This is a genomic window from uncultured Sneathiella sp. (assembly GCF_963973085.1).
Taxonomy (GTDB): domain Bacteria; phylum Pseudomonadota; class Alphaproteobacteria; order Sneathiellales; family Sneathiellaceae; genus Sneathiella.
Genome location: NZ_CAXAXA010000001.1, coordinates 285471 through 398949, shown reverse-complemented (window position 1 = coordinate 398949; position 113479 = coordinate 285471). Strand labels below are relative to the sequence as shown.

Annotated in this window: 109 protein-coding genes and 3 tRNA genes (2 of these 112 only partly in view); 75 read left to right on the top strand and 37 right to left on the bottom strand. The window is 58.0% G+C overall.

Features of this window, described 5'->3' with window-relative positions; translation table 11 throughout:
- The 5 genes in view from AACZ19_RS01855 to AACZ19_RS01835 are tightly spaced (at most 31 nt apart) and all read right to left on the bottom strand, a layout consistent with a single transcriptional unit that may run on beyond the window.
- Positions 1-347: the beginning of a TlyA family RNA methyltransferase gene (locus AACZ19_RS01855; protein WP_339630580.1), read on the bottom strand. Its footprint begins 400 nt before the window's first position; 347 of the gene's 747 nt are visible here — the first part of the coding sequence; the start codon lies at positions 345-347; its stop codon lies beyond the left edge, outside the window.
- A 9-nt stretch (positions 348-356) separates the two neighbouring features.
- Positions 357-2282 carry a 1-deoxy-D-xylulose-5-phosphate synthase gene (dxs, locus tag AACZ19_RS01850; protein WP_339630579.1) on the bottom strand — a complete coding sequence of 642 codons (1926 nt, stop codon included), beginning with the start codon at positions 2280-2282 and terminating at the stop codon, positions 357-359.
- 15 nt (positions 2283-2297) lie between these two features.
- Positions 2298-3188, bottom strand: a complete 891-nt coding sequence (locus AACZ19_RS01845) for a polyprenyl synthetase family protein (protein ID WP_339630577.1) — start codon at positions 3186-3188, stop codon at positions 2298-2300.
- A 30-nt stretch (positions 3189-3218) separates the two neighbouring features.
- Positions 3219-3476 (bottom strand): exodeoxyribonuclease VII small subunit, encoded by a 258-nt coding sequence (locus tag AACZ19_RS01840; RefSeq protein ID WP_339630575.1) that lies wholly within the window; start codon positions 3474-3476, stop codon positions 3219-3221.
- 31 nt (positions 3477-3507) lie between these two features.
- Positions 3508-4434 carry a histone deacetylase family protein gene (locus AACZ19_RS01835; protein ID WP_339630573.1) on the bottom strand — a complete coding sequence of 309 codons (927 nt, stop codon included), beginning with the start codon at positions 4432-4434 and terminating at the stop codon, positions 3508-3510.
- Between the two features lie 121 nt (positions 4435-4555).
- On the opposite strand from AACZ19_RS01835, the gene AACZ19_RS01830 reads away from it, so the two are divergent.
- Both AACZ19_RS01830 and AACZ19_RS01825 read left to right on the top strand, forming a co-directional pair.
- Positions 4556-5650 (top strand): efflux RND transporter periplasmic adaptor subunit, encoded by a 1095-nt coding sequence (locus tag AACZ19_RS01830; RefSeq protein ID WP_339630571.1) that lies wholly within the window; start codon positions 4556-4558, stop codon positions 5648-5650.
- On the top strand, positions 5650-8772 hold the full coding sequence (locus tag AACZ19_RS01825; protein WP_339630570.1) for an efflux RND transporter permease subunit: 3123 nt from the start codon (positions 5650-5652) through the stop codon (positions 8770-8772). The genes AACZ19_RS01830 and AACZ19_RS01825 overlap by 1 nt, the downstream gene beginning before the upstream one ends.
- Here the strand turns inward: AACZ19_RS01825 and AACZ19_RS01820 are convergent.
- The gene (locus tag AACZ19_RS01820) at positions 8769-9425 is read right to left on the bottom strand and encodes a helix-turn-helix transcriptional regulator (protein WP_339630569.1); all 657 of its coding nucleotides are present in this window, start codon (positions 9423-9425) and stop codon (positions 8769-8771) included. The genes AACZ19_RS01825 and AACZ19_RS01820 overlap by 4 nt on opposite strands.
- 186 nt (positions 9426-9611) lie before the next feature.
- Between AACZ19_RS01820 and AACZ19_RS01815 the strand changes: the two genes are divergently transcribed.
- From AACZ19_RS01815 to AACZ19_RS01805, 3 genes are all read left to right on the top strand, one after another.
- Positions 9612-9815, top strand: a complete 204-nt coding sequence (locus AACZ19_RS01815; RefSeq protein WP_339630568.1) for a hypothetical protein — start codon at positions 9612-9614, stop codon at positions 9813-9815.
- A gap of 88 nt (positions 9816-9903) precedes the next feature.
- A complete protein-coding gene (locus AACZ19_RS01810; protein WP_339630567.1) occupies positions 9904-10641 on the top strand; it encodes an SDR family oxidoreductase in 738 nt (245 codons plus the stop codon).
- A gap of 14 nt (positions 10642-10655) precedes the next feature.
- Entirely contained in the window at positions 10656-11090 is a 435-nt protein-coding gene (locus AACZ19_RS01805; protein ID WP_339630565.1) for an ester cyclase, read from the top strand.
- Positions 11091-11120: 30 nt separating this feature from the next.
- On the opposite strand, the gene AACZ19_RS01800 is transcribed toward AACZ19_RS01805, so the two are convergent.
- Positions 11121-11969, bottom strand: a complete 849-nt coding sequence (locus tag AACZ19_RS01800) for a DMT family transporter (protein ID WP_339630563.1) — start codon at positions 11967-11969, stop codon at positions 11121-11123.
- Positions 11970-11990: 21 nt separating this feature from the next.
- Positions 11991-13394 (bottom strand): aspartate aminotransferase family protein, encoded by a 1404-nt coding sequence (locus AACZ19_RS01795; RefSeq protein WP_339630561.1) that lies wholly within the window; start codon positions 13392-13394, stop codon positions 11991-11993.
- Positions 13395-13544: 150 nt separating this feature from the next.
- Here AACZ19_RS01795 and AACZ19_RS01790 point away from each other — a divergent pair, with 150 nt between their 5' ends.
- Positions 13545-14465: a lysophospholipase gene (locus AACZ19_RS01790; RefSeq protein WP_339630559.1), complete on the top strand. Its 921-nt coding sequence runs from the start codon at positions 13545-13547 to the stop codon at positions 14463-14465.
- Positions 14466-14553: 88 nt separating this feature from the next.
- Positions 14554-15552, top strand: coding sequence for a glutathione S-transferase family protein (locus AACZ19_RS01785; protein WP_339630557.1), 999 nt, complete (start codon positions 14554-14556; stop codon positions 15550-15552).
- Positions 15553-15555: 3 nt separating this feature from the next.
- Here AACZ19_RS01785 and AACZ19_RS01780 read toward each other — a convergent pair whose 3' ends face one another.
- From AACZ19_RS01780 to AACZ19_RS01770, 3 genes are all read right to left on the bottom strand, one after another.
- Positions 15556-16983 carry an NAD-dependent succinate-semialdehyde dehydrogenase gene (locus AACZ19_RS01780; protein ID WP_339630555.1) on the bottom strand — a complete coding sequence of 476 codons (1428 nt, stop codon included), beginning with the start codon at positions 16981-16983 and terminating at the stop codon, positions 15556-15558.
- 88 nt (positions 16984-17071) lie between these two features.
- Entirely contained in the window at positions 17072-17983 is a 912-nt protein-coding gene (locus AACZ19_RS01775) for a sterol desaturase family protein (RefSeq protein WP_339630553.1), read from the bottom strand.
- Positions 17970-18398 carry a hypothetical protein gene (locus AACZ19_RS01770; RefSeq protein ID WP_339630552.1) on the bottom strand — a complete coding sequence of 143 codons (429 nt, stop codon included), beginning with the start codon at positions 18396-18398 and terminating at the stop codon, positions 17970-17972. Before AACZ19_RS01770 ends, AACZ19_RS01775 begins: the two co-directional genes overlap by 14 nt.
- Positions 18399-18621: 223 nt before the next feature.
- On the opposite strand from AACZ19_RS01770, the gene AACZ19_RS01765 reads away from it, so the two are divergent.
- The 5 genes from AACZ19_RS01765 (at position 18622) to AACZ19_RS01745 (ending at position 24935) form a co-directional block, all read left to right on the top strand.
- Positions 18622-20250 (top strand): 3-(methylthio)propionyl-CoA ligase, encoded by a 1629-nt coding sequence (locus AACZ19_RS01765; RefSeq protein WP_339630550.1) that lies wholly within the window; start codon positions 18622-18624, stop codon positions 20248-20250.
- Positions 20251-20379: 129 nt separating this feature from the next.
- Complete coding sequence (locus AACZ19_RS01760) at positions 20380-21390, top strand: NADP-dependent oxidoreductase (protein ID WP_339630548.1); 1011 nt, start codon at positions 20380-20382, stop codon at positions 21388-21390.
- Positions 21391-21495: 105 nt separating this feature from the next.
- Positions 21496-22731, top strand: a complete 1236-nt coding sequence (locus AACZ19_RS01755; protein ID WP_339630546.1) for a potassium/proton antiporter — start codon at positions 21496-21498, stop codon at positions 22729-22731.
- Positions 22732-22843: 112 nt separating this feature from the next.
- On the top strand, positions 22844-24433 hold the full coding sequence (locus AACZ19_RS01750) for a peptide chain release factor 3 (RefSeq protein WP_339630544.1): 1590 nt from the start codon (positions 22844-22846) through the stop codon (positions 24431-24433).
- Positions 24434-24449: 16 nt separating this feature from the next.
- Positions 24450-24935: a YajQ family cyclic di-GMP-binding protein gene (locus tag AACZ19_RS01745; RefSeq protein WP_339630542.1), complete on the top strand. Its 486-nt coding sequence runs from the start codon at positions 24450-24452 to the stop codon at positions 24933-24935.
- Between the two features lie 12 nt (positions 24936-24947).
- On the opposite strand, the gene AACZ19_RS01740 is transcribed toward AACZ19_RS01745, so the two are convergent.
- From AACZ19_RS01740 to AACZ19_RS01725, 4 genes are all read right to left on the bottom strand, one after another.
- Entirely contained in the window at positions 24948-25463 is a 516-nt protein-coding gene (locus AACZ19_RS01740) for a histidine phosphatase family protein (RefSeq protein WP_339630540.1), read from the bottom strand.
- A gap of 23 nt (positions 25464-25486) precedes the next feature.
- Complete coding sequence (locus tag AACZ19_RS01735; protein WP_339630538.1) at positions 25487-26383, bottom strand: MBL fold metallo-hydrolase; 897 nt, start codon at positions 26381-26383, stop codon at positions 25487-25489.
- 84 nt (positions 26384-26467) lie between these two features.
- Positions 26468-27022, bottom strand: coding sequence for a hypothetical protein (locus AACZ19_RS01730; protein WP_339630536.1), 555 nt, complete (start codon positions 27020-27022; stop codon positions 26468-26470).
- Between the two features lie 111 nt (positions 27023-27133).
- Positions 27134-27574: a hypothetical protein gene (locus tag AACZ19_RS01725; RefSeq protein ID WP_339630534.1), complete on the bottom strand. Its 441-nt coding sequence runs from the start codon at positions 27572-27574 to the stop codon at positions 27134-27136.
- Between the two features lie 241 nt (positions 27575-27815).
- Between AACZ19_RS01725 and AACZ19_RS01720 the strand changes: the two genes are divergently transcribed.
- Genes AACZ19_RS01720 through AACZ19_RS01700 form a run of 5 tightly spaced genes read left to right on the top strand, consistent with a single transcriptional unit; the run spans position 27816 to position 33236 of the window.
- Entirely contained in the window at positions 27816-28577 is a 762-nt protein-coding gene (locus AACZ19_RS01720; protein WP_339630532.1) for a DUF3365 domain-containing protein, read from the top strand.
- A gap of 26 nt (positions 28578-28603) precedes the next feature.
- Complete coding sequence (locus AACZ19_RS01715; protein ID WP_339630530.1) at positions 28604-31354, top strand: response regulator; 2751 nt, start codon at positions 28604-28606, stop codon at positions 31352-31354.
- The gene (locus tag AACZ19_RS01710; protein WP_339630528.1) at positions 31351-31728 is read left to right on the top strand and encodes a response regulator; all 378 of its coding nucleotides are present in this window, start codon (positions 31351-31353) and stop codon (positions 31726-31728) included. Before AACZ19_RS01715 ends, AACZ19_RS01710 begins: the two co-directional genes overlap by 4 nt.
- Positions 31725-32771: an adenylate/guanylate cyclase domain-containing protein gene (locus AACZ19_RS01705; protein WP_339630526.1), complete on the top strand. Its 1047-nt coding sequence runs from the start codon at positions 31725-31727 to the stop codon at positions 32769-32771. Before AACZ19_RS01710 ends, AACZ19_RS01705 begins: the two co-directional genes overlap by 4 nt.
- Positions 32772-32783: 12 nt before the next feature.
- On the top strand, positions 32784-33236 hold the full coding sequence (locus AACZ19_RS01700) for a hypothetical protein (RefSeq protein WP_339630525.1): 453 nt from the start codon (positions 32784-32786) through the stop codon (positions 33234-33236).
- A gap of 6 nt (positions 33237-33242) precedes the next feature.
- Here the strand turns inward: AACZ19_RS01700 and AACZ19_RS01695 are convergent, their stop codons facing one another.
- The gene (locus AACZ19_RS01695) at positions 33243-33770 is read right to left on the bottom strand and encodes an anthrone oxygenase family protein (protein WP_339630523.1); all 528 of its coding nucleotides are present in this window, start codon (positions 33768-33770) and stop codon (positions 33243-33245) included.
- Between the two features lie 91 nt (positions 33771-33861).
- Between AACZ19_RS01695 and AACZ19_RS01690 the strand changes: the two genes are divergently transcribed.
- The gene (locus AACZ19_RS01690) at positions 33862-34458 is read left to right on the top strand and encodes a TetR/AcrR family transcriptional regulator (RefSeq protein ID WP_339630521.1); all 597 of its coding nucleotides are present in this window, start codon (positions 33862-33864) and stop codon (positions 34456-34458) included.
- Positions 34459-34488: 30 nt separating this feature from the next.
- A complete protein-coding gene (locus tag AACZ19_RS01685; RefSeq protein ID WP_339630519.1) occupies positions 34489-34962 on the top strand; it encodes a hypothetical protein in 474 nt (157 codons plus the stop codon).
- Between the two features lie 92 nt (positions 34963-35054).
- On the opposite strand, the gene AACZ19_RS01680 is transcribed toward AACZ19_RS01685, so the two are convergent.
- From AACZ19_RS01680 to AACZ19_RS01660, 5 genes are all read right to left on the bottom strand, one after another.
- Positions 35055-35639 carry a hypothetical protein gene (locus AACZ19_RS01680; RefSeq protein WP_339630517.1) on the bottom strand — a complete coding sequence of 195 codons (585 nt, stop codon included), beginning with the start codon at positions 35637-35639 and terminating at the stop codon, positions 35055-35057.
- Between the two features lie 107 nt (positions 35640-35746).
- Positions 35747-35823: transfer RNA gene (locus AACZ19_RS01675), tRNA-Pro, on the bottom strand.
- A gap of 99 nt (positions 35824-35922) precedes the next feature.
- Positions 35923-37653 carry an adenylate/guanylate cyclase domain-containing protein gene (locus tag AACZ19_RS01670; protein ID WP_339630516.1) on the bottom strand — a complete coding sequence of 577 codons (1731 nt, stop codon included), beginning with the start codon at positions 37651-37653 and terminating at the stop codon, positions 35923-35925.
- 71 nt (positions 37654-37724) lie between these two features.
- Positions 37725-37801: transfer RNA gene (locus AACZ19_RS01665), tRNA-Pro, on the bottom strand.
- Positions 37802-37914: 113 nt separating this feature from the next.
- Entirely contained in the window at positions 37915-38937 is a 1023-nt protein-coding gene (locus tag AACZ19_RS01660; protein ID WP_339630515.1) for a polyprenyl synthetase family protein, read from the bottom strand.
- Between the two features lie 126 nt (positions 38938-39063).
- Here AACZ19_RS01660 and AACZ19_RS01655 point away from each other — a divergent pair, with 126 nt between their 5' ends.
- The 7 genes from AACZ19_RS01655 to ppdK all read left to right on the top strand — a co-directional run bounded on the left by AACZ19_RS01655 (position 39064) and on the right by ppdK (position 47030).
- The gene (locus AACZ19_RS01655; protein ID WP_339630514.1) at positions 39064-39279 is read left to right on the top strand and encodes a DUF2007 domain-containing protein; all 216 of its coding nucleotides are present in this window, start codon (positions 39064-39066) and stop codon (positions 39277-39279) included.
- A gap of 16 nt (positions 39280-39295) precedes the next feature.
- Complete coding sequence (locus AACZ19_RS01650) at positions 39296-40105, top strand: hypothetical protein (protein WP_339630512.1); 810 nt, start codon at positions 39296-39298, stop codon at positions 40103-40105.
- Between the two features lie 38 nt (positions 40106-40143).
- The gene (locus tag AACZ19_RS01645) at positions 40144-41007 is read left to right on the top strand and encodes a S49 family peptidase (protein ID WP_339630510.1); all 864 of its coding nucleotides are present in this window, start codon (positions 40144-40146) and stop codon (positions 41005-41007) included.
- Between the two features lie 32 nt (positions 41008-41039).
- Entirely contained in the window at positions 41040-41261 is a 222-nt protein-coding gene (locus AACZ19_RS01640) for a hypothetical protein (RefSeq protein WP_339630508.1), read from the top strand.
- A gap of 80 nt (positions 41262-41341) precedes the next feature.
- Positions 41342-42235: a glycine--tRNA ligase subunit alpha gene (locus tag AACZ19_RS01635; protein ID WP_339630506.1), complete on the top strand. Its 894-nt coding sequence runs from the start codon at positions 41342-41344 to the stop codon at positions 42233-42235.
- Positions 42236-44293: a glycine--tRNA ligase subunit beta gene (glyS, locus tag AACZ19_RS01630; RefSeq protein WP_339630504.1), complete on the top strand. Its 2058-nt coding sequence runs from the start codon at positions 42236-42238 to the stop codon at positions 44291-44293. It abuts the gene before it with no gap.
- A gap of 58 nt (positions 44294-44351) precedes the next feature.
- On the top strand, positions 44352-47030 hold the full coding sequence (gene ppdK / locus AACZ19_RS01625) for a pyruvate, phosphate dikinase (protein ID WP_339630503.1): 2679 nt from the start codon (positions 44352-44354) through the stop codon (positions 47028-47030).
- Between the two features lie 33 nt (positions 47031-47063).
- Here the strand turns inward: ppdK and AACZ19_RS01620 are convergent, their stop codons facing one another.
- Entirely contained in the window at positions 47064-48182 is a 1119-nt protein-coding gene (locus AACZ19_RS01620; RefSeq protein WP_339630501.1) for an Mrp/NBP35 family ATP-binding protein, read from the bottom strand.
- Between the two features lie 193 nt (positions 48183-48375).
- On the opposite strand from AACZ19_RS01620, the gene hflK reads away from it, so the two are divergent.
- From hflK to AACZ19_RS01600, 4 genes are all read left to right on the top strand, one after another.
- Positions 48376-49470, top strand: a complete 1095-nt coding sequence (gene hflK / locus AACZ19_RS01615) for an FtsH protease activity modulator HflK (protein WP_339630499.1) — start codon at positions 48376-48378, stop codon at positions 49468-49470.
- Entirely contained in the window at positions 49467-50351 is an 885-nt protein-coding gene (locus AACZ19_RS01610; RefSeq protein ID WP_339630498.1) for a protease modulator HflC, read from the top strand. The genes hflK and AACZ19_RS01610 overlap by 4 nt, the downstream gene beginning before the upstream one ends.
- A gap of 58 nt (positions 50352-50409) precedes the next feature.
- A complete protein-coding gene (locus tag AACZ19_RS01605) occupies positions 50410-50598 on the top strand; it encodes a DUF2065 domain-containing protein (protein ID WP_339630496.1) in 189 nt (62 codons plus the stop codon).
- Positions 50599-50826: 228 nt separating this feature from the next.
- Positions 50827-52356, top strand: coding sequence for a DegQ family serine endoprotease (locus tag AACZ19_RS01600; RefSeq protein ID WP_339630495.1), 1530 nt, complete (start codon positions 50827-50829; stop codon positions 52354-52356).
- A gap of 57 nt (positions 52357-52413) precedes the next feature.
- Here the strand turns inward: AACZ19_RS01600 and serB are convergent, their stop codons facing one another.
- Entirely contained in the window at positions 52414-53322 is a 909-nt protein-coding gene (gene serB, locus AACZ19_RS01595) for a phosphoserine phosphatase SerB (protein WP_339630494.1), read from the bottom strand.
- A 23-nt stretch (positions 53323-53345) separates the two neighbouring features.
- Here serB and miaA point away from each other — a divergent pair, with 23 nt between their 5' ends.
- From miaA to AACZ19_RS01545, 10 genes are all read left to right on the top strand, one after another.
- A complete protein-coding gene (gene miaA / locus AACZ19_RS01590) occupies positions 53346-54320 on the top strand; it encodes a tRNA (adenosine(37)-N6)-dimethylallyltransferase MiaA (protein WP_339630492.1) in 975 nt (324 codons plus the stop codon).
- A 133-nt stretch (positions 54321-54453) separates the two neighbouring features.
- Positions 54454-56217 (top strand): acetolactate synthase 3 large subunit, encoded by a 1764-nt coding sequence (locus AACZ19_RS01585; protein WP_339630490.1) that lies wholly within the window; start codon positions 54454-54456, stop codon positions 56215-56217.
- An 87-nt stretch (positions 56218-56304) separates the two neighbouring features.
- Entirely contained in the window at positions 56305-56817 is a 513-nt protein-coding gene (ilvN, locus tag AACZ19_RS01580) for an acetolactate synthase small subunit (RefSeq protein ID WP_339630489.1), read from the top strand.
- 63 nt (positions 56818-56880) lie between these two features.
- Positions 56881-57900 carry a ketol-acid reductoisomerase gene (gene ilvC, locus AACZ19_RS01575; RefSeq protein WP_339630487.1) on the top strand — a complete coding sequence of 340 codons (1020 nt, stop codon included), beginning with the start codon at positions 56881-56883 and terminating at the stop codon, positions 57898-57900.
- Between the two features lie 424 nt (positions 57901-58324).
- On the top strand, positions 58325-59365 hold the full coding sequence (locus AACZ19_RS01570) for a rod shape-determining protein (RefSeq protein WP_339630485.1): 1041 nt from the start codon (positions 58325-58327) through the stop codon (positions 59363-59365).
- Between the two features lie 39 nt (positions 59366-59404).
- A complete protein-coding gene (gene mreC, locus AACZ19_RS01565; RefSeq protein WP_339630484.1) occupies positions 59405-60298 on the top strand; it encodes a rod shape-determining protein MreC in 894 nt (297 codons plus the stop codon).
- The gene (mreD, locus tag AACZ19_RS01560) at positions 60295-60810 is read left to right on the top strand and encodes a rod shape-determining protein MreD (RefSeq protein WP_339630482.1); all 516 of its coding nucleotides are present in this window, start codon (positions 60295-60297) and stop codon (positions 60808-60810) included. Before mreC ends, mreD begins: the two co-directional genes overlap by 4 nt.
- Positions 60810-62723, top strand: coding sequence for a penicillin-binding protein 2 (gene mrdA / locus AACZ19_RS01555; RefSeq protein WP_339630481.1), 1914 nt, complete (start codon positions 60810-60812; stop codon positions 62721-62723). The genes mreD and mrdA overlap by 1 nt, the downstream gene beginning before the upstream one ends.
- A complete protein-coding gene (gene rodA, locus AACZ19_RS01550) occupies positions 62716-63852 on the top strand; it encodes a rod shape-determining protein RodA (protein WP_339630479.1) in 1137 nt (378 codons plus the stop codon). The genes mrdA and rodA overlap by 8 nt, the downstream gene beginning before the upstream one ends.
- 207 nt (positions 63853-64059) lie before the next feature.
- Positions 64060-66078: a peroxidase family protein gene (locus AACZ19_RS01545; protein WP_339630477.1), complete on the top strand. Its 2019-nt coding sequence runs from the start codon at positions 64060-64062 to the stop codon at positions 66076-66078.
- A 1-nt stretch (position 66079) separates the two neighbouring features.
- Here the strand turns inward: AACZ19_RS01545 and AACZ19_RS01540 are convergent, their stop codons facing one another.
- Complete coding sequence (locus tag AACZ19_RS01540; RefSeq protein WP_339630476.1) at positions 66080-67135, bottom strand: adenylate/guanylate cyclase domain-containing protein; 1056 nt, start codon at positions 67133-67135, stop codon at positions 66080-66082.
- Positions 67113-67484, bottom strand: a complete 372-nt coding sequence (locus tag AACZ19_RS01535; RefSeq protein WP_339630475.1) for a group 1 truncated hemoglobin — start codon at positions 67482-67484, stop codon at positions 67113-67115. The genes AACZ19_RS01540 and AACZ19_RS01535 overlap by 23 nt, the downstream gene beginning before the upstream one ends.
- Positions 67485-67721: 237 nt before the next feature.
- Here AACZ19_RS01535 and AACZ19_RS01530 point away from each other — a divergent pair.
- Positions 67722-67797: transfer RNA gene (locus AACZ19_RS01530), tRNA-Lys, on the top strand.
- Positions 67798-67924: 127 nt separating this feature from the next.
- On the opposite strand, the gene AACZ19_RS01525 is transcribed toward AACZ19_RS01530, so the two are convergent.
- A complete protein-coding gene (locus AACZ19_RS01525; protein WP_339630474.1) occupies positions 67925-68365 on the bottom strand; it encodes a hypothetical protein in 441 nt (146 codons plus the stop codon).
- Positions 68366-68527: 162 nt separating this feature from the next.
- Between AACZ19_RS01525 and AACZ19_RS01520 the strand changes: the two genes are divergently transcribed.
- From AACZ19_RS01520 to AACZ19_RS01500, 5 genes are all read left to right on the top strand, one after another.
- Positions 68528-69289, top strand: coding sequence for a flavodoxin family protein (locus AACZ19_RS01520; protein WP_339630472.1), 762 nt, complete (start codon positions 68528-68530; stop codon positions 69287-69289).
- Between the two features lie 42 nt (positions 69290-69331).
- A complete protein-coding gene (locus tag AACZ19_RS01515) occupies positions 69332-70639 on the top strand; it encodes a DUF2254 domain-containing protein (protein WP_339630470.1) in 1308 nt (435 codons plus the stop codon).
- On the top strand, positions 70632-71651 hold the full coding sequence (locus AACZ19_RS01510; protein WP_339630468.1) for a mechanosensitive ion channel family protein: 1020 nt from the start codon (positions 70632-70634) through the stop codon (positions 71649-71651). Before AACZ19_RS01515 ends, AACZ19_RS01510 begins: the two co-directional genes overlap by 8 nt.
- A 63-nt stretch (positions 71652-71714) precedes the next feature.
- Positions 71715-72626 carry a 2-dehydropantoate 2-reductase gene (locus AACZ19_RS01505; RefSeq protein WP_339630466.1) on the top strand — a complete coding sequence of 304 codons (912 nt, stop codon included), beginning with the start codon at positions 71715-71717 and terminating at the stop codon, positions 72624-72626.
- Positions 72627-72858: 232 nt separating this feature from the next.
- Positions 72859-73668 carry a hypothetical protein gene (locus tag AACZ19_RS01500; protein ID WP_339630464.1) on the top strand — a complete coding sequence of 270 codons (810 nt, stop codon included), beginning with the start codon at positions 72859-72861 and terminating at the stop codon, positions 73666-73668.
- 68 nt (positions 73669-73736) lie between these two features.
- Here the strand turns inward: AACZ19_RS01500 and AACZ19_RS01495 are convergent, their stop codons facing one another.
- Positions 73737-74642 (bottom strand): cyclase family protein, encoded by a 906-nt coding sequence (locus tag AACZ19_RS01495; protein ID WP_339631405.1) that lies wholly within the window; start codon positions 74640-74642, stop codon positions 73737-73739.
- Positions 74643-74849: 207 nt separating this feature from the next.
- On the opposite strand from AACZ19_RS01495, the gene AACZ19_RS01490 reads away from it, so the two are divergent.
- The 3 genes from AACZ19_RS01490 to AACZ19_RS01480 are packed head-to-tail and all read left to right on the top strand — an operon-like array spanning position 74850 to position 77968.
- Positions 74850-75644 (top strand): N-acyl homoserine lactonase family protein, encoded by a 795-nt coding sequence (locus AACZ19_RS01490; RefSeq protein ID WP_339630462.1) that lies wholly within the window; start codon positions 74850-74852, stop codon positions 75642-75644.
- Between the two features lie 60 nt (positions 75645-75704).
- Positions 75705-76907, top strand: coding sequence for an MFS transporter (locus tag AACZ19_RS01485; protein ID WP_339630460.1), 1203 nt, complete (start codon positions 75705-75707; stop codon positions 76905-76907).
- Positions 76904-77968, top strand: coding sequence for a DUF2332 family protein (locus tag AACZ19_RS01480; protein WP_339630459.1), 1065 nt, complete (start codon positions 76904-76906; stop codon positions 77966-77968). Before AACZ19_RS01485 ends, AACZ19_RS01480 begins: the two co-directional genes overlap by 4 nt.
- Positions 77969-77985: 17 nt before the next feature.
- Here the strand turns inward: AACZ19_RS01480 and AACZ19_RS01475 are convergent, their stop codons facing one another.
- The gene (locus AACZ19_RS01475; RefSeq protein ID WP_339630457.1) at positions 77986-78720 is read right to left on the bottom strand and encodes an SDR family oxidoreductase; all 735 of its coding nucleotides are present in this window, start codon (positions 78718-78720) and stop codon (positions 77986-77988) included.
- Positions 78721-78874: 154 nt separating this feature from the next.
- Here AACZ19_RS01475 and AACZ19_RS01470 point away from each other — a divergent pair, with 154 nt between their 5' ends.
- Both AACZ19_RS01470 and AACZ19_RS01465 read left to right on the top strand, forming a co-directional pair.
- Positions 78875-81304 (top strand): 2Fe-2S iron-sulfur cluster-binding protein, encoded by a 2430-nt coding sequence (locus AACZ19_RS01470; RefSeq protein WP_339630455.1) that lies wholly within the window; start codon positions 78875-78877, stop codon positions 81302-81304.
- Positions 81297-81881 (top strand): hypothetical protein, encoded by a 585-nt coding sequence (locus AACZ19_RS01465; RefSeq protein WP_339630453.1) that lies wholly within the window; start codon positions 81297-81299, stop codon positions 81879-81881. Before AACZ19_RS01470 ends, AACZ19_RS01465 begins: the two co-directional genes overlap by 8 nt.
- Positions 81882-81987: 106 nt before the next feature.
- Here AACZ19_RS01465 and AACZ19_RS01460 read toward each other — a convergent pair whose 3' ends face one another.
- Positions 81988-82284, bottom strand: a complete 297-nt coding sequence (locus tag AACZ19_RS01460; RefSeq protein WP_339630452.1) for an HIT domain-containing protein — start codon at positions 82282-82284, stop codon at positions 81988-81990.
- A gap of 203 nt (positions 82285-82487) precedes the next feature.
- Between AACZ19_RS01460 and AACZ19_RS01455 the strand changes: the two genes are divergently transcribed.
- The 7 genes from AACZ19_RS01455 (at position 82488) to AACZ19_RS01425 (ending at position 90201) form a co-directional block, all read left to right on the top strand.
- On the top strand, positions 82488-84077 hold the full coding sequence (locus AACZ19_RS01455; RefSeq protein ID WP_339630451.1) for an AMP-binding protein: 1590 nt from the start codon (positions 82488-82490) through the stop codon (positions 84075-84077).
- A gap of 126 nt (positions 84078-84203) precedes the next feature.
- The gene (locus tag AACZ19_RS01450; RefSeq protein ID WP_339630449.1) at positions 84204-85145 is read left to right on the top strand and encodes a methyltransferase domain-containing protein; all 942 of its coding nucleotides are present in this window, start codon (positions 84204-84206) and stop codon (positions 85143-85145) included.
- A gap of 123 nt (positions 85146-85268) precedes the next feature.
- A complete protein-coding gene (ykgO, locus tag AACZ19_RS01445) occupies positions 85269-85394 on the top strand; it encodes a type B 50S ribosomal protein L36 (RefSeq protein ID WP_161316603.1) in 126 nt (41 codons plus the stop codon).
- Between the two features lie 144 nt (positions 85395-85538).
- Positions 85539-87023 carry an FAD-linked oxidase C-terminal domain-containing protein gene (locus AACZ19_RS01440; protein ID WP_339630446.1) on the top strand — a complete coding sequence of 495 codons (1485 nt, stop codon included), beginning with the start codon at positions 85539-85541 and terminating at the stop codon, positions 87021-87023.
- Positions 87024-87029: 6 nt separating this feature from the next.
- The gene (locus AACZ19_RS01435) at positions 87030-88268 is read left to right on the top strand and encodes an FAD-binding protein (protein WP_339630444.1); all 1239 of its coding nucleotides are present in this window, start codon (positions 87030-87032) and stop codon (positions 88266-88268) included.
- 1 nt (position 88269) lies between these two features.
- Entirely contained in the window at positions 88270-89562 is a 1293-nt protein-coding gene (glcF, locus tag AACZ19_RS01430; protein WP_339630442.1) for a glycolate oxidase subunit GlcF, read from the top strand.
- A gap of 81 nt (positions 89563-89643) precedes the next feature.
- The gene (locus tag AACZ19_RS01425) at positions 89644-90201 is read left to right on the top strand and encodes a tetratricopeptide repeat protein (RefSeq protein WP_339630440.1); all 558 of its coding nucleotides are present in this window, start codon (positions 89644-89646) and stop codon (positions 90199-90201) included.
- A 38-nt stretch (positions 90202-90239) separates the two neighbouring features.
- Here the strand turns inward: AACZ19_RS01425 and pyk are convergent, their stop codons facing one another.
- Positions 90240-91661, bottom strand: coding sequence for a pyruvate kinase (pyk, locus tag AACZ19_RS01420; protein WP_339630438.1), 1422 nt, complete (start codon positions 91659-91661; stop codon positions 90240-90242).
- Positions 91662-91918: 257 nt separating this feature from the next.
- Here pyk and AACZ19_RS01415 point away from each other — a divergent pair, with 257 nt between their 5' ends.
- From AACZ19_RS01415 to AACZ19_RS01400, 4 genes are all read left to right on the top strand, one after another.
- Positions 91919-92695, top strand: a complete 777-nt coding sequence (locus AACZ19_RS01415; RefSeq protein ID WP_339630436.1) for an N-formylglutamate amidohydrolase — start codon at positions 91919-91921, stop codon at positions 92693-92695.
- Positions 92692-93834, top strand: a complete 1143-nt coding sequence (locus AACZ19_RS01410; protein WP_339630434.1) for a carboxylate-amine ligase — start codon at positions 92692-92694, stop codon at positions 93832-93834. The genes AACZ19_RS01415 and AACZ19_RS01410 overlap by 4 nt, the downstream gene beginning before the upstream one ends.
- Positions 93835-93864: 30 nt before the next feature.
- Positions 93865-94158, top strand: a complete 294-nt coding sequence (locus AACZ19_RS01405) for a DUF1244 domain-containing protein (protein ID WP_339630432.1) — start codon at positions 93865-93867, stop codon at positions 94156-94158.
- A gap of 122 nt (positions 94159-94280) precedes the next feature.
- Positions 94281-94583, top strand: a complete 303-nt coding sequence (locus AACZ19_RS01400; RefSeq protein ID WP_339630430.1) for a DUF2312 domain-containing protein — start codon at positions 94281-94283, stop codon at positions 94581-94583.
- Positions 94584-94662: 79 nt separating this feature from the next.
- Here the strand turns inward: AACZ19_RS01400 and AACZ19_RS01395 are convergent, their stop codons facing one another.
- Positions 94663-95268, bottom strand: a complete 606-nt coding sequence (locus tag AACZ19_RS01395; RefSeq protein WP_339630428.1) for a HupE/UreJ family protein — start codon at positions 95266-95268, stop codon at positions 94663-94665.
- A 232-nt stretch (positions 95269-95500) separates the two neighbouring features.
- On the opposite strand from AACZ19_RS01395, the gene AACZ19_RS01390 reads away from it, so the two are divergent.
- The gene (locus AACZ19_RS01390; RefSeq protein ID WP_339630426.1) at positions 95501-95821 is read left to right on the top strand and encodes a hypothetical protein; all 321 of its coding nucleotides are present in this window, start codon (positions 95501-95503) and stop codon (positions 95819-95821) included.
- 2 nt (positions 95822-95823) lie between these two features.
- On the opposite strand, the gene AACZ19_RS01385 is transcribed toward AACZ19_RS01390, so the two are convergent.
- Positions 95824-96054 carry a DUF1272 domain-containing protein gene (locus AACZ19_RS01385; protein WP_339630424.1) on the bottom strand — a complete coding sequence of 77 codons (231 nt, stop codon included), beginning with the start codon at positions 96052-96054 and terminating at the stop codon, positions 95824-95826.
- Positions 96055-96354: 300 nt separating this feature from the next.
- Between AACZ19_RS01385 and AACZ19_RS01380 the strand changes: the two genes are divergently transcribed.
- Positions 96355-96786: a GFA family protein gene (locus AACZ19_RS01380; RefSeq protein ID WP_339630422.1), complete on the top strand. Its 432-nt coding sequence runs from the start codon at positions 96355-96357 to the stop codon at positions 96784-96786.
- 115 nt (positions 96787-96901) lie between these two features.
- Here the strand turns inward: AACZ19_RS01380 and AACZ19_RS01375 are convergent, their stop codons facing one another.
- The gene (locus AACZ19_RS01375; RefSeq protein WP_339630420.1) at positions 96902-100372 is read right to left on the bottom strand and encodes an indolepyruvate ferredoxin oxidoreductase family protein; all 3471 of its coding nucleotides are present in this window, start codon (positions 100370-100372) and stop codon (positions 96902-96904) included.
- A gap of 199 nt (positions 100373-100571) precedes the next feature.
- Here AACZ19_RS01375 and AACZ19_RS01370 point away from each other — a divergent pair, with 199 nt between their 5' ends.
- From AACZ19_RS01370 to AACZ19_RS01325, 10 genes are all read left to right on the top strand, one after another.
- Complete coding sequence (locus AACZ19_RS01370) at positions 100572-101552, top strand: NAD-dependent epimerase/dehydratase family protein (protein WP_339630419.1); 981 nt, start codon at positions 100572-100574, stop codon at positions 101550-101552.
- Between the two features lie 6 nt (positions 101553-101558).
- On the top strand, positions 101559-102035 hold the full coding sequence (locus AACZ19_RS01365) for a PaaI family thioesterase (RefSeq protein ID WP_339630417.1): 477 nt from the start codon (positions 101559-101561) through the stop codon (positions 102033-102035).
- The gene (locus tag AACZ19_RS01360) at positions 102032-102481 is read left to right on the top strand and encodes a PaaI family thioesterase (protein WP_339630415.1); all 450 of its coding nucleotides are present in this window, start codon (positions 102032-102034) and stop codon (positions 102479-102481) included. Before AACZ19_RS01365 ends, AACZ19_RS01360 begins: the two co-directional genes overlap by 4 nt.
- 54 nt (positions 102482-102535) lie before the next feature.
- Positions 102536-104308 (top strand): M3 family oligoendopeptidase, encoded by a 1773-nt coding sequence (locus AACZ19_RS01355; protein WP_339630414.1) that lies wholly within the window; start codon positions 102536-102538, stop codon positions 104306-104308.
- Positions 104309-104415: 107 nt separating this feature from the next.
- Complete coding sequence (locus AACZ19_RS01350) at positions 104416-104544, top strand: aa3-type cytochrome c oxidase subunit IV (RefSeq protein ID WP_339630412.1); 129 nt, start codon at positions 104416-104418, stop codon at positions 104542-104544.
- A 93-nt stretch (positions 104545-104637) separates the two neighbouring features.
- Positions 104638-105789 (top strand): Re/Si-specific NAD(P)(+) transhydrogenase subunit alpha, encoded by a 1152-nt coding sequence (locus AACZ19_RS01345; RefSeq protein ID WP_339630411.1) that lies wholly within the window; start codon positions 104638-104640, stop codon positions 105787-105789.
- A gap of 8 nt (positions 105790-105797) precedes the next feature.
- Positions 105798-106085 carry an NAD(P) transhydrogenase subunit alpha gene (locus tag AACZ19_RS01340; protein ID WP_339631403.1) on the top strand — a complete coding sequence of 96 codons (288 nt, stop codon included), beginning with the start codon at positions 105798-105800 and terminating at the stop codon, positions 106083-106085.
- Between the two features lie 12 nt (positions 106086-106097).
- Positions 106098-107486 carry an NAD(P)(+) transhydrogenase (Re/Si-specific) subunit beta gene (locus AACZ19_RS01335; RefSeq protein WP_339630410.1) on the top strand — a complete coding sequence of 463 codons (1389 nt, stop codon included), beginning with the start codon at positions 106098-106100 and terminating at the stop codon, positions 107484-107486.
- A 118-nt stretch (positions 107487-107604) separates the two neighbouring features.
- Positions 107605-108123: a hypothetical protein gene (locus AACZ19_RS01330; protein WP_339630408.1), complete on the top strand. Its 519-nt coding sequence runs from the start codon at positions 107605-107607 to the stop codon at positions 108121-108123.
- Positions 108124-108715: 592 nt separating this feature from the next.
- Positions 108716-109543, top strand: coding sequence for a Hint domain-containing protein (locus AACZ19_RS01325; protein ID WP_339630406.1), 828 nt, complete (start codon positions 108716-108718; stop codon positions 109541-109543).
- Between the two features lie 255 nt (positions 109544-109798).
- Here the strand turns inward: AACZ19_RS01325 and AACZ19_RS01320 are convergent, their stop codons facing one another.
- Positions 109799-110416 carry a pyridoxamine 5'-phosphate oxidase family protein gene (locus AACZ19_RS01320; RefSeq protein ID WP_339630404.1) on the bottom strand — a complete coding sequence of 206 codons (618 nt, stop codon included), beginning with the start codon at positions 110414-110416 and terminating at the stop codon, positions 109799-109801.
- Positions 110417-110495: 79 nt separating this feature from the next.
- On the opposite strand from AACZ19_RS01320, the gene AACZ19_RS01315 reads away from it, so the two are divergent.
- Positions 110496-111140 carry a cytochrome b/b6 domain-containing protein gene (locus tag AACZ19_RS01315; RefSeq protein WP_339630402.1) on the top strand — a complete coding sequence of 215 codons (645 nt, stop codon included), beginning with the start codon at positions 110496-110498 and terminating at the stop codon, positions 111138-111140.
- 33 nt (positions 111141-111173) lie between these two features.
- Here the strand turns inward: AACZ19_RS01315 and AACZ19_RS01310 are convergent, their stop codons facing one another.
- The 3 genes in view from AACZ19_RS01310 to AACZ19_RS01300 are tightly spaced (at most 51 nt apart) and all read right to left on the bottom strand, a layout consistent with a single transcriptional unit that may run on beyond the window.
- A complete protein-coding gene (locus AACZ19_RS01310; protein ID WP_339630400.1) occupies positions 111174-112949 on the bottom strand; it encodes a methyl-accepting chemotaxis protein in 1776 nt (591 codons plus the stop codon).
- A 51-nt stretch (positions 112950-113000) separates the two neighbouring features.
- Entirely contained in the window at positions 113001-113333 is a 333-nt protein-coding gene (locus tag AACZ19_RS01305) for a hypothetical protein (RefSeq protein WP_339630398.1), read from the bottom strand.
- A gap of 33 nt (positions 113334-113366) precedes the next feature.
- Positions 113367-113479, bottom strand: the 3' portion of a protein-coding gene (locus AACZ19_RS01300; RefSeq protein WP_339630396.1) for a hypothetical protein. Its footprint extends 106 nt past the window's final position; 113 of the gene's 219 nt are visible here — the last part of the coding sequence; its start codon lies off the right edge, out of view; its stop codon occupies positions 113367-113369.

Here is a 113479-nt window from a genome sequence, read left to right as displayed (position 1 = left end):
CCATGGCCGACATCGACGGCATAAACCCGCGTCGCGCCGCGTTCCAGCAGGACCTGACAAAATCCGCCGGTGGAGGCGCCGATATCGGCGGCGATGCAATTGGCCGGATCAACATTGAAATGATCGAGGGCGCGGATCAGCTTGTGCGCACCGCGCCCGACCCAGTCAATCTCGGGCATCGTTACCGTGATCTCCATTTCGGAAGTAACCTTGCGGGTTGGTTTTGTCGTGACCGTGCCATCGATAGAAACCCGGCCGTCCGCGATCAGACCCTGCGCTTTTGCGCGGCTTTTGACGAGATCGCGGTCTACCAGCGCCAGATCAAGCCGTTGCGGAGTGTCGGTCATGGGGCGGGTCTAGAGGGCAGAGCGGTTTTGCGCCGATGCCGTTTCCACTCCGAGCGCGGACAGGGCTGTCGCCACAATATGCCTCTTGCTCAGACCGGCCTGTTCATACATGTCGTCGATCTTGTTCTGATCGATGAAGATATCCTTCATGCAGAGCGGGCGGACCCTCAGTCCGTCATCGAGCAGGCCATTGAGAGCGAGGAATTGCATCACATGGCTGCCGAAACCGCCAACGGACCCTTCTTCCACCGTAATCAGGACATCGTGATGTGTTGCCAGTTTCTTAACTAGCTCTTTGTCGAGCGGCTTGCAGAAGCGGGCATCGGCCACGGTGGTGGAAATGCCTTTCGCCTCCAGTTCCTCCGCCGCGAGGAGGCTTTCTTTCAGCCGCGTGCCAAAAGAGAGAATGGCGACCTTGTAGCCCTGCTTGATAACGCGCCCCTTGCCGATTTCAAGGATTTCGCCGTCTTCCGGCATTTCGACGCCGACGCCTTCACCGCGCGGATAGCGGAAGGCGCAGGGTCCCGTGTCATAGGCGGCGGCGGTCGCGACCATGTGTTTCAACTCCGCCTCGTCTGCCGGGGCCATGACCATCATGTTGGGCAGGGTGGCGAGATAGGTGATATCGAAACTTCCGGCATGGGTCGCGCCGTCGGCGCCAACAAGTCCGGCCCGGTCCAGCGCGAAGCGCACGGGCAGGTTCTGGATCGCGACATCATGAACGACCTGGTCATAGGCGCGCTGCAGGAAGGTGGAATAGATGGCAACGAACGGTTTCAGGCCCTCTGTTGCCATACCGGCCGCAAACGTCACCGCATGCTGTTCGGCGATGCCGACATCGAAGCAGCGGTCGGCGAATTCACCGGCGAACTGATCAAGGCCGGTTCCGTCGGGCATGGCGGCGGTCACGGCGACGATTTTATCGTCCTTGCGGGCCTCTGACATCAGGCTCTGGGCAAACACCTTGGTGTAGGAGGGGGCGTTCGGTGTCGCTTTCGCCTGGGCGCCGGTGATCACGTCGAACTTGGAAACACCGTGGTACTTGTCCGCCGCTTCTTCCGCCGGAGGATAGCCCTTGCCCTTTTGTGTCACGCAATGGATGAGGATCGGCCCGTATTTTGAGTCCCGCGCATTTTTCAGAACCGGGATCAGATGCTCGAGGTTGTGGCCGTCAATCGGTCCGACATAGTAAAATCCCAGTTCCTCGAACAGGGTGCCGCCGGTCATCATGCCGCGCGCGAATTCCTCCGCCCGCCGGGCCGTGCGTTCCAGAGGATCCGGCAGGAGGGAGGCGACCTGTTTGGCCAGCTCCCGAAGGTTACGGTAGGGTTTGCCAGACAGGAGTCGGGAGAGATAGGCGCTCATGGCGCCCACGGGCGGTGCGATAGACATGTCGTTATCATTGAGAATAACAATCTGGCGCGCATCCATGGCGCCAGCGTTGTTCATCGCTTCATAGGCCATGCCCGCACTCAGGGCGCCGTCGCCGATAACCGACACCACATTGTTCTCGCGCCCCTGCAGATCACGCCCGACCGCCATGCCAAGCCCGGCGGAAATCGAGGTCGAGGAATGTGCCGCACCGAAGGGGTCATACTCACTCTCGGCGCGCTTGGTGAAGCCGGACAGGCCGTCCGGCTGGCGCAGAGTGCGGATACGGTCCCGCCGCCCAGTGAGGATCTTGTGTGGATAGCATTGATGCCCGACATCCCAGATCAGCCGGTCCTCGGGCGTATTGAAGACATGATGCAGCGCCACGGTCAGTTCGACCACGCCCAGCCCGGCACCGAGATGCCCGCCGGTGACCGAGACCGCATCGATCGTCTCCTGCCGGAGTTCGTCGGCGAGTTCCACTAGTTCAGGCAGGGTCAGGTCCCGCATGTCCTTCGGATATGCGATTGTGTCCAGTAAGGGGGTCTCCGGTCTTTTTGTCACTTTACTCACCCGTACTCAATTGCGTCGTTCAATCGTGAAGCGTGCCGCGTCGCGCAGCAGGTCCGCCTTCGGTCCGAAGTTATCCAGATGGGCGATCGCCTGGTCAACCAGCATGCCGGCATGGACCCGCGCTTCCTCCAGTCCCATCAGGGAAACGAAAGTGACCTTGCCTGCGGCGTCGTCCTTGCCGGTCGCCTTGCCCAGTTCCTCCGGACTGCCTTCCGTATCCAATATGTCATCTGCAATCTGAAAGGCCAGCCCTAAATCATGGGCATAGGCCTTTAGGGCCTGCGCTTGCGGCGGCGAGGCATGACCGAGTATGGCGCCTGCCTCGCAGGCGAAGGAGATCAGCGCCCCGGTCTTGAGCCGTTGCAGGCGGGTAATGGTCAGGATATCGATGACATCCTGCTCCGCATAGATATCCATTGCCTGACCGCCCGCCATGCCCCGCACGCCAATGGCGCGGGAAAGCTTCGCGACCAGCTGAACCCGGACTTCCGCCGAAGAATGGGTTTTAGCATCACCTAAAATCTCAAAGGCGAGGGATTGCAGCGCATCGCCCGCGAGAACCGCCGTCGCCTCATCGAATTCCTTATGCACCGTCGGCTTGCCGCGGCGCAGGTCATCGTCATCCATGCAGGGCAGGTCATCATGGATGAGGGAATAGCTGTGGACAATCTCAAGCGCCGAGGCGACCCGCGTCGAATGCAACCGCGGCACGGCGAACAGATCGGCAGCCTGGATCACCAGAAAGGCGCGCAGCCGCTTGCCGCCGGAGAGGACGGCATAGCGCATGGCCTCATAGAGCCGCTGTTCCAGTCCTTCATTCAGGGGCAGGAACTCACGTAGCTCCCGATCCATCAGGTCTGCCGTCTGACGGAGAGCCTTGGCGAAATCACTTTCCATGTTGCTATCTCAAATCCGGGATATGCATGTCTATTCAATGTTCGCCGGTTCGACCGACAGGTTACCGTTCTTGCCGACGATCTTGTCCACACGCTCCTGTGCGCTGCGGAGCTTGCCCTCGCAATGCTGTTTCAGCAGCGAGCCGCGGGTATAGATATCAATCGACTGATCGAGATCGACCTGCCCGGAATCGAGCTTTTCGACGATCTGTTCCAGTTCCTGCAAGGCTTCCTCGAAGCTCATCTTGGCGATATCTGCAGGGATTTCCTGACTATTCTTTTCAGACATGATTTCTCCTTTGCCACCTTATACCTTTCTCTTAGGCTCGGAGCAACGCTTTCACATGGGCGTCGACCCCCTCTGCCAGCCCTTCAAGGTCATAGCCGCCTTCCAGAACCGAGACGAGACGCCCCTCACAATGCTTGTCCGCAACTGCCATCAGCTTTTCCGATATCCAGCTGTAATCCGCTCCGGTCAGGTTAAGGTTGGCGAGCGGGTCCTTTTCGTGGGCGTCGAAACCCGCTGAAACAAGAAGAATCTGCGGATCGAAGCGGGCGAGAGCCGGAAAAATTACGTCATCATAGGCAGCGCGAAACTCGGCTGAACCAGCTCCCGCTGGCAGCGGAACATTGACGATATTCCCGACTCCGGACTCGCTGGCCGCGCCGGTGCCCGGATAAAAGGGCGCCTGATGGGAGGAGGCGTAGAAAAGACTGGCGTCGGCCTCGAAAATATCCTGTGTCCCGTTGCCGTGATGCACGTCGAAATCGACGACCGCCACCCGCTCAAGCCCGTATTTCTCCCGCGCGTAAATGGCGCCGATGGCGATATTGTTATATAGGCAGAAGCCCATGGCGCGATCGGCTTCGGCGTGATGTCCGGGCGGCCGCGTGGCACAGAAGGCGTTTGTGTCCGGCTGTTCCATCACCGCGTCAACGGCGGCGATCACCGCGCCCGTGGCTCGCAACGCCGCATTTTCGGAGCCCGGCGACATGAAGGTATCCGGATCGAGATTGATGATTCCCGCCTGTGGTGCCCGGGCCGCGATCAGATCGAGATGGGCCGGTGTATGGGCGAGGGCAAGCTGTTCGCGCGTCGCCATCGGAGCATCGCGGCGTTCCAGCATCGGAAAATTTTCCAGATCCAGCTGATGCAGGACAGTACGCAACCGATCGGCCCGTTCCGGATGCCCGGTACCGGTGTCGTGAAACAGGCAATCCCGATGGGTGAAAAGATAGGTCGTCATGCTGGCTTCGTCCCGTTTTCCTGATGTGATCAATTTATAGTATGTGCAGATTTTTTTGTTGCTTTTCAAGCAATTCACGCCCAATTCTGTTATGATATAGGCGGAGCGAAACTGGATTTTAATGGGTAAAACAGCACAATTAATCATCATTCTGGTCGTTGCTGCTCTCGGCTACGGCGCCTGGCAGTATCAGGATCGTCTACCCTTTCTGGGGAATGGTAATGAAACGCCGGAGGCGAAAACACGCCCGCAGCGCCCGCAGAGCGTCATTGTTTCGGCGGTTGTCAATCGCCCGCTGCCCCGCAATATTACGGCCGTCGGCACGGCGCGGGCCAATGAATCTGTCGTGATCACCTCAAAGGTAACCGGCAAGATCAGCACGCTGAATTTTTCCGAAGGACAGAAGGTCGAGGTTGGCAAATTGCTTGTTCAGCTGGACGACACGGAACTTAGGGCTAATCTCAACGAATCGCAGGCCGCACGGGATAATGCCCGGAAACTCTATGACCGGGCCCTCAAGCTTTATGAAGCCCGCAACGTGGCGAAGGCGCAGGTTGATCTGCTGTATTCGGAACTTCTGGCATCAGAAGCAGCCGTTGAGGCGCAGAAGGCGCGGATCAATGATTATCGGATCGTGGCGCCCTTTTCCGGTGTCCTCGGTTTTCGCGAAGTCAGCGTTGGTTCTCTGGTGCAGCCGGGCGTCACGATCACGACGCTGGATGATACGGAAACGATCAAGGTCGATTTCGATTTGCCGGAAAATCGCGTCGCGGATGTCCAGCCAGGGCAGAATTTCAACGCCCAGAGTGTCGCCTATCCGGACGCGGTGTTTGACGGCACCGTCAAGACAATCTCGACCCGGGTCAATGACGTGACCCGGGCGATCCGGGTCCGGGGAGTTGTCCCCAATGACAAAGCGTTGTTGAAGCCGGGCATGTTCCTCTCGGTTCAGTTGCAGGTTAGTATTGACGAGAATGCCCTGATGGTGCCAGAGGAGGCTGTTGTCCTGACGATATCCGGCCCGCTCGTCTATGCGGTCCGCGATGGAAAAGCGATGCGCACGCCAATTAAGCTTGGGCGCCGTATCAATGGTTTCGCCGAAATTGTTGAGGGACTGGATGAAGGTGATCAGGTGATCGTCGAGGGGCTGCAAAAAGTAAAAGACGGGGCGCCGGTTGACGTCAGCATGGCCGTCCAGACGTCGCAGGCTTCCTGATGGGACTCCCCGAACTTGCCATCAAGCGGCCGGTCCTCGCCATTGTTTGTTCGGCTGTTCTGGTGCTGTTCGGCCTGTTTTCATTCCAGTCCCTGAGTGTGCGGGAATATCCGGATGTGGATAGCCCACATGTCTCCATCCAGACCAGTTACCGCGGCGCGGCGGCAGAGATCATCGAGAGCCAGATCACGCAAGTGATTGAGGACTCAATCGCCGGGATCAGCGGGATTGAACGGATCTGGTCGAGCAGCCGGGAGGAGTATTCCTCCGTCAATGTGGAATTCAGCCTGGACCGGGACATTGAATCCGCCACAAATGATGTGCGCGACCGAGTTGCCCGCATCGCCAACCTGCTGCCCGAAGAGGCGGATCCGCCACGTATCTCCAAGTCCGAGAGTGACGCCCAGGCAATCCTCTGGCTGTCGCTGACCAGTGACCGGCTTAATCAACTTGAGCTGACGGATTATGCGGAGCGGTCGTTGGTCGATGCGATTTCCACCGTGAACGGTGTGGCGCAGGTCCGCATTGGCGGCGCCCGCCGCTATGCTATGCGCATCTGGCTGGATCCGGCGGCGATGGCGGCGCGTGGAGTGACGATTGGCGATATCGAGGCGGCCATCCGGGCGCAGAATGTGCAAATTCCCTCGGGCCGGATCGAATCGAGTATGCGCGAATTCAGCATCAAGACCCGGTCCGACCTCAGAACACCGGAAGAATTCCGCCAGATCATCATTTATGACGAAGCTGCCGGTCGTATTCGTCTGGGGGATGTCGCCCAGGTCGAGGTGGCGCCGGAAAATGACCGGACGAACCTTCGGGTGAACGGGCGGGCGGGCGTCGGGCTTGGCATTGTTCGCCAGTCGGGAGCGAACGTGCTGGAGGTGGCGAACGGGGTGAAGGCAATTGTCGCTCAGTTGCAGCGCAGCTTGCCTGATGGCCTGAGTATAAAGACATCCTATGATCAGTCGGTCTTCATCAGCCAGTCGATCAAGGAAGTGTTTATCGCCCTCGGCATCGCCATGGTGCTGGTGATTCTGGTGATCTTCTTCTTCCTGCGCTCCGTTGCGGCGACCTTCATTCCTGCCGTCGCCATACCGGTATCGATTATTTCCACACTGATTATTCTCGCGGCCCTCGATTATTCGGTGAATGTGCTGACATTGCTGGCGCTCGTGCTGGCCATCGGGCTGGTCGTCGATGACGCCATTGTTGTGCTGGAGAATATCCATCGGCGCATAGAGGCGGGGGAGCCGCCGCTGCTGGCCGCGAACCGGGGGGCCAAGCAGGTCGGCTTCGCCGTGATCGCGACGACCGTTGTGCTGATCGCCGTTTTTATCCCGATTTCCTTTCTCGACGGCACAACTGGCCGGCTATTCCGCGAGTTTGGCGTGGCGGTTGCCGCTGCCGTCATGTTCTCCAGCTTTGTTGCGCTGACATTGACGCCGATGCTGTGCTCGAAATTACTGGTGGAGGCGAAGAAGGAGGGCTGGTTCTATAAATCGACGGAACGGCTGTTCACAGGCCTCGCCGCCGGATACGGACGGCTGCTCGGCTGGACGCTCAAGATACCGCTGATCGTCGTAGCGCTGGCAATCGGGTTCTCGGCGCTGGCTTATAATTTTTACGAGGCCATTCCAAAAGAATTCGCGCCGACAGAAGATCGCGGGGTTTTCTATATTTCCGTTCGCGCGCCGGAAGGGGCGACGATGGATTACACACGGCAAAATGTCGAAAAGATCGACGCAGTCCTGAAACCGCTGGGCGACAGCGGCGAGGCCACGAGCTTTTTTGCCTTTCTCGGCACCTTCCGCCAGCCCGGTCCGGTGAATCAGGCCTTCATGTTCACCCGCCTTGTCCCGTGGGAGGAGCGGGAACGATCGCAGCAGGATATTGTCAAGAGTGTCTTTCCGGGCCTGCTGGCGATACCGGGCGTGCGGGCGTTTGCGATCAATCCCGGCAGCCTGGGGCAGCGCGGCTTTTCCGCACCGGTTCAGGTCAATGTCGGCGGCCCGTCCTATGACGTAATAAACGGTTGGGTGGACCGGGTAATGGAGCGGGCGCAGGAGAACCCGCAGCTCCTCAATCTTGACAAGGATTATGAGGAAACCCAGCCGCAGATCCATGTGGAGATTGACAGGGCCCGGGCCTCCAACCTCGGCGTCTCGATCGAGACGATCGGCCGGACGCTGGAAACCCTGATGGGCGCGCGGAACGTCACCACCTATGATCAGGGCGGCAAGCAGTATGAAGTTATCGTCCAGGCACAGGAGGAAAACCGTCGCACCCGTGACGATCTTGCGAATATCTATGTCCGATCCGAAACCTCAGGCGAGCTTATTCCTCTGTCCAGTATCGTCAGTCTGAGCGAACGGGCGGGGCCGGGGGATCTGAAACGCGTTGACCGCTTGCGCAGTGTGCAGATTTCCGCCTCCCTCGGGCCGGATTACTCTCTGGAAGAGGCATTGAACTATCTGGAAACGCTGATCCGCGATGAGGCGGGTCAGGACGCGAGCATCTCTTATGACGGGCTCAGCCGGTCCTACAAGGACTCCAATCAGGCCCTTGTCTTTACGTTTGTGACGGCACTTTTGGTGGTCTTTCTCGCGCTTGCGGCCCAGTTCGAGAGTTTTATTCATCCGCTGATCATCATGACCACAGTACCGTTGGCGGTGACCGGGGCGTTGGGCTCGATCCTGCTTGCCGGTCTCACGCTGAATGTCTATAGCCAGATCGGGATGATCATGCTGATCGGCTTGACGGCGAAGAATGCGATCCTGATCGTTGAATTTGCCAACCAGCTCCGCGATGAGGGCAAGGAGATTCTGGTGGCCATTCAGGAGGCGGCGATCATCCGTCTGCGGCCGATCCTGATGACGACGATTTCAACGGCGCTGGGTGCAGTTCCGCTCGCAGTTGCTACGGGCGCCGGGGCGGAAAGCCGGGAGGCCATCGGGATCGTGATCATCGGCGGGCTGATCTTCTCGACGGTTCTCTCACTGTTCGTCGTGCCGGTCGTCTATATCCTGTTGGCCCGGTTCAGTCGCCCGTCCGGTTATCTTGCGGCCCGGCTGAACGAGCTTGAAACCACCCATGTCGACAAGCAGAAACAGCCTCAGGTTTAGAGGGTCTTGCCAATCCAGCGGACCCGGCCGATGATCGTCAACTGATCGAGGTCGGCGTCGCGAATCTGGTGCGGCGGGTAGAGATCCTTGTTGTCGCTGACGACATCGATGCCGCCGAAATATTTCTGCAACCGCTTGATATAGGCGCAATCTTCATGGACGAAAGCCATGATCGAGCCGGAGATATCCTGATCCATCTGGTCGACGAGGACGAGGCTGCCGTCTCTGATCGTCGGTTCCATACTGTCGCCGCTGACTTCCAGAACTGACAGCCCTTCGATCGTGCCGCGACCGAGTTTTTGCTGTAAATAGGTCTTGGCAAAGGGGATATAGTCGCGGATTTGCAGACGGTCATTGAGCGCGCCGTGCCCGGCCGCGAGCCGGGCCTCGATACGGGGAATATAGGTAATCGCACCCGTTTCCGCTCCGATGGCATTGTCAAGGACACTGCCCCGCCCGGACAGCAGCCAGTCGATGCTTATCCCTAAAATATTAAGTCTTTGCAGGATCTTGCCGCCGGGCAGGTTGTTGCCCGCTTCATATCCTTGCCAGGCCTGATGGCTACAACCCAGCTTCTCCGAGATCGCTTTTTGGGAGAGGCCGAGACTCTCCCTCGCGTCCCTGATTCGGCCGAAAATTTCCCGATCACTCATCTCGCGGCTCCATTACCCGTCTGAACAGAATTCTGATACCCGTTCATATACTAGTATTTTTTTAGGAAAACTAAAATAATAAATTTCATACCTATTTTATTATGTGGGCATTGTAAAAATTTCATATACTAAGGGAGGGGGACAACACAGGTTTTTGACCTTGGGCTTTGGTAAGGGAGAAAGACAGTGAATTCGATATTGGCGGATGTCATCAACGGTTATGAATGTGTTCTGAATGGCGAGGAAAACGGCGTCGGCTATCTGGTCAATCTGATCGAGACCTATCGCATTACCGATGACGAGATTATATATCTTGTCCATATGGCGGCGGAAATTATCGGTCGCCGCCCGGCGGCAGAACTGACGCTGGTGCCGTGTCATTCCAGCTGATTTTTGGCTGTTGCCGGAATCGGTGTTTGATCATGGACGCGGTAAGGCTATGATACGGGCGGCGCTTCTCTTCTCAAGGATCGGTTAAATGGCGGATACACAGAAAGTTCTATTGCTGACCGGGGCGAGCCGCGGGATCGGCCATGCGACCGTGAAGCGGTTCAGCGCGGCGGGCTGGCGGGTGCTGACCGTGTCGCGCCATGCCTTTTCGGAATATTGCCCGTGGGAAGGGGGCGAGAAGGACCATTTGCAGATCGATCTTGCGGATATCGAGGCGCTCCCCAAGTCAATCGAGCATATTCGCGAAAAGCTGGATGGCGCCCCCTTGCATGCGCTGGTGAATAACGCCGGTGTGTCGCCGAAGGGGCCGGAGGGGGCCCGGTTCAACACCCTCAACTCTGTCTATGCCGACTGGCTTCATGTCTATAACGTCAATCTGTTCGCGCCGTTGATGCTGGCGCAGGGCCTGTTTGACGAGCTGGTCGCGGCCAAGGGCGCTATTGTCAATGTCACGTCCATTGCCGGAGGGCATGTCCATCCGTTTGCCGGGTCCGCCTACGGCACGTCTAAGGCGGCGCTGTCAGCACTGACGCGGGAGTTGGCTTCGGATTTTGGCCCCCACGGCGTGCGGGTGAATGCGATTGCCCCGGGGGAGATCGACACCTCGATCCTGTCGCCGGGGACGGAGGACATGATCAAGGATATCCCGCTCCGCCGTCTCGGCAAACCGGAGGAGGTCGCTTCGACCATCTATTTCCTCTGCGATGCGCCGTCGTCCTACGTGACCGGTGCGGAAGTTCATATCAATGGCGGCCAGCACGTATAGCCGGGGATGAGACGATGGACGGTGCCGATAACTATCTGACATGTCTGATTGAACGGTTCTATCATGAGGCCTGGAATGCGAAAGGCGAAGATTGCGCGCGGGAGATCCTGCATAGAGATTTCGACTTCCGTGGCTCATTGGGGCCGGTCCGGAGCGGGCCGGAAGGATTCATCGCCTATATGCACGAGCTCTGGGAGGGCCTTCCCGATTTTCGCTGCGATATCGAGGAGGTCGTGGACGCAGGTGACAGCGCCGCAGCGAGAATGAAATTTTCCGGCACTCACAAGGGACAGTTTTATGGCGTTCCCGGTACCGGCAAGACGATTATCTGGGCGGGTGGTGCTTTCTTCAAGGGCGATGGAAGGCAGATCACAGCGCTCTGGGTGCTTGGCGATATCGATTCTGTGAAACAGCAACTCGGCCCCGCCGCCAGTTCCGACTTCGTCTGAAAAGCGCGATCCCGACTTTCGCCGGATTTTTTAGGGGCGATTGAGCTTTAGCAGCACGGTGCCGAGCATGGTCATGAAGATGGCACATAGCTGGGTCAGGCTGAGCCGTTCCTTCAGGAAGAAGACGCCGAACAGCAGGGCGAAGATAATGCTGGTTTCCCGCACGGCGGCGACAAGGGCGATGGGGGCGACTGACATGGCCCAGATCACCGCCCAGTAGGCGGCGAGGCTGAGCAGCCCGCCGACCAGCGCTGGTTTCCACATCGGGCGACATTGAGCGACGATGACAGGCCCGCGTTTTACGGCGAGATAGGCGATAATCGGAAACCCGTCCAGCGCCATCATCCATCCCGCATAGCTATGGACATCGCCGGCAAGGCGGCCGCCGATGCCGTCCGTCACCGTATAGCCGGCGATGAATATCCCGGTTCCAAGGGCGCAGAAAACAGCCGTCGGGTTGCGCAGGTTCTGGGCGTTGCGGGTGAGGGACAGGCTCATGATCCCGACGGCCATAATGATAATGGCGATCCAGGCAAGCTGGCTCAACTGCTCCCCGACGATCAGGACGGAGAGCCCGGCCACGATTAGGGGTGCCGATCCCCTCGCCAGCGGATAGACATGGCTGAGATCGCCATATTTATAGGCGGCGATCAGGAACAGGTAATAGCCGTTATGCAGCAGGATGGAGAGCGCGATATAGGGCCAGCTTTCGGACGCGGGAAATTCGAGAAAGGGGAGCGTCACCACTGCACCCAACCCGCCGCACGCCACCAGCAGCGCCATGAACAAGGTGCGGTCGCCATTCATCTTGACGAATGTATTCCAGGTCGCATGGAACAATGCCGCGATCAGCACAATGATAAAAACCGGCAACGCCACAAGCTACTCTCCGGATTCGCTTCAGCCGTTGCGCCAGTTTTCCTTTGAGGCGAGGGCTTCGGTCTCGTCGAGGCCTTTGGTGAAGCGGTCGAACATCTCGTCGATTTCGCTCTCCGTGATGATCAGCGGCGGACAGAGGGCGAGGTTGTCCCCGGCGACCGCGCGGCTGATGAGCCCCGCCTGCTGCATTGCCTCATAAGCCTTGGTTCCCGCCTTGAACTTGGGATCGAAGGGTTGCTTCGTTTTCTTGTCGGCGACCAGTTCGACCGCGCCGATCATGCCCATTGCGCGGACCTCGCCAACCAGCGGATGGTCGGCCAGCGCCTTGAAGCGGGAGACAAAGCGTTTCGAGACCTGGTCCACATGGCCAAGAAGATCCCTTTCCTCCATCAGTTCCATGGTTCGCATGCCCACGGCGGCGGGTACCGGATGACCGGAATAGGTGAAGCCATGGGCGAAGGCGCCGTGTTTCTCGCTTTGCTTGACCATTCCGCGGAATATGTCTTCCGATACCATGACCGCCGAGATCGGCAGATAGGCACTGGAAAGCGCCTTGGCACAGGAGAGGATATCGGGCTTGATGTTAAAGGTCTGCGATCCCCACATCGGGCCCGTCCGGCCAAATCCGCAAATGACCTCGTCGGCGATCATCAGCACGTCATATTTCTTGAGAACCGCCTGGATCTTGTCGAAATAGGTGGCGGGCGGGATGATCACGCCACCCGCGCCCATGATCGGCTCGGCGATGAAGGCGGCGACTGTATCCGGGCCTTCCTTCAGGATCAGCTGTTCCAGATCGTCGGCGCAGCGGCTCGCGAATTCCTCTTCCGTCTCGCCATCCTTGCCGTAGCGGTAATAATGTGGGCAGGAGGTATGCAGGATATTCTGGATCGGCAGGTCGAAGTCGTTATGCAGCGGCGGCAGGCCGGTCAGGCTGGCGGCGGCCACGGTCACGCCGTGATAGGCTTTCTGCCGCGAAATGATCTTTTTCTTCTTCGGGCGGCCAAGACTGTTGTTGTAGTACCAGACCAGCTTGATCACCGTGTCGTTGGCTTCGGACCCGGAGTTGGCAAAGAACACCTTGGAGAAGGGCGCCGGCGCGATTTCCAACAGCTTCTCGGCGAGGCGGATGCCGGGTTCCGTCGATTTGCTGGCGAAGGAATGATAGAAAGGCAGCTTGCGCATCTGTTCGATCGCGGCATTGATCAGCTCTTCCTCGCCGAAACCGAAGGAGGCACACCAGAGCCCGGCCAGTCCCTCAATATACTCCTTGCCGTCTTCGTCATAGACATGCACGCCCTTGCCGGTCTCGATGATCAGCGGCCCGTCCTTTTCATGGGTGGACAGGTTGGTGTAGGCGTGGATCAGGCTTTTGGCGTCGCGGGCGGCGAGGGAATTTCCCTGAAGTAAACTGGGGCTGCTCATTGCAATATCCTCGATTAGAATTTGGCGGTGTCAGGATCAGAACCTATTTGTAGAGCTTATATCCGGGCGCTGTCAAAGACCGTTTGCAACATTCTTGTCTGCGCGCCGGGATCATGGCTTAATGGGGTGGCGTAAGGGGGGAGTATCCGTATGATTGAGGCATTTACATTATCGGGCGTGGACGGCCTGCCAATCCATATAAACTACTGGCCGGGAGACAAGAAACCCAAGGCGATTATACAGATTGCCCATGGCATGGCCGAGCATAGCGCCCGCTATGCGGATTTCGCCGCGGCGCTCAATGAATTCAGCTATGCGGTCTATGCCAATGATCATCGCGGTCACGGGCACAGCATTCCGCCGGGTCGGGCGCCCGGCCATATGGCGGACGCGGGCGGCTGGAACATGGCGGTTGAGGAACTCCATATGATGAACCGGGACATCGCGGTGCGCCATCCGGGCCTGCCGATCCTGCTGTTCGGCCATTCCATGGGCTCCTTCATGGTGCAGCAATATATGGCGGAGTATGGGCAGACCATCGCCGGAGCCGTGCTGTCGGCCACCAACGGACCACCGGGCCCGATCGGCCGGGCCGGGCAGTTGCTGGCGCGGTTCGAAAAACTCCGTTTCGGAGCCAAGGGGCATAGCCCGGTCATCGAGAACATGACTTTCAAGACCTTCAACAAACCCTTCGCGCCGAACCGGACGGAATTCGACTGGTTGTCGCGAGACGAGGCCGAAGTCGATAAATATATCGCCGATCCGCTCTGCGGCTTTGATTGTTCCGTCGCCACCTGGACCGGCCTTATGGATGCCCTGCCGCGGATCACCAGCGGCTCGGCGCTGAAAAAGATGGACAAGCAGATGCCGGTTTTTATCTTCAGCGGGAGCGAGGATCCTGTCGGCGAGAGGACGGAGGGGGTCAAGCGCTTGCTCGCTGCCTATCACCGGCATAATTTCACCCGCGTCACCCATAAATTCTATGTCGGCGGCCGTCATGAAATGCTCAACGAGATCAACCGCGACGAGGTTTTTACCGATATTATCGCCTGGGCGAACAGCGTGACCTGACAGGCTTTTTCCTGGCTGGACTTGTCCGGGCCGTTGTCCTAAAGTTTTTCCGCCCTCCATAACAAGGAACAACAACAGGAGCCCGGCCATGGATCGCTATACCCTTATCGGCGGCAACGCCTCCCCTTATTCCCTTAAAATGCGCGCCCATATGCATTACCGGCGGCTGCCCTATAACTGGATTCTCCGAACGGAGGAGAATGATCATTTACTGGAAGGATTGCGCCCGGTTCTGGTGCCGGTGCTGAAACTGCCCGAAGACGGCAGCCTGCATCTCGACAGCACGCGCCTGATCTACATGCTGGAGGACCGGCACCCTGCGGGCCGCTCGGTTATTCCCGATAACCCCGCCCATGCCTTCCTCGCCCATCTGGTGGAGGATATGGGCGATGAGTGGGTCACCAAGATGATGTTCCATTACCGCTGGGCCTATGACGCGGATATTCATTACGCGGCGCGCTGGATCGCCGATGATCGCTCTCCCGGCGCAACGGAGGAACAGCGCGAAAAATTTGCCCGGTTCTTTACCGACCGGCAGGTTGGCCGGATGCCCCTTGTTGGTTGCACGCCGGAAAACGCCCCAATTATCGAGGCGGGATATCATCATATCCTGGCGCTGCTCGATGCCGATGTTGGCCAGTATAAATATCTGTTCGGGACGCGGCCCTCGATTGCCGACTTCGGGCTTTACGGGCAGCTCCGGACGCTCTCCATCGATCCGACGCCGATGTCGATCATGCGCAAAGAGGCGCAACGGGCGGAAAGCTGGCTCCGGCAACTCGATGACGCCTCCGGGATCGAGGGGGACTGGTTCGCCGTCGGCGATCTGCCGCCAATGACGAAGGGGATGATTGCGTACAGCGGAGAAGTCTATCTCCCGTTCCTTGCGGCCAATGCGGCGGCGGTCGAAAGCAGGGAAGAGACCTTCTCTGTCGAACTTGAAGGCAAGCTCTATTCGCAAGTAGTCTTCAAATATCAGGTGAAATGCCTCGATGAATTGAAGACGCGTTATCTGTCCCTCCCCAAGGAAGCCAAAGACATCGTCGATGGTCTGATCGGTGAGGCGGGGATTAAAATCCTTAGCTGATCCCTAGATCGAAAAACCGCCGAGCTTGGTTTCCAGATACTCTATGATGCCCTCTTTTGCGCCCTCGCGGCCGAGGCCGCTGTCCTTCATGCCGCCGAAGGGGGCGGCGGCGCTGGTCGGGTTGATGTCATTGATCCCGATGATGCCGAAACGAAGCCCTTCGAACATGCGCATGGCGCGGGAGATATCGCGGGTATAGACGTAGGCGGCGAGGCCGTATTCGGTATCGTTCGCTTTTTCCAGTACTTCGTCCTCGCTCTCGAAGCGGATGATCGGCGCGACGGGACCGAAAGTCTCCTCCCGGTAGATCAGCATGTCTTCGGTGACATTGGCGAGCACCGTCGGCGCGTAGAAATATCCTTTGTCGAGATTGTTGGATTTGAGCGCCATGCCGCCGGTCACCAGCTCGGCACCTTTACTGATCGCGTCCTGCACTTGCCGGTCGACCTTGTCGATGGCCGCCTGATTAACGAGCGGACCGATGGCGACGCCATCCTCAAACCCGCTGCCCGCTTTCATCTTGGAAACCCGTTCCTCGAAGGTGGCGACGAACTGATCGTAGGAACCATTCTGCACGAAGAAGCGGTTCGGGCTGATGCAGGCCTGCCCGGTGTTGAGGAACTTGACCAGCGACCCGCCTTTTGCCGCATGGGCCGGGTCCACATCCTCGAACACGACGAAGGGCGCATGACCGCCAAGCTCCGCCGAGACGCGTTTCATATTGGCGCTTGCCTGACCGGCCAGCATCTTGCCGACATTGGTGGAACCGGTAAAGGTGAGCTTGCGGACCGACGGATGGCTGGTGAAAACCTCGCCGATGGGCTTCGGGTCTGCCGCGGTCACCAGATTGACGACCCCCGGCGGAATACCGGCAGCCTCGAATATCCCGAACATGGCGATGGCGCAGAGCGGGGTGGCCTCGGCGGGCTTGAGGACGACCGTGCAGCCGGCGGCGAGCGCCGGGCCGACTTTTCGCGTGATCATCGAGATCGGATAGTTCCACGGGGTGACCGCCGCGACCACGCCGACAGGCTGATGCAGCACCATGAAGCGCTGATCGGTGCGGCCGGAGGGAAGAATTTTCCCGTTCACGCGTTTTGCTTCTTCCGCGTACCAAAGCAGGAAGTCGGCGCCGTACTGCACCTCATTACGGGCGGCTTTCAGCGGCTTGCCCTGTTCCTCGGTCATGGTGCGGGCGAGATCCTCTTTCCGCTCAATCATGATCTGATAGGCCTTGTAGAGATAGGCGCTGCGCTGATAGGCGGTGGTTTTGGACCAGTCGCGAAAGGCCGCATCTGCCGCCTCGACCGCGCGGGTGGCTTCCGCCGCGCCGCCATCGGCGACTTGCTTGATCACATCACCGGTTGCCGGGTTGAGAACATCGAAGCTGTTGCCGCTATCCGCAGAGAGCCATTTTCCATCAATATACATTGTTTCCTGAAACCTTTCGCATGAGCGGAGTTATTCCTGTTCTTGATTGCCGCGCAGTTTACTCATTTATCCGCATCCGTAAAGCGGGTCAATCCGCCGCCTCTGCCGTCTGCCGGGAAAGACGGGCTTGCTCCTTCTCCTTGATCATGCGGGAGGTGAGGCGGGAGCCGTCCTCGCTCCAGCCTGGCGGGCCAAACAGATAGAAGAAGGCGGCCTTCAGGCTTTTCGCCCGCACAAGGTCGGAGGCAATGCCGGCCCATTCATGAAAGGCGATGACCAGCGGATTGAAACTCGCGATCTGCTTGACGATGCCATAGCGGCAGGGCTCGGTCTTATCCTCGGGCACGAAGGTGCCGAACATCTTGTCCCAGATGATAAAAATCCCTGCGTAATTGGCGTCCAGATAGCGCGGATTGATCGCGTGATGCACCCGGTGATGCGAGGGTGTGTTCATCACCGCCTCGACCGGTTTCCACATTTTGTCGATCGCCTCGGTATGGATCCAGAACTGGTAGACGAGGCTGATTCCCTTCTGGAAGACGATCAGGGCCAGCGGAAACCCGATCAGCGACAGCAGCAGCCAGGGAATCCAGGTTCCGATCAGTCCGCCGGTCCAGGTCTGGCGCAGCGCCGTCGAGAGGTTATAATACTGCGAGGAATGATGGTTGATATGCGCCGCCCACCAGATGCGATGCTCATGGCTGAGGCGGTGGAACCAGTAATAGCAGAAATCTTCCGCGAACAGGATCAGCACGAAGGCCCACCAGTGATAGCCGATATCGAACAGGCGATACTGATAGACCCAGAGCGCGACGGCGCCGACAATTCCGAAATTCACCAGGCCAATGGCGAAATTACCGAGTCCCATCAGGAGCGAGGCGGCGCTGTCGCGCATCTCGTAATTGGATTTCTTCGGCGCATAGCGTCCGATCATCGCCTCGATCAGGATGAGAAGGACAAAGGCGGGGATGGCGAATGTCACCGGGTCAGGCAGCTGCATCCGTCTCTCCTTTTATCAAAGCCTCGACCGCGTGGGTGTCCGCCGCGGCAGGGCGGAATATAATCGGCGGAAAGGCAAAGCCCTGACGCGGGATTCTAAGCGCGTGCGCATTTGTATCCAATGTGCATTTTGATAGATCCTCCGCCGTCAGCGACTGATAGACAAGCTTGTCACCGAAGCCCCTCACAAGTCCAATGCCTTCACCATCGCACCAGCGGATAAGGGCATATTTCCCGTCCTCGCTGAGCGCAGAGCGGGCGACAGTGCGCTCCGGTTCCTGAAACCGCAGGAAAGTATCCAGTTCCTCCGTTGTGAGACGCGCGTCGCGCCGTCCGGCAACCAGCCGGATATATATTATCACGATCAGTACGGCGATGCCCGCGGCGGGCAGAAGGACCAAAGGATCGATGGCCATTTATGGGCCCCTTGATTCGTTGCATTTCCTGCTATTGATACAAAAAATTGGCAACAAAGACAAAATTAGCGTTTCATAATGGTCGCAATGCCGCGCTGCCCCTGCGTCAAGCGCCTTTACACAGGCGCAAAACCGGCGAATCTCAAAGGGCCTTTACCTGACGCGAGTGCAGTTTTATGCTGAGGCCAACAGTCTAACAAATAACAAACATGGGATGTATTTAATGCTAGGTCTTATTCAGGATCGGCCGCTGCTGATTTCTTCTTTAATCGAATATTCCGGTCTCAATCATGGCGATGTCGAAATTGTCTCCCGTTCGGTCGAAGGGCCGATCCACCGCACCAATTACCGCAACGTCAATCTGCGCGCGAAAAAGCTGGCGCAGGCGCTGGGCAAGCTCGGCGTGGAACTGGGCGACCGCATCGGCACGATTGCCTGGAACGGCTACCGCCATATGGAGATTTACTTTGGCGTCTCTGGTATGGGCGCGGTCTGCCACACGATCAATCCGCGCCTGTTCCCCGAACAGATTGCCTATATCGTCAATCATGCGGAAGACAAATATATCTTTGTCGACCTGACCTTCGTTCCGCTGATCGAGGCGCTGAAGGATCACTTGAAAAACGTCAAGGGCTTCATCGTCATGACGGATCAGGAGCATATGCCCGACAGCGAGCTTGATAACCTGCTCTGCTATGAAACCCTGCTGAGCGGGGAGAATGGCGACTTTGACTGGCCGCAGTTTGACGAGATGACCGCCTGCTCGCTCTGCTATACCTCGGGCACGACGGGCAACCCGAAAGGCGTCCTCTATGCCAACCGCTCGACTGTGCTCCACAGCTACTGTGTCTGCGCGAATGACGGCCTTGGCGTCAGTAACCGGGATTCCATCCTCGCCGTGGTGCCGATGTTCCATGCCAATGCCTGGGGCCTGCCATATGCGGCAGCCATGTGCGGCGCCAAGATGGTGATGCCAGGTGCGGCAATGGACGGAGAATCCCTTTATGAACTGATGGAAGCGGAAGGCGTGACCCTCTCTGCGGGCGTGCCGACCATCTGGATGATGCTGCTCGGTCATGTGAAGGAAAAGAAGCTCAAATTTTCGACCATGCAGCGCACGGTCATCGGCGGCTCCGCTGCGCCGCGCTCGATGATCGATACCTTCGTGAATGATTACGGAGTGGAGGTGATCCATGCCTGGGGCATGACGGAAACCAGCCCGCTCGGCACCACCGGCAACCTGCTCAAAAAGCATGAAAACCTTTCCGAGAAGGAAAAGACGGATATCCGCGTCAAGCAGGGGCGGATTGTCTTTGGCGTCGAGCTCAAGATCACCGATGACGACAATAACGAACTGCCGCGTGATGGCGTCGCCTTTGGCGATCTGAAAGTGCGCGGCCCCTGGATCACCAACGGTTATTTTAAGGGGGAGGGCGGCAATGTCCTCGACGAGGATGGCTGGTTCTCGACCGGGGACGTCGGCACCATCGATCCGGACGGTTATATGCAGATCACCGACCGCTCCAAGGACGTGATCAAGTCGGGCGGGGAATGGATTTCCTCCATCGATGTGGAGAATGAGGCGACGGGCTGCCCCGGTATTGTCGAGGCCGCCGTGATTGCCATCCCGCATCCGAAATGGGACGAGCGGCCACTGGTCATCGCCGTCAAGGAAAAGGGCCATCCCGTGACCCGCGACGACGTCATCAAGCATCTGGAGAACACGCTTGCCAAATGGCAGCTGCCCGATGACGTGGTTTTCGTCGATGAACTGCCGCATACGGCGACAGGCAAGCTCCTGAAAACCAAACTCCGCGAGGATTTCAAGGACTATAAACTGCCAACGGCGTAACGCCAACGATGTCACAAAGCGAAAAGCCGGGCGGAAGTCCGGCTTTTTTGTTTTACGCAATGAACTCCATTGTATTGACCGACAAAAGCAATAACTGTGGCAGGAAGCAAACAAGACAGGGAAAACATCATGCCGACATTGAACAAGCAATATCGTCTCAAAGCGCGGCCCGTTGGCGTGCCGAAGGACAGCGACTGGGACTTCACCACGGAGCCGTTGCCGGAGATCGGTGCGGACGAAGTGCAGGTGAAAATCCATTACTGCTCTCTCGATCCGGCGATGCGCGGCTGGATGAATGAAGGTCGCTCCTATATTCCGCCGGTGAAGATCGGCGAGGTGATGCGCGCCGGCACGGTGGGGGAGGTCATTGCCTCCAACAGCGACAGCTTCAAGACCGGCGACTTCGTCAGCGGCACCCTCGGCATCCAGCAATATGGCAAGGCGTTGGCGAAGGACCTCACAATAATCGACCCGAACCTTGCGCCGATCGAGACTTATCTCGGCGGTCTCGGCATGCCGGGGCTGACGGCCTATTTCGGCCTGCTGGATGTCGGCGCGGTGAAGGAGGGTGATACAGTGCTGGTCTCCGGCGCGGCCGGGGCGGTCGGCTCCCTCGTCGGGCAGATTGCGAAGATCAAGGGCGCCCGTGCCGTTGGTATCGCGGGTGGCGCTGAGAAATGTGCTTATGTCGTCGATGAACTCGGCTTCGATGCCTGCCTCGACTACAAGTCGGAGAGCTTCCTGCAGGACCTGAAAGAGCCGCTGAAAACCGGTGTCGATGTCTATTTCGACAATGTTGGCGGCGAGATCCTCGATATCGCACTTGCCCGCATCAACCGTCATGCGCGGATCGTGATTTGCGGTGCCATCTCGCAATATAACAACACCACGGCCATGCGCGGGCCGCAGAATTATATCAACCTGCTGGTCCATCACGCGCGGATGGAAGGCTTCGTCGTCTTTGATTATCTTTCGCGCTATGGCGAAGGGGTGAAGGAGCTGGCGACCTGGTACAGCGAGGGCAAGCTCAAATTCCGCACCCAGGTCGAGACGGGCATCGAAAATTTTCCGGAAGTCCTGCTCAAGCTCTTTTCGGGCGAGAATACCGGCAAGCTTGTCCTGAAAGTGATCGAGGACTGATCTGACACGAAAATTTTCTCAGGAATGCAAGGCGTCGCCAATTTACGGCGGCGCCTTTTCTCTATACTCTGTTGGCTTCACCATAAATGAAGGGAAACGGCGTTAATGGAGTCGCTTGAGATACTGCTGATTTTTGTCTCGTTTCTCTTTCTCATAGGCTGTCTCCTGACCCCCATTGCCGAACGTCTCGGCGCTCCGTTCCTGCTGCTCTTCCTGTTTGTCGGCATGTTTATGGGCGAAAACGGGATTGGCGGTGTCAGTTTCAATGATTTTAACCTGGCCTACGAGGTTGGCTCCATCGCATTGGCGCTGGTGCTCTTCTCCGGCGGACTGGATACGACGCGGGATACCTTTCGAAAGGCGGCCGCACCGGCAATCGTGCTCGCCATATTCGGCGTTCTGGCGACGGCGGGGATTGTCGGCGGATTGATCTTTCTTATTTTCGACCTGCCACTGCAGATTTGCCTTTTGCTGGGGGCGGTTGTCGGCTCCACCGATGCGGCGGCCACCTTCCTGCTGTTACGCCAGAGGAATATCCAGCTCAAAGACGGTCTTGGCGAGACGTTGATGGTGGAAGCGGGGATTAACGATCCCATGGCTATCTTCCTGACCATCACCATGGTAGCGATTGTCGATAACGAGCTGCCGCTGGATATAGCGACTTTCATCTCGTTCCTGCCGGAACTGGGCCGCCAGCTTGGTTATGGGCTTGTGGCCGGAATTATCGGTGGCGTTTTGATCGCCTTCTTTATTAATCGCGTGCGGATGCCGGTCAGCCTGTTCGCGCCCTTCGCCATGGCCTCTGCGTTGCTGCTCTTCAACCTGACTGCCCTCTTGGGGGGTAGCGGGTTTCTCGCGGTTTTCATCGCCGGGGCACTCCTTCGCGATCGCATGACCCACCAGACCGAGCGGGTGCGGCAGTTTCATGACGGCATTTCCTGGATCAGTCAGATTGTGCTGTTCCTGATCCTCGGGCTGCTAGTGACACCGAAGGAGCTGATCGCACAGATACCGCTGGGGCTCGGCATTGCGGCGGTGCTGATTTTCATTGCCCGGCCGATTGCCACCAGCCTCTCCTTGACTCCCTTCCGGATCGGCTGGCGGCAGCAGGCCTTTATCGGTTGGGTAGGCTTGCGCGGTGCGGTGCCGATCTTCCTCGCCATCATTCCGGTGATTAGCCCGGGACCACTCAGTTCCGGCTTTTTTGATGTGGTTTTTGTCGTGGTGATTGTCTCTCTCATTCTGCAGGGCTGGACGATATCACTTGCCGCGCGTTGGCTTGGACTGATCGCCGAGCCGGAGGGGGAGGCGGAGCTTCCGCTTGAGAAACCCAAGGATTGATTTTTAGCGAAAAAAGCCTTATCTAGTCGCCAGCCTGCGGTCGGGAAAACCCCGTCGCTGGCCCTTTTTTCAAGCCTCAAAGCCATTGGCGCGAGGCCGATCAGGATATATCATGACGATGCTGGAAGAACGGGTCGCCAACCGGCGGACCTTCGCGATTATCGCCCATCCGGACGCGGGCAAGACGACGCTGACCGAGAAGCTGCTGCTGTTCGGCGGCGCCATTCAGCTTGCCGGTGCCGTCAAGACACGCGGGGAGCAACGCCGCGCGCGCTCCGACTGGATGAAGGTGGAGCGTGAGCGGGGCATTTCTGTTGCCTCCTCCGTCATGACGTTTGATTACCGCGAAAAAACTTTTAACCTGCTCGACACCCCGGGCCATGAGGATTTCAGCGAGGATACCTACCGCACCCTGACGGCGGTCGACAGCGCCGTGATGGTGCTGGACGGCGCCAAGGGGATCGAGAGCCAGACCCGCAAACTGTTCGAGGTCTGCCGACTTCGCGATATGCCGATCACCACCTTCATCAACAAATTTGACCGCGAGGCGCTGGACCCGTTCGATCTGCTGGATGATATCGAGCAGACACTGGCCCTCGATGTGGTCCCGGCAAGCTGGCCGATCGGCATGGGCCGCAATTTCCTTGGCTGTTACGACCTGTTCAATGACCGGCTTGTTCTCGTCTCGAAAGGCAAGGGCAATCATCTCGATGAGGGGGTGACCTGCAACGGACTGGATGATCCGAAGCTGGACGAACTGCTGCCCGCAGCCGATGTCGCCAAGCTCCGCGAGGATATCGAGATGGTGCGCGGCCTCTGTCCGGAGTTTGACGTGAATGCCTTTCTGGAAGGCACCATGACCCCCGTCTATTTCGGTAGCGCGATCAATAACTTCGGCGTCGAGACCCTGCTGAACGGGCTGACGGAAATGGCGCCGAGCCCGCGCTTCGCCCCGTCCGCCGCGCGCAATGTCTCGCCGCTGGAAAGCAAGGTCAGCGGATTTATTTTCAAGATTCAGGCGAATATGGATCCCAAGCATCGCGACCGTATTGCCTTCATGCGGCTGGTGTCCGGGCATTTCAAGCGCGGTGCGAAGCTGAAGCATGTCCGCAGCGACAAGATCATGAATATCCATAACCCGGTGCTGTTCCTCGCGCAGGATCGGGAACTGGCTGAAGAGGCCTGGCCCGGCGATATTATCGGTATTCCCAACCACGGTAACCTTCGCATCGGTGACGCCCTGACGGAGGGGGAGGAAATCCGCTTCACTGGCATCCCGAGCTTTGCGCCGGAATTGCTGCAAAAAGTGCGCCCCGTCGATCCGATGCGCGCCAAGCATTTGGGCCGCGCCTTGATCCAGCTGGCAGAAGAGGGCGCCGCGCGCACCTTCAAGACGCGCATGGGCTCTGACTGGGTTGTCGGCGTCGTCGGCGGCCTCCAGTTCGAGGTGCTGGCAGATCGTATCCGCACGGAATATGACATTCCCGTCAATTTCCAGCAGACGGAGCTTTATACGGCGCGCTGGGTCGAGGCAGAGGATGCGCGGGAACTCAAGAAATTCACCGACGCCAACCAGGCTTCGCTGGCCGAGGATCATGACGACGCGCCGGTTTTCCTTGCCCGCAATAGTTGGCATCTGGAACGGACCGAGAAGGACTGGCCGAAGATCAAGTTCCTGAAAACGAAAGAACAATCATCCTAAACAGAGGAGAAACTCCATGCCCTCATTCGATATTGTCTCCAAGACCGATATGGCGGAAGTCGATAACGCGCTGAACAACATCCGTCGGGAAATCGAGACCCGCTATGATTTCAAGGGCAGCCATTGCACGATTGATCGTGCCGAGCAGGCCATCACCATCCATGCGGATGATGACCTCAAGCTCAAGCAGATGCATGAACTGCTGGCGACCCATCTCACACGGCGCAAGGTCGATGCGGGCGTGCTCGATTACCAGACACCGGAAAAATCAGCGGGCCAGAGCGTACGACAGGTCGTGATCGTCCGTCAGGGGATCGACAAGGAACTTGCGAAAAAGCTGGTGAAGGAGATCAAGGGCTCCAAGGTCAAGGTGCAGGTTGCCATTCAGGGCGATGAGCTGCGCGTGACCGGCAAGAAGCGCGACGATCTTCAGGAAACCATCGCCTTCTGCAAGGGCCTCAAGCAGGAACTGCCGCTGCAATATGTGAATTTTCGCGACTAGCTGAAGGGCGGTTCAGGGGGTGCCCTTGCCGCCGAAATTACGCATTTCGATATCAGGCGGGCCGGAGTCGTAGATGCGCATTACCGCGATCTCACCATAGATATCCGGTTGCCGATCAGTGCCGCCAAGCTGACCATAAATGGTTTGCAGGTTATCCGTATTGCCGACCCACATCACGGTCTTGCCGGGGTTCTCATTCAACATCCGTTCGGCGACATTGCTGACCTCGACCACCCGAAGCTCGATCCCGCGTTGCTCAATCAGGGGAGCGACGGTGTCGAGATTGCGCTTCTTGTCCGGGCTGTAGATCACGTCAATGTCGAGATCGGCGACGGCGGCGGGCAACGCCTTCGCCCGTTCCTTGCCCTTCTCGTTAAGTTCAGTATGCAGCGGTGTCCGGTCCGCATGGCGGAGCAGCACCACCGTTGTCGTCGTCCCTGGCGGCGAGTTGTAGGTGCTGCAGGCGGCCAACAGTGTAACGGCGGAGAACAGAACCGCAATTACCGGTATTCTCAGGCTGTATTTCATCTTTTCCCCCTTGTATTTCTCCCCTATCTTAGGCGGTAAAGTGACCCCTCTGATGGGGCACCCTCGGTCTTGACTTCCCCCTCGTTCAACATATGCAGGATATGCGCGAAAACGGACCGCGCGGCCGCCGGGTGCAGGTTCACCGGCACATCGGTATACATGCGTTTCACCATTTTCGGGATGGTCATCGGACCCGATTTCAGGCACTGGCGGATCTGGTCCATCCGCTCCTGTCGATGGGCGATCAGCGCCTCGACAAATGGGCCTGTTTCGGTGATCGCGGGGCCGTGGGTCGGCCAGTAAGTATGATAATCGAACGAAAGCAGTTTTTCGAGGCTCTGCATATACTGGCTCATATTGCCGTCGGGCGGGGAGACCACCGTCGTTGACCAGCCCATGACATGATCGCCGGTGAAAAGGGTCTTCTCCTCGCGCAAGCCAAAACAGACATGGTTCGACAGATGGCCGGGCGTATGGATGACATCGACGGTCCAGCCGTTGCCGAGAATGACATCGTTATCTTCAAGTGCGACATCGGGCACGAAGTCCATATCGCCGCCTTCCTCCATGCCGCTGCCCGTCTTGCCGCCGCCATGGGGGCCGAAGCCGTATGTTTTTGCGCCGGTCAGCTGTTTCAATGGTTCGGCGGCCGGGGAGTGATCGCGATGGGTATGGGTGATCAGGATATGGGTCACCATTTCCCCTTTCAGCGCCGCCATCAGCGCCCCGACATGGGCGCCGTCAAGCGGGCCCGGATCAATCACCGCCACTTCCCCCTTGCCGATGATATAGGTGCCGGTGCCGTGAAAGGTAAAGGCGCTCGGGTTCTGGGCAATGACACGGCGGACAAGCGGGCTCAGCTCCTCTGACGCTCCATATTCAAACTCCAAGTCTCTTTTAAACGGGACTTTTACTGCCATGATCCTGCTTTCCGGTTTTTGGTGATTGTAACCGATCAAGCCATTGCGGCAACAGGAATGTTATCTTCTGTGCGGTCTCTGCCTTTACTTCATCTTTGGGTAGGTCTGCTTGAGGGGCACGTCGGGGGCCGCGTCAACCAGGTTCAGGCGGGTGACGAAGGCGCTGGCGGAGCCATCCAGAAGCCGGCCGATTTGCGTCAATTCTGCTTCCGACTCGTTGATCAGCCGGAAGGTGCCACTTGCGGCGATGCCCGGAAAGTTGCTGTCGTCTGGGTGTTCCGCCTCTACATAATGATAGAAATTCTCGGCCTCATGCACCATGACGGCATATTCGACGACATTTATGTTGGCCTCTACGTTCCACCAGTGAATTTTGATGGTAAAGACGCCGCTTTTATCGCCCAGAAACTCGATATAGATATTCTTTCCTGTCTTGATGCTGCTCTTGCCGTTGCGGTCGATCGTTGTCCTGTCATGGGCTTCGGGGGCCAGCCAGACAGTGCCGACAAGGTTACTGGACTCAAAGAAATTCGCCGCCGCCGTGCTCCGCGGCTGAGCAAGCATTGAAAGGCTCAAGATGAGACTGGCGACAAGGGAAAGAAAGACGAATGAGGATGCTTTGCCGATATCAAATGTCATAAAGTGGTACCTCTCATTAAAGGCAGTGGTTGCATTTGAGACTTGAATTCACCACAACTTTATCAATGAATACCGAGAAGATAAACAGCTTTTATCTGTTCCTTGCGCGCCTTAAGAGCTATCCTTCACAAAATTTTTCATCCGGCTGAGGATAAATTCTTCCGCACTTTCAAAATCCGGGGTGGCGATGGCATTGATCTCGATATCCTTCGTCGCCGCAATGGCCTTGATTAGCTTGATCATATTGTCATAGGCGGGATCGTAGGTCACAACTGCATAGAAAAACCGCTTGATCCCCCGTTCGACGAGGATGTCGCCGAAATAGGACATATCAGCCATGGAAAGCAGGCTCTCTTTGCCTTGCCGGTTATCAAGAATGCAGAAATAATTCTCCGATTTCGTCAGGTTGAGGGTGGCCTCATACACCGGTGCCCTGTCATCCCGATCCAGCAGGCTGCCGGGAGTTACAAGATGCAGATATTCGCCGCCGGATTCTTTTGTCTCATATTTTATATTTGCAAATGAACCCGACGCTACCTTACGCCACTTCATAAATAAACCTCGTTGCGTTTGATATTGCCGGATTTCTGAAGGTGCAGGACAATATTTATATTCCCAAACAGTAATGTTAATGAAGCGCGAGTTCAAGTAACAAGCCGAAAAAATCGCCATCCCGAAGCGGGGGGGCTATTTCCAACGGGATGCTTTACGGATCGAACCTGACTTGATAGGTTATACTTCGCCCACTTTTGTGGGCTCGGGGTGAGTAAATATCGCAAATTGGAGGGGTGGAATGTCTATCGCGCAACGGATACGTGTCCTCGCGGTTCTGCTATGCAGTCTGTCGCTGCTGGTGTCATTTCCCGTAAAGGCCGCTGACAACAATAGCGACTACGATATTGCGATTGATCTGGCCACGATGCTGCAATCTGCCCGCTCTGTCATTGGCGAAAATCAGGAACTGATCAATGATCCTGCCATTGGTGACAAGGGCCTGACTGGTGCGGTCGTTCAGGCCCGCGCGATTGAGAAATATACCAAGGCGAAGGGCGGCGCGGCGCCGGACCTGACGTCGGATGATTTGAAAAGCCGCCTGCTCCGGGCGCAAGTCGAGGCTATCCATCAGGTAGTCGAGGACAATCAGGATACCATCAACCAGCCGGATATCGCCTTCAAGGGCTTCGTGCCTGCGGTTTTCGCGCGGTTGGTGAATGAGGAATTCCAGCGCAACATGGGGGAGGAAGCCGAAGTCAAGGTCACTGCCCCGCCGGAGCTGATCCGTAATCGCAAGGCGCGTCCCGATGACTGGGAAGTTGAGGCCATCCGCAATGACCTTTCGGCGCCCGGCTGGGAAAAGGGCGCGGTGTTCTCGGCCGAAGCGGAAAAAGACGGACGTCCGGCGTTCCGTGTTCTGGTGCCGGAATATTACGGTCAGGGATGTCTCGCCTGTCATGGCTCGCCAAAGGGGGAGCTGGACGTGACCGGCTACCCGAAGGAGGGGGGCAAGGTGGGCGATCTTGGTGGTGTAATCAGTGTGACGCTATTTCGTAAATAACGCTGCCCCCTGAAAGCGGTACCCAGATGAGCAATTTTTCCATTCTCACACGGCTTTCAATCCTGAGCGTGGCGCTCTTGGTGATTCTTGTCGGGTCAAACCTGTTTCTCAGTAACCGCTTGACCCAGAACGCAGAGACAATCGCCGCCGAGGCGGAGGTCGTCAGCCGGATGACCACGGCCAATGCGGCCAGCAAGTCTTTTGGCGATCTGAAATTCTGGCTCGCCGATCTTGCGGTCAGCCTGCTTACCCTGTCGGAGCGCAACGCCGAGGCGGCACGCATTTCCCTGACGTCGAGCCTGGCGCAGATAGAGGCTTATGAGCCGGAGCGGGTTACTCTCATCAATCAGGAGCTTGACCTGCTGATGAAAGAGGCGTTACTGGCTGTCGATGCCTATACGGACGACCGCCGGGTGATCGGAAATTCCCTGATGGCCAAGGCGCGGGTCCATATCCAGACAATCGACGATCTTCTCTCTGAAATCGTCAGCCAGCTCGAGGCGGAATCACTTGCCCAGAGCAGCGCTGGTCTCACCTCTGCGCGGGAAACGGTCAATCTCTCCCTTTATATCATCGCCGCGGGAACTCTTGTAGGATTGCTGCTTACCTTTCTCGTGCTGCGCTCCATCCGGACGCCGCTTTTACGCCTCGTGACGGCCATGCGCTCGATCACAAAGGGCGAGCATGACGTGCAAATCCCGCCTGCGGGCCGCGATGAAATTGGCGAGATGACACGGACCCTGTCCCTGTTTCGCGACAGCCTGATTGAGCGGGACCGTCTAGCGGTGGAGCGTGAAGAAGCGCAGGCAGATGCCCGAAACGCGCAGCAAAAGCTGCTTGAGGCGATCGAGGCTGTGACCGATGCCTTTGCGCTCTATGATGCCGATGATCGCCTGATCGTCAGCAACAGCAAATATCGCGAGATGTATAATTATCTGGGTCTGACGATCGACAAGGGCATCCGCTATGAGGAAATCATCTCGGCTGCGGTCGATAAAAAGATGATTGTTGCCGCGCAGGAAAATGCGGAACAATGGCTGAAGGAGCGGATCGAGCGGCATCGCAACCCGACCGGCCCATATGAGCATCTGCGCGCCGATGGCCAATGGCTGCGCATCAATGAACAGAAGACCGCCGATGGCGGCATCGTCGGGGTGTTCACGGATATCACCGAGGCCAAGGCGCGCGAGACGGAGCTGGGCGAGATGGTCGACCGGCTGGCCGAGGCGCGGGATGTCGCGATGAAGGCGACGAAAACCAAGAGCCAGTTCCTCGCCAATATGAGCCATGAACTCCGCACGCCGCTCAATGCCGTGATCGGCATTACCGAAATGCTGGAGGAGGACGCCATTGATGATGGCGACGAGGAGATGATCGAGCCGTTGCAGCGGATCAGCCGCGCGGGCAAGCATCTGCTGAAGCTGATCAATGATATTCTCGATCTCTCCAAGATCGAGGCGGGCAAGATGGAACTGCATGTGGAGAGCTTCGATCTTGCCTCCGTGATCCGCGACTGTGTGGATATGGCGCAACCGCTGACGACACCGAACAACAACAAAATCGATGTGAACCTGCCCGATACCTTGCCGCAGATGAAGTCCGACGTGACCCGGGTACGACAGGTCATTTTCAACCTCGTCAGCAATGCCTGTAAATTCACCGAGAACGGGGCGGTCGGCATTACCGTCCAACAGAAACCGGATGAGACTGTCGAAATTGCTGTCTCCGATACCGGTATCGGGATGACGCCCGAGCAGCTGGAACGGCTGTTCAGCGATTTCTCGCAGGCCGATTCATCGACCACCCGCAAATATGGCGGCACTGGCCTCGGCCTTGCGATTTCGCAGCGATTCTGCCGAATGATGGGCGGCGACGTGACCGTGGAAAGCACGCCCGGCTCTGGTTCTGTCTTCCGCGTCCGCTTGCCCATTGAACTTCCGGACGGGCTTGAATCCGGGGGCCCAGATGGCGCATTGTTGCCCCGGGTGCCAGTGAATGGTGACCCCGGATCAAATGTTGTGCTGGTCGTGGATGATGATCCCGTTGCCCGAGATATCCTGCGCAAGTTCCTGGAGACCGAAGGATATGAAGTCGCGACGGCCAGCAATGGCGACGAGGGGCTAGAACGAGCGCAGCAAATTCGCCCGGCGCTTATCACCCTCGATGTGGTCATGCCGGGCAAGGATGGCTGGACCCTGCTTCAGGACCTGAAGGAAGACCCCGAACTCAAAGATATTCCCGTGCTGATGGTCTCTATTGTAGATGACAAGCACAAAGGGTTCTCGCTTGGCGTTGCCGATTACATGACCAAGCCGGTCGACCGAAAACGCCTGTTGACCCTGCTGGAACGCTACAAGCTGAACGGCAGCGGCGGTAATGTGCTGATTGTCGAGGATGACGGCTCCACCCGTCAGTTGATGCGGCGGATATTCGTGAGCGAGGGCTGGCGCGTGCGGGAGGCGGTCAACGGCCGGACCGGACTGGAGCTGGTACACAACGCAATTCCCGACCTCATCCTGCTCGACCTGATCATGCCGGAGATGGACGGCTTCGAGTTTGTGGAGGCGATCAAGGCCATCCCCGAGGCACGCGGCGTGCCCGTCGTGGTGATCACCGGGGCGGATATCTCGGATGAGGACCGGCGGCGGCTGAATGGCGGGGTTGAGCAGATAATTCAGAAATCCGCGGATGGCACACCCTCGTTCCTTGAGGAAGTGCGCCGCCATATTGGTCGCCACTTCGCCGCAAAAACCTCGCAGACCGGAGTAGCAGAATGACTAAAATCCTCTATGTCGAAGACAACGAGGACAATATCTACATGTTGTCGCGGCGCCTGAAACGTAAAGGGTTCGAGGTGTTGATTGCCGGAGACGGCGTCGCCGGGATCGAGGCGGCGAAGCGTGAAATGCCGGCTCTGATCCTGATGGACCTCAGCCTGCCGAAGATGGATGGCTGGGAAGCGACGCGCCAGCTTAAGTCGAGTGACGAGACGAAGGCCATTCCGGTCATCGCCCTGTCGGCTCACGCGCTGGAAGGGGAACGGGAAAAGGCGCTCGCGGCGGGCTGCGATGATTTCGACACAAAACCGGTGGAGTTTGCGCGGCTGATGGGCAAGATCCAGCATTATCTCGGTGGGGGAGAGGGTTCGTGACCCGCGAAGACGCCCGCATTCTGGTTGTTGATGATAACGAGGATAATCGATTTACCCTGTCTCGGCGGCTCAAAAAAAATGGCTATCGGCAACTGGAAACGGCGGTAAACGGCATTGATGCGCTGGCAAAGATAAGATCGCAACCCTTCGATCTTGTGCTGCTGGATATCATGATGCCGGAGATGGATGGCTATGAGGTGCTGGAAACCGTCAAGAAAGACGAGAGCCTCCGTCATATCCCGATTATCATGATTTCCGCGGCAGACGAACTCGAGAGCGTCGTGAAATGCATTGAACTCGGGGCGGAGGATTTCCTGCCCAAACCGTTCAATGCAACGCTGTTGCGCGCCCGTGTTTCAGCCTCGCTTGAGAAAAAGCAACTGCGCGATCAGGAAGAAGCCTACCGTGCGCAGATCCTCGCCGAGCAGAAACGCACGGACGAGCTGCTTCACGCGATTATCCCGGCAACGGCGGTGCGAGAGCTCAAAGAGACAGGCGTCGTCCGGCCTCGTAACTACGAGGGGGTTGGCATTCTTTTTTGCGACATTGTCGGCTTTACCGCTTATTGCGACCGCAATCTGCCGGAAACAGTTGTTGCCCATCTACAGGCCCTGATCGAGGCGTTCGAGGCGATCGTCGAAGACCACCAGATGGAAAAAATCAAGACCATCGGCGATGCCTTCATGGCGACCAGTGGCCTTTTGCGCCCGGTGGAGGCGCCGCTGCTGACAGCGGTGCGCTGCGGCCTTGAAATGTCCCGCATTGCCGGAACGATGGAGCCGAACTGGGAAGTCCGGATCGGACTGCATTTCGGACCGGTGGTCGCGGGCATCGTCGGCAAGCAGCAATTCCTGTTCGATGTCTGGGGCGATACGGTGAATATCGCTGCCCGCCTGGTCGAGCATGGTACGCCCGGCGCCGTTGCCATGACGGCGGCGGCCTGGGAGGAGATCAAGGAAGAATGCGATTCCCGCGCGCTGGGTGTCATCGACATCAAGGGCAAGGGCCAGCTGGATGTGGTCGAGGCCTTTGCCATCCGGTGAGCGGATTGCAGCGTGACAGCAATTTTTATGGAGAGCGAAATGCACAGACGGATTTTTTTGAAAGGTTTGGGGCTGATTGGCGTTGCGTCCTCCGTGGCGATGCCAAAGGCTGCGTTCGCGGGCGGTATGCTCGACCCGATGGGATCGAAGCTCGCGGGTTCGCTCTATTACACCATGGACGCGCCGGGCCGCTGGAAGGGGAAGGAAGCCTCCCACACCCCGACGATCGAGCGCAGCGGCAACAGTATCGAGGTGACCACCGGCCATGAAATGGACGGCTATATCCATTATATCGTCAAGCATATCCTGCTCGACGAGAATCTCGAATTCGTCGAGGAGATGTTGTTCAATCCAGAGACCGACGCCCCGATCACGGAGCATGATATCTCCGGCCTGAAGAACCGCCTCTATGTGGTCTCGCTCTGCAACAAGCATGATGCCTGGCTGAATACATTGGCGCTATAGAGACAGCTACTTTCGTAACGTCAGAATGGCGCTGCCCGTCAACAGCAGGGCGAGTCCACTGGCAATGGTGCGTGTGATATTCCAGACCTGCCAGGGCGCGGAATAGTCCTGCCAGATTTGCTGCGCCTCGGCCGGGCTCGGCGGTATCTCGATCAGGGCAAGCGCGTCGTTCATCGGGACATTGACATTGAAGGTCAGAACGATCCCGCCGAAAAAATACACCAACCCCGCCAAAATAAAGAGAAGGGCGGCCCTCCGGTAGGTCGCGACCCACGCAAGGATAGCTGTCGCGAACAGCACGACGGGCGTGCCGAAGAAGGCGGGCGCGAAAACCGCATTCCGCACAGAGGCGTTCATCGCCTGCATGGCCGCGATGGCAACTTTCGGATCAGCGGCATCGAGCCCCCACATGGTCGAGCAGATCCAGGCATAGAAAAATCCGAAAATCGCTCCGGTGAACAACAGGGAGAGGAGCGCAAAAACGCCAAGCAGCACGGGAATGGCAGGAGGCTGAACAGATTCATTCGAGGTCATGGGTGTCTCCATAGGCGTAATTATGTGTACGGTTGCATTAATCCGTAATTTAAATTACGGTTATTGTCAATGCAAAGAGGAGATAAAAAATATGCGCGAGGAAACACGTCGGCAGCGGCAGGAGCAGATAGAGCAGGCGGCCTATGCCGTGCTGGAGGAAAAGGGCTATGGCGGCACCTCCATGCTGGCCATTGCGAGGCGGGCGCGCGCTTCAAACGAAACGCTCTATAACTGGTATGGGGACAAGCAGGGGCTGTTCAGGGCGCTGGTGACGCGCAACGCCGCCGAGGTGAAGGAACTTTTGTCAGCGGAGCTGGAATCAGGGGGCGATCCGCTTGAAACCCTGGACCTACTGGGGCCAAAGCTACTGGCGCTGCTGACCGGTGTGCGCGCCATCGCCCTTAACCGCGCCGCCGCCGCCGATACTAGCGGGGAACTCGGCGCGGCTATTTCGCAGAATGGCCGCGAAACGGTTCTGCCCATGATTGCCGCCGTTCTGGAAAAGGCGAGGGCGGGGGGGCAGCTTCATTTCGAGACGACCGAAGAGGCGACGGAACTTTATCTCAATCTGTTAGTTGGTGACCTGCAAATCCGCCGTGCGATCGGACGCGCGCCCGTTCCAACGGCTGCCGATTGTAACGCCCGAGCCAAACGTGCTCTGGACCTTCTGCGGCACATTTTTAATTAACCCTTGCGGGGCTATCAAGAGGTGAGAACAATGAAAATAAACGGATCAGTACTTCGGAAAACGACGGCCAAAGCGGCCGTTTTATTGGCAACCGGCGCGCTTCTCGCGGCCTGCGGCGGGCATAATCCGCCCCCGAAACAAGTGGACGCGAGCAGTCCGACGGTGACCTATAAGTATCACAGTGATGATGAGCTTGTTCAGGTCAACCAGCAGGCCGAGGCATATTGCCGCCAATATAACTTCATCTCGCGGCCCGATACCTTCTCGACAAATTCGGATGGCACCAAATCTGTCGTCTTTGAGTGTGTCCCCACGGCGACTACTGCGGCAAATCCGATCCCGAACTCCGACCTGATCTATACCTATCGAACCGATCAGGAACTGGTAAACGCCTCGCGGAGCGCGCAGGCGCATTGTGCGAGCATCGGCAATAATCAGGTGATTGCCAATATCGTCAATAACAACGATGGATCCCGGACAGTAACCTTCCAGTGCCGTCCATAACCGCTAAACACCCCACTGCGGGGCTTTGGAAATAAGGAGGCCACCTGTTTTTCCTGACAGGCGCGCCTCCTTTTTTTAATGGCCTGTCCCCGTCACTCTATCGGATAAACAGGCGTGTCCTTGACCTCGCTTTCCCAGTTGATCCAGAGCTTGTCGTCTGTGCCAAGTTCCAGCGTCACGAAGTTCCGCGCCCGGATATATTGATCGGAGGCGAAAGGGGTGAGCATGGAAATGCGGATGTCCTGCGCCTCGTCGAGATATTCGGTGCGGTCGTTCGTCGCCGCCATCTTTTGCCAGAGCCGGTAGGGGTTTTCCGTCTTGTGCATGAGAGCGAGGTCGGAAAAACCGTTGCAGGAGCCATAGGCGAATGTCGGCTGCTCCCCCTTGCCGGGCACATAGAAGGTCCATTGGGTGCGGCCATTGCCGCAGCTCGCCACCGCGCCATCAAGCTTGATCTGGTAGGAAATCTCTTTGCCGCTTTCACCGGCGGGCGCGGTAATTTTATGTTCGCCCCGCCAGACGGTGGAGCCCGGGGTGCTTCCGACGATCTTGCAGGGCTTGGTCGTGCCGCCAACCACCCATTCCGCCGCCTGCACATCCGGCGTAGCAGAAAAGACAACCGTATAAGCCGTCTCTCCCTCCAACCCCAGAACCGGCCCGACCTTGAGCGTCGCCATCTCTCCCTCCTGCCATGAATGCGCGATCAATACCCGCCGACTCCGATACTACGTCGAGGACTTCATGGCATCAAGTGTTGCGGGGGAGAGGGGATTTTCAGATAAAATGGTCGGGGCGAGGGGATTCGAACCTCCGGGCCCGTTGCCCGGAATGATCAACGCGACCAGGCTGCGCCACGCCCCGAACTTGCACGCCGGAACTTCCGCTCCACCGAGGGGCCGACATCAAAGCAGAGACGCCTTTGCCCCAATACAGGAGAGCAACCTTCTTATTTCTCCCCAGCTATTCAGGCAGTCCGGCGGCGCGGAGGGCGTTAATCAACTTTGTCATGTCTTCCACTCTGGTAAAGGGATAGGAGGCTTCGATTTCGGTCAGGGAGGTGTCCGGCACCAGTTCGATCAGCTTCTGCGCGCGCATGCCCGCCTTGTCCGTGGCTCCGTCCAGCTGGTAAGAGGCGGTCGCGATCACATAGATGGACGGGTGGCCTGGCCGCAGAAGGATGGCACGCTCTGCGGATGCAGCGGCCTCCTTATATTTTCCCAAGACAAAATAGGCGAACGCATAATAGAGATGATATTCCTCGCTGAATATATCCCGGGGGCTCAGGCGCATTGCCCGGTCAATACAGGGAAGGGCATCCTCCGCGCGTCCGGCGAGGGCGAGGGAGGCGCCAAACATCCCTTGTGCGTAAGCGAAGTTCGGGCTCGCATTGATCGCTTGCTGGAGCGCGGCGATAGCATTGTCGGATTGCCGTAAACAAATGCTGATCACGCCTTGCGCCATATGGGCCCAGGGTTCCTGGGCATCGGCCTGAATGGCAAGATTGACAGACTCTGTCGCCTTCTCCATTGCGATTGCGGGATCTTCCCAACCCTGAATTAGCCGCCATACCAGCGTCAGTGCCTTGAGACCGAGCGCCTTCGCATAGGCGCCATCCAGGGCGATGGCCCGGTCCAGCATTTCGAGCGCCTCTCGCGTTCCCTGATCCGTGTGCTGGCTATAGAGATGAAGGCCGCGGATGAAAAATTCCCAGGAGCCGAGATTCTGCGGTGGCGTTTGTTTCAGCTTGGCCAGTTCCGCCGCATAGAGTTCGGGCTCGATCCGTCCGACAACACTTTCGGTGATTTCATCCTGAACGGCGAAAACATCGTCGAGCGGACGGTCAAAACGTTCCGCCCAGAGCTGTGCCCCCGTCGCCGGGTCGGAAAGCTCCGCCGTGATGCGCACCCGGTTTCCGGTTGCCCGGATATTTCCCCGCAGGATATAGCGGACGCCCAGCTCCTGCCCGATGGTGCGAGGGTCCAGATCCTTCCCTTTGTAGGTGATCATCGTATTCTGGGAAATGACGAAAAAGCCTCTGAGCCGGGACAGGGCGGTGATGATATCCTCGGTCACGCCGTCGGCGAAATAATCCTGCTCGGGGTCGCTGGATTTATTGACGAAAGGAAGAACCGCAATTGACGGCGGCTCCTGTGGCGTCTGGGTGGGGGATATCCCCGATGGGGTCATGCCGCTCGATGACTCCGAAGGCCAGCGCCAGACCTGAACGGGACGGAATATATTCTTCAGTTTGTGGGGGGTGCCACCGTTGAACTGGCGCGCCGCCTTGCCGTCCAGACTGTTATAGGCGGTATCGGAAATCAGGACCGCGCCCGGCTCAGCCAGGGTTTCCAGACGGGCTGCAATATTGACCCCATCGCCAAAGACATCCTCCTCCTCGAAAACAACCTCGCCGATATGAATGCCGATACGAAGCCGAATGATGTCATGGTCTTTCAGACCGTCCTGAATATCGAGCGAGCAGTTTACGGCATCCGAAACGCTGGCGAATTCGACGATCCAGCCATCGCCCATGCGTTTGATGACATTGCCGCGATGCGTCACTACAGCGGGTTCGAACAACTTGCGCCGGAATTCCCGGAGGACATCAAGCGTGCGCGTCTGATCCTCCCCCAAAAGACGGGAATAATCCACGACATCGGCGGCAATGATGGCGGCTAGTCTGCGGTTCAAGTCATGTCCTCCCGATGTGTTTTATAAACACCATTCGAAGAGGAGCATAGAAAAAAGATTTGGGAATAAAATGGTCGGGGTGAGAGGATTCGAACCTCCGACCCCGTCGTCCCGAACGACGTGCGCTACCAGGCTGCGCCACACCCCGACCGTGCCGTGCCCGTGGAAAGTTGAGCCCGGCGAGAGCAAGTGGGTTATAATCGGGTTTGGACGGGTTCCGCAAGGGCGAAATGATCAGGCCGCCGATTTTCCCGCAAATTTCTAGAACGCCCGCTCGATGGAGAAATCAACGGCCTCCAGCAGGGCCGCCTTCGTCTCGCTATCCTCGAAGATACCAAGCGCGTCCTTGGCCATCGCCCCGTAATGGCGCGCGCGCTCGATGGTATCGTCGAGCGCGGTGTGCTTGCGGATGATTTCGAGCGCCTGCTCGAGGTCGCCGTCCTCCTGCTTGCCCTCCTCGACCACCCGTTTCCAGAACGCCCGCTCCTCCGCGTTGCCGCGGCGGAAGGCGAGGAGGATCGGCAGCGTCACCTTGCCTTCGCGGAAGTCATCGCCGATGGTCTTGCCAAGCGCTTCCTGCTCGGCGGAATAGTCGAGCGCGTCATCGACAAGCTGGAAGGCGATGCCGAGATTATGACCATAGCTTTGCAGCGCCTGCGCCTCGGCTTTCGGGCGCTCGGCGACCACCGCGCCGACCTCGCAGGCCGCAGCGAACAGCGCGGCGGTCTTGGAGGCGATGACTTTCAGGTAGCTGTCTTCCGTCGTGTTGGTGTCGCCGACATTCATCAGCTGCATCACCTCGCCCTCCGCGATCACGGCGGAGGCGTTGGAGAGGATCGAGAGCACTTCGAGGGAGCCATCCTCGACCATCAACTGGAAGGCGCGGCTGAACAGGAAGTCGCCGACCAGCACGCTCGCCTGATTGCCCCAGAGGACATTGGCGGTCTCGTTGCCGCGTCTTAAATCGCTCTCGTCGACCACATCGTCATGGAGGAGGGTGGCGGTATGGATAAACTCGACACAGGCCGCGAGCTTTTTCGCGCGATCCCCTTCATAGCCGCAGAGTTTCGCCGCGCCGAGGGTGAGGACAGGGCGCAACCGCTTGCCGCCCGCCGCAATCAGGTGCCGCGCCAGCGTCGGGATCAACTCGACCTCGCTGTGCATGCGATCGAGAATGATGTCGTTAGTATCCGAGAGGTCCTTTTCGACGATTGCCAACAGCCGCGTCAGCGACGCTTTCGTCCCGCCGTTTTTTTGTCTGTCGAGATTTACGATAATGGCCAATTTTCCCTCATTCGTCGGATCGCCAAGAAACTTGTTTAATTAAGAGCATAGCTTAAGATTGCGAAGGGTCAAGTAAGCGCGATATAGTCGCCGGTCAAGATAATTGTGAGGAGTTACGGGGGTTACGTGAAGGAACTGATACGAAGCAACGATCCGGTCCTGCTGTCCTACCTGATGAGTGTGCTGGAGGAGGAGGATATCGACGCGATCCTGCTCGATGAGCATACTTCCGTCCTGGAGGGGAGCATCGGTGCGATCCAGCGCCGGGTGATGGTGCTGGCCGAGGATCTGGACCGGGCCAAGCGAATCCTTGTGGATATCGGGGAGGGCCCCGCAGAATGACAGGAGTCCGGATGATATGGACAAGGTAATGGATCAGCCGGAACTGGCAGAGTCACTAACGATGGACCGGTTCCTGGGCGGCTCCTTGTCCGTAACGCAGCCGCGCGATGGGTTTCGCGCCGGTTCCGATGCCGTGCTGCTGGCGGCAGCGGTCGAAGCGAAGCACGGGGTGACGCTGCTCGATGTTGGCACCGGCGTCGGCACGGCGGGTCTCTGCGCGCTCCATCGTCTTGGCGGCTGCACCCTCTGGGGGATCGAGCTGCAACCTGAGCTGGCGGCGCTCGCCATTAAGAATGCGGATGCGAACGGCCTTGCAGAGAAAATGCGGATTATCGAGGCGGATATCGGCGACCGCAAATCCTTCACGGGCCACAAGGGGCCGGGCGACAAACCGTTTCTGGAGGCCGGGTTCGATCATGTGTTCACCAATCCGCCCTTCTATGGCAAGGGCCGGGGTCGCGATGCCAAGACGACAGGTCGCACCCTCGCGCGGATGGAGGGGAGCGTGCCGCTGCAGGACTGGCTGCAATTTTGCGTCGCGCGGACCAAGCCGAAGGGCACGGTCACGGTGATCCATCGGGCGGAAAGATTGCATGAAATTCTCGCGCTGCTCTCAAGCGGTTGTGGTAGCCTGAAGGTCATTCCGCTCTGGCCGGAGGCGGGCGCGGCGGCGAAAAGGGTCATTGTGCAGGGAATAAAGGGCGACAAGGGCCCGCTGGAACTGACGGCAGGTCTTGTGCTACATGAAACCGGCGGCAAGCCGACCGAGGCGGCGGAGTGTATATCGCGCTTTGGTGCGACTTTTACGGATGTCCTGTCACAATAAAGACTTGTACAGAGCGGTTAAATCCTTAACTTAACGCCATGAAAATAAAAGAACTGATCAAGAAGACGCCGCTCAAGCGGTTTTTCGACAAATCGCCGCTGGTGGCCGTGTTGCCGCTTCACGGCGTGATTGCGCCCGGTGGCAGCAAGCTGCGCGGGGAAAACCTCAACCTCGCAAGTCTGGAAAACCAGATTGAGTCTGCGTTCGAGATGAAGGGCGTGTCGGCGGTGGCGCTGCTGATCAATTCACCCGGCGGCTCGCCGGTGCAGTCCTCGCTGATTTTCGATCGCATTCGGCAATTCGCGGATGAGAAGGAAGTCCCGGTCTATGCCTTCGCTGAGGATGTGATGGCGTCGGGCGGTTACTGGCTCGGCCTCTGCGCGGACGAGATTTATGTGAACAAGAACTCGGTGATCGGGTCCATCGGCGTTGTCTCTGGCGGTTTCGGCTTTCCGGGACTGATGGAAAAACTCGGCATCGACCGGCGCCTCTATTCAGCGGGGGAGAACAAGGTCAAGCTGGACCCGTTCAGCCCGGAAAAGGAGGACGATATCCTCTGGCTGAAGAAAATCCAGGGCGAGATCCATGACAACTTCAAGGATCTGGTAAAAACCCGGCGCGGTGAGCGCCTGAAAAAACGTAAAGACAAGGAACTGTTCTCCGGCGATGTCTGGGTCGGCGAGAAAGCGGTCGAGCTCGGCCTTGTGGACGGGATTGCGGATGTGCGATCCTTCTGCCGGGAGAAATATGGCGACAAGGTGCGCTTCAAGAAACTCGGCGGGCGGCGGGGCTTCCTTGCGAAGAAGCTTGGCCTGGAGCATCAGGCCATCGGCGCAGATGCCGTTGAGGCGCTGACGGACGCGGTCCGTAATCAGGCGGCCTGGGGCCGGTACGGCCTGTGATTCGCGGGCTTTAGAAGAGGGGGAAGCGGCAAATGTTCTCACCGATGAAAATCATCCTGATCCTGCTGGTGATCGGCGCTGTCTTCCTTGCCCATCGCTTCTACCGCAGCACAATTGCGCCCGGCCTTGAAAAATCAAGGAAGAACAGGGAATTCAAGGGCAGCAGGGCCGACAAGATGCTCGATCTGGAGGAATGCCCGCGCTGCGGCTCCTTCGTTGCCGACCTCGGCGAACATTCCTGCAAGGATAAATAGCGCAAAGCCGCCCGTGCCGGTTGACCCGCCAACGCCCGCGCTTTATGTTGCGGCGCAACTCTTCTTACAAGGTCAGTAACATGGCGGATAAAGTGGCGTCCGCGCCGTCCAATTCCTTTCAGGATCTCATCCTGACATTACAACATTTCTGGTCCTCCAAAGGCTGCGTTATCCTGCAGCCCTACGATATGGAAGTCGGCGCTGGAACCTTTCATCCGGCCACGACGCTGCGCTCCCTTGGCCCCGAGCCGTGGAAGACCGCCTATGTGCAGCCATCACGTCGCCCGACCGACGGCCGCTATGGCGAGAACCCGAACCGCACCCAGCATTACTACCAGTTTCAGGTGCTGTTGAAGCCGTCGCCGGACAATATTCAGGAGCTGTATCTGGAGAGCATCTACGCGCTTGGGATCGATCCGAAGAACCATGATATCCGCTTTGTCGAGGATGACTGGGAAAGCCCGACTCTCGGCGCCTGGGGCCTTGGCTGGGAAGTCTGGTGCGATGGCATGGAAGTCAGCCAATTCACTTTCTTCCAGCAGGTCGGCGGCTATGAATGCAGCCCGGTTTCGGGTGAGTTGACATATGGCCTTGAACGCCTCGCTATGTATGTGCAGGGCGTGGACAGCATGTTCGACCTCAAATGGAATAACGACGGCGTCACCTATGCCGATGTCTTCCTGCAGAACGAGCAGGAATTCTCCGCCTATAATTTCGAGCATTCGAATGTCGATATTCTGCTCCGCCAATTCGAGGATGCGGAACTCCAGTGCAAGGAGATTCTGGACGCAGGGTTGGCGCTGCCCGCCTATGACCAGTGCATGAAGGCAAGCCATCTGTTTAACCTGCTGGATGCGCGCGGCGTGATCAGCGTGACCGAGCGCGCCGCCTATATCGGTCGGGTACGGGCGCTGGCGCGGGCCTGCTGCGGTCAGTGGCTGAAATCCCGTGGTCACTTCAAGGAGGAGGCGTAAATGGCGGAACTGCTGCTGGAGCTATTCTCCGAGGAAATTCCTGCGCGCATGCAGAACAAGGCCGCCAATGATCTGGCGCGGCTGGTCGGTACGGGCCTGAAAGAGGCGGGGCTCGAATTCGAGATGGCGCGCGGCTATGTCAGCGCCCGGCGGCTCGCCGTGGTGGTGGAGGGGCTGCCGACGGAGCAGCTCGATACGTTCGAGGAAAGGCGCGGGCCCCGTGTCGGTGCGCCGGACAAGGCGGTCGAGGGCTTCCTGAAATCCGCCGGCCTCACCCGCGACCAGCTGGAGGAGCGGGAAACCGACAAGGGCAGCTTTTACTACGCGGTGATCGAGAGTAAGGGACGCGCGACCATCGAGGTGCTTCCCGGTCTTCTGAGCGCGGCGATTTCGGCGCTGCCCTGGCCCAAGCCGATGAAATGGGGCGATTATTCGGCGCGCTGGGTGCGGCCGCTGCATAATATCCTCTGCCTGTTCGATGGTAACACCGTGCCGCTTCAATGGGAACATCTCAGTGCCAATGACCAGACCTTCGGCCATCGCTTCATGGCGCCGGAGGCGATACCGGTCAGGGATTTCGCCGATTATCAGGCGAGGCTCAGGAATGCCTATGTCGTCCTCGATGCGGCAGACCGGGCACGGATTATCAAGGCCGACGCGACGCTGCTTGCCGAGGATGAAGGGCTTGCGCTGATTGACGATCCGGCGCTGCTGAGCGAGGTTGCGGGCCTCGTCGAATGGCCCGAATGCCTGATCGGGTCCATCGATACCAGCTTCCTCGACGTGCCGGAGGAGGCGCTGATCTCCGCCATGCGCAGCCACCAGAAATATTTTTCGCTGTCGGCCAAGGATGGCAAGATGGCCCCGCGCTTTATCGTGGTCGCCAACCTGCGTGCCGAGGATGGCGGCAAGCAGATCACTGCCGGGAATGAGCGGGTGCTGAGCGCCCGGCTCTCGGATGCCAAATTCTTCTGGGACAAGGACCGGGAGAAAAGCCTTGAAAGCCGGGTGCCCGATCTCGAAAAAATCATCTTTCACGCGAAGCTTGGCACGGTGCGCGAGAAGGTCGCGCGGATCAAGACTCTCGCTGCCGAAATCGCCCCCTATGTGCCAAACTCCGATGTCGAGCTGGCGGACCGGGCGGCGCTGCTCTCGAAGGCCGACCTGACGACCGAGATGGTGGGCGAGTTTGCCGATCTGCAAGGACTGATGGGCCGCTACTACGCCCTCCATGACGGGGAGAATGAGGCCATTGCCACAGCGATCGAGGAGCATTATTCCCCGCTCGGACCAAATGATACTTGCCCGTCCGAGCCGGCCAGCGTGATTGTGGCGCTGGCCGACAAGATCGATACGCTGACCGGCTTCTTCGCCATTGATGAAAAACCGACCGGATCGAAAGACCCGTACGCGCTCCGCCGCGCCGCGCTCGGCGTCATCCGACTGGTGCTGGAGAATGGCCTTCGCCTGCCGCTCCTTGAAATATTCGAAAAATCCGGTGCCCTGCATACGGTAACGGAGAAACTGGACGCGGAAGAACTGTTGTCCTTCTTCGCCGACCGCTTGAAAGTGCATCTTAAGGAACAGAATGTCCGTCATGACTATATCACGGCAGCCTTCGGGGGCGGCGGGGAGGATGATCTCGTCCGTCTGATGGCGCGGGTTGCGGCGCTCTCCGACTTTCTCGGCTCGGATGACGGCGCGAATTTGCTGATCGCCTATCGCCGCGCCGCCAATATCCTCCGGATCGAGGAGAAGAAGGATGGCGTTTCCTATGATCAGCCGGTTGACGAGGCTCTGCTGGAGGACGGCGCGGAAAAGGCCTTGCAGGAGCGGATCGGGGAAGTTTCCAAACTCGTCTCCGGCGCCATCTCCCATGACGAGTTCGAGGCGGCGGGAACGGCGGCGGCAGCCTTGCGCAAACCCGTCGATGCGTTCTTCGACAAGGTGACAGTGAATGCCGATGACCCGAAGCTTCGCGAGAACCGGCTCCGGCTGCTCTCCACCATTCGCAATTTATTGGATCAATTGGCGGATTTATCGAAAATAGAAGGCTAATTTTTACTTTTGGCGCGTACAAAGAGTTGAGACAAATATTCAGAAGGACGATTTGACGATGACGAAGTGGGTATATTCTTTTGGCGATGGCAAGGCGGACGGCACCGCGGACATGCGAAATCTGCTGGGCGGCAAAGGCGCGAACCTGGCGGAGATGAGCAACCTTGGACTGCCGGTGCCCTCGGGATTTACCATTACGACGGAAGTCTGCACGGCCTATCTTGAAAATGACAAAGTATATCCCGATACGCTCGCCACGCAGGTCGATGCGGCGATTGACGCGATCGAGAAATCCGTCGGTGGCGGCTTCGGTGATGCGGAACAGCCGCTGCTTGTCTCCGTGCGCTCCGGCGCCCGCGCCTCGATGCCCGGCATGATGGACACCGTCCTCAACCTCGGCCTCAATGACGAGACGGTGCAGGGGCTGGAATCCCAGAGCGGCGACAAGCGCTTCGCCTATGACAGCTACCGCCGCTTTATCCAGATGTATTCCGATGTCGTCCTCGGGGTGGAACACTACCATTTCGAGGAACTGCTCGAAATCCTGAAGGAGGAAAACGGTTATCTTCTCGATACCGACCTGCTTGCCGACGACTGGGAACGGCTTGTCGGGCAGTACAAGGCAAAAGTTGAAGAGGAACTGGGCCAACCCTTCCCGCAAAGTGTGCAGGATCAGCTCTGGGGCGCTATCGGGGCAGTGTTCAGTTCCTGGACGAACACACGCGCCATCACCTATCGCCGCCTGCATGATATCCCGGCAAGCTGGGGCACGGCGGTGAATGTGCAGGCCATGGTGTTCGGTAATATGGGCAATGACAGCGCGACCGGCGTTGCCTTCACTCGCGATCCGTCGACGGGCCAGAAAATCTTCTACGGCGAATTCCTGGTGAATGCGCAAGGCGAGGATGTGGTCGCCGGTATCCGCACGCCGCAGAATCTGACCAAACAATCCCGCCTGGACGCCGGGGGCGAACTGCCGTCGATGGAAGAAGTCTTCCCGGAGGTTTTTGCCGAACTTGTCGATGTCTATAAAAAGCTCGAAGCCCATTATCACGACATGCAGGATATCGAGTTCACGGTGCAGCAAGGAAAACTCTGGATGCTGCAGACCCGTTCAGGAAAACGCACAGCGAAGGCGTCGCTGAAAATCGCTATCGACATGGTCAATGAAGGGCTGATCGACAAGAACGAGGCAATCAAGCGCATTGATCCGGCGTCCCTTGATCAGCTCTTGCATCCGACGCTTGATCCAAATGCCGAGCGGAATGTCATTGCGCGCGGACTGCCGGCAAGCCCCGGCGCCGCTTCCGGCCAGATTGTCTTCAACAGTGATGAGGCGGAGAAGCTCGCGGGCGAGGGAACGGCCGTCATTCTGGTCCGCGTCGAAACCAGCCCCGAGGACATCCACGGCATGCATGCGGCGAAGGGTATTCTCACCAGCCGCGGCGGCATGACCAGTCACGCGGCGGTTGTCGCCCGTGGTATGGGTCGGGCTTGTGTCTCCGGTGCCGGGTCGCTCAACATCGACTATAAGAACGAGACTTTGAGCGTCCTTGGCGAAACCTACAAGAAGGGCGATATCGTCACCATCGACGGCGGCAGCGGCGAAGTGATGCTGGGCGCGGTCGACATGATCATGCCGGAGCTGTCCGGTGAGTTTGGCGAGCTGATGTCCTGGGCCGATGAAATCCGCCGCATGAAAGTGCGGGCCAATGCGGAAACCCCGCTCGATGCGGAAACCGCCCGGAAATTCGGCGCAGAAGGCGTCGGTCTCTGCCGGACCGAGCATATGTTCTTCGATGCGGAGCGAATTGTCTCCGTGCGCCAGATGATCCTCGCGGAAACGACCGAGGAACGGCGCGAAGCGCTTGCGAAATTGCTCCCGTACCAGCGCGGCGATTTTGTCGACCTGTTCCGTATCATGGCGGGCCTGCCGGTCACTATCCGGCTGCTCGACCCGCCGCTGCATGAATTCCTGCCGAAATCTGATGAGGAGATTGCCGACCTCGCGAAGGCCCTTGGCGCCGATCCGGGCAAACTCCGTCACCGGGCGCTGCAACTGCATGAGTTCAACCCGATGCTCGGCCATCGCGGCTGTCGCCTCGGCATTTCCTACCCCGAGATATACGAGATGCAGGCCCGCGCGATCCTTGAGGCCGCGGCGGAAGTCAGCAAGGAGCTGGGCGATACCGTGATCCCCGAAATCATGATCCCGCTGGTCGCCACGGGGCGGGAGCTGGAAATCCTGAAAGGCAAGATCCGCGCCGTTGCCGATGCAATCCGGGACGAGACGGGCAAGGATATCGAGTATCTGATCGGCACGATGATCGAGCTGCCGCGCGCCGCGCTTCGCGCCGGGGATATCGCGCGGGATGCGGAGTTCTTCTCCTTCGGGACCAACGACCTGACCCAGACCACCTATGGCATCAGCCGCGACGATAGCGGCTCCTTCCTTGAGGATTATGTGAGCCAGGGTATCTACGAGACTGATCCCTTCGTCTCCCTCGATCAGGAAGGGGTGGGCGAGCTGGTGCAGATTGCCGCTGACCGCGGACGTGAAACCCGCGCGGGTATCAAGCTCGGTATCTGCGGCGAGCATGGCGGCGATCCGGCGAGTATCGATTTCTGCGAACGGGTCGGCCTCGACTATGTGTCCTGCTCGCCTTACCGCGTACCCATCGCAAGACTTGCGGCAGCGCAGGCCGCCCTCGGCCTCCAGCGCGTCTCTGAAGCGTAAAATAAAAAGCCCGGATCGCTCCGGGCTTTTTTATTATTCGATCACGATTTTCGGGCCGGAAGGCGCGCCGAGGCTCTGCTCGATCTTTTCCTGCACGCGCTGGCCGATCTCGCGGTAGATTTTGGCGTGGGCGCTGTCCGGTTCGGTCGCCGTGATCGGCGTGCCGGCGTCGGATGTCATGCGGATATCCATATGCAGCGGCACCTCGCCGAGGAAGTCGGTGCCAAGTTCCGCCGCCGTCTCGCGGGCGCCGCCATGGCCAAAGATGTCGGATTTCTCGCCGCAGGACGGGCAGAGGAAATAGCTCATATTCTCGACAATGCCAAAGACCGGCACATCGACTTTTCGAAACATATTCAGACCTTTGCGGGCATCAATTAACGCGATGTCCTGCGGCGTCGAGATAATCACCGCGCCGGTTAGTGGCACTTTCTGCGCGAGGGTGAGTTGCGCATCGCCGGTGCCGGGCGGCATATCGACGACGAGCACGTCAAGTTCGCCCCAGTCGACATCGAAGACCATCTGCTGCAGCGCGCTCATGATCATCGGGCCGCGCCAGATCATCGGCGTGTCCTCCTCGACGAGGAAGCCCATGGACATGACTTTCAGGCCCCATTTCTCCATCGGGATCAGCTTCTTGCCGTCTTTCGATTGGGGTTTGCCCTTGAGACCCAGCATGCGCGGGAGCGACGGGCCATAGACGTCCGCATCCAGCATGCCGACCTTGAGGCCGAGCGCGGCAAGGCCGAGCGCGATATTGACGGCGCAAGTGGATTTGCCGACGCCGCCCTTGCCGGAGGCGACGGCAACTATCGCGGCAACGCCCGGAACCTCGGGCTTCTGCGCGGGCTGCTGCTGTTGCGGCTGGGCGCGGGACGGGGCCTGCGGCTGAGGCTCGGCGGATTGCTCCGCCGTCAGGACGGCACTGACCGATTTAACGCCGGGCAGGCTGAAGACAGCCTCTTCGCATTTCTTGCGGAGCGGTTCCATTTCATTCGCGTCCTTTGGATCGATCTCCAGCGCGAAGCCGACATTGCCGTCCTTGACCACCAGCCCGGCGATCAGGCCAAGCGCAACCACACTCTTGCCCGTCTTCTGATCGATGATTTTCTCGAGGCAATTGAGGATGGTTTGATCATTTATCGCAGACATGCTTGAAAACTCCCGCATCGGACACAAAATGGTAGTCATAGACTAATTAACTCCGCAACATTGCACGCTGGCAGAAAATAACGGTTTCCGGCGCGTGTTCCGTTGCAGAATGTGACAGGGTGTCATATAACGCGACTACGCAAAGTTAGCAAACGCGCAGAGACGGCGCAGGAATATAAGGAGAGGAGAACATATGCCTTGGAACAATCAGGGTGGCAATGACGGAGGCTGGCAAGGCGGCGGTGGAAATCGCGGACCTTGGGGTCAGGGACCCAGCGGCCAGCAACCGCCGAATCTCGAAGACATTATCAAGAAGGGCCAGGACCGGCTGAAAGACATTATGCCCGGCGGCAGCGGCGGCAAGATCGGCATCGTCATTTTGTTGCTGGTGCTCCTCGTCGCGTGGCTCATTAGCGGTTTTTATAAAGTCGAAACCACCGAGCAGGGCGTCGTGCTGCGCTTTGGCGAATGGGTGAAAACGACCCAGCCGGGCCTGAACTATCATTTGCCCTATCCGATTGAAACTGTGCTGACGCCCGAGGTGACGAAGGTTAACAGCGTCGAGATTGGATTTCGTCCGACGCGCGGCGGGGGCTCTTCCCGGGTTGAGGAAGAAAGCCTGATGCTGACCGGAGACGAAAATATCGTCGAAGTCAGTTTCACAGTGCTGTGGCGGATCAATGATGCGGGCGAGTATCTCTTTAATGTTGATGAACCGGACCGGACCATCAAGGCGGCAGCAGAAAGCGCCATGCGCGAGGTGATCGGCCGGACGGACCTGACAGCGGCAATTACCGAGGGTCGTTTGTTGGTCGAAACCGAGGTGCTGGAGCGTCTTCAGCAGGTTCTTAATGAATATGGCGCCGGTGTTCAGATTCTGCAGGTTCAGTTGAAGAATGCGGAACCACCCGCGCAGGTTATCGCGGCGTTCCGGGATGTTCAGGCGGCGGAAGCCGACAAGGAGCGCGCCCAGAACGAGGCCTTGGCTTACTCCAATGACATTATTCCCCGCGCCCGCGGTCAGGCGGAGATGATCCGTCAGGAAGCTGAAGGCTACAAGCAGCGTGTGATTGCCGAAGCCGAAGGTGAGGCCGCGCGGTTTGTCTCCATCTATGACGAATACGCGAAAGCACCTTATGTGACCCGCCAGCGTATTTATCTTGAAACCCTGCAGGAAGTGTTCTCGGGCAAGCAGAAAATGATTATTGATACCGGTAAGAACGGGTCACAAGGCATTGTCCCCTACCTCCCGCTCAATGAACTGCAGAAAGGGGCAACCAAGCCATGAACAAGACAATAGTGACAATTTTGGTTGTTCTTCTGGTGGGTGCCGGTATCGTGGCATCGAGTGCGCTCTTCACCGTCCACCAGACGCAGCAGGCCATCGTTATGCAGTTTGGTAATCCGCAACAGGTCATTCAGGAGCCGGGACTGCATTTCAAACTCCCCTTTGTGCAGGATGTTGTTTATGTGGACAAGCGTGTCCTGTCCGTCAGCACGCAGCGTGAAGAGATCGTGACCCGCGATCAGAAGCGCCTGATGGTGGACAGCTTTGCGCGGTTCCGCATCGCCAATCCGCTGTTGTATTATCAGTCCTATGGCAACCTGAACATCGCCTATCAGCGTCTGGAAACCATCCTGAACTCGCAACTCCGGCAGAATCTTGGCCGCCAGATCCTGAACAATATTGTTTCGGGAGAACGCTCGAACCTGATGCTGCAAATCCGGGAGCAGGTCAACAAGGAAGCCGCTGCCTCCGGCATTGACGTGATCGATGTGCGTATCGTCCGCGCTGACCTGCCAAAGGAAAACAGCGAGAAGGTCTTTGATCGTATGCGGTCGCAGCGTGAGCAGGAAGCAAAGGAAATCCGGGCAACGGGTGCGGAAATCGCCCAGCGGATTACCTCCAATGCAGACAAGGAACGTACGGTCCTGATTGCCAACGCACGGAAGGATTCAGAGATTCTTCGGGGTGAAGGCGATGCGGAAAAGAACCGTATTTTTGCGGATGCCTTCGGCAAGGATGAGGATTTCTTCTCCTTCTACCGGTCGATGCAGGCCTATCGGCAGTCCATGTCGGATGATGATACAACGATGGTGCTCTCCCCGACATCGGAGTTCTTCCGATTCTTTGACCAGCAGAACGTGGAATCCGCACCTGCTAAGTAAGCAAGAATTGAAACGGCCCGCATAAAACATGCGGGCCGTTTTTTAAGGGGTTATTGGTGTGGTATCGGATTTCCTGCTGGCGCTGGCGCTGATCCTGTTTATCGAAGGTACGCTTTATGCCCTGTTTCCCGATGGCATGAAGCGGATGATGGTATCGGTGCTTGAAACACCCAGCCACACTTTGCGCATATTTGGTCTTGTCGTGTCCGTGCTTGGTGTTGTTTTTGTCTGGATACTCCGGGGATAGCGAAGGTTTTATGCCCGAAATTCAAGGAGTTTTGTAATTAACCAACAAAATTTGAAAAACGGGTTTCAATTGCACATTTCTGCCTTATTTGATTTCTAGGTACATACGGCAACATGCGCAGGACGGGCGGTCCGGCGGATGAACAAGAGGGGTTAATATTGTCAGTTGATCCTCTGCCCGCGATCTTCAAGATTAGGCAGGGAATCGAATTATAGAAGGAAGATAGACTTGTATAACCGATACTCAGCACGGCCGAAATCGGCAGAGATTGGCGTTCACGCCGTGCCCGCAAACGCAAACAGCGCGCGGAAATATGGCGTTCTCATTATTTCAACCCTGACGGTGTTTACCTTGATGGCGTTCATGGCGGTCAGTGCAAAAGCGCGCTCCGTGCCCGATAGCTTCGCCGATCTTGTGGAAAAACTGTCCCCAGCTGTTGTTAATATTTCAACGACCCAGACCGTGAAGGCGCCCAGTGGTAGCCTCCCGCAGTTGCCGAAAGGCCATCCGTTCGAGGATTTCTTCAAGGAATTCGGCAATCGTGATAACGGCCAGGAGCGCGAACGCAAGGCGACATCGCTCGGGTCCGGTTTCGTCATTGACGCAGATGGCGGCTATGTCATTACCAACAACCATGTGATCGATGGCGCCGACGAGATCAAGGTGATCTTCAAGGACGGCGAGGATCTCCCAGCGACGCTGGTGGGAACAGACCCGAAGACCGACCTTGCCGTTTTGAAAATCGATCCGACGGCGCGTCCGCTCATTGATGTGGACTGGGGCGACAGTGACAAATCCCGCGTTGGGGACTGGGTTCTTGCCATTGGTAATCCGTATGGGCTTGGCGGCACGGTAACGGCCGGTATTATCTCGGCGCGCGGGCGTGACATCCGTTCCGGACCCTATGACGACTATATCCAGACGGATGCCTCCATCAACAAGGGGAATTCCGGTGGTCCGCTGTTTAATAAGGACGGTAAGGTCATCGGCATTAACACAGCGATCTTTTCGCAGTCCGGCGGTAGCATCGGGATCGGCTTTGCGGTTCCCTCCGAGCTTGCGGTGCCGGTGATCGCACAGTTGATTGAGTTCGGCAAGACCAGCCGTGGCTGGCTCGGTGTGGTGATCCAGCCGGTCACCGAGGAAATTGCCGAAGGGCTTGATCTCAGCGATACCGATGGTGTGCTTGTCGCCGGTGTGCCCGAAGATGGGCCGGCGTTCAAATCCGGTATCAAGGCCGGGGACGTGATCCTGAAGTTCAACGGTGAGGAAGTCACCGAACCACGGGAACTCTCGCGTTTGGTCGCGGAAACGAAAGTCGGTTCCGAAGTCTCTGTCGAGTTGTGGCGCAGCGGCAAGACTATGAATTTAGACGTTGTCCTTGGCGAGCTTGAGAAGGCGGAAACCGCCATGGCCGGATCGTCTTCGTCAGAGCAGTCCGGCAGCGATAAAAGCGTCGATCTGCTCGGCATGGAGCTTTCTGGCATCAATGACGCCGCGCGGGAGCAGTTCAGCATCGGTGCAGATGTCGAGGGTGTTGTCGTGACCAATGTCGATCCTGACTCGGAAGCCGCCGAGAAGGGCATTCGCGCCGGTGATGTTGTGGCGGAAGCGCAGCTTGAGCCGGTCACGACACCGGAGCAGATGAAGGAACGGATTGCCGAAATCCAGGAGACGGACAAGAAATCTGTCCTGCTGCTCCTGAAGCGCGGCGATAATTCACGCTTTATCGCCCTGAAGCTGAACAAGGAAAGCTAGGCGAGAGAGTTACCCTTTGAAACGAATGGCGCCCCTCCGATGAGGCGGCGCCATTTTTTATGCGGTGACGAAATCGCTGTCGCGATATCCCTGATAATAGAGCAGGGTGGTCAGATCGCCGAAGCGAATGGCCGCGTCGGCCGCCGCGATGGCCGCCTGCTTGGCGTGATAGGCAACGCCGAGGCCCGCCGCCTCGATCATCGGGATGTCATTTGCCCCGTCGCCAATAGCCAGTGTTTCAGCGCGGTCGATATTCTTCTTTGTCATCAGCTGTTTCAACGTGGCAAGCTTCGCGCTGGAGTTCAGGATCGGTTCTGCCGCGATGCCGGTCAGGCTCCCGTTCTCGAACAATAGCTCGTTGCTCATATCCATATGAAAGCCGACCTGATCGCGCACCCGGTTGGTGAAAAAAGTGAAACCACCTGAGACAAGCGCCGTATAGACGCCGTTCGCCCGCATCGTCTGAACCAGGGTCCAGGCGCCCGGGGTGAGCCGGACCCGTTCGTCAAATACCTGTTGCAGAACCGGTTCGCGCAAGCCTTTCAGCATGGCGACGCGGGCGCGAAAGGCGTCGTTGAAATCGAGTTCCCCGTTCATCGCCTGCTCGGTAATGGCGGATACTTCTTTGCGAAACCCGGCAAAATCCGCAAGCTCGTCAATGCATTCGACGGTAATCATGGTGCTGTCCATATCGGCGAGGAACAGCTTCTTTTTCCGGTGCGCGGTTGGCTGCAGGCAATAGTCGATCATGTCGAGGAGGCCGGAAGCGGAGAGGCGGGCCTCGGCCTCCTCAAGCCACGGGCCGGTGAAGGCAATGTCCACCGCGCGATCCTCCGAAAGCCAGTCGGGTTCTGCGCAGGCCGCGCCCGCTTCGGTGAGTTCCCGAGCGGCGGCCTCAGCTATGTTGCGAATTGACGCGCCCGCTGTATGATCAGTGACAAGTGTAAGAACAGAAGTTTGAGCCATGGTAATCGACAGATATTCCCAAAATGGATAAAGACCAGCCGCAAACCCACCGCCAGAATGGTTGTATCCTGCTCGCGGGACCGACCGCCAGCGGCAAATCCGCTTTGGCCATTGCCATAGCAGAGGAATTTGACGGTGTCATCATCAATGCGGACAGCATGCAGGTTTATGACGGCCTGCGTGTCCTGACCGCCCGGCCGAGCGCGGCGGAGGAAGCGAGCGCCCCGCACCGGCTTTATGGCGTGCTCGATCCCGCGGATTACTGCAATGCGGCGCGCTGGCGCGATATGGCGCTGAAGGAGATCGAGGCGGCGCGGGCTGCCGGAAAGCTGCCGATCCTTGTCGGGGGCACCGGCCTGTATTTTGATATCCTGACCAAAGGCATTGCGGAGGTTCCCGACATCTCCGAGGAGGTAAGGGGCCGCCTTCGCGATCTTCACAAGACTGAGGGGAACGCGGTCATTCATGCGCGGCTGCGCGAGAAAGACCCGGAAATGGCAGCCCGGCTTAATGAGGGTGACAGCCAGCGACTTCTCCGGGCGCTGGAGGTGGTGGAGGAAACCGGCATTACATTGGGCGAGTGGCAGAAGAAAGCCCCAACCGGGGATATACTTGAAGGGCCGCGTCTTTGGCTGGCGCTGACGCCGGAACGGGACTGGTTGTACGCCCGCTGTGATAAACGGCTGGACTGGATGATCGACAGGGGCGGGGCGCTCGCCGAGGTGGCGGGTTTCATGGCGCGCCGGCTCGATCCGTCGCTTCCGGCGATGAAGGCGCTTGGCGTGCCGGAGTTGATGGCGGTGCTGAAAGGCGAGATGGCTCAGGACGCGGCGCGGGAGCGGGTAAAAATGCTCACCCGCCGCTATGCAAAACGGCAATTGACCTGGGTCCGGAATAAGATGTGCGAAGCAAATCGCTCTTCTGCGCAAGATTTGGAAAGTTTAAAGGCCGAATTCTTTCCATTTATTCGTCGATTTTTGTTGACGGAGGCCAATTGAAGGTCTAGTTTCTCCCGAATTGGCGGCTTTCCGAAAGGTGAGCCTGTTTTTGACCGCCCGGTATCGTGCCGGGCGTCTTTTTTCTATTGAACTTTTTAAGACAAAAGCCGAACGCAGAATTAGGATAGTGACGATGGCGAACCAGGAACTGACAGGAGCGGGAATAGTAATCAAGGCGCTGAAGGATCAGGGTGTCGAGGTGATTTTCGGGTATCCTGGGGGCGCCGTGCTACCGCTCTATGACGAGCTGTTCAAGCAGAACAGTATCCGTCATATCCTCGTCCGTCAGGAAGGCGGCGCGGTTCATGCGGCGGAAGGCTATGCCCGTTCCACCGGTAAGCCGGGCGTCGTTCTCGTGACCTCCGGTCCCGGCGCGACCAATGCGGTCACCGGCCTCGCCGATGCACTGATGGACAGTATTCCGATTATCTGCCTGACCGGGCAGGTGGCGACCCATATGATCGGCAATGACGCCTTTCAGGAGGCGGACACGGTCGGTATTACCCGCCCGGTGACAAAGCATAACTATCTGGTGAAAGACGCAAACGATCTCGCCCGCGTCATGCATGAGGCCTTCTTCGTGGCGACCAATGGCCGTCCGGGCCCGATCGTTGTCGATCTGCCGAAGGACGTGCAGCTGGCGACGGGTACTTACGTGCCACCGTCGATGGTCAAGCACAAAAGCTATAAGCCGCAGATCAAGGGCGACCTCAAGGCCATCAAGGCGGCGGTCAAGCTGATCTCGAACGCGAAAAGGCCGGTTTTCTATACCGGCGGCGGTGTCATCAATTCCGGCCCCAAGGCCTCGAAGCTGTTGACGCAGCTTGTCCGGCTGACCGGCCATCCGATCACCAACACCCTGATGGGCCTCGGCGCCTATCCGGCGAGCGACAAGCAGTTTCTCGGTATGCTGGGGATGCACGGCACTTATGAGGCGAACCATGCCATGCATGACTGCGATGTATTGGTCTGTATCGGCGCCCGCTTCGATGACCGGATTACCGGGCGTCTCGATGCCTTCTCGCCGAAATCAAAGAAAATTCACGTCGATATAGATCCATCCTCGATCAACAAGAACGTGGCTGTCGATATCCCGATTGTCGGAGATGTCGCCCATGTCCTGGAAGACATGATCAAGGTCTGGAAATCGGAAGTACACAAGCCTGAAGTGGCGTCGCAGAAGAAATGGTGGGCGCAGATTGAGAGTTGGCGGTCAAAAGACTGCCTGAAGTTCGAGCAGAAGGGCAAGGCTATCAAGCCGCAATATGCCCTGCAACGGCTGAATGAACTGACGAAAGGCATGGATCGCTATTTCACCACGGAAGTGGGGCAGCACCAGATGTGGGCGGCGCAGTATCTTCAGTTTGAGGAGCCGAACCGCTGGATGACCTCGGGTGGGCTGGGCACCATGGGCTATGGCCTGCCGGCGGCGATGGGCGTGCAGATCGCCCATCCGGATGCGCTGGTTGTCGATGTCGCGGGCGAAGCCTCGACCATGATGAATATCCAGGAACTTTCCACCATCCTGCAATACCGCCTGCCGGTGAAGGTGTTCATCCTCAATAACGAGTATATGGGCATGGTCCGCCAGTGGCAGGAACTGTTGCATGGCGGGCGCTATTCGGAGAGCTATATGGAAAGCCTGCCCGATTTCGTGAAACTGGCGGAGGCATTCGGCTCCACCGGCTTGCGCTGCACCGATCCGGACAAGGTCGATGACTGCATCAAGGAAATGATCTCCATCAAGGGCCCGGTCGTTGTCGATATGATTATCGACAAGACGGAAAATGTCTTCCCCATGGTACCCTCGGGCGCCGCGCATAACGAGATGCTGCTGGGGGACGAAACGGACGATGGGGGTCCGAAAGTCACGTCGGATGGACTGTCGCTGGTATAATCGACCCCTATTTCCTTCGAAAAGCTATGGATTAAACGCTAATGCTGGTTTAAAAGAGACCGCGCTTGCAAAGGATATGTCTGGACAATGACTGAAAATACCGAAATTTTCCGCCATACCATCTCTGTTCTCGTCGATAACGAGTTCGGTGTGCTGGCACGCGTGGTCGGGCTCTTCTCCGGTCGCGGATATAACATTGAAAGCCTGACCGTGGCCAAGGTCGACGAATCCGAAAATCTTTCGCGGATCACGATTGTCACCACGGGAACGGCCATGGTGATCGAGCAGATCAAGGCGCAGCTGGGTCGGCTGGTACCCGTTCACAAGATCGCCGATCTCACCATTGATGGGCCGAGTGTCGAGCGGGAGATGGCACTGGTGAAGGTTATCAGCAAGGGTGAGAAGCGGGTGGAGGCCCTTCGTATGGCGGATATCTTCCGCGCCCGCCCCGTTGATACAACAGAGGATTCCTTTGTTTTTGAGGTGACGGGCGTGCCGGAGAAGGTGAAGGCCTTCATCGGGTTGATGGAGCCGCTGGGCAAGGCGGAAGTCTGCCGGACAGGTCTCGTCGCGGTGCATCGTGGCACGGACGTGATCTGAGGCTAAAAACGTAATTACAATATTTGAATGGACGAAAAGTTTTAATCGAGAAGGAACGATAGGATGCGCGTATACTACGACAGCGACGCCGATGTAAATCTGATCAAGGGCAAGAAAGTTGTCATCGTCGGCTATGGTAGCCAGGGCCATGCCCATGCCAACAACCTGAAGGATTCCGGCGTCAAGGACGTGGCCGTCGCGCTGCGAGAAGGCTCTTCCTCAGCGAAGAAGGCCGAAGAAGCAGGCCTTAAGGTTATGACCCCTGCGGACGCAGCGGCCTGGGGCGATGTGATCATGATGCTGACCCCGGACGAGCTGCAGGCGGACATCTATGAAGAAGAGTTGGCGCCGAACATGAAGGAAGGCGCGGCACTTGTCTTCGCGCATGGCCTGAATGTGCATTTCAATCTGATCGTTCCGCGCGCCGACATGGATGTGTTCATGATCGCGCCAAAGGGTCCCGGACACACGGTTCGCTCCGAATATCAGCGCGGCGGCGGCGTGCCTTGCCTTGTGGCCGTGCATCAGGATGCCTCGGGCAACGCGCTTGATCTCGGGCTTTCCTACGCTTCCGCCATCGGCGGCGGCCGTGCGGGCATCATTGAGACCAGCTTCAAGGAAGAATGCGAAACCGATCTCTTCGGGGAGCAGGCCGTTCTTTGCGGTGGCCTCGTGGAGTTGATCCGCGCCGGGTTCGAAACATTGGTTGAAGGCGGCTATGCGCCGGAGATGGCCTATTTCGAATGCCTGCATGAAGTGAAGCTGATTGTCGACCTGATCTATGAAGGCGGTATCGCAAACATGAACTACTCCATTTCCAACACGGCGGAGTATGGCGAGTACGTTACCGGTCCGCGGATCGTGACGTCGGAGACCAAGGCGGAAATGAAGCGGGTTCTGGACGATATCCAGACCGGTAAATTTACGCGCGACTGGATGCTGGAGAACAAGGCGCGTCAAACGAGCTTCAAGGCAATCCGTGCCCGCAACGATGCGCACCAGATCGAGGAAGTCGGTGAAAAACTTCGCGCCATGATGCCCTGGATCGCGGCTGGTCGTCTTGTGGACAAATCCAAGAACTAGGGCTTGCCGTAAAGCCAGACTGTGATAAAAAGCCGACCACTGCGTCGGCTTTTTTTATGCCGGGCGTTTGGGGCTCTCTTATATATTAGAGAAAAATATTCGATTGATCCTCGTAATTTATGGTTAATCCTGTTTGCGTATTTCCCCCATCTGCTTTACAAATCAATTGCCTGCACGCGGGGGGAAATCGTATTTATCAACTGATGGTGGGAAATTATTAACTATCTTCTGCAATAACTGCTAAATGCTGCTCAGGCATGTCTCGACAGATATCTCCGGCAGCACAAATACGCGGATGTTGGCGTGGGTAGGCAAGGGTGAATTTTGAACCGGTCTGCGACAAAAACTGGAAGTCAGGTGCGCGTTCTAACGTAATTGCGGGGCCCGGGGCCGGGTCCCATTTTTGGGTATATGAGGCAGCTTAATGTTAAACGGATTACTCGGCTGGATGTCAGCCGATATGGCCATCGACCTTGGAACCGCAAACACGCTGGTTTATGTCAAGGGCCGCGGTATCGTCCTGAATGAGCCATCGGTTGTGGCGATCCTGCATAACAAGGGCAAGAAACAGGTTCTGGCCGTTGGCGACGAAGCGAAGATGATGCTGGGCCGAACTCCGGGCAATATCGAAGCCATTCGCCCCTTACGTGATGGTGTTATCGCTGATTTTGAGATTGCCGAGGAAATGATCCGGCATTTTATCCACAAAGTTCATAACCGGCGCAGCTTTGCCCGCCCGTTGATTATTATCTGCGTGCCGTCGGGTTCCACCGCTGTTGAGCGGAAAGCGATTAAGGAGGCGGCGGAAAATGCTGGTGCCCGTCAGGCGATCCTCATCGATGAGCCAATGGCCGCAGCAATCGGCGCAGGACTTCCCGTAACGGAGCCCACTGGCTCCATGGTCGTTGATATCGGCGGCGGCACGACAGAGGTTGCGGTTCTCTCGCTTGGCGGGATTGTTTATGCAAAAAGTATTCGCGTGGGCGGCGACAAGATGGATGAGGCGATTATCGCCTATATCCGTCGCAATCATAATCTGCTGGTCGGCGAAAGCTCGGCGGAGCGGATCAAAAAACTAATCGGCTCAGCCTGCGCGCCGGAAGATGGCGAAGGCGAGACCATGGAAATCCGTGGTCGCGACCTCATGAACGGCGTGCCAAAAGAACTGATTATCAGCCAGCGACAGATTGCCGAAAGCCTCGCGGAGCCTGTCGGGGCAATTATTGAGGCGGTGAAAGTCGCCCTTGAACATACGGCGCCGGAACTGGCAGCGGATATTGTCGACAAGGGCATTGTGCTCACCGGAGGCGGGGCGCTGCTCGGGAATTTCGATCATGTCCTGCGGCAGGCGACAGGCCTGCCGGTCTCCATCGCCGAGGAGCCGCTTTCCTGCGTCGCCATCGGCACAGGCCGCGCGCTGGAGGAGATCAAGACTTTGCGCCATGTTCTGAGTGGAGAAAACTGAGCGCCACAGTGAATATTGGTAAAACCGGGGTGTAACTAGATGGCTCCAAGGCAGAGCTCGGTATTTAAACTGACCTGGCCGCTGAAGACAATTCTTCAGCGTTCTGCCTTTCTTGCGCTTATTTCGCTGGCCATTGCACTTCTGTTCCTCGGCAAGGCGAATATTGGTGTTGTCGAGCGGATGCGGACAGCAACAACGGACATCGTCGCCCCGATCCTCGCCACCATATCCCAGCCCGTTGATGCCTTTCATCAGGCCGTTGGCCGGGTGCAGAAGCTGACCAGCCTGATTGAGGAAAACGAGCGACTGCGCGAGGAAAATGCAAGACTTCTCAAATGGCAGGCCGTCGGCCGCACACTGGAACAGGAGAACGAGAATTTCCGCCAACTCCTGAATGCCCTTTCCGATCCCCTTGTCTTGCCGATCACGGCGCGGGTGGTCGGCGATAATGGCGGGCCGTTCGTGCGCACGCTGCTGCTCAATGCAGGTCGCCGCGATGGTGTCCGGGTCGGGCAGGCGGTGGTCGCACCGCTCGGTCTCGTTGGCCGTATCGCCGAGGTGGGGGAACGCTCCGCCCGTGTCCTGCTGCTGACCGACCTTAACTCCCGCATTCCCGTGGTGATGGAGAAATCCCGTCACAAGGGTATCCTGCTGGGAGATAACTCCACATCCCCGATCCTTGATTTCCTGCCGACGACTGCAACCGTGTCGCCGGGGGACCGGATCGTGACCTCCGGCGATGGCGGAATGTTGCCTGCCGGACGACCCATTGGCATTGTCTCCTCGGTCACGGATCGGCGTATCCGGGTAAAGGCCTTTGCCGACTGGACCCGTCTGGAATATGTCAGCGTGCTGCGCTATGATCTGCCGGGAATGAGTAGCCCGGATGAAAACCCGGGTGATCTTGGCGAAAGCAGATTGGATGCAAAGTGAGCCCGACACTCGCCTATCAGTTTAACCGTTTCCTTCGAGGCAGCGTGCCGTTTGCCCTGACGGTGTTGCTGGCGATGATGAGTGTCGTGCCGATCGGGATCAGCGGCTATGCCAATGTTACTCCGGCCTTCGTGGCCATTTCCGTGTTTTACTGGAGCATTCACCGGCCCTATCTGATGAACGCACCGCTGTGCTTTCTGCTCGGCGTTATCTCCGATTGCCTGACGGGAACACCGCTTGGTCTGTCGTCGCTCCTGCTGCTGTTGACCCATGGCATTGCGCTCTCGCAGCGGCGGATTTTTATCGGGAAATCCTTCTTTCTCACCTGGTTCGGCTATCTGCTGATCGGCTTTATCATCGCGATTCTGAGCTGGGTCATCGCCTGTCTCTATTCGCTGGCCTATGTGCCGATTGCACCCATTCTCGCGCAATACGGCCTGTCGCTGCTGGTGTTTCCATTCTTTGCCTGGCTGTTCGGTCTGCTGCAGAACAACCTGTTGAGGCTGACCTGATGGCGAAGGACCAGCATAAGGAAAAAGGCAGGGTTTTCTCCCGCCGGGCGCTAATGATGGCAGGCGGGCAGGCCGTGTTGATGTCAGCGCTGGCCGGACGGCTCTATTACCTTCAGGTTATTCACTCGGATGAATATTCGATGATGGCCGACGAAAACCGGATGAATCTCCGGCTGCTCCCACCGCTTCGGGGACGGATCGTCGATCGTTTCGGCACCGAGATCGCCAGTAACCGCCACAACTACCGCGTTATCCTGATCCCTGAGCAGACGGCAAGTATTGAGGCAACGCTGGATGCGCTTGGACACTTTGTGCCGCCTGAATCGATTGATCGCGAACGGGTGCTGAAAGACGCGAAGCGCAAGCGCAGTTTCGTTCCCATTCCCGTCGTTGATAACCTGACATGGGACCAGTTCGCCCGCATCAATGTCAATGCACCGGACCTGCCGGGAATTCAGGTGGACGTCGGCTCGACCCGCGATTATCCCTATGCCAAGCTGTTCGCCCATATCGTCGGCTATGTCGGCGCCGTTTCGGAGAAGGACCTGCAGAATCAGGAATATGACCCGCTTTTGGAATTGCCTGAATTCCGCATTGGCAAGAGTGGGGTCGAAAAATATTACGATCGGACTTTGCGCGGCAAGGCGGGCCTCAGCCGGCTGGAGGCAAATGCCTATGGCCGCGTCATCCGCGAGCTCAACCGCGAGGAAGGCATCCCCGGCAACGATGCGGTGCTGACCATCGACAAGCAGCTTCAGGAATTCGCCGTCCGCCGCATGGGAGAGGAAAGCGCCGCCGCCGTCGTGATCGACATTCATTCGGGCGATATTCTCTCGATGGTGTCAGTGCCATCTTTCGATCCCAATAACTTCGCCAGCGGTATCAGCTCCGCCGACTGGAAGGAGCTGGTGGAAAACCCGAAGCGACCGCTCGGCAACAAGGCCATCGCCGGACAATATCCGCCCGGCTCGACCTTCAAGATGATTGTCGCCCTCGCGGCGCTGGAGGCGGGGGTGATCACATCCGGACATGAGGTGTTCTGTGGCGGCCATACGCAACTTGGCAAGCATCGCTTTCACTGCTGGAAACGGGGCGGGCATGGCAAGCTGAAACTGGAAGATGCGATTTCCCAATCCTGCGACATCTATTTTTATGACATCGCCCGCAAGGTCGGCGTCGACAAGATTGCCGAGATGGCCCACCGTTTCGGCCTTGGCGAAAAACTCGGCATCGACATACTGGGCGAGCGCGCGGGCCTGATCCCGACAAAAGCCTGGAAACAGGCGGTGCAGGGCGTTTCCTGGCAGCTTGGTGAAACCTATAACACAGGGATCGGGCAGGGCTATGTGCTGACGACGCCATTGCAGCTTGCTGTGATGACGGCGCGCCTCGCCAATGGCGGCAAGAAGGTGAACCCGCGGCTTGTTCGCTCGGTCACCGGCCAAACCCTGGAAGGCGCCGTTCTGCCCCCTGTGGACGACGAGGCGGCCAACCGGGATATCGGCGTCAGCCAGAGCGCCCTTAAAACCGTTCTGAGCGGAATGAACAAGGTAGTGAACGGCCCACGAGGCTCGGCCCGCGCCGCAAAAATTCAGGTAGAGGGCTGGGAAATGGCGGGTAAGACCGGCACCGCCCAGGTCCGCCGCATCTCGCGCAAGGAACGCATCGAGGGTGTGCGCAAATCGGACGAGAAACCGTGGGAGGAACGCGACCACGCGCTCTTCGTCGGTTTTGCGCCCTATGATGATCCGCGCTATGCCGTCTCGGTCATTGTCGAGCATGGCGGCAGCGGGTCCGGCGCCGCCGCGCCGATTGCCCGCGATTTATTACAGGAAACGCTACGTCTCGATCCGTTGCGCCGGCCCAGCTATGACATCGCCATCCGCCGTCCGGCAGGAGGGGGGGATGTATAGGGAGCTGGGGCAGAAAAATGTCACTATTCCGCTTACCCGCAAGATCTGGGATATCAACTGGGGCTTTGTGCTGCTGATTTGCGCGACCGCGTCGGTCGGCTTCCTGATGCTCTATTCCGCGGCTAATGGCAATCTGGAGCCCTGGGCGTCACGCCAGATGATGCGTTTCGGGGCAGGCCTGATCCTGATGTTCATGGTGGCGCTGGTCGATATCCGCATCTGGCTCAATCTCGCCTATCCTGCCTATTTCGTCGCGCTGGTGCTGCTCGGCGCGGTCGAGGTGATGGGCGATATCGGCATGGGTGCGCGGCGCTGGATCGACCTCGGGCCGTTCCAGCTGCAACCCTCCGAAGTGATGAAGATTGCCCTGATACTGGCCCTTGCGCGCTATTTCCATAATATCGGACTGGAGGATGTCCGGCGTATCCGCTGGCTGGTGCCGCCGCTTTTGATGGTGCTTGTACCGGCGGCACTGGTCCTGCGTCAGCCGGACCTCGGCACGGCGCTCATGCTGATTGCCGGGGCGGGGATTGTCTTCTTTGTCGCCGGTGTGCGGCTCTGGAAATTTGCGCTTGTCGTCGGCACGGCCATTCCGGCCGGGTTCTTCGCCTTTCAGTTCTTGCATGAATATCAGCAAAAGCGCGTGCTCACCTTCCTCAATCCGGAGAATGACCCTTTGGGTGCGGGCTATCACATCCTGCAATCGAAGATCGCGCTCGGTTCCGGCGGGGTGTTCGGCAAGGGATTGTTGCAGGGGACGCAAAGCCATCTCAATTACCTGCCCGAGATGCGAACCGACTTCATCTTCAGCATGCTGGCGGAGGAGTTTGGCATGGTCGGCGGGCTGTTGCTGTTCGCGCTCTATATCCTGCTGATCGCCTATGGCTACGCCATCGCCTACCGCTCCCGCAATCATTTTGGCAAGCTGCTGGCCATCGGCATGACAGGCATCTTCTTCCTCTATATCTTCATCAATGTTGCCATGGTCATGGGGATGGTGCCGGTGGTCGGCGTGCCGCTGCCGCTGATCTCCTATGGCGGAACGGCGATGCTGACCCTGATGATCGGCTTCGGCCTGATCATGAGTGTTTATATCCACCGCGATATCGATATCCCCGGCAAGCGCTAGCCCTTTTCACGTCTGAACACACTATCCGGACGTTCCCGGGTCTGCCGCATTGTGGCGAAATAGACCCGCAAGGGTGGAATGAATTCCGCCTTTTTCCTTATTTGCGCCTTTCTTAGACCACAAATCCGGCCGAGGCTGGCCTCGTAAACACAACATAATTTCGTTTTGCCGGCTTGCCGGGTAACTATTTTATCACAGGAGATTAGCATGCGTGTACGCAATCCATTCCTCGACCCCCGTTCGAATTCCCGTGATCGGGATGATCGTTCTTCCCGCAATGAAGACCGCCGTCGTGATCCCGCAAATGAGAATGACCGCCGTGATGATGAGCCGCGCGGCTCCCGGAATCGCGACCGTGATCGCGATCGGGACGACCGGCAACCGCGGGAGGATGACCTGCTCGATATCCCCGCACGTCCGGTTGATGGCACCGGCACGATTGAGGGCAATCCCGACTGGGGCGCCGCCGGTCAGACGCTGCTCCGGCTGGGAGAGGCGAATTATGCCGACGGCATTTCCGGGATGAATGACGATCTGCCGGGCGCCCGGGATGTCAGCAATGCCATCGCCGCGCAAACAGAAGATGAGCCAAATTCCTTCGGCGTCAGTGATCTGTTCTATGTCTGGGGCCAGTTTCTCGATCATGATATCGACCTGACCCTCTCCGGCGGCGATCCCGCGCCGATCGATATCCCGGAGGATGATGAATGGTTCAACCCCGATGCCGATATGGCCTTCACCCGCGCCGTCCCGGTGGAGGGAACGGGCGTCGACAGCCCGGCCCAGTATGCCAACGGCATCACGGCGTTTATTGACGGATCCATGGTCTATGGATCGGATGTGGAGACAGCGGCGGCGATCCGCACTGATGAGGGTAAGCTGCTCCTCGACGAAAGTGGTTTGGTCACCTTTGATGACGAGGGCAACATCCTCGCGGGGGATATCCGCGGCGCCGAGAATGCCGGACTCTATTCAATGCAGAGTTTGTTTGCACGCGAGCATAACCGTTGGGTCGATGAACTCTCGGACCGGAATCCCGACTGGACAGAGGATGAGCTGTTCGATGCGGCGCGCGTCCGGGTCGAAGCGGAAATCCAGGCGATTACCTATAATGAATATCTTCCCCTGCTGATCGGCGAGGACGCCATTCCTGCCTATGATGGGTATGATGCCAGCGTCAATCCCGGCATCACCGCCGAATTTTCCACGGCGGCCTATCGCTTTGGCCATAGTCTCGTCTCGGCGGCGACAGCACGGCTGGAGGAAAACGGGGACAGCATTGAAGCAGGTGTTTTGTCGCTCCGCGATGCCTTCTTCAACCCGGCCGCTGTGGCGGAAAACGGCGGAATAGAGCCGCTTTTGCGTGGCCTTGCTGATGGTGTCGCGCAGGAGCTTGACCCCGAGATCGTCGATGAGCTCCGCAACTTCCTGTTCAGCCAAAATGGGGATGTCGGACTTGATCTGGCGGCGCTCAATATACAGCGTGGCCGTGATCTGGGCTTGCCGACCTATAATGACTTGCGCGAAGCTGTCGGCCTTGAAAGAGCCTTGGATTTTTTCGACGTTACTTCCGATGCGGCCCTCGCCGAAGCTCTCGCCAGTGTCTATGATAGTGTGGATGATATCGATGCCTGGGTTGGCGGGTTGTCAGAGGACCCCTCCGGCGGCGGCATGCTGGGCGAGCTGTTCGCGACCATCGTCACCGACCAGTTTATCCGCCTTCGCGACGGCGATCCCTTTTGGAGCGAGAATTCCGACCTGCCTCAAAAGGAAATTGATGCGCTCCGGGATACGAGCCTCGCCGATATTATCGAGCGGAACAGCGATATCGACGCGATTCAGGACAATGTCATGCTCGCCCACGACCGCATTGGTGGGGACGAAAGCGAGAATTTCCTCGAAGGCGGAGAGGAGAGTGACCTGCTCCTTGGCTTTGATGGCGATGATACGCTTATCGGCGGCTCCGGCAATGACCAGCTTGAAGGCGGCAAGGGCGACGACCTCTTCGTGTTTGACAATCTCTTCGGGGAGGATTTGATCAAGGATTTCAACGACCGTCAGGATACCCTTGATCTCACACTGCTGGAATTCGCCTCGATCGACGATGTGACCGATGCGGCGACACAGGCAGGTAAGGATGTGGTGATCGATTTCGGCGCCGACGGTATCCTCACGCTGGAGGATATGCGCCTTCGCGATATCGACTCAGATAACGTCCTGATCTGATCTAGCGGATGGGTTCGCGGCTGTCCATGAGAAGGAAAATATCCTGTTCGTCGAAGCCGCGGACCTGCTGCTTGCCCCGATATTCGAAACGGAAAGAATCCCTCAGCACGTCATAGATCGGGGCATTCGTCGTGATCTCCATCGCTTCCGAGAGGTCCTGCAGACGCGAGGCGAGGTTCACGGCAGGCCCGAAAATGTCATAGACATATTTCTGGATGCCGACGACGGAGCCGACCACAGGACCGCTGATAATCCCGATACGACAGCGCCACTGGTTCGGATGTCCCTCATTCCGCCGCTCCAGATAACGGATGAAGCGGATCGCGGCATTGGCGACGGCGCGGGCATGGTCCGGGGTGGGGTCGGGCAGGCCGGCAACCGTGATATAGGCATCGCCCATGGTCTTGATCCGCTCGCAGCCATATTGCTCTCCGATGCGGTCGAAGGCGCTGTAGATGTCATTCAGCTCGCTCACCGTCACCGCCGGATCGGCGGAGGCCGCCATCTGGGTAAATCCGACGAAATCGAGCATCAGGACGGAAACAGGATCATAGAGCTTCGGAATAACCACGCCGAAGGTCTTGAACTCCTCATAGACCGAGCGAGGCATCATGTTGAGCAGGAGTTTCTCCACCTGCTCCTTCTCGCGGTTGATCTCACGGGTATTGCGCTCGACCATCTGGGAGTAGCTGTCGATCATCGATTCCAGCTCGCGGATACGGGAAATATTCTGGCAGACCAGGATGATCATGCCGCCGGCATTTTCCTCCGACAGGGTGAAATCCGCGGCATATATCCGTTCGCGCCGTCGGGCCTTTCGCCGGATCTCAACGGTGAAACGCCCGTTCTCCTGCAATTGCGACATGAGGTCATTTATGTCGAGGTCAGGAAACAGGGCATCAAGATGGGTCTGTTGTGCCTCCTCATTGAACCATTCCTGGAAGGTCTCATTACGAAAAATAAAACGTTGATCTTCCACCACGAGGACCGCAACGCCAACACCTATTGCGCGTAGAAGCTGCTCATTGATGGCCTCAATTGACATTGTGGCTGACAATGACCGATCTCCTCTGCTCAAGAGCCTCATTCACGAGAGCCAGATCTCCGGCACTGAAGCCGTGTCTTTTAAGGGTTGCACCCAGGGTTTCCAGGACTTCGTCGAAATGCTTGTTATTGAGTTCCAGCCGTTCATGTAACCTTTTCAACTGCTCATCCGTATAGGATGCCGGCCCGCCCAGAAGGGACGCAATGAATTTCGTCTGGTGATCGATCAACCGGGGCATGTCGACATCGTCGAAGAACGGGCCAACCTCATCGCTGTCGAGCAGGACATCGTAGAAATCGAGAACAATTTTACTGACGGCGGAGAAGCCGCCATATTTTTCAAAAAGGGTTTGCTTGGCCATTTTCGAGTTCCCGTGGTGGTCGGCATTTGAGTTGAGGCACAAGTCGTTGAAGACGTTATGATAAAGGCGGGAAAAACCGTTGTCGAGTGTTTAGTGCCTGTCTCACCTCTTGTCGGGCGGGAATTCCTGTGGTAAACAATCGCTCCCGGCGCGGAGCGATGTGGTTTTCAGGCTCCGGGAACACCAATCGAAGGGCCGTCTGCCGTTCGAAAAACCGCGATAATGAATGCTTATTGTGGGCGCTTAGCTCAGTTGGTAGAGCAGCTGACTCTTAATCAGCGGGTCGTGGGTTCGAATCCCCCAGCGCCCACCAAATTTTTCAATGGCTTGCCGTTTTTCCGGTGAGCCATTTGGATTTTGCGGGTATTCATTCCGGGCGATTTTAAAATAGTATCCTGTTACCCGAAGTATCAACAGTCGGTGGCCTGAAAGGATTATCGCTAGGGTGCGAGGCAGTCCCGCAATTTGGAAACCACAAAGGTTTCGGCCTCGTCATGGTTGGTGGTCGAGATCAGTTCAATCTCGAAATCGCTGGCCTTCGCCTTGGCATGTGCCATTGAAACAAGGATACTGTAGGCCTCGTCATTGGTAATGACGGCGCCGCGCACATAGGTTATCCCGCCGTTGATCAGCATATCATTGAGGAAATTCATATCCGCCGAGGTGAGCTCAATCTCATGGCCGCCGCGATTGTCGAGGATGTAGAACATCCGGCCGGAGCTGTTGGTTTTCAGGATATGCTCAAACACGGGAGCACGCTCTCGCCGTCCGACTGGGCCGGTTGACCGGATAAGGTGAAGCTGCTCACCACCATAGTCATAAGATGTCAGGAAGCAGTTTTTGAACTTTTTTTCAGACGTGGTCTGATATTCCCTGTCCATCCCCGCCGTTCCACTCCGTTGATATTTCATATTATTATAATATAAACTAATTTCTTTTAACAGCAAAGCTTTGGCTGAGTATGGGATAATCCGCGGGGTCGATATTTCACTCCGGCTATGCAACAATCCTCTGTGAAATCCAGAAACATCGGGAGCACGACAATGGCATTGACTCCAGAACAGGAACAAACTTGCGCGGATAACCAGACAAATTTTTCCAACCTGAAAGCGGTTATTCTCAACTGTACACTCAAGAAAGACGGCAGCCAGTCCCATACCCGGAAACTGCTGGGCGTGGCGGAGGAAATCATGGCGCGAAACGGCGTCATGGTGGACCATGTCCATGTGCTTTCCCATCAGATTGCCTATGGCGTCTATCCGGATATGACCGAGCATGGATGGGACCGGGACGACTGGCCGAAATTATGGGAGAAGGTGGCGGCGGCGGATATCCTGATCCTCGGCACACCGATCTGGCTTGGGGAGGAAAGCTCGGTCTGCCGGGTGATTATCGAGCGGCTCTACGCGATGAGCGGGGAGCTTAATGACAAGGGGCAGAGCCTTTATTACGGCAAGACCGGCGGCGCCGTCATCACCGGCAATGAGGACGGTATCAAGCATTGTGCGATGACCATGCTCTATGCGCTGCAGCATCTGGGCTATGTCGTCCCGCCGCAGGCCGATTGCGGCTGGATCGGGGAGGCCGGGCCGGGCCCGTCCTATGGCGATGAGAATGAGGATGGCGAACCCCACGGTTACAATAATGATTTCACCCAGCGAAATCTGACAATTATGACATGGAACCTGATGCATATGGCGCGTATGCTGAAAGACGCGGGTGGTCTGCCCAATCACGGAAATGACCGCAATGCGTGGAAGGCGGGGTGCCGGTTCGATTATGAAAACCCGGAGCATCGTGCCTGATTTTTTGAAACCCGAGGGGACTATCACGATGGGTATGCCAGAATGAATTTCAGATTTCTTCGACATCCGTTCGTGATGCTGCAGACCGTACCGGCGGGGATTGCGCTCTCCATTGGCGCCCTGTCGCTTATCATCGGCTATGGGGAAACCTATCTCGGCACGGACAGCCTCAATCCCTATCTGCAGATGCTCGCGCCCGAGACGGCGCGGATAATCCTGTCGGTGATTGCGGGCGGGGCGATGTCCGCGCTGACGCTGACATACTCCATCGTCCTTGTTGTTTTTGCATTGGCAGCGGGAAACCTCGCGCCGCGCATGCTCAAGCGGTTTACCTCCGATATTGTCAATCAGGTGACGGCCGGCATTTTCGGCGGTACCTTTCTCTATGCCATTCTGGCCATAACCTTTATTAATCAGGATTTCGTTCCCAATCTCACGATCCTCGGGGCAGAAGTACTGGCCACGCTCTGCGTGATGCAGCTTATCTATTTTGTCCGAAATGTTGCGCAAAGTGTTGCAATTGATGATGAAATTGCTGGCATAACGACGAATTTAAAGACAGCTCTCGACGCCCGGAACAAGAGCCGGGGCGAGGAAGAGAGGAAAGAGCGGAAGAAGGCCGTGGAGAAAGTCGATGACTTCGTGTTCGACATCATCGCCGGCAAGCCGGGCTATCTCGGTTCCCTCAATGAGGACAAGCTGACGGAGATCGCAACGAAGGCCGAGGTGACGATTGAAATCCAGAAGCCGCGTGGCGCCTATACCCTCGGTGAAGAAGTCATGATCAAGGCGACGAAGGAGCTGGACGAGGAGACTGTGGATTCCATCCAGAAGCAGATCTCCATCCAGCCTTCCCGCTCCGAGGACAGCCCGATCGAGTTCTCGGTTAATTTGCTGCTGGAGATTGCGCTCCGCGCCTTGTCGCCGGGCGTGAACGATTCCTTCACGGCGATTGCGACGGTGGACAGCCTGTCGAACGCCCTGTCGCAGGCGGAGACGCAGGAAGCGGCCACGGCCTCTATCCATAAGGATGAGGAGGGCTATATCCGCCTGATGGTGCCGCAACTTTCCATCGGTAACCTGATCAACCAGGCCTTCCATCCGCTGCGCCAGGCGTCGGGGAACAATATCCTGATGGCGATCTGTATCGCCCGTGCCTATGCGCGCCTCTGTGCGACCTGTGGGAAAGAGGTGCAGGGAATCCTGAAGGACCATGCGCTCCTGTTGATACGGGAGGTCGAGAAGGCCGGACATCTGCCTGAAGATATCGAGAGCGTGATCGAGGTATTGCCACCGACCTTCCGCAAGGCCATCCGGGACCGTAAGAAAAAGGACGGAAAGGATGAATGACAGCGAACCCCTTGCCACAGGCGTAACCCTCGCGCGGGAGACGATGGCGAGCTGGACCGAAGCCTTCTATGCCCTGATCCCCAACCTGGTCGTCGGCCTTCTCGCCATGATTCTGTTCACCCTGCTGGCCCATGCGGTGAAGCGGCTGGTGGCGGCCTATTTCCGGCGCATGGACCGCGGCGACCTCGGGCTGATCCTCTCCAGTTTCAGCTTCTGGGGCGTGATCGTTTTCGGCCTGCTGTTGTCAACGACCATCGTATTCCCCTCGGTCAAGCCTGCCGATATGCTGGCGAGTCTCGGGATCGGCTCGCTCGCCATTGGTTTCGCCTTCAAGGATATATTGCAGAACTGGCTGGCGGGGCTTCTGATCCTGCTGCGCATGCCGTTCCGGCGCGGCGACCAGATACGGGTTGGCGAGGCGGAGGGGGCGGTTCTCCGGGTTGAGCCGCGGGCGACGATTATCCGCACCTATGATGGCCGCGATATCGTCATTCCCAATACGACGATCTATACCGGCACAGTCATTGTCAATACCTCGCAGAAGGAGCGCCGGATCGAAATCGACCTGACCGTCGGCTATGTCTATGACATCGGCAAGATGACCGCCATCATCGAGAATTCCCTGAAACAGGTGGAGGAAATCCTGACTGACCCGCCGCCGCAGATCCTCTGCTGGGAACTGGGCTCGACTTCCCTCGGGATGAAAGTCCGCTGGTGGATCAATTCCGAACGCTCCGCCGAGGTGGTAACCCGCTCCCGCGCGGTCCGCGCCATCAAGGAGGCGTTCGAGGCCAATGATATCGATCCGACCGATCCGCAGCTGATCTACTATCAGAGCACCGACGGAACACCGGTTGCGGAGGGCAGCCCATCCGCCTCAACTACCGCACCGGAAACAGAAGAGATTGTGGCGGGTCCGCCGCCGCCAAAGCTGACCATCAGCGAGGATGACCCGGAGGCGGAAAAGCCCGAAGATGCGTCGAAGGCCGGGACTTTGCTGGTTGATAAATAGAGGGAAAAGTCCCATAGAAGGACGATGAAATTAAAACCACAATAAAGGCTTGAGGCGACTTCCATGAAAATTCTGATCGTAGGGGCTGGCGGTGTCGGCGGGTATTTCGGCGTAAAACTGATGGCGGCAGGGGCCGACATCACCTTCCTGCTGCGCGATAAACGCCGGGCACTGATCGAGGAGAACGGCCTCACCATCGAGACGCCAGAGGGCAGTATCACGGTACAGCCGAGAACCGTTGACGCCGATCAGCTGACCCCCGAATATGACCTGATCATCCTCGCGCCCAAAGCTTATGACCTCGCGGATTCGCTGGCCTCCCTCAAGAAGGCGAGCGCAAAGGGCGTCTTCCTGCCGTTCCTCAACGGTTTCGATCATATTCAGACGCTGGACGAGACATTCGGCCGGGACCGGGTGATGGGCGGCGTGGCGCAGATCGCCGCGACGATTACGGAGACCGGCGCGGTTAAGCGCATGGGCGACGTGGCGGGGCTGATCTCGGGCGCGCGCAGCCCAGCCCATGAGGACATCGCCCAAGAATTCGCCGGCTATTGCGAGAAGGCCGACTTCAACTTCACCGACGCGGCGGATATCGAGCAGGCGCTCTGGGATAAATGGGTGATGCTGGCGACCCTTGCGGGCATGACGACGCTCTGCCTTGGCTCGATCGGCGAGATTGTTGCGACGCCTTACGGCGCCGAAATGTCCCGCCGCATGCATGGCGAGGCCTGCGCCATCGCCGCCGCCAACAACCATGCCATCGCGGAGAAAGTGCAGTCAGGTCAAAGCGCCATGCTGACGAAGGAAGGCTCGATCTTCACCGCCTCGATGATGCGCGACCTGACCGGCGGCCTCAAGACCGAGCATGACCATATCCTCGGCGCGTTGATCGCGAAGGGCGCCGCCGCAAACATCGACTGCCCCCTCCTCAAAATCGCCTACACCCATATGGCCGTGGCAGCAGGGCAGGGGTGAGCGGTTAGCTCTAAAATAGGATAGCTTAGTGTGAAAATAGTTAGCTATTAAGACTGGCTTAAATATTCGTCAAATGCAATAAATTGGTGCAAATTTGGTTTTTCGGATAAAGTAATTGGATTGGATATTCTATCAGTGAGATATTGTTGAAAAGCTCAAGCTATGGATTGCTTAATTAGTTTCTTTGAAAAAGTTGAAACTTTAGAACCTAGTACTATCGGGTTATATTTAAATGGCGGCAGGTTTGTTAGTAAGTGTTGGCATCGTATCATGGCAAGTCAGCAAACAGTTTAAAAACAATAGAAAGCTTCAAGAAGAAAGAATTCGCTCAGATTTGAGGCTTAAAATTTATAATGAAATTGATGATACAGCTCAGAAGTTATCTGAAGCAGAAATAATAGCATCTAATTTTGTTCGAACTCTTGTAGAAAATTTAAAGCATTGTCTGAATAATCAAACTCTTGATTATAGGTTATGGTTGGTAGGAAAAGATCCTAATAAATTTAATCAACTAAATTTTGAAGTTGGTGAAGCCCATGGCGCATTATTGGGGGTCTTAGAGCGATATGAAGTTGCATTTCCAGATTTGCAAATATTTAGAACTGCATTTAACTACGCACACGATGAACAGCTAAAAAGCTTTCTTAGCCTTTATCCAGAATTACTAAAGGTATTACCTCTGGTCGTCCTTAAAGAATTTAATGATGGTACAGACGAGAAACATATATATCAAAAACTACCAAATGAAGAGTTGCTAAACACAATTTCCGAACTCGGTAAAAAATATATAGAAGCTAACTCAATGATTTCAGACTTCATTTACGATTTGAGAGTCGAAAGTCAAAATGCTTTATTGGGTGAGTTGTTTTCAAATAAAGTAAAACGCAGGAAACCGCTTGATCCTTCAAATATTGTTATCAAAACTGAAAAATCTGATATTGAAAGGCTCGATAACTTTTTTCATAAAGAGACAGATTGGGGGCGTCGAATCTCTAAAATAGAGGAAGAAGTCTCATCAAGTTTTAAAAAAATAGATAATTAGCCGTTTCAGTAAAACAACAAAAAAAGGGACCGGTCTCCCGGTCCCTTTTGCTTGCTGCCGTATATCGCCTAGTACATCGCGACCGGGTTGATGATCATCTGCACCGTGCCGCGGACGCGGGCCTGGCCGAGGACGAACATGAACTCCGTCACCCCGTCGCGCACCAGCGGACCGGTGTTCATGGTCTCGAGGATATAAATCCCGTTCTTTTTCAGCAATGTGACATGGCCGTAGAAGGGGCGCCCCTCTTTTTCCGGTGGGACCACGTCAAGGCCCCAGGTATCCGAGCCGACGGCCATCACATTCTGCGCAGCGAGCCATTCCGCCGCATCCTCCGATGTGCCGGGCTCGCCGCTCGCCCAGGCCACGGGATCGCTTTCCAGCTTTGCATCCGTCCAGCCGGTATAGAAGAGGACGATGTCGCCCTCGCGGATTTCAATGCCCTGGTTCTTCGCCGCTTCCTGAATGTCGGCGGCGGTGAAGAACTGCCCGGCCTCCAGGCTTTCAACACCGAAATGCTTGGTCATGTCGATGACGATACCCCGGCCGACCAGTGGCGGGATGTTATGGGTGCCGAGCTTCGTCAGGCCGGTAATCTGCGAGATTTCCTTCTCGTCGAGGCAGTTGTAATAGAGGCCGTTCTCACCGAGATGGCCGAGCCCGTCGATCTGCGAACCGATGCCGAGCCAGAGCTGCATCAGGTCATCGTTATAGTTGCCGTCAAAGGCGAAGAGCTTCTGCCCGCCCTGCTGGTTCGGCTGCACCACCTGCAGGCTGAGGCCGCGCGGCGGGAAGGCGGGGGTCGTGGAATCGATCACGATGCCGAGCGGGACGCTCTTGCCCTGCTTGACCAGCTTCGTGGCGGCGAGCGTGCGTTCCGGCGAGACAAGGTTGGCGGAGCCGATTTCATCATCCGCCCCCCATTTTGACGGTGTGCATTCCTGCGCCAGTGCCGTGCCCGCAAGAAATGTCATTCCCACCGCGGTTGCGGTGAGGGTTTTCCAGATTGTCATGATGTATCCTCCCAGATATTATTTTTATAAGTCAGGAAAGACTATTATTTAAAATGCTAATATGCAAGAGGGTAGCGGTTCTGATGAAATCGCCTGTTGCATCACGCCCTGAACATCGTATTCTTGAATAATAATAAACAAAAATCGGCAAAGCCGAAGGGGGTGGATATGAGCGATACATGGGAAATCTATGCGCTACGTTATGCGGGGATGAAAAACCGGACGCGTCGGGAATCCTTTTTGTTCGCCGATGATCACGCCGCGCCATATCCCATCGATTACTACGTCTGGGTGCTGAAGAACGGAGAGAAAACCATTCTTGTGGATACCGGCTTCGATGCGGAGGAGGGGAAGCTTCGTAACCGGCCGCTCCTGCAGACGCCAGTGGAGATGCTCGCCGATTTCGGCCTCCCTGCGGAGACCATCGACACTGTTATCGTCACCCATATGCATTATGACCATGCGGGTTCTCTCCATGAATTCCGTAGCTCAAAGCTCTATGTGCAACCGGCTGAGCTGGAATATGTCACGGGCCCCTGTATGTGTCACGACGTGCTGCGTCATCCCTATTCCGGGGAGCATGTGGTGGAGATGGTCCGCTCCCTCTATCAGGGGAATGTGGTCTTCTGCGAAGGATCGAGGGAGATTGCGCCGGGGGTCGAGGTGCATCTGATCGGCGGCCATACGCGCGGACAGCAATGCGTCCGGGTGCGGACCCGGCGCGGCTGGGTGGTGCTCGCCTCGGACAGCAGTCATTTCTATGAGAATTACCGTACCGGCAAACCGTTCCCCATTGTCGTGGATATGGAGGCGACCTTGCGCGGCTATGACAGGCTCAGGGCACTCGCCGACAGCGACGATCATATCATTCCGGGGCATGATCCTTTGACCCGCGCCTGGTACCCGATCATCGACGGCGGATCGGAGAATATCGTTCAGCTCCACGCCGATCCAAAGCTGTGAAGTTCAGGAGACGCAATTCGCGCTAGGTCGGCGGGGAGACATTTGCTAAAGTCCCTGCAAATGGAAAAAACAATAATAAAACAACCCTTTCCGCGCTGGGCGCTTATCTCGCTCAGCACCGCCTATTTCATGGTCGGGACGTCCAGCCTGTCGGTTATTGCATTGACCTGGCAGATATCGGACGGTCTTGAGGTGCCGCCGTCGGATATCGCCTTTCTGGTTACCGTCTTTGCGCTTGCCTTCGCCATTGCCGCACCGCTCACCCAGGTGTTTTTCAGCGGTTTCGCCCGCATAAAGATCCTCTGCACGGGACTTGGTCTGTTGGCGCTTGCGCTGATCCTCGGCGCGGCGTCGACCAGCTACGAGATGCTGTTCATCTCGCGCGGGCTGATGGGGTTGAGCGCGGCGGCGATCAGTCCCATGTGTTCGGCCATTGGCGCCGGTATGGTGCCGCCGGAGCAACAGGGCAGGGCAATGGGCATTGTCTTTGCTGGACTGACCTTCGCCTCGGTCTTGGGCACGCCGATTTCGGCCTATCTCGGCACCCTGATGAGCTGGCGTCTGGTGTTCCTTGTGATGGCGCTGGTGGCGCTCGGTTCGATGGCCTCAATCCTCTATCTCGTGAAGGACCGGCAGGCTGGCGCGCAAATCTCCTTCGCCCATATGTTCGAGGCGCTGACCCGCGTTCGCTCCTCCTTCGCGGTGCTCACCACCTTTTTGCAGATGACGGCGATTTTCTGCACCTACGCCCTGATTGCCCCCTATATGTCCCAGAAATTCGGCCTCGCCGAAAACCTGATTGCATTGGTGCTGCTGGCCTATGGCGTCAACGGGGTGCTCGGCAATGTGTTCGCGGGGCGCTTGAGCGACCGCTTCGGCCCGGATCGGGTTATTTTCGTGACCCTCATCGGGCTCGGTGCGGGCTTCCTGATGATCTGGGCGATCGGGCCGAATTTATGGCTCGCCTTTGCGGCCATCGTCATCTGGTCGGCTTTCGGCATGATGTTCCACTCGCCGCAGCAGCAGCGCATCGCCAATATCGACCCCGAACGGCGCAGCTTGCTGCTGGCGCTCAATGCGGCGGCGCTGTATCTTGGCATTTCCGTCGGCTCTTGGATTTCGAATTTTGTGTCGGTGCGCTGGGGCTATGATGTCCTGCCGCTGGTCTCGCTGGCCGTATTGGCGGGCTGCGCGCTGATATTCTGCCTGTCCGTCCTCGCGATGCGGCGGGGCAATCATTCTTCCCGAGGAGGCATGCAATGACGATGAATCCAAGCGCCGTGCGCGACGCATTTTTGCGTCAAGATGAGGCCTGCGAGAAGCTCGGCTCCCCCTTTACCGCCCGAATTTGCCGCCTCGCGGGGCAGCGCCTGCATCCCGGCTGGGCCGTGGCCGATGCCATTCTGGGATGGCAGGGGGATGCCTCGGCGCTCGGCGATTCCGTGCCGCTTCGGCTCTGCGGCGCGTTGCATGCGTTGGTTATGACGGGACGTAGCTCTTCGCTCGCCGCGCTCTATCCGCCGCACCATGAGGGCATTTCCGATGATGAGCTCTGGGTTGCGGTTGCCACGGCGCTTACCGAGCATAAGGCCTTTATTCTTGATCGCCTGACAGGGCCGCCGCAGACGAACGAGGTGCGCCGCGTCGGCGCGACCCTGCCGATGTTTCTGGAAGTCACGCGCCAGACCGGCCTGCCGCTGGTCCTCTCGGAAGTCGGGGCGAGCGCCGGTCTCAACCTGCATCCGGATCATTACCATGTCGATCTTGGCGGGATGAGTCGGGGGCCGGAAAACTCGAAAGTTCGGATCTCGCCGAAATGGCCGGGACGGGCGGCGCCGGATGTGCCGCTGGAGATAAAGGGGCGGGCGGGCTGCGACCTCTTACCGATCGATCCCGGTAATCCCGCCGATCGCGACCGGATGCTGTCCTTTATCTGGGCGGATCAGGCCGACCGGTTGAGCCGGACCCGTGCTGCGCTCGATATCGCCGCCGCAAGCGATGTCCGTGTGGAAAAAGCCGATGCCATTGACTGGCTGGCCCGGCGCACAGCCGAGCCGATGGAGGGATGCGCCCATGTCATCTACAGTACCATCGCCTGGCAATATATCCCCGAAAGAGCCCGCGCAAAGGGGGAAGAGATTATCCGCGCCGCCGGGGCCCGCGCCACCAGCAATGCACCGCTCGCCTGGGCACGGATGGAGATTGACGGCAAGACGCCGGGCACCGGCCTCACCCTCATCCTCTGGCCGTCAGGGGAGGAGCGTCTGGTCGGCCGCGCCGATTTCCACGGGCGCTGGATCGACTGGCATGGCTGGCCGGAATAGACTTTCGGTTCAGTCTCTTAGGCCATTTTCTCCATCCACGGGCGGAGATCCATCTCATGGGTCCAGGCGCTTTTGTTCTGGCTGTGCAGATGCCAGTAATTCTCGGCGATATCGTCAGGCTGCAAAATACCATCCATGGCTTTGAGGGCATAGCGTTCGGGGAAGCGTTCCCTGACAAAGGCGGTGTCGATTGCGCCGTCAATGATGACATGGGCGACATGGATGCCTTGCGGCCCCAGCTCCCGCGCGAGGCTCTGGGCGAGGGCGCGAAGGCCGTGCTTGGCTCCGGCAAAGGCGGAATAGCCTGCGCCGCCGCGCAATGAGGCGGTCGCCCCGGTAAACAGGATCGTGCCTTTTCCGCGCGGCAGCATGGCTTTCGCTGCCTCCCGCCCGGCAAGGAACCCGGCGAAGCAGCTCATCTCCCAGACCTTGCGATAGACGCGGCTCGTCATCTCCGTAATCGGGAAATTGACATTGCCGCCGATATTGAAAACCACGACACCAAGCGGAGCGACCTCTTTCTCGATCTTCGCGAACAGTTCGATCATCTCGTCTTCATTGCGGGCATCCGCACCGAAGGCATGAGCGCTGCCGCCGTCCTTCCTGATGTCCTCGGCGAGGGCGTTGAGATCGTCGAGATGCCGTTCCCGCCGGACGATGCAGGTCTCGAAACCTTCTTTTGCAAAGCGTCGGGCGATGGCGCCGCCGGTGGCATCTCCCGCACCGATGACAAGACAGGATTGTTTGCTCATTCTGTTATCCTTTTCCAACAATTCTGCGCATCAAAAAGGCTAGGCCTGCAACCGGACAAAGTCAAATGGCATGGGCGACAAAAAAGAAACATAATCCTGTGTAGAAATGATCTGGTCGCTTCTGTTAGTAATGAGGTGACAAGGGGGAGTACAAATGGCGCGTATCTGGCCGTTTACATTGCGACACGTTACCGGGCGCTCAGACGCCGATCAGCGCATCGAAGGCGGCATGATCGACCGGAAGAGCCCGCTTGAGTTCCGCTTCAACAGAGAAGCACTCCTCGGTTTTGCCGGGGATACGCTGGCCTCCGCGCTGCTGGCGAACGGCCATCTGACGCTCGGGCGCAGTGCAAGATACCGCCGTCCGCGCGGCCTCGACGCTATCGTCCTGATCGAGCGCGGCGGCAAGGTTGAACAGGTGCGGGCGAGTGAGCAGGAACTGTACGACGGGCTGGTGGCGCGGCAGTCCTTCTCGTTTTTGCCGTGGGTCAAGGCTCCGGAGGATAGTCCCGGCGAGGTCGAGCATGTTCATGATCATACGGATGTCCTGATTGTCGGCAGCGGCCCGAAAGGCCTGCGCCGCGCCGTTCTGGCGGCGGAAGGCGGGGCGGACGTCATTCTGGTGGAGCGTGATTTCGAGTTCGGCGGTCGCCTGCTGCATGAGGCAGGGAATTATTCGGGCCTGGATGCGCCCGATTGGCGCGCGCAAATGATCACGCATCTGAAGGCGCAACCGAATGTTAGCCTCTACTCCCGCACGACGGCGATTGCCGAGGACGGCAAGACATCGGTCTTACTGGAAGAGCGGGTGCAGGATCATCTGCCGGACACCGATCCGATGTTTCCCACGCGTCGCTTGCGACATGTCAGCGCCGAAAAGCTGGAGCTGGCGACCGGCAGGGAAGAATTCGGATTTGTTTTCCAGAATAATGATTTGCCCGGCATATTTGATGTAAAAACGGCGCTCTCGCTGGTGCGGCGCTACGCTGTGCTGCCGGGGAAGCGGATCGTGCTTTATGGCAATGACGATGCGATCTATAACCTCGTTCCCGCGCTCCAGGAAGCAGGCGTACCGCTTGCGGCCATTGTCGATCCGCGGGAGCTGGTGCCCGCGCACTGTCACCAGTTCGCCCGACAGGCCGGTATTCCGCTCTATCCCGGCCATTGCATTGTCGCGGCGCGCGGGTTCCGCCGTCTTCGCCGTCTCATTTTGCGGAAAACCGGCAATGATCCGCTGCAGCGGGATATCCATCTCGACTGTGACGCTTTGATTCAGTCCGCCGCAATCACGGAGGAGCAGCTGCCGATGCCCGCAAAGGGCCGGGGGAAATGCTTTGCCGACCCGGAGACGGAAATCCTCTGGTCGCCGGATAGCCCGACCTACAGCCTGTTGGGGCGTCCGTATCCGCTGGACGGCGAGGTCATCGTTCCTGCGGAAAAGCTGCCCGCGCGCCGCGTCGGACCGTTGCAGAGCGCAATTGAGCGGGCCGGGGCGGTTTTCACGATGCAGGGCGATTGGTATCTCGCCAAGGCTTATCCGGCGGCGGACGAGGAAGAGATGGACGCAACGCGGCGCGAAGCCCTTGCCGTGCGCACCGGCGCCGGTCTTTGCGATATCAGCTGCCTTGGCAAGGTTGATGTTCAGGGCCCCGATGCGGCGGCCTTCCTCGGCCGACTGTTCGACGATGGCTGGGCGAAACTGTCCGTGGGCAGGCTCCGTCACGGGATCCTCTGCCGGGAAGATGGCCGGGCACTCGCGGGCGTGATCGGCTGGCGGCTTGCACCGCATCACTATTGCCTTACCACGGCGGCAAGTCCCTTCGCTGCCGCTCTATCGAAGCTGTTGGAGATGAAGCTGGACAATGAGAAACTGTCGGTGACCGACATCACCGATAGCTGGGGCGCCCTCGCGCTGGAGGGACCTGCCGCCCCGGCGATCCTCGCGGAGTGCTTCCCGGCGCTGGCAAAGGAAAATTCGCTTCCGGCCATGGGTTTTGTGGCGTTCGAGCAGGACGAGCTTCCCCTCCGGATCGCGCGGCTCTCCCTCTCCGGCGGGGCAGGATATGAGATCATGACCCCGGCGGGCTATGCGGACATTCTCTGGAATTTACTGCGCGAAAAAGGGAAGTCACATGACTTGACCCCGGTGGGCACGGCGGCGCGGGATATTCTTCGGATCGAAGCCGGGCACATCGGACCGGCGGAGATCCGCGCGGGGGCGACGGCGGCGGGGCTCGGCCTGACCGCCACACCGGGAAGGGATCGCAAGACTGATCCGCAACTCGTTGGTCTGAAACCGGTTTCCGGAACGGAGGAGGGAAAGGAGGCCGTGGAACTCAGGGCTGGAATGAGGCTCTATGAGGGCGATGGCACCCCGCCACGCGGGCCCGGTATCGGGATCGTGACGTCCGCCGGCCACAGCCCGACACTCGGCCATGACATTGCGCTTGCCCTGTTGACCGAGGGACGGGCACGAGTGGGTACCCTGATCCGCGCGGCTGGTGATGACGGCAAGCCGGTGATCGATGTGAAAGTCAGGGCCCCCCGGCATCTGAACTTCAGGAAGGAGGATTCCCGTGCTTGAACGCAATTCCGCCCTGAAGGGTCAGCGCATCCACGGACGATTTGGTAAAGCGACTGAGCAACCGGGCGTAACTATTGAGGAAATAAGGGAGTTTTCTTATCTCGACATCTCGCTTTGGGAGATGAACAAAGCGAGCCTGCGCTCAAAGCTGGCGGAACTTCTGGGTATTCAGGATCTGCCTGCGCGGCAAGGCTCAATCGCGCTTTCGGGTGGACGTCTGTTCAGCCTTGAGGCCGGTCATCTCGGCTATCTCGGAGAAGCAGGCCCGGCAGATATCCTCGCCGCCGCCATCGCGCCGGAGGAAGGCAGCGTGGTGTCGCTCGGTCATGGCTATTGCTGCCTGCGCCTCGGCGGACCGATGGTCATCAATCTGCTGCGCCGGGGCATCCGGCAGGACCTGCGGGACAAGGCCTTTCCCGTCCATCATGTGGTCCGGGCGGATATCGGCGGGATCGATCTCCTCCTGCTCCGACGCGACGGCGGCCATTTTGACTTGCTTGTTCCGCGCAGCCATGCACCGGAACTCTGGCGCTGGCTGACCCGGCGGGCGGCGCAGTTCGGCTATCAGGTGCTATAACCCGGTGAGGGCCTCCTGGATGAGGCGGAGACGCTCCTCCGCCGCGTCCTGTTTGTAGGGCACCGCGTCGCCCTGGCCCCAGACCGGTGCGGGCCAGGCGGCATCATCAGGCTGGCCGGGCAATCACATGGACATGCAGCTGCGGCACCATATTGCCGAGCGCGGCAACATTCATCTTGTGAGCCCCGAAAAGCGTCGCCATTCGTTTGCTGGCCTCGCGTATTTCGCCGCTCAGGAGCGCATAGTCATCATCGTTCAGGTCATGCATCTCGACAAGATCCGGCCGCTCCGGCACCAGAATGATCCAGGGATAGCGCGCATCATTCATCAGCAGGACGCGCGAGAGCGGCAGCGAACAGACGTTGAGCGTATCGCTGGCAAGCCGGGGGTGAAGGTCGAACATATTTCTCCTCAGGTTTCGGGCGGGACATTTTCGGATCAGGGTAGGAGCTTTGGCGGCAAAGGCCAACGGAATTCTGCGTCTTTCCTGTCCGCCGCGCGGGTTTCGCATTCTTTGCTTTGCAAGCGCCGGGACAGCGGCTAATCTGCGGAAAAAACCACCCATGGCGACAGTTAAGCCGCCAAAAGACGAATATCGGAGATATCATGAGCCAGACGACCCCTGAAACTTCCCCTGACGCGCCTTTTCCTTTCGTTCATTATGCCGAGCGTATTCGTCGCGCTGCCGCCGCCAATCCGTCGCTGGAAGTCATCAAATGCGAGGGCGAGGTCCGGACCTGGGCGGAATTCCTTCCGCGCACGAATATGGTCGCCAATATGCTGAACGGGCGCGGGCTTGGGCGCGGGGATATGGTCGCAGTGCTGGCGCGGAGCAGTGTCGAGTATCTGGAAGTCTATCTCGGCGCCTTGCAGGCCGGGCTCTGCATCGTGCCGCTGTCGGGCATGGCGTCTTCTGAGCAACTGGACGTCATGATCCGCGATTCCGGCTCGAAGCTGGTCTTTGCCTCCCAATCGACGCGAGACCTGATCGAGCCGTTCCGCGGCAAGATTGAGGGTGTTCCGGCGGATGGCTATGTCGCTTTCGATTTCGAGGGAGACGGCTGGACGGCATATGAGGATCTGCTGCAAGGGGCGTCCGCTGAGCCGCTCTATGTCGATGTGCAGCCGGAGGATGGCTTTAACCTGATCTATTCGTCGGGTACGACGGGGGTGCCCAAGGGGATCGAGCAGAGCCAGAAAATGCGCAGCCAGCATGTAATCCGGTTCGAGGCGCTGGGCGTGCACAGCAAGGCGGTAACGCTGGTCTCGACGGCGATGTATTCGAACACGACGCTGGTCGCGCTGCTGCCGACCCTGGCGCTTGGCGGGCGGATCATCGTCATGCCGAAGTTCGATGTTGAGAAATTCCTGAAAATCGCAGAAGCGGAGAGGGTTACCCATGCCATGCTGGTCCCGGTGCAATATCAACGCATTCTCGCCCATCCGGATTTCGATACATACGACCTCAGCAGTTTCGAGGTGAAACTCTCGACCAGCGCGCCGCTGCGCGAGAAGGTGAAGCGCGATATCATCACCCGCTGGCCCGGCAAGATGATCGAGATTTACGGCCTGACCGAAGGCGGGATCGGCACGGCGCTGTCCTGCACGGAATTCCCGGACAAGCTGGCCTCCGTCGGCATGGCGGGCGAGGGAACTGAACTTCGCATCATTAATGAAGAGGGGGTCGAGCTCGCACAAGGAGAGATCGGCGAGATTTTCGGTCGGTCGGATGCCATGATGACTGGCTATCATGGCCGCAAAGATCTCACCGAAGCAATGATCTGGCGGGCCCCGGACGGCAAGGTTTTCTTCAAGAGCGGCGATATGGGCCGGTTCGATGAGGACGGCTTCCTTTTTCTGCTGGACCGCAAGAAGGACATGATCATTTCCGGCGGGTTCAATATCTATGCCGCCGATATCGAGGTGGAGCTTGCACAGCATGAGGCCGTGGCCGATGTTGCGGTGATCGGTATCCCGAGCGAGGAATGGGGGGAGACCCCGCTCGCGCTCGTGGTGGCGAAGGACGGTGCAGACGTCACCGAGGCCGAGCTGACGCAGTGGGTTAATGACCGTCTTGGCAAGACGCAGCGGATCAGCGGCGTTGAATTCCGCGACGAGTTGCCCCGCAGCACCATCGGCAAGGTCATGAAACGCGAATTGCGCATTCCCTATTGGGAAGCAGCCAGCACCGCCTGAAACGACTGTTTTTGAAGCCCGGGGACGGCATTTCTGCTTTACGAAGGGTTAAGTTTTTTCTGCGATATTCTGTTCTCTGGTTGAATTTAGTTTGGACCGGCCGCAGAGGCATATCAGGTATCTTGGATGAGCGCAGAAGCAAATAGCCCCGAAATGGACGCAAAACAATCTATCAAACGCCGTTTGCGCGCGTGGTGGGACGGCTATGAGTTGGAAGCTGAAGAGGCCACGGCTGAGGCTGTTGAAGAGGCCGAGCGTGAGGCGGTCGCCGAAGACGGCCCACCGACGGTCAAGGGCTGGAGCATTAGTCGACAACGATCGGTGGTGACCCTGTTCGGGGAAGGAATGACCCGCTGCATCCCGGATGATACGAAAATGCGGCTGACCAAGCCCCTCGGCATCAACAAGAAACTGAGCGTGGCGGAGCTGGGCTCTGGTCTTGGCGGCTTCGCGCATTGGGTCTCCAAGGAATATGACGCCTATGTCACCGGTTACGACCCGGACCAGATACTGCAGGACGCCGCCATTGAGATGACGACGATGGCCGGGCTCAACCGCAAGATCAACTTCTTCCATTGCGATTTCGAGAATTTCAATCCCAAGCAACGCTCTGCCGACATAGTTTATTCGTCTGAGGCCTTGTTTCCGGTGAAAAGCAAGGCGCTATGCTTCTCGGCCATTCACAAGATGCTGAAACCCAATGGTCAGTTCATGATGTCCGACTATATGCTGGAAGGATCGGATGGCAATGCGCCGGGGATGAAGGACTGGATCGCGGCCGAACCGCTGACGCCTTATCTCATCGACGTTCAGGAAACCAGAACGCTGCTGACGAATGCCGGTTTCGAAGTCAGCATCGCCGAGAATGTGACGCCGGAATATAAATCGAATGTGCTGCGTGCCTTTGCCGACTATGCAACGCGCACCAGCAACGGCGAGAAGAGCGGCCATCTTCATGACTGGATCCTGAAGGAAGGCGAGCTGTGGATGCGCCGGATCAAGATGATCGACGCGGGGCATCTCAAGGTGTTCCGCATTTACGCGCGCAAGCCCGTCGAAATTACCTGATCAGAGGGGCTTCAGGGAAAAGCGGGATTTCTTCCGAAATTCGGCCCTTTTCTGGATTGACAGGGCGGGGCGGGGCCAGTATGTTCCGGCCTTCGAATTCACCAAGTTGTTAGGATCTGGACAATGAAAGTCTTGAACTCGCTCAAGTCCGCGAAGAAGCGTCATCGCGATTGTCGCGTGGTACGCCGCAAAGGACGCGTTTACGTTATCAACAAAACCAACCGCCGTTTCAAGGCGCGTCAGGGCTGATTCTGCCGTCGACGTTACCGGTTCTGTAATGTGGAAAAAACCGTAATGCCCCGGCATTGACGGTTTTTTTGTTTGCATCGACGCCGCTTTCCGCCCTATGTCAGGAGACATAGGGAATAATCCGAAGGGGGAGCCGCGATGTTAATGCCCAAGCCAAACGCCGATGTGCTGGCCAAGCGCGACGCGCTGGTGGCGGGGCTTCGACGGATCATCCCCGATCCGGAAGGCGTGATCGACGACAAGAACGATTTGCGCGCCTTCGAATGCGACGGTCTTAGCGCCTATCGCCAGTTGCCGATGATCGCGGTCCTCCCCTCCACCGTCGCGGAAATCGCCGAAACCCTCAAATACTGTCAGACCGAAGGGGTCAATGTGGTGCCGCGCGGCGCCGGGACCTCGCTTTCGGGCGGGGCGCTGCCGCTCGCCGACGGCGTGCTGCTCGGCCTTGGCAAGTTCAACAAGATCCTTGAAGTCGACTATGACAACCGCTGCGTTGTGGCCCAGCCCGGCGTCACCAACCTTGCCATCACCGATGCCGTCAAGGCGGACGGCTTTTACTATGCGCCAGACCCGTCCAGCCAGATTGCCTGCTCCATCGGCGGCAATGTGGCGGAGAATTCTGGCGGCGTGCATTGCCTGAAATACGGCCTTACCACCCATAATCTGCTCGGGATCGAGATGGTGACCATGGACGGCGAGATCATCCGCCTCGGCGGCAAGCATCTGGACGCAGAAGGCTATGACCTCCTCGGCGTGATGACCGGATCGGAAGGGCTCCTGGGGGTGATTACCGAGGTGACGGTGCGCATCCTTAGAAGCCCAGAGCATATCTCCGCCCAACTGATCGGTTTTCCGTCCAGCGAACAGGCTGGCGATTGCGTCGGCAAGATCATCGGCGCGGGCATAATTCCGGCGGGCATGGAGATGATGGACCGCTACGCCATTCAGGCGGCGGAGGAATTCTGTCACGCGGGCTATCCGCTGGATGTCGAGGCCCTGCTGATTGTCGAGCTCGATGGCCCGGAAGTCGAGATCGCCCATTATCAGGAACAAATCGACAAAATCGCTAAAGATTGCGGCGCAACTGTCAGCCGGATCAGTACCAGCGAGGCAGAGCGGATGTCCTTCTGGGCCGGACGCAAGGCGGCCTTCCCGGCGATCGGGCGGCTGTCGCCCGACTATATGTGCATGGACGGAACGATCCCGCGCGGAAAACTGCCGCTGGTGCTGGCCCGCATGAGCGAGCTTTCCAAACAATATGGCCTCAGGGTCGCCAATGTCTTCCATGCGGGGGACGGCAACCTTCACCCCCTCATCATGTTCGATGCGAATAATCCGGGCGAGCTTGAAAAATGCGAGGCGTTCGGCGCGGATATCCTGAAACTCTGTGTCGAGGTCGGCGGTGTCCTCACCGGGGAGCATGGCGTCGGCATCGAGAAACGCGATCTCATGGGGGAGATGTTCTCCGAAGACGACCTCAAGCAGCAGCAGCGACTCAAATGTGCCTTCGATCCGGACGGACGGCTTAACCCGGGGAAAGTCTTCCCGATCCTCCATCGCTGCGCCGAGCTGGGCAAGATGCATGTCCATAACGGCGAATTGCCGTTTCCCGATATTCCCCGGTTCTGACAATCCATGCAGATCACAAAGATAACAGAAGAACAACAGATTAAGGACATGCTCGACTGGGCGCTGGCGGGCAAACATGGCCTGACCGTGCAGGGGGCGGGCAGCAAGACTGCGATCGGTCGTCCCGCCGCGACGGACCATGTGCTCGATCTTTCCGGCCTCACCGGGGTCGAGATGTATGAGCCAGCGGAACTGGTGATGCAAGCAAAGGCGGGTACGAAACTGACCGACGTTCAATCGATTTTGCGCGAAAGCGGACAGCAGCTTGCCTTTGATCCGCCCGATTACGGCCCGCTTCTGGGCTCTGGCGCGGGTGAGGGGACGCTTGGCGGCCTGTTCTCCTGCAATCTCTCCGGCCCGGCGCGTCTCAAGGCGGGCAGTGCCCGCGATCATCTGCTGGGGGTAAAGGGGTTTACCGGACGCGCGCAGACCTTCCAGACCGGCAGCCGGGTGATGAAGAATGTCACCGGTTATGACCTCTGCAAGCTCGTGGCGGGCAGTTACGGCACGCTCACCATCGCCACCTCGCTCACCTTCAAGGTGCTGCCGCAGCCGGAGAAAACCCGCACCGTCCTTCTTTATGACGTGTCGCTGGAAAAAGCACAGCCGATCATGAACCGCGCTATCTCCTCGGTGCATGACATTGCCGCCGCGGCGTATCTGCCTGCGGATATCGCGCGTCTCTCGCCGCTTGGCTATATCCGCGATCCGGAGAAGTCGGTGCTGGCTCTCAAGATTGAGGGGCCGGGACCTTCCGCCGAGTTCCGCTGCAACGCGGTGCGGGAAATGCTGGCGAAGGACGGCGAGCAGGAGGAACTTCACGGCGTAAATTCTGAAGCATTCTGGGAGTTTGTCGGTAATATTTCGCCCTTTGTGGGAACTGCAGGAACGCTCTGGAAGCTCTCCATACCGCCCGCCAATGCAGCGAAGCTTATTACCATTATCGAGGGTAAGGTACCGGACATGCGCTATTTTCTCGACTGGGCAGGCGGGCTTGTCTGGGTGCAGATACCGGAAGACAGTGCCGATGGCGGGGAGAGCCTTGTGCGGGGTGCGATCAACGGTGCGGGCCATGCGACGCTGATCCGCGGATCAGAGGCGCTTCGGGCGAAAATCGCGCCGTTCCAGCCGCAGCCGGAGCCCATCCGGAAGATCAATGCCCGCATCAAGGATGGCTTCGATCCCGAAAATATCCTCAATCCCGGGCGCATGTATGCGGATAAAGATATGAAGGCAATGGCTTGATATGAAAACGGAATTCTCCATTCTCCAGCTTGCCGATCCGAAGATTGCCCGATCCAACGATATCCTGCGCGCCTGCGTCCATTGCGGCTTCTGCACCGCGACCTGCCCGACCTATCTGGAGCTCGGAGATGAGCGCGATAGCCCGCGCGGGCGCATCTATCTCATGCAGCAGATGCTGGAAAGCGGGGAACCGGCCCCGGCCTCGACCGTGCAGCATCTCGATCGCTGTCTTTCCTGCCTTTCCTGCATGACGACCTGTCCGTCGGGCGTCGATTATATGCATCTGGTGGAGCATGGCCGCGACTATATCGAGGAAACCTACAAGCGGCCGCTCTTTGACCGGCTCCTGCGGACCGTGCTCGGCGTTGTGCTGCCGCGCCCCATGCTCTTTCGCGCCTCGCTGTTCGGCGCGAAGCTGGCGCAACCGGCGAAGAATCTGTTTTCCGGCCCGCTGAAGGCGATGCTGGAAATGGCGCCGACAAAGCTGCCGCCAGCAAGCCGTCTCGACGAGAAGCGGCTGCATCCGGCGGGCGGGCACCGGAAGAAGCGGGTCGCGCTGATGACCGGCTGCGCGCAGAAGGTGCTGGCGCCGGAAATCAATGACGCCACCATCCGTTTGCTGAACCGCCACGGGGTCGAGGTGGTTATCCCGAAAGCGGCGGGTTGCTGCGGCGCGCTGCCGCTGCATATGGGGAAAGAAAAAGACGCGCAGGGCTTCGCCCGCGCCAATGTCCGCGCCTGGTTCCGCGAGATGGAGGGGGAGGGGCTGGACGCCATCATCATCAACACTTCCGGCTGCGGCACGACGGTCAAGGACTATGGGGAGCTATTCGCCCATCAGTCCGATAAACGTCTTGCCGAGCAGGCAAAAAAAGTCGCGAAGCTCGCCTGCGACATTACGGAGTTTCTGAGTCGCATCGAGATGGAGCCGCCGAAAGTGACCTCGCCCCTCAAAGTCGCCTATCATTCTGCCTGCTCGCTCCAGCATGGCCAGCAAATCCGCGAGGAGCCGAAGGCGCTCTTACGGGGCGCAGGATTTGACGTCGTTGATATTCCCGAATCCCATATCTGCTGCGGCTCGGCAGGCACCTATAACCTGTTGCAGCCTGAGCTGTCCGCAAGACTGAAGGCGCGGAAAATCAGAAATATTTCGAAAACCGCGCCCGATCTTGTCGCCGCAGGCAATATCGGCTGCATTGCCCAGATCGCCTCCGGCATGGATCTTCCCGTTGTCCATACGGTTGAGTTGCTTGACTGGGCGACAGGCGGACCGAAACCGGCGGCGCTCTCCTGATCGATACAGAAAACGCCCGCTCACAACTTTGTGTTTGACCCGCGCGCTACCAAAATCGACAAAAAGTGCTATATTCAAAATATGGGACGACGACTACTCAGCATTCTAGTCATATTTGGCCTCCTCGGCTGGGCCGCCCCGTCGTTCGCGCGGCAGGATGATCCCAAGCTCGACGAACTCTTTACCGAACTCGCCGAGACCGAAGATTCCACCAAAGCCAAGATGATCGAGGGTAGTATCTGGAAGATCTGGCTGACCTCCGGCAGTGATACGGTCGATTTCCTGATGTTTCAGGGGATCAGCTATATGAGTCGCGGGGAGTTCGCCAAGGCGCTCTCCATTTTCACCACCGTGATCAAGGTCGATCCGGAATTCTCCGAAGGCTGGAACAAGCGGGCGACGGTCCTGTTCCTGGTCGGGGAATATGATAGCTCGATCGAGGATATCGGCCGCACGCTGGAGCTGGAGCCCCGTCATTTCGGCGCGCTTTCCGGCCTTGGCCAGATTTACGATATTCGCGACAGCGAGGCCGGCGCGCTCTCCGCCTATGAAAAGGCCGTCGATATCAACCCGCATATGAAGGGCGTCAAGGCGCGTCTGGAACAGCTCCAGATAGAGCGGGACAAGAAGAATATCTGATCCGCTTGCTGACTTTTCTCTGAATTATTCGCCCCAGACTATTGCTCTCCGACCCAGGCGATGCGCAGGATATTGGTCGAGCCCGGTGTGCCGAAGGGAACGCCGGCCATGATCACGACCCTGTCGCCCGGCCGCGTGAAGCCCTCGGCGAAGGAAATCTTGCAGGCCTTGTCCACCATCTCGGCGAAATTCTTGGCATCTGACGTATGCACGCAATGCAGCCCCCAGACGAGGGCGAGGGTGCGCGCTGTCTTGAGCGACGGCGTCAGCACCAGCACCGGCGTCTTGCCGCGTTCGCGCGCCGCCCGGAGCGCGGTCGAGCCCGAGGTGGTGTAGGTCACAACGCTGGCCGCGCCGATGGTGCTCGCCACCTGGGTGGCGGCGGCGCTGATCGCATCGGCGGTGGTGGCTTCCAGCGTGCCATGCTTGGAATCGATAATGCCCTGGTACATCGGGTCCTTTTCCGTCACCTCGGCAATATCGTTCATCATCGAGACGGCTTCGAGCGGATATTCTCCCGCCGCGCTCTCCGCCGAGAGCATGACCGCATCGGTGCCGTCATAGATGGCGTTGGCGACGTCGGTCACCTCGGCGCGGGTCGGTACCGGCGCGGCGATCATGCTTTCCAGCATCTGCGTCGCGACGACGACCGGCTTGCCCGCCTCGCGCGCCCGGGAAATGATCTTCTTCTGGATCGCCGGGACTTCCTGTATCGGCATTTCGACGCCAAGATCGCCACGGGCAACCATGATCGCATCGGCTAGGTCGATAATACCGTCCAGCGCCTCGACCGCCGCCGGTTTCTCGATCTTCGCCATGACGGCGGCACGTCCGGCCACGATCTTTTTCACCTCGGCGATATCGTCCGGTCGCTGGACGAAGGAGAGGGCGACCCAGTCGACGCCGAGCGACAGCGCGAAATCGAGGTCTTTGCGGTCCTTGTCGGTCAGCGGGCTCATGCGGACCAGCGCGTTCGGGATATTCACGCCCTTGCGGTCGGAAATCTTGCCGCCGACGGTCACCTCGCAGTCGGCGAAATCCGTGCCCGCCTCCATGACCGTCAGCTTGAGCTTGCCGTCATCGAGGAGCAGTATGCTGCCTTCCTCAAGGCTTTCGAGGACTGCCGGATGCGGCAGCGAGACGCGGGTCTTGTCGCCCGGAGTCTCGTCAAGATCAAGTCGGAACATCGCGTCATTTTCGAGCAGGACCGGTCCGTCCTTGAAGGTGCCGAGGCGGATTTTCGGTCCCTGTAAATCCGCGAGGATGCCGATGGGCCGTCCGCTGTTCTTCTCCAATGCGCGGATCGTATCGACCCGCTCCTCATGATCTTTATGGTCGCCATGGCTGAAATTCAGCCGGAATACATCCGCGCCCGCGAGATGCAGGGCCTCGATCATGCTGGCGCTGCTGCTCGACGGTCCAAGGGTGGCTATGATTTTCGTTTTTCTCAGTCGTCGCATAAATTCTTGCCTGTACAAAAAGCCATTGGCTAATACTCACACGCCCATACTAACGATTTTATGACAGTTACGTGAGTGTTAATATTGACTTTTTTCAAGCTGCGGATGAAGAGTACCGTTCGCCGCCGAAGCGAGATAAACTTAAGACCTACTGGCGAAGATCGCGAGAATATACGTGCGCGGCCGTGCGCCATCATTGTAAGGTGGCGGGAAGTTGGGATACTATCCCGTCATTCTTTCACTTTACCCTTGGGACCATGACAGACAGTACTTCTTCCGCCTTTGACATTCAGAACCCGGAGAGCGACAGCCCGCTGCTGCTCGTGGTCGATCATGCCAGCCGCCATATCCCGGAAGAATATGACAACCTCGGCCTTGCCGATCCGGCGGTGCTGCACCGGCATATCGCCTGGGACATCGGGATCGAGGATGTGACGCGGCGTCTTTCCGAGAAAATCGGGGCGACGGCGATCTATGCGCGTTTCTCCCGCCTGCTGCTGGATGCGAACCGCTATCCCGATGATCCCGCCAGCACCCCGGTGATCAGCGACGGCGTTGAAATTCCTGCCAATCGGGAGATGCCGGAGGACGAGCGGGCGCGGCGCGTGGAAAACTGGTTCACGCCCTATCAGGGGGCGATCACCGGCCTGATTGACCACAAGCTGGAGCATCACGCCCTTCCGCTGCTGGTCTCCATGCACAGCTTCACCCCGGTGATGCATGAGTTCGAGCGGCCTTGGCATATCGGCGTCCTCTGGGATGAGGACCCCAGGATCGCGCTGCCGCTCCTGAAAATCCTGCGGCAGAACCATTCCCTCGTCGTCGGCGATAACGAGCCTTACTCGGCCCGCGATCCCCTCGGCTACACAATGAACGAACATGGCATGAAACGGGATCTGCCCAATGTCGCCATCGAAATCCGCCAGGACCTGATCGACACCCATCAGGGGGCGGAAAAATGGGCGTCGATCATGGCGGATGCGCTGATGCGGCTGGGCCCCTTGTTGGACGCGAAAGAGGAGACCGACGCATGAGCATTGCCGAGCCGAGCTTCACCATCGGGATCGAGGAGGAATATCTTCTCGTCGATCTGGAAACCCGCGCCCTTGCCATCGAACCGAGCGAGGATATCCTCAGCGAATGCGAGCGGTTGCTGCCCGATCATCTGGTAACGCCGGAATTCCTCCGCTCCCAGCTGGAAGTCGGCACCCGGGTTTGCAAGAATATCACCGAGGCGCGCGCCGCCCTCTACGAGCTGCGCCGGACCGTGGCCGACGTGGCGAACCAGCATGGCCTTGGCGTGATGGCGGCCTCCGTCCATCCGTTCGCTGACTGGCACCAGCTCAAGCATACGCCGAAGGAGCGCTATGACGTGATTGCCCGCGATATGCAGGCGACGGTGCGACGGTTGATGATCTGCGGCATGCATGTGCATTGCGCGATCGAGGATCCGGAACTGCGCATCGATCTGATGAACCAGGCGAGCTATTTCCTGCCGCATCTCCTGGCGCTCAGTACTTCGTCGCCCTTCTGGCGAGGGGAGGAAAGCGGCCTCAAATCCTATCGCATGACGGTGTTCGATGCACTGCCGAGGACCGGCATCCCGGACCGGTTCGAGAGTTATGGCGAGTTTTCCCGGCTCATCGACACGCTGGTCGAAGCGGGTGCGCTGGAGGATGGGTCGAAGCTCTGGTGGGATATGCGCCCGTCATCGAAATTCCCGACACTGGAAATGCGGCTTTGCGATGTTTGCCCGCTGGTCGAGGACAGCCTGACCATCGCCGCGCTCTATTCCTGTATCCTTAGGATGCTGTATCGCCTGCGCCGCAATAACCAGCGTTGGCGCGTCTATCCGCAGACGCTGGTCGCCGAGAACCGCTGGATCGCGCAGCGCTTCGGGGTTGAGGGCAAGCTGATCGATTTCGGCATACCGGCGCCGGTGCCGGCTGCCGACCTGATCGAGGAGATCATCGGCCTTACCGCCGAGGATGCGGCGTTTCTCGGCTGCGAGAAGGAAGTTGCCCATGCGCGGGAGATTGTCCGGCGCGGCACCTCCGCTGACCGGCAGCTCAGCGCCTATCATGAGGCGATCAAGGGGGGCGCCAGCAAGGAGGATGCGCTGGTCAAAGTTGTCGATCAGGTCTTGAAAGAAACGGTCAGCGGCCTACAGTAATAGGAAACACCCCACGGAAAGGGAACAGACATGGATCAGCAAACACTCGAACTCGAAGCAGCGGCCTTCCGGCGCCTGCGCGATCACCTCAGGACCCGCACCGATGTGCAGAATATCGATCTGATGAACCTGGGCGGCTTCTGCCGCAACTGCCTCTCCAACTGGTATATGGAGGCGGCGAACGAAAAAGGCATCGAGATGGACAAGATGCAGGCCCGTGAAATCGTCTATGGCATGCCGTTCGATGAATGGAAGGCGAAATACCAGACCGAGGCGAGCGCTGAACAGCAGGCCGCCTTCAAGGACAGCCACAAGGATCACTAAGGGGTCTGCCAGCGCAAAATTTTTTGTCAAAGGCATAGATTTGTCCGGCGGAGAAATGCTAGAAATCCCTCCCGGAGAAATTCCGGCCCATTGCATGACCAAATTCACGGAGAAGAGACATTATGGCTGACGTCGGCGGAGTGGCCGCAGATCATCTGCGGTCCTATATCGAGAGAATTGAGCGCCTTGAAGAAGAGAAGAAAGGCATTGCCGACGATATCAAGGAAATCTTCGCCGAGGCCAAGGGCACGGGCTTCGACGTAAAGGCCATGCGCGCCGTCCTGCGTCTGCGCAAGATGGACAAGGCCGATGTGCAGGAACAGGAATATATGATCGACCTGTATAAACATGCCCTTGGCATGGCAGCGGATGAAAATCCCGCCGAAGAGGACGCCGGGAACGAGCCCGAAGCTGCCGCCTTTTAGGCGGAAATTCCGTTAGGGGAAAAGAATGGGCTGATGCGGTTTCCTGAGGAAAAGCATCAGCCGTCATCTTTAAAATCTATCAGACAGCCCCGGTCAGGAAGGCCGCGCCAACGATCGAGATGGCGCCGCCGCCTGCGCGGATGGCAATATTTCCGACGCGTGAGGACCCCAGCGTTCCGATCCCGATACCACACAGATGCAGAAGGCCTGTCGCCAGCACGAACCCGACGCCATAGGCAAGGGCATTGGCCGCCGCTGGCAGCTCTGCGCCATGGGCATGGCCGTGGAACAGGGCGAAGAAGGCGACAACGATGCCCGCAATCCACATCGGCGGGCGAACCATGAAGACGATCAGCAGCCCCAGCACAATCGCCGAGGCGGCAATGCCGGCCTCAACCGCGGGGACGGGAATGCCCGAGAAGCCGAGCACCGCACCGAGAGCCATGACAACCGGGAAGACAATCGGCAGGAGCCAGACACCGCGCTTGCCAAGAGAGGCCCCCCAGAGGCCCACGGCGACCATCGCCACAAGATGATCCCAACCCAGGACCGGATGGGCAAAACCGCTGCTGAAACCGCCGACGATACCACCGCCGGTATGGGCGAGCGCAGGGGTCGCCAGCAGCAGGGACGTGACGGCGAGGATACTCGCTGTTGTAAGGGATCTGGACATCATATCTCGCATTTTCGGTTTCTCTTTGATTTTGTTTCTGTTGGCGGGGATTCGAGATCACGGTAATACAGCCATCGCCCGCTTGCAAGCCTGACGATGCCCCTCCGCCCGGTGCAATGAGGAAAAGTCGCAGAGGCCGTTGCCGGACCCTTCCGCCCTATCCCTCTTGTATTCGAAGTTGCAATAATTAAGTGCAGAAAGCGCCTGTTATAAATCCACAGGTGGTTATTGCCGGTTTGGGGACATGACGGAGTTTTCAACAGATGCCGCAGGCTTTGCGGCCCTCACCATCAGCGAGCTGATTCTGCAGCAATGCGTGATCAATGGCCTGTTCACGGCGGAAGAGGCGCGGCGGCTTCTGGAGACGGCGGCGGCGCGCCATGAAGGCGCCGCGCATGGGCCGGAGGAGAAGATTGCGCTCAACCGGCAGTCGGCAGAGTTGATCCGGGCGCTGTCATCGGGGCTGGAACCGCTGTTGTCGAGGCCGCAAGCAAAGGCAGAAAAACCCGCGCCGGAGAAAAAACCGGCGACGCCGCGCCCGACCTGGGTACGTTTTCCCGACTGAGGTTATGTTTTTGCGACGATGCGCTTCGTGCTCTGCGGGTATTTTTGCAGCAGCTTCGCGGGTCGCACGGGACGCAGTGTGAAGTTTCCGCCGCAGTTTGGACAGACTCCGTTATGGACCCCTTTCGCGCAACTTTCACAGAAGGTGCATTCAAAGGTGCAGATATAGGCATCAACCTTGCCGTTCGGCAGATCACAATCACACGTCTCACAGTTTGGTCTCAGCTCCAGCATGACAGTCTCCTTTTGCTCATTCTATAGCCGAAGAGACGGCACCCGGACAGGTCCAATAAGGGCCCGTTCGGGGAGCCACTTTATAGCAAGATGGTTCCACCCGGAATTCCTCTGATACATCGTTTTAGGTACGGTTTAAGTTCTGCTTATGACCCGATGTGGCCGCCTAGACATCAAATCGCATAAAATTCATGCGACAAAGCTCAAGCCAGTTCCGAAAGTTCGTCGCTAACTTGACGGATAAATTAACTTCGGCAATAAGTTAGATAAAGTATTCCACTTGGCCCGAAAGACATAACAATGACCACATATCACGCAAGTTGTTCCTGCGGCGCTATCGAGATCGAGGCCGATGGAGAGCCCGTTGTACAATGCTATTGTCATTGCAATAGCTGTCGGAGTTTCACGGGCTGCCCGGTCAATGCGCCAGTGCTATGGCCCCGCGACAAAATTCGGATTGTCAGGGGTGAGGACAAGTTACGCCACTACTCTAAAACGGGACATGCAGAAGCGGGGCGCTATTCCTGCAGTATTTGTAATGGTCTTGTTGGTATTAATTTATTTGAGGCTGGCCTTTACGACATCTTTGCTGGTCTGGTGCATGATCTGACATTTACCCCGACAATTCATATTAATTATGAAAACGCCATTCTACCGATTAAGGACGGCCTTCCAAAATTTAAGGACATGCCCGAAGAAGCAGGGGGTAGTGGTGAGATGATGCCGGAATGATCAACAGAATGACAGCTGCAAATATTGGTCTGGAACGCGCCTTACAGTGATTCACACTGTAAGGCGGCCGAATTCGGACATATTTAAGTTTGCTTGCTAGATCACAGTATTAGCACTACTCCGCCGCTTGCTTCTGCGGTTCGGGGCTGCGGAAGGCGGCGAGCAGGTTGTCGAGGTCGCCGCGATAGAGCCGGATCGCTTTCTCCTTCACATGGCCATAGCCGCGGATTTCCATCGGCAGTTCGGCGATGGCGACGGCGGTTGCATGATTTGCTGGCGTTAATCCGTCCAGAACCTCGGTCAGGGTCGCTTCATATTCCTTGATCAGCGCCCGTTCGATCTTGCGCTCCTCCTGATAGCCGAAAATATCAAGCGGGGTACCGCGAAGGGATTTGAGTTTCGCGAGGAAACGGTAAGCCTTCATCATATAGCCGCCGAATTCCTTCTTCTTCAGATGGCCCGTGTCCGGGTCCTTCTTCGAGAAAAGCGGTGGGGCGAGATGGAATTTGAGCGAGTAGTCGCCCTCCATCATATGCTCCACCTTCTGCATAAAGACCGGGTCCGCATAGAGCCGGGCGACTTCATACTCATCCTTGTAGGCGAGCAGCTTGAAGTAGGACCGCGCCACCGCCTCCGAGAGGGAGGTATCGCCGGGCTTGATGTCGCTTTCGCGGAGCCGGACTTTCGCCGCCATATCGCTGTAGCGGCGGGCATAGCGGGCGCTCTGGTATCCGGTGAGAAACTCGACCCGGCGGGAGATCATCTCGTCGAGATCGTTCGTCGGTTCCTGAACGAGCGTCGGGCCTTTCAGCTCGTCCACTTCCTTCATCACCTTGTCGGGATCATGGGCCATCACGCGGCCCCAGCCGAAGGCTTTCTTGTTGAAGGGCACAGCGACGCCGTTCAGCTCTACCGCTCGCAGCAAGGCTTCCTCGCCGAGCGGGATCAGGCCTTTCTGGTAGGCAAAACCGAGCATGAACAGGTTCGTCGCGATGGAATCGCCCATCAGCGTCGTCGCAATCTCGCTCGCCTCGATCAGATCGCAGGCATCGGCGCCGACCGCATCGCGGATATGGTCGAGCGTGTCCTGGACCGGGAAGGGCGCGTCGGGATCGAGGGTGAAATCCATGGTCGGCGAGGGATGGGCGTTGATCACCGCATGGGCGACGCCGACATCGAATTTCGCAAGGGAATCGTAGGAGCCCGAGACCACCATGTCGCAGCCAATGAGGAGATCGGCGCGGCCCGCCGGGATGCGGACGGCGTTGATGTCTTCGGGATGCGGCGCGATATGCACATGGCTGGTGACGGCGCCGCCCTTCTGCGCGAGACCCGCCTGATCGAGCACGGAAATGCCCTTGCCCTCCAGATGCGCGGCCATGCCGACGATGGCGCCGATGGTGACGACGCCGGTGCCGCCGATCCCGGTGATCAGGATGCGGTAGGGGCCCTTGAGCTCGCGTATCGCCGGAACGGGCAGGCCTTCCGCCGGGTTTTCCGCCGCATGCGGCGCGGCCTTGCGAAGCTCGCCGCCCTCGATGGTGACGAAGCTCGGGCAGAAGCCCTTCACGCAGGAGAAATCCTTGTTGCAGGTCGACTGGTTGATGGTCCGCTTGCGGCCGAACTCGGTCTCGATCGGCTCGACGGAGAGGCAGTTCGACTTGATGGAGCAGTCGCCGCAGCCCTCGCAGACGAGATCGTTGATGATCACGCGCTTGGCCGGGTCCGGATAGGTGCCGCGCTTGCGGCGGCGGCGCTTCTCGGCGGCGCAGGTCTGGTCGTAGATGAGGATCGAGACGCCCTTTTCCTCGCGCAAGTGCCGCTGGATCTTGTCGAGGTCGTCGCGGTGATGGATCGTCGTGCCCTTTGGCCAGGGTGTTCCTTCTGCGTACTTTTCCGGCTCATCCGTCACCACGCGGATGACGGAAACGCCTTCGCCCTCGAGCTGCTGGGCGATCTGCCAGGGGGTGATATGCCCTTCCGTCGGCTGGCCGCCGGTCATGGCGACCGCGTCGTTATAGAGGATCTTGTAGGTCATGTTGGCCTTCGCCGCGACCGCCTGGCGGATGGCGAGAATGCCCGAATGGTAGTAGGTCCCGTCGCCAAGGTTGGCGAAGATATGCTGCTCGTCGGTGAAATGCATCTGCCCGACCCAGGGCACGCCTTCGCCGCCCATCTGGGTGAAGGTATCGGTGTTGCGGTTCATCCAGGTAACCATGAAATGACAGCCGATCCCGGCGACGGCGCGGCTTCCCTCCGGCACCACGGTCGAAGTGTTGTGCGGGCAGCCGGAGCAATAGAAGGGCGTGCGCACCAGCTTCGCCGGTTTCGCCTCCAGCTGCTTTTCCTTGCGGTCGAGGAAGGCGAGGCGGTTTTCGATGGATTCGGACGTATAGAAGCGGCGGATACGGCCCGCGATCACCCGCGCGACCATGGCCGGGGTCATCTCCCCGGTCGAGGGCTGCAGCGGGTTCTTGTTCTCGTCGAACTTGCCGAGGATGCGCGGGCGCACCTTGGTGTCCCAGTTATAGAGCTGCTCCTTCATCTGGTTCTCGATGACGGCGCGCTTCTCCTCGATCACCAGCACTTCCTCGAGCCCCTCGGCGAACTGGCGGACGCCGTCGGGCTCCAGCGGCCAGGGCATGCCGACCTTGTAGACGGTGAGGCCGATATCGGCGGCGAGCTCGTCATTGATGCCAAGATCGCGGAGCGCCTGGCGCACGTCGTAATAGGATTTGCCGACAGTGACGATGCCGAAGCGCCGCTTCGGGCTGTCCATAGTGATATGGTCGATACTGTTGGCGCGGGCGAAGGCGCGGGCGGCGTATATCTTGTGCTTGTTGAGCCGCACTTCCTGGTCGAAGCGGTTGTCATGGGGCTGGATATTGAGGCCGCCCTCCGGCATCTCGATATTCGGGCGGATGAAGTTGCCGCGGTCCGGCGCGACATAGACGGAGGCGCCGCCCTCGACGGTTTCGGAGATGCATTTGAAGCCGATCCACAGGCCCGAGAAGCGCGACATCTCCAGCCCGAGCAGGCCGTAGTCGAGAATCTCCTGCACATTGGCCGGGTGCAGCACGGGCATCATCCAGCCGGCGAAGCTGTGCTCGCTCTGATGCGCGATGGAGGAGGAGACGATGCCGTGATCGTCCCCCGCGAGCGCGAGAACGCCGCCGTATTTCGAGGTGCCCGCGCTGTTGGCGTGGCGGAAGACGTCGCCCGTGCGGTCGACGCCCGGGCCCTTGCCGTACCACAGGCCGAACACGCCGTCATAGCGCGCGCCCTTGAACATGTTGAGCTGCTGGCTGCCCCAGACCGCGGTCGCCGCAAGGTCCTCATTGACGCCCGGTTCGAAATGAATGTCGTTTTCCTTCAGGATCTTCGCGGCTTTCCAGAGCGACTGGTCGTAGCCGGCAAGAGGAGAGCCGCGATAGCCGGAGATGAAGCCCGCCGTATTCAGCCCGGCGGCGCGATCGCGTTCCTTTTGCATCAGCGGCAGGCGCACCAGCGCCTGAATGCCGGTCAGGAAAATACGCCCTTCCTCAAGCGTGTATTTGTCGTCCAGCGTTACATTTGCCAACTGCATCTCTTAACCCTCACTCCCATTCGAAAAAAAGACATATACTGCTGTTAGATATAAGCAGAATATCATGAAAGGCAAAAAAGGTCAATACTACTGACTTATATGATTTTTCGTGATGTTTTCATCGGATTTTTTTTGACTTTTCCGGGGCAAAAGTGCTTTTGAAGAGGATACGGGTTTTATTTTTCTGTGAGGGGCGAGCATGACCATACTGGTGACGGGGGTGGCGGGATTTATTGGAATGCATGTCGCCGAAACCTTGCTGGCCGGTGGGCGGAAGGTGATCGGGATCGACAATCTCAATCCCTATTATGATGTAAAGCTGAAGAAGGACCGCCTTGCGCGCCTCAACCTATACAGTAACTTCACCTTCTATGAGCTTGATATTTCAGACCGGGCCGCGCTCTATGCGGCGCTGGGTGATCATTCGAAGATCAGCCTGATCGTACATCTTGCGGCGCAGGCCGGGGTACGACACAGCCTGACCCGCCCGTTTGACTATACGGCGGCGAATATTACCGGCTTTCTGACGATTTTGGAGCTTTGCCGCCAGCTCGAAAATCTCAAGCATGTCGTTTACGCGAGTTCCAGCTCCGTCTATGGCGCGAATACCAAGATGCCCTTTTCGGTGAGCCAGACGACGGACAGCCCGCTGTCGCTCTATGCAGCGACGAAAAAGGCGAATGAACTGATGGCCTACAGTTACGCGCATCTCTACGATATTCCAATGACAGGCCTGCGGTTCTTCACCGTTTACGGACCGTGGGGACGGCCGGATATGGCCTATTGGCGCTTTACCAAGCAGATTATGGAGGGCGAACCGGTCCATATCTATAATCATGGCGATATGAAGCGCGATTTCACCTATATCGACGATGTGGTGAAGGGAATTCTGGAAGTGCTGGTAAAACCGCCGGAAACAGGGGACGGCAAAACCCCACATCGGGTCTATAACATCGGCAACAACCGGGCGGAGAAGTTGCTCGATTTCGTCGAGATAATCGAGGAAACACTGGGTGTTGAAGCCAAGCGCGAATTGCTTCCCATGCAACCCGGCGACATCAAGGAGACCTACGCAGACATTGACCCGATCCACCGGGATGTGGGATATGAACCTGCGACCTCGCTTGAGGTGGGTTTGCCAAAATTCGTCAAATGGTACCAGGAATACTGTAAGGACTAGTTTTTCATGTCGGACGCGTTCGATATTTCGCAGATACAGAATATTATTGATCACGGCATTCCCCATTGCGCGGATATTGGCGTGAAAGTCCATGACATGAATGCCGACGGCGTGACCTTCAGCCTGCCATATCAGGAACGTTTCGCCGGAAACCCGGTCAACGGCGTGCTCCATGGCGGGATCATTACCACGCTGATCGATACGGCGGCGGGCATGTGCATCTATGCGCGGCTGCAGAAATACATGCCGATTGCGACGCTGGATTTGCGGATTGACTATTTGAAACCGGCAACGCCAGGGGAGGATGTCTATACTCACGCGACCTGCTACCGGACGACGAAGCAGATCGCCTTCGTCCGCGCCATCGCTTACCACAGTGACCCCGAGGATCCGATTGCCAATGCCGTCGGTACCTTCATGCTGAAATCGACTGCCGGCAAGACGTTGAATGAAGCGGCGGATGAGAAGAGGGCAAACTCATGACGGTCCTGACATCCGAAGATTTTGTCGCCCGGATAGAGCAGTCGAAGGAGAGCCGGGACTGGCGCCCGGTATTCGAAATGATTCCCTATTTCAGCTATCTCGGTCTGCGGATTGAAAATCCGGATGGGAAGCTGACCTGCGTCTTGCCCGAAGACAAGAAGTTTATCGGCAACCCGACCCTGCCGGCGCTGCATGGCGGCGTGATCGGCGCGTTTCTGGAAAGTACCGCGCTGGTCCATTTGTTTGCGACGCAGGATGTGACGCGCCTGCCGAAGATCATCAATATCACGGTGGAGTATTTGCGCTCCGGCAAGCCGGTCGAGACCTATGCCGAGGCGGTAATCACCAAGCCTGGCCGCCGCGTGGCCAATATGCGGATTGAGGCCTGGCAGGAGGAACGCGACAAGCCGATTGCTGCCGCCCATGCCAATTTCCTTGTCAGTTGATTTTATAATCCTAAATGAACAGGAACTATTTTTGCCTGTTGGAGTTTGCTTTACATGACCGATGCCGCCCTTGCCAATCTGCCCGAATGGGACCTGAGCGATCTGTACCCGTCCCGGACCTCGCCTGAACTGCTGGAGGATCTGGAGACGGCGGCGCGGGATGCAAAAGCTTTTGCCGCTCAATACAAGGGCAAGCTCACCGAACTGGACGGGCAGGGGCTCTATCTCGCCATTACCAAGTTTGAGGAAATCGGCGAGTTGGAAGGCCGGATCATGTCCTATGCCTATCTGGTCTATGCAGGCAATATGTCGGATCCGGATGTCGGCAAGTTCTTTCAGACCATGCAGGAGAAGATCAGCGCCATCGGCACGGATCTGCTGTTCTTCACGCTGGAGCTGAACGCGATCGAGGATGACCGGCTTGCGGCGATGTATGAGGGTAGCAGCCTGAAGAAATACAAGCCCTGGCTCGATAATGTCCGGGCTTTGAAACCCTATCAGCTCTCCGACGAGATCGAGAAACTGCTGCATGAAAAAGACATCGCCGGGCGCAGCGCCTGGGTGCGGCTGTTCGATGAGACCATGGCGGGGCTCAAATTCGAGGTAGATGGCGAGGAAATGGCCTCCCAGCAGGTGCTGCATCTCCTCTCCAGTCCAAACGCGGAACTTCGCAAGAAGGCAGCAAAATCTCTCGGCAAGGTGTTCGGGCAGAATGTCCGGCTGTTCTCGCTCATTACCAACACATTGGCGAAAGACAAGGCGATCGAGGATGACTGGCGCGGTGCGCCGGAACCCGCCGCCATGCGGCATCTGTCCAACCAGGTCGAGGCAGAGGTCGTTGATGCACTCTCCGATGCAGTGCAGGCGGCCTATCCGCGTCTCTCCCATCGTTATTACGCGATCAAGGCGAAATGGATGGGGCAGGAGAAGATCGATTATTGGGACCGCAACGCGCCGCTTCCCGATTCCGACGACCGGATCATTTCCTGGAACGAGGCCCGCGATACTGTGCTGGAGGCCTATGGCCGCTTCTCGCCGGACCTTTCCGATCTCGGCAAACAGTTCTTCGAAAAACCGTGGATAGACGCGAGTGTACGCCCCGGCAAGTCCCCGGGCGCCTTCGCCCATCCGACGGTGCCAAGCGTGCATCCCTATCTCCTGCTCAACTATCAGGGCAATATCCGCGATGTGATGACGCTTGCCCATGAGCTGGGCCATGGGGTTCACCAGCTTTTGGCGGCACCGCAAGGCGGGCTGCTGGCGGATACGCCGCTGACATTGGCCGAAACGGCGAGTGTGTTCGGCGAACAGCTGACCTTCCGCGCGCTGCTGGAGAAAGAGAGCGATCCGGCCAAGCGCAAGATCATGCTGGCGGGCAAGGTAGAGGATATGCTGAACACCGTGGTGCGGCAGATCGCCTTCTATGAATTCGAGAAACGCCTGCACGATGCCCGGCGGAAAGAGGAGCTCTCTCCCGACCAGATTGGCGAAATCTGGATGGATGTCCAGCGCGAAAGCCTTGGCCCGGCAATCCGGCTGCATGATGAGTATCAGTATTTCTGGTGCTATATCCCGCATTTCATCCATTCGCCTTTCTATGTCTACGCCTATGCGTTCGGCGATTGCCTGGTAAATGCGCTCTATGCCATCTATCAGGAGGCCGAGAGCGGCTTTCAGGACAAATATTTCGACATGCTGAAGGCAGGCGGCACATTGCGGCACAAGGAATTGCTGGCGCCCTTCAATCTTGATGCGTCCGATCCCGCCTTCTGGTCCAAGGGCCTTGGCGTGATCGAGGGCTTCATCGACGAGCTGGAAGCGCTTTAGCCTTTTTCGGCGATCTCATACGACATTCTGTTGCTCGACGGGCAGATTTCGGTATATTGCAACGCAATGTAATATAACGACGCTTGAGAAATGAAAGGTATGCCAACATGAGCGAGCAGGGAAATATGAACATCGACGCCCAGAAAGAATCCTTTGATGACTTCGTGAAGCTGTTCAAATACGGCACGATCGGGATCGTTATCCTTCTTATCCTGATGGCGATCTTTCTGCTCTGACGAGGCGGCGAGCCCGCCGGGTTCCGTATTACCGTGGGCGGCGTTGCGGGGCGTCACCTAACTACCAGAATTCACAACGATAAAGGATCGATTATGAAAATCGCCATCCCAAGGGAGCGCCGGGAGAACGAGAAGCGGGTTGCCGCCTCCCCGGATACCGTGAAGAAATTTGTCGCCCTGGGCGCCGAAGTCATTGTTGAGACGGGCGCCGGGGAGACAAGCTCCTTCAAGGACTCGGATTTCGAGGAAGCCGGTGCGACCATCGCTGCCGATGAGGCCGCGGCGCTGAAAGACGCCGATGTTGTTCTCAAAATCCAGCATCCGCTGACGAAAGAAGAGGGAACGGACGAGTTGGCGCTGATGAAGAAGGGCGCCGTTCTGGTCGGTCATCTCTCCGCCATGCAGAACCGTGAACAGGTCGCCGCCTATGCCAAGGCCGGTGTGACCGCGCTGGCGCTGGAGCTGCTGCCGCGCATCAGCCGCGCGCAATCGATGGACGTTCTCTCCAGCCAGTCGAACCTGTCGGGCTACAAGGCTGTGCTGGACGCCGCCGCCGAATATGGCCGCGCCATGCCGATGATGATGACCGCCGCGGGCACCATTGCCCCGGCCAAATGCTTTGTCATGGGAGTTGGCGTTGCCGGCCTTCAGGCAATCGCCACCGCACGCCGCCTGGGTGCGATTGTGACCGCGACCGACGTGCGTGCCGCCACCAAGGAACAGGTCGAGAGTCTCGGCGCGAAATTCGTCATGGTGGAAACGGATGAAACCGGCGAGACCGAGGGCGGCTACGCCAAGGAAATGAGTGACGATTACAAGAAACGCCAGGCGGAGCTTGTGTTCGAGCATATCAAGAAGCAGGACATGGTCATCACCACGGCGCTTATCCCGGGGCGCACCGCGCCGATCCTGATTACCGATGAAATGCTGGCGGTGATGAAGAAGGGATCCGTCGTTGTTGACCTCGCGGTCGAGGCGGGCGGCAATGTCACCCAGTCGAAACCCGGCGAGATTGTCGTCACCGACAATGGTGTCAAGATTATCGGCCATCGCAACGTACCAAGTCGCCTTGCGAGTGACGCGTCATCCCTGTTCGCGAAGAATCTCTTCAATTTCCTGAACCCGATGATCGACAAGGAAACGGGGAACTTGAACCTGAACTGGGAGGACGAGGTTGTCCTCGGCACCGCGCTCACCCGCGACGGCAGCGTGATCCACCCGCAACTGACTGAGGGAGGGAACTGATTATGGATATGGTAGATCCAACCGTTTTCCGGCTGGCCATTTTTGTGCTCGCCATTTTTGTTGGCTATTACGTGGTTTGGAGCGTGACGCCCGCCCTGCATACGCCGCTGATGGCGGTCACTAACGCGATTTCCTCGGTGATTATCGTCGGTGCGCTGATTGCCGCCGGACCGTCGGATATGACGCTGGCGAAAGTCTTCGGCTTCGTCGCTATCGTGCTCGCCTCGGTCAATATCTTCGGGGGGTTCCTCGTGACCCAGCGGATGCTGTCCATGTACAAGAAAAAACAGAAATAGGGGAGACGCACCGTGTCAGCAAACTTTACGGCGCTTGCCTATCTGGTCTCCGCCATTCTTTTCGTTCTTGCGCTTCGCGGCCTGTCCTCACCGGCCAGCTCGCGGCGCGGGAATATCATGGGCATGGCCGGTATGGCCATCGCCATCATCGTGACGATCCTCCGGCCCGACGTTCTCTCCTATGAGTGGATCATCGGCGGAATTGTCATCGGTGGCGCCATTGGTGCGGTCATCGCCCAGCGTATCGCCATGACCGCCATGCCGCAGCTTGTCGCGGCCTTCCACAGCCTCGTCGGCCTTGCCGCCGTGCTGGTCGCCGCGGCCGCCTTCTATAACCCGGACGCCTATGGCATTCTCGGCGCAGGCGGGGAACTGACGGTTCTGTCGCGCATTGAAATGTCCATCGGCGTTGTCGTCGGCGCGATTACTTTCTCCGGCTCCATCATCGCCTTCACGAAATTGCAGGGGCTGGTTTCCGGCAACCCGGTGATCTTCCCGGGGCAGCATTTCGTCAACCTGCTGATCGGCCTTGCCATTGTCGCGCTGATCATCTGGTTCTGCCTCGATCTCGACCCGACGATCTTCTGGGCGATGACCGCGCTGGCGTTCCTGATCGGCTTCCTGATCATCATCCCGATTGGCGGCGCCGACATGCCGGTGGTCGTCTCGATGCTGAACAGCTATTCCGGCTGGGCGGCGGCAGGTATCGGCTTCACCCTTGAAAACACCGCGCTGATCATCGTTGGCGCGCTGGTCGGCTCCTCGGGGGCGATCCTCTCCTACATCATGTGCAAGGCGATGAACCGCTCCTTCTTCAGCGTCATTCTGGGTGGCTTCGGCGGCGATACGGCGGCCGCCGGTCCCGACAAGGGCGACCGTCCGTTCAAGGCGGGCTCTGCTGATGATGCGGCCTTCATCATGAAGAATGCGGGCAAGGTCATCATCGTGCCGGGCTATGGCCTTGCGGTGGCGCAGGCCCAGCATGCACTCCGCGAGATGGTCGATGCCCTGAAGGCAGAGGGGGTCGAGGTTGTCTATGCCATTCATCCGGTGGCGGGCCGCATGCCCGGCCATATGAACGTGCTGCTGGCCGAGGCGCAGGTGCCTTACGACGAGGTGTTCGAGCTGGAGGAAATCAACTCCGACTTCTCCGGCGCCGATGTGGCGCTGGTGGTGGGCGCGAACGACGTGACCAACCCCGCCGCCCGCGATGACCCGTCCAGCCCGATCTTCGGCATGCCGATCCTCGATGTGGACAAGGCGCGCACGGTGCTGTTCGTGAAACGCTCCATGTCATCCGGCTACGCCGGGATCGACAACGATCTTTTCTATAAAGACAACACCATGATGCTCCTCGCCGACGCCAAGAAAATGGTCGAGGATATTATTAAGGCGCTGTAGAGGGCGGGACTGAACATTCAGGCTTAAACAAAACCCGTCGGCAAGCACCGGCGGGTTTTATTTTTTATATACATATTCATTCTTGAGTTTTGCGTGTGTCGCGCGTAATTTGAAATTTATGAATCAGATACTGGTTTTAATTATTGTCGTCTTGTCATTGCTCGCTGCGGCGGCGGTATTATTTGCTAGGGCCGTCACCTATGAAGATTATCAAAGGGCTTATAGATCAGGACCTTTGGCACATTGGGTCAATAATCATTTATTGGTGGGAGATAACGGAAGAACGCATGTGCCCATTGTAAATCGTGTTTGTACCGCTGACGAATTGATGACGCCTGATAAGAAGTCACTTCTGAAGTTTTGTTTCGCTGTGGGAGCTACCGTCCCACTAAATAAATGCAGTTTTTGGTGGCTGGCCGGTGATTGCATTGGAATATATGCGTCGAGAGATGTTCTCGAGAATCCGTTACTGCGAGAGGCCGTTACGGCAGCGGTGAAGAACGGCTGTATTGAGAATGATTTTAAGTCAATTGATCTTGGTTATTTATGCAGTTCCAGCGGCAAGCTGAAACAAAAAGTTGTGCTGAAAAGTGTCTATAATAATGATCTGGAGCAGCTTGAGTACATCATCCGTTAAATCCGGTTAAGAGGGGGAGAGAATGAGCGATTACAAGATAATACTTAATCATTACACAGATGGTATTTCCGGGCATTTTAATATAACTTTTGCAGCTGTCGAAAACCTGGCTGACTTAACTGTCGGCATAAATTTGATTAATGAAGGCAGTTTTCTTGGGTTCAGATTTGATAATTTGGATGGCGTCATTGCAAATGAGAATTTTAAGTTAGATGACTATTTAACTGACCCAACTAAAGAAGGATACCTTCAACGTAAAGAAGTTATTATTTCTGAGGAACAGTATGAATTATTGCGTTCTGAGTATTCAAGTCGAATTGGTGAAGAACTTAACTATGTGGCGTATGCTCATGTATTTTGGGGCGAGAATTGCACGCTTTTGCCTGAATATGTCTTGGATCAAATTGGTATCTCACAGCAAACTGGTGACTATTTCTCATTTAATGAATTGTCACAATCTCAGGCAGGAATGCAAGTTTGGGATAATTTGACTTCATATAAACCAACTTTCGCAAATAGCTATGTATCGAACGCATTTTACGCGCAGCTTTACTCATACATGCGTGAAGGCTTGAGAGTTGATGTAAACACCATGCCAGTTATCCTAAGTCTGATGGACGAATATGGAAACATCGGTGGTCTTGATAATGCAAAACAACAGCTTAAGAATCTTGGCTATACAGACGAAGAAATCAATTATGAAATCCCTGAAAATGCGGAGATTCGCTGCTTCTCGGCTGGCACTTTGATCGATATGGCGGATGGCTCGCGGAAGCCTATCGAGCAGATTGAAGTCGGGGATGAGGTGTTGGCCTATGATCCGGCGGAATTGGGCGGCCTTGGGGAGCTTAAGGCAGCGCGGGTGACCCGGACGATGGTCAATCAGGTCGAGGAGATCATTGATTTCCACGGGGTGAAGATGACGCCGGGCCATGCGACGCTTTGTGGCGACGGGCCGCATCAGGGCCGGCATATCCCGATCATGGACATCCTCGTTGCCGATGGCGCGATCGTCAACCGGGAGGGCGAATTGATCCGCGCCGCAACGAACTTACCGGTGGGCAGCGACGGGGACCGGTTCGTTAAGGTGGCCTATATCCTCGATAAATCGCAAAAAGCCTATTCCCATGGCCGGATACGCCTCGGCACGCGCATGATCGGTCAGGATGGCGGCGATGACTGGCGGGTGATGGAGGCGCTGGAACGCGAAGGCTATGTGCTCCATCCAGACGGCCTGATCTCCAAGGGCGGGGAGACACCGCATCCGCTCTACTGGTTCGGGCCGCTGCCGAAGCCGGAGGATTATGTGCTGGCCAAGTCGCGCCTGACCATCGGCAATCTCTATTCCGGGCAAAATGTCGAGAGCAGCAGCGCCATCGGTGCGGATCTGCCACGATACGCGGGAATGACGGTGCAATAACCGCAATCGACCCAAACAAAAGCCGCTGGTGAAAATCAGCGGCTTTTTTTGTGATCCGGCGCACTTGATCCTTCCGTGGAAAAGCTCATTTCCCTGAGGTGGGTTATGGAAGGAGTGTGGCGATGCGCATTTTACTGATCGGGGCGGCGCTGTTCCTGCTCGCGGCCTGTCAGACGACGACGGCGGAGCAGGACCCGGACCTGATGTGCTGCACCTGGGGCAACCACCAGAGCCGCTAAGGCCGCCGGGTCGCCCTCAGTAGAGATTTTCCTTATAGGCAACTTCGAGATAGGCGTCGGACTGTTCCGCGTCCATCCCGGCGATCTGGTCGGCGAGCACCTGCCCGAGCGTCGGGAAGGCCTTGCGCTCGACCTTGCTCTCCTCGGCCCAGAGCTTCGAGCGGATCAGCGCCTTCGCGCAATGCATATAGGCCGAGGTGACCTTTATCAGCAGCACCGAGCGCGGCAGCTTGCCCTGGGCGGCATGTTGTTCCATCAGCTCCGGATCGACGCTGATCGTCGCCGTGCCGTTGATGCGCAGGGTCTCGTTAATCCCCGGCACCAGAAAGATCATGCCGACGGCGGGATTGCGAAGGATGTTGATCAGGCTGTCGAGGCGGTTGTTGCCCGGCCTATCCGGGATCGCGAGGGTATTGTCATCGAGCACGGAGACGAAGCCCGGCGCATCGCCCCTCGGGGAGGCATCGGCCGTACCGTCGCCGCCGTCGGTGCTGAGCACGAGGAAAGGGGAGAGCGAAATGAAGTGGCGGCAATGCCTGTCGAGCTTCGGGATTTCCTTCTGCACGGCGCGCTCTCCCGGCTGCTTGTAGACGCTGTAAAGCTCCTCAACGGTGGTGATGTTATGCTCTTTCATTGTTCTGTCTCCGGCCAATTCTGCGCGCCTTGTTTTGTCCATTTGTACAGAAAAAATTGCGCAGGATCAATTACCGGGAATGGCGGCATGGGGTATAGTTGAGGTCAACCATGGATTACTGCGGAGCCTGCCCGTGTTTTATGACCGCTTCAGCCGTCTGCTGCACCTTCTCTTTGCTATTGGTATTTCAGCTCAACTGCTGGTCAGCAATATCATGGAGGAACCGGATGACGGTTATCCCGGGGATTTCTTCTACGAGATACATGAGCGGATCGGCATCAGCCTGCTCGCGCTGCTGGTGATTTACTGGCTCTGGTCGCTGGTGCGCCGCGGTCCGCTCAAGCTTGGACATCTGTTCCCATGGTTCAGCGCGGCCGGGCGGCGGGCGCTCATTGAGGATATCCGCCGTTATCTGTCTGCCGTTCTGGCCGTGACCCTGCCCAGCACGAAGGAGCCAAGCCCGCTGGCAGGCGCGATCCAGGGCCTCGGGTTGCTGGTCGCCACGGGGATGGCCGTGTCCGGCACGGTGATTTTCCTGTTTGCGCCGGAGACGGGAGAATTGCGCGGGCCCCTCCATGAGATCGAGGATGTTCATGAAGCCCTCGGCGGCCTGATGTGGGCCTATCTTGCCGTGCATGTCGGGGCGGCGGTTCTGCATGAGATCTTCGGTCAGCGCATCCTGTTTCAGATGTTCAGTTTTCGCAAAAAAAAGCCGGACAATTGACCTGCCCGGCTTTTCCCGCTCCCGGCGGTCTGGCTAGCTTGCCATTGATCGGATATCGGTAAGCACAGCGGCGACTTCCTCGCGCAGCTTGGCGGAGAATTCCGTCAGTTCCCCGACGGAGCCGAGAAGCTGCGTCGCGGAGGTGCCGGAGGCGGCCGCCATATTGGAGACATCGGTGACCGAGCGGGAAACTTCCCCTGTGCTGGCCGATGCCTGCTGCACATTGCGGGTGATTTCCAGCGTTGCCGAATTCTGTTCTTCGAGGGCCGTCGCCATGACCTGAACCGTTTCGTTGATGCGGACGATCATTTCCTCAATCTGCTTAACCGCCTCGACGGCCTTGGTGGTGGCATTCTGCATGCCGTCGATCTGGCTGGTGATCTGTTCCGTCGCGCTGGTGGTCTGGGCGGCAAGGCCCTTGACCTCGGAGGCGACGACGGCGAAACCCTTGCCGGCCTCTCCGGCGCGGGCGGCCTCGATCGTGGCGTTGAGGGCCAGCAGGTTCGTCTGGGAAGCGATATTGTTGATCAGCTCGATGACGTTGCCGATTTCACCGGCGGAAACCGCCAGCTTGCCGACTACTTCATCGGTTGTTTCCGCGACATCCATCGTTTCTTTCGACAGCTTGGCGGACACATCCACCTGACGGGAGATTTCCTGAAGCGACGCGGAGAGCTCCTCGGCGGCGGAGGCAACGCCGCTCACGTTCCCGGCGGCCTGTTCGGAGGCGGCGGCGATGGCGGTGGAGTGACGGTCCGTATCGGCGGCGCTCGTCACCATGCTTTTTGCCTTTTCTTCCATGGTCGCGGCGGCCCCGGAAATCTGCTGGGCGACCGCATTGACGGAGGATTCAAGTTTCTGGGCGATTGCCTGGGCGAAGCTGATCCGCTCGGCGGTAGATTTATCGGCCGCTTCCTGGTCGCGGCGTTTCTCTTCCTCGGCGCGTTGCATTTCTGCCTGGCGGCGGGTGTCGGCCTCGACGGCTTTCTCCTCGGCGTCCTTTTCACGCTGGATTTCGAGTGCCCTCATTTTTTCCGCATTGGCCTGGAAGACCTGCACGGCGCGGGACATATCCCCGACGTCATCCTTGCGATCCAGCCCGACGATGGTGATATCCTGCTGGCCGTTGGCAAGCGAGGTCATGGCCCCGGTCAGCTGGCTCAGCGGCTTACCGATAAAACGGTTGAGCAGGAATCCGGTGAGCAGCATGATACCGAGCAGGGCCGCGCCGGTCAGCAGCAGCTGCTGCATCAGGTTGGCGGACAGCCGGTCATTCAGCCGGTTCAGGCTCCAGGTGACGGCGGCATAGCCGACAAGCTCGTCCTTGGGGGTGATCACAGGCGTCAGGATAATTTGATGCGTGCCGGTCATTTCGGAATAGACGGCGCTGTCGCCAAGGCCCGTCTTGAGCCGCTCGAACTCACCGGCCATATTGACGGTCGGCAGGCTGTCGGACTGATATTCGGTAACGACATTGCCCTCGCTATCGAATGTGACGACGTCAGCAAGGACGCTGTCCGCGTGACTTGCCAGCTCTTGATAGACTTCGGCGATTTTATCGGGCTTTTTCCATTTGAGCGCGCCGGAAAGCTGCTCCGCCATCAGGTTGGTGATGGTCAGGTTATTGGAAATCGCCAGACTCTCCAAATCCTGGCGCTGGTTTTGCAGCCCCAGGAACACGAGAAGCGAGAGACCCATCAGGGTCGTGGCGAAAACGACAAGAAGAATTTTACGGCTTACGGTCAGCTTGACCGCGGCTTTCTTTTTGTCATGTCCGGTGTCCAGGGTCGTCGGGGTCTCAACGCTCATCTTGTTTTTATTCCTTCGATATTTTTGGGCAAACAGGGAATAAACGAGGGCCTATTCCAGCATTTCCACATTGACGCCGACCGTGACGGCACCGATAGCTTCGTTTGTTGCAGGATCAACGACGGCAATGCTGACCTGTGACTGGTATGTCTGGGAGGAATCGTCGAACTCAACCTCGTCGATCAGGACGGCGGACGGGCCGACGCCATAGGTCTTCTGCCATTTGGCTTCGTCACCCTGCCAGTAGTCGGAGGTCACGTCACTCTGGCCGACATTCAGGCCTTTCATATCCATGACGAAAATCTCGGTATAGAGGCCCTGGGATTTACCCTTGACGTCTTTCAGATAGCTCGAAAGGCTGTTGGCGAGGACGGCATTGATCATGCTCTGGTCACCACCGGCAGTTTCGGCACGCCATTACTTGTCCTGGCTGTCGATATCGCTCTGGCTGAGGCCGGCGGACTTCTTGTTCTGTTCCTTGACAGCGGCGACAACCTGGTCGCTTTGTGCCCAGTTACGGACGTCGCTGT

Bases quoted from the DNA above. Each gene is read 5' to 3' on its own strand.
- AACZ19_RS01845 (WP_339630577.1), bottom strand. From the start codon at position 3,188: ATGGAAAGTGATTTCGCCAAGGCTCTCCGTCAGACGGCAGACCTGATG.
- AACZ19_RS01840 (WP_339630575.1), bottom strand. From the start codon at position 3,476: ATGTCTGAAAAGAATAGTCAGGAAATCCCTGCAGATATCGCCAAGATG.
- AACZ19_RS01835 (WP_339630573.1), bottom strand. From the start codon at position 4,434: ATGACGACCTATCTTTTCACCCATCGGGATTGCCTGTTTCACGACACC.
- AACZ19_RS01830 (WP_339630571.1), top strand. From the start codon at position 4,556: ATGGGTAAAACAGCACAATTAATCATCATTCTGGTCGTTGCTGCTCTC.
- AACZ19_RS01825 (WP_339630570.1), top strand. From the start codon at position 5,650: ATGGGACTCCCCGAACTTGCCATCAAGCGGCCGGTCCTCGCCATTGTT.
- AACZ19_RS01820 (WP_339630569.1), bottom strand. From the start codon at position 9,425: ATGAGTGATCGGGAAATTTTCGGCCGAATCAGGGACGCGAGGGAGAGT.
- AACZ19_RS01810 (WP_339630567.1), top strand. From the start codon at position 9,904: ATGGCGGATACACAGAAAGTTCTATTGCTGACCGGGGCGAGCCGCGGG.
- AACZ19_RS01805 (WP_339630565.1), top strand. From the start codon at position 10,656: ATGGACGGTGCCGATAACTATCTGACATGTCTGATTGAACGGTTCTAT.
- AACZ19_RS01795 (WP_339630561.1), bottom strand. From the start codon at position 13,394: ATGAGCAGCCCCAGTTTACTTCAGGGAAATTCCCTCGCCGCCCGCGAC.
- AACZ19_RS01790 (WP_339630559.1), top strand. From the start codon at position 13,545: ATGATTGAGGCATTTACATTATCGGGCGTGGACGGCCTGCCAATCCAT.
- AACZ19_RS01785 (WP_339630557.1), top strand. From the start codon at position 14,554: ATGGATCGCTATACCCTTATCGGCGGCAACGCCTCCCCTTATTCCCTT.
- AACZ19_RS01780 (WP_339630555.1), bottom strand. From the start codon at position 16,983: ATGTATATTGATGGAAAATGGCTCTCTGCGGATAGCGGCAACAGCTTC.
- AACZ19_RS01775 (WP_339630553.1), bottom strand. From the start codon at position 17,983: ATGCAGCTGCCTGACCCGGTGACATTCGCCATCCCCGCCTTTGTCCTT.
- AACZ19_RS01770 (WP_339630552.1), bottom strand. From the start codon at position 18,398: ATGGCCATCGATCCTTTGGTCCTTCTGCCCGCCGCGGGCATCGCCGTA.
- AACZ19_RS01765 (WP_339630550.1), top strand. From the start codon at position 18,622: ATGCTAGGTCTTATTCAGGATCGGCCGCTGCTGATTTCTTCTTTAATC.
- AACZ19_RS01760 (WP_339630548.1), top strand. From the start codon at position 20,380: ATGCCGACATTGAACAAGCAATATCGTCTCAAAGCGCGGCCCGTTGGC.
- AACZ19_RS01755 (WP_339630546.1), top strand. From the start codon at position 21,496: ATGGAGTCGCTTGAGATACTGCTGATTTTTGTCTCGTTTCTCTTTCTC.
- AACZ19_RS01750 (WP_339630544.1), top strand. From the start codon at position 22,844: ATGACGATGCTGGAAGAACGGGTCGCCAACCGGCGGACCTTCGCGATT.
- AACZ19_RS01745 (WP_339630542.1), top strand. From the start codon at position 24,450: ATGCCCTCATTCGATATTGTCTCCAAGACCGATATGGCGGAAGTCGAT.
- AACZ19_RS01740 (WP_339630540.1), bottom strand. From the start codon at position 25,463: ATGAAATACAGCCTGAGAATACCGGTAATTGCGGTTCTGTTCTCCGCC.
- AACZ19_RS01735 (WP_339630538.1), bottom strand. From the start codon at position 26,383: ATGGCAGTAAAAGTCCCGTTTAAAAGAGACTTGGAGTTTGAATATGGA.
- AACZ19_RS01730 (WP_339630536.1), bottom strand. From the start codon at position 27,022: ATGACATTTGATATCGGCAAAGCATCCTCATTCGTCTTTCTTTCCCTT.
- AACZ19_RS01725 (WP_339630534.1), bottom strand. From the start codon at position 27,574: ATGAAGTGGCGTAAGGTAGCGTCGGGTTCATTTGCAAATATAAAATAT.
- AACZ19_RS01720 (WP_339630532.1), top strand. From the start codon at position 27,816: ATGTCTATCGCGCAACGGATACGTGTCCTCGCGGTTCTGCTATGCAGT.
- AACZ19_RS01715 (WP_339630530.1), top strand. From the start codon at position 28,604: ATGAGCAATTTTTCCATTCTCACACGGCTTTCAATCCTGAGCGTGGCG.
- AACZ19_RS01710 (WP_339630528.1), top strand. From the start codon at position 31,351: ATGACTAAAATCCTCTATGTCGAAGACAACGAGGACAATATCTACATG.
- AACZ19_RS01695 (WP_339630523.1), bottom strand. From the start codon at position 33,770: ATGACCTCGAATGAATCTGTTCAGCCTCCTGCCATTCCCGTGCTGCTT.
- AACZ19_RS01690 (WP_339630521.1), top strand. From the start codon at position 33,862: ATGCGCGAGGAAACACGTCGGCAGCGGCAGGAGCAGATAGAGCAGGCG.
- AACZ19_RS01685 (WP_339630519.1), top strand. From the start codon at position 34,489: ATGAAAATAAACGGATCAGTACTTCGGAAAACGACGGCCAAAGCGGCC.
- AACZ19_RS01680 (WP_339630517.1), bottom strand. From the start codon at position 35,639: ATGGCGACGCTCAAGGTCGGGCCGGTTCTGGGGTTGGAGGGAGAGACG.
- AACZ19_RS01650 (WP_339630512.1), top strand. From the start codon at position 39,296: ATGGACAAGGTAATGGATCAGCCGGAACTGGCAGAGTCACTAACGATG.
- AACZ19_RS01645 (WP_339630510.1), top strand. From the start codon at position 40,144: ATGAAAATAAAAGAACTGATCAAGAAGACGCCGCTCAAGCGGTTTTTC.
- AACZ19_RS01640 (WP_339630508.1), top strand. From the start codon at position 41,040: ATGTTCTCACCGATGAAAATCATCCTGATCCTGCTGGTGATCGGCGCT.
- AACZ19_RS01635 (WP_339630506.1), top strand. From the start codon at position 41,342: ATGGCGGATAAAGTGGCGTCCGCGCCGTCCAATTCCTTTCAGGATCTC.
- glyS (WP_339630504.1), top strand. From the start codon at position 42,236: ATGGCGGAACTGCTGCTGGAGCTATTCTCCGAGGAAATTCCTGCGCGC.
- ppdK (WP_339630503.1), top strand. From the start codon at position 44,352: ATGACGAAGTGGGTATATTCTTTTGGCGATGGCAAGGCGGACGGCACC.
- AACZ19_RS01620 (WP_339630501.1), bottom strand. From the start codon at position 48,182: ATGTCTGCGATAAATGATCAAACCATCCTCAATTGCCTCGAGAAAATC.
- hflK (WP_339630499.1), top strand. From the start codon at position 48,376: ATGCCTTGGAACAATCAGGGTGGCAATGACGGAGGCTGGCAAGGCGGC.
- AACZ19_RS01610 (WP_339630498.1), top strand. From the start codon at position 49,467: ATGAACAAGACAATAGTGACAATTTTGGTTGTTCTTCTGGTGGGTGCC.
- serB (WP_339630494.1), bottom strand. From the start codon at position 53,322: ATGGCTCAAACTTCTGTTCTTACACTTGTCACTGATCATACAGCGGGC.
- miaA (WP_339630492.1), top strand. From the start codon at position 53,346: ATGGATAAAGACCAGCCGCAAACCCACCGCCAGAATGGTTGTATCCTG.
- AACZ19_RS01585 (WP_339630490.1), top strand. From the start codon at position 54,454: ATGGCGAACCAGGAACTGACAGGAGCGGGAATAGTAATCAAGGCGCTG.
- ilvN (WP_339630489.1), top strand. From the start codon at position 56,305: ATGACTGAAAATACCGAAATTTTCCGCCATACCATCTCTGTTCTCGTC.
- ilvC (WP_339630487.1), top strand. From the start codon at position 56,881: ATGCGCGTATACTACGACAGCGACGCCGATGTAAATCTGATCAAGGGC.
- AACZ19_RS01570 (WP_339630485.1), top strand. From the start codon at position 58,325: ATGTTAAACGGATTACTCGGCTGGATGTCAGCCGATATGGCCATCGAC.
- mreC (WP_339630484.1), top strand. From the start codon at position 59,405: ATGGCTCCAAGGCAGAGCTCGGTATTTAAACTGACCTGGCCGCTGAAG.
- mrdA (WP_339630481.1), top strand. From the start codon at position 60,810: ATGGCGAAGGACCAGCATAAGGAAAAAGGCAGGGTTTTCTCCCGCCGG.
- rodA (WP_339630479.1), top strand. From the start codon at position 62,716: ATGTATAGGGAGCTGGGGCAGAAAAATGTCACTATTCCGCTTACCCGC.
- AACZ19_RS01545 (WP_339630477.1), top strand. From the start codon at position 64,060: ATGCGTGTACGCAATCCATTCCTCGACCCCCGTTCGAATTCCCGTGAT.
- AACZ19_RS01535 (WP_339630475.1), bottom strand. From the start codon at position 67,484: ATGGCCAAGCAAACCCTTTTTGAAAAATATGGCGGCTTCTCCGCCGTC.
- AACZ19_RS01525 (WP_339630474.1), bottom strand. From the start codon at position 68,365: ATGGACAGGGAATATCAGACCACGTCTGAAAAAAAGTTCAAAAACTGC.
- AACZ19_RS01520 (WP_339630472.1), top strand. From the start codon at position 68,528: ATGGCATTGACTCCAGAACAGGAACAAACTTGCGCGGATAACCAGACA.
- AACZ19_RS01515 (WP_339630470.1), top strand. From the start codon at position 69,332: ATGAATTTCAGATTTCTTCGACATCCGTTCGTGATGCTGCAGACCGTA.
- AACZ19_RS01510 (WP_339630468.1), top strand. From the start codon at position 70,632: ATGAATGACAGCGAACCCCTTGCCACAGGCGTAACCCTCGCGCGGGAG.
- AACZ19_RS01505 (WP_339630466.1), top strand. From the start codon at position 71,715: ATGAAAATTCTGATCGTAGGGGCTGGCGGTGTCGGCGGGTATTTCGGC.
- AACZ19_RS01500 (WP_339630464.1), top strand. From the start codon at position 72,859: ATGGCGGCAGGTTTGTTAGTAAGTGTTGGCATCGTATCATGGCAAGTC.
- AACZ19_RS01495 (WP_339631405.1), bottom strand. From the start codon at position 74,642: ATGACATTTCTTGCGGGCACGGCACTGGCGCAGGAATGCACACCGTCA.
- AACZ19_RS01490 (WP_339630462.1), top strand. From the start codon at position 74,850: ATGAGCGATACATGGGAAATCTATGCGCTACGTTATGCGGGGATGAAA.
- AACZ19_RS01485 (WP_339630460.1), top strand. From the start codon at position 75,705: ATGGAAAAAACAATAATAAAACAACCCTTTCCGCGCTGGGCGCTTATC.
- AACZ19_RS01480 (WP_339630459.1), top strand. From the start codon at position 76,904: ATGACGATGAATCCAAGCGCCGTGCGCGACGCATTTTTGCGTCAAGAT.
- AACZ19_RS01475 (WP_339630457.1), bottom strand. From the start codon at position 78,720: ATGAGCAAACAATCCTGTCTTGTCATCGGTGCGGGAGATGCCACCGGC.
- AACZ19_RS01470 (WP_339630455.1), top strand. From the start codon at position 78,875: ATGGCGCGTATCTGGCCGTTTACATTGCGACACGTTACCGGGCGCTCA.
- AACZ19_RS01460 (WP_339630452.1), bottom strand. From the start codon at position 82,284: ATGTTCGACCTTCACCCCCGGCTTGCCAGCGATACGCTCAACGTCTGT.
- AACZ19_RS01455 (WP_339630451.1), top strand. From the start codon at position 82,488: ATGAGCCAGACGACCCCTGAAACTTCCCCTGACGCGCCTTTTCCTTTC.
- AACZ19_RS01450 (WP_339630449.1), top strand. From the start codon at position 84,204: ATGAGCGCAGAAGCAAATAGCCCCGAAATGGACGCAAAACAATCTATC.
- ykgO (WP_161316603.1), top strand. From the start codon at position 85,269: ATGAAAGTCTTGAACTCGCTCAAGTCCGCGAAGAAGCGTCATCGCGAT.
- AACZ19_RS01440 (WP_339630446.1), top strand. From the start codon at position 85,539: ATGCCCAAGCCAAACGCCGATGTGCTGGCCAAGCGCGACGCGCTGGTG.
- AACZ19_RS01435 (WP_339630444.1), top strand. From the start codon at position 87,030: ATGCAGATCACAAAGATAACAGAAGAACAACAGATTAAGGACATGCTC.
- glcF (WP_339630442.1), top strand. From the start codon at position 88,270: ATGAAAACGGAATTCTCCATTCTCCAGCTTGCCGATCCGAAGATTGCC.
- AACZ19_RS01425 (WP_339630440.1), top strand. From the start codon at position 89,644: ATGGGACGACGACTACTCAGCATTCTAGTCATATTTGGCCTCCTCGGC.
- pyk (WP_339630438.1), bottom strand. From the start codon at position 91,661: ATGCGACGACTGAGAAAAACGAAAATCATAGCCACCCTTGGACCGTCG.
- AACZ19_RS01415 (WP_339630436.1), top strand. From the start codon at position 91,919: ATGACAGACAGTACTTCTTCCGCCTTTGACATTCAGAACCCGGAGAGC.
- AACZ19_RS01410 (WP_339630434.1), top strand. From the start codon at position 92,692: ATGAGCATTGCCGAGCCGAGCTTCACCATCGGGATCGAGGAGGAATAT.
- AACZ19_RS01405 (WP_339630432.1), top strand. From the start codon at position 93,865: ATGGATCAGCAAACACTCGAACTCGAAGCAGCGGCCTTCCGGCGCCTG.
- AACZ19_RS01400 (WP_339630430.1), top strand. From the start codon at position 94,281: ATGGCTGACGTCGGCGGAGTGGCCGCAGATCATCTGCGGTCCTATATC.
- AACZ19_RS01395 (WP_339630428.1), bottom strand. From the start codon at position 95,268: ATGCGAGATATGATGTCCAGATCCCTTACAACAGCGAGTATCCTCGCC.
- AACZ19_RS01390 (WP_339630426.1), top strand. From the start codon at position 95,501: ATGACGGAGTTTTCAACAGATGCCGCAGGCTTTGCGGCCCTCACCATC.
- AACZ19_RS01385 (WP_339630424.1), bottom strand. From the start codon at position 96,054: ATGCTGGAGCTGAGACCAAACTGTGAGACGTGTGATTGTGATCTGCCG.
- AACZ19_RS01380 (WP_339630422.1), top strand. From the start codon at position 96,355: ATGACCACATATCACGCAAGTTGTTCCTGCGGCGCTATCGAGATCGAG.
- AACZ19_RS01375 (WP_339630420.1), bottom strand. From the start codon at position 100,372: ATGCAGTTGGCAAATGTAACGCTGGACGACAAATACACGCTTGAGGAA.
- AACZ19_RS01370 (WP_339630419.1), top strand. From the start codon at position 100,572: ATGACCATACTGGTGACGGGGGTGGCGGGATTTATTGGAATGCATGTC.
- AACZ19_RS01365 (WP_339630417.1), top strand. From the start codon at position 101,559: ATGTCGGACGCGTTCGATATTTCGCAGATACAGAATATTATTGATCAC.
- AACZ19_RS01360 (WP_339630415.1), top strand. From the start codon at position 102,032: ATGACGGTCCTGACATCCGAAGATTTTGTCGCCCGGATAGAGCAGTCG.
- AACZ19_RS01355 (WP_339630414.1), top strand. From the start codon at position 102,536: ATGACCGATGCCGCCCTTGCCAATCTGCCCGAATGGGACCTGAGCGAT.
- AACZ19_RS01350 (WP_339630412.1), top strand. From the start codon at position 104,416: ATGAGCGAGCAGGGAAATATGAACATCGACGCCCAGAAAGAATCCTTT.
- AACZ19_RS01345 (WP_339630411.1), top strand. From the start codon at position 104,638: ATGAAAATCGCCATCCCAAGGGAGCGCCGGGAGAACGAGAAGCGGGTT.
- AACZ19_RS01340 (WP_339631403.1), top strand. From the start codon at position 105,798: ATGGTAGATCCAACCGTTTTCCGGCTGGCCATTTTTGTGCTCGCCATT.
- AACZ19_RS01330 (WP_339630408.1), top strand. From the start codon at position 107,605: ATGAATCAGATACTGGTTTTAATTATTGTCGTCTTGTCATTGCTCGCT.
- AACZ19_RS01325 (WP_339630406.1), top strand. From the start codon at position 108,716: ATGCCAGTTATCCTAAGTCTGATGGACGAATATGGAAACATCGGTGGT.
- AACZ19_RS01320 (WP_339630404.1), bottom strand. From the start codon at position 110,416: ATGAAAGAGCATAACATCACCACCGTTGAGGAGCTTTACAGCGTCTAC.
- AACZ19_RS01315 (WP_339630402.1), top strand. From the start codon at position 110,496: ATGGCGGCATGGGGTATAGTTGAGGTCAACCATGGATTACTGCGGAGC.
- AACZ19_RS01310 (WP_339630400.1), bottom strand. From the start codon at position 112,949: ATGAGCGTTGAGACCCCGACGACCCTGGACACCGGACATGACAAAAAG.
- AACZ19_RS01305 (WP_339630398.1), bottom strand. From the start codon at position 113,333: ATGATCAATGCCGTCCTCGCCAACAGCCTTTCGAGCTATCTGAAAGAC.